Here is a 115343-nt window from a genome sequence, read left to right on the forward strand (position 1 = left end):
ACCTGCAACTCTGGTGCGGCGACTTCTTCCAACTGGCTCCCGACGACCTCAAAAACATCCGCCTGGTCTACGACCGCGCCGCCCTCATTGCCCTGCCCCCGAATATGCGCAAAGGTTATGTGGAGCATCTGACTGCCGTCATCCCTGACGGCACCAGAATCCTCCTGATCACCCTGGACTACGACACCGAAATAAAGGGTCCTCCCTTTAACGTCAGCAACGAAGAAGTCCAGGAACTGTATCAGGACGACTACGAAATCGAACACGTTCTCACCAACAACCTGGCCAAAGACCACCCGTTCGCCAAACGGCGTGGGCTTGAAGGTGCATCCGAAAGCGTTTTCCGCCTGACCAAACTCTGAACAGGTCTATCGGAGAGGTTTGATCGGAGTGTACCGGGTGGCTTTCTGAAAACGAATTTGATGTCTGAGCGAAGCGAGTTGCCAATTCGTTTTCAGAAAGCCACCCGGTGCGCTCCAGCCCCCCACAATCGAGCCCCAAGGCCCAACCAAAGCTACAAAAACACCACACCCACCTAACATAATTTAATGAACCTTAACCACTCCCCCACTGTCCAACTCGCGAACCGTGAACTAAGCTCAAAATAAGCAAGCCGACCACGACCCGATCGTCTACCGGCTTGTAAGTATCCATTCCTTCCACCCATAACTAGACAGACCGCCCAGATTGGCGGAGCCAACTGCAACGGGGAAATTGCGTGAACTGAAAGCTGAAGAACAGCGAGCGAGGGGCAATCTATGAGCATACTGCAGCACTTCAAAGACCGGTATGAGAGTACCCAGGAAGAAGAATACAGCCTGGAGGAATACCTGGAGATCTGCAAAAAGGACCCAACGGCCTATTCCACGGCCGCTGAGAGAATGTTAATTGCCATCGGCGAACCAGAACTCGTCGATACCTCCCGTGATCAGAGGCTGTCACGCATCTTTTCCAACAAGGTCATCAAGCGATACCCGGAGTTTTCCGAGTTTTACGGCATGGAAGACGCCGTCGAAAACATCGTGTCCTTCTTCCGCCACGCGGCCCAGGGTCTGGAAGAGAAGAAACAGATTCTTTACCTCCTCGGCCCGGTCGGTGGCGGCAAATCCTCCCTGGCGGAAAAGCTCAAGTCACTGATGCAGAAGGTGCCTTTCTACGCCATCCAGGGTTCGCCGGTGAACGAGTCACCGCTTGGCCTGTTCGACCCGGCTGAGGATGCCCAGATCCTGGAAGAGGAATACGGCATTCCGGCCCGCTACCTGAAAACCATCATGTCGCCCTGGGCCGTCAAACGCCTGCACGAGTATGGCGGCGATATCAGTCAGTTCCGGGTGGTCAAGAAATACCCCTCGGTACTCGACCAGATTGGCGTGTCCAAAACCGAGCCCGGAGACGACAACAACCAGGATATTTCCGCCCTCGTGGGCAAGGTCAACATCCGCATGCTGGAAGATTTCTCCCAGGATGATCCGGATGCTTACAGCTTCAGCGGCGGCCTGTGTAAAGCCAACCAGGGTCTGATGGAGTTCGTGGAGATGTTCAAGGCGCCGATCAAGGTGCTGCATCCACTGCTGACCGCCACCCAGGAAGGCAACTACAACACCACCGAAGGCATGGGCTCGGTGCCCTTCGACGGCGTAATTCTGGCCCACTCCAACGAATCCGAGTGGCAGACTTTCCGCAACAACAAACACAACGAAGCCTTCCTTGACCGGGTCTACATCGTCAAGGTGCCTTACTGTGTGCGGGTAACCGAAGAAATTGAAATATACAAAAAGCTGCTGAGCAACAGTTCACTGGAAGGCGCGCCCTGTGCTCCGGACACCCTGGACATGCTTGCCCAGTTCTCCGTGCTCTCGCGAATTAAAGAACCTGAAAATTCCAGCATCTTCTCAAAGATGCGGGTTTACGATGGCCAGAATATCAAGGACACCGATCCGAAAGCCAAATCCATCCAGGAGTACCGGGATGCAGCGGGCGTGATGGAAGGCATGGACGGCCTCTCGACCCGGTTTGCCTTCAAGATCCTGTCCAAGGTATTCAACTTCGACACCACTGAAGTGGCTGCCAATCCGGTACACCTGCTCTATGTTCTGGAGAAACAGATTGAACAGGAGCAATTCCAGGCCGAAACCCACGAGAAATACCTCAGGTTTATCAAGGAATTCCTCGCACCGCACTATGTCCAGTTCATCGGCAAGGAAATCCAGACTGCGTACCTGGAAAGCTACAGCGAGTACGGCCAGAACCTGTTCGATCGGTATGTAACCTATGCCGATTTCTGGATTCAGGATCAGGAATACCGGGATCCGGAGACTGGCGAAATTCTCGACCGATCCTCGATCAACGACGAGCTGGAGAAGATCGAGAAGCCGGCTGGCATCAGCAACCCGAAGGATTTTCGCAACGAAGTGGTCAATTTCGTGCTGCGGGCGCGGGCCAACAACCAGGGCCGCAACCCGTCCTGGCTCAGCTATGAAAAGCTGCGCAGCGTGATCGAGAAGAAGATGTTCTCGAACACCGAAGACCTGCTGCCAGTGATCTCCTTCAACCCGAAAGCCAGTCAGGAAGATCAGAACAAGCACAAGCAGTTCGTCGAGCGTATGGTCGACCGAGGCTACACGGAGAAGCAGGTACGGCTATTGGCCGAATGGTATCTGCGGGTTCGAAAGTCTCATTAAGTCAGTGACCACTCACTGAACTGGAGTTACGCCATGGGAATGACCCACATAGTCGACCGGCGACTGAACGGTAAGAACAAGAGCGCGGTGAATCGGGAACGGTTCCTGCGCCGCTACCGCCATCACATTAAACGTGCGGTGGCGGATGCGGTGCAGAAGCGCTCAATAACAGATATTGAGCGGGGCGAGAAAGTCAGCATTCCGTCCCGGGATATTGAAGAACCCATCTTCCATCACGGCCAGGGTGGCCGGCGGGAGGTGGTTCACCCCGGTAACCAGGAGTTTGTGGCCGGCGATACCATCCCCAAGCCCGAAGGCGGGGGTGGCCAGGGCTCCGGACAGGGGCAGGCCAGCCCGGATGGTGAGGGGATGGACGAATTCGCCTTCCAGATTACCCAGGAAGAGTTCCTGGATTTCCTGTTCGACGACCTGGAACTGCCCAACCTTGCCCGCAAGAAACTGAAAGACACCGAAGCGTTCAAATACGTCCGCTCGGGTTTCAGCACCCAGGGGGTGCCGGCCAAGCTGGATGTAGTGCGCTCCCTGCGCGGTGCCCATGCCAGGCGCCTGGGCCTTGGCGGTGCCCGCAAGAAGAAAATCCGGGACCTGGAAAAACAGCTGGAAGCCCTGAAATCCGCGCCAGATGATCTGGACCCTGCGTTCAGCCATGAGGACCAGATTCAGGTTCTGGAGGAAGAAATTGCCCGGCTGAAAGCGAATGTGAAACGAATCCCGTTCATTGATGAAATAGACCTGCGCTACCGCCAGCACCTGAAGCAGCCGCAACCGGCCACCAGCGCGGTCATGTTCTGCCTGATGGATGTGTCCGGTTCGATGACCCAGATGCACAAGGACATCGCCAAGCGCTTTTTCATCCTGCTGTATCTGTTCCTGAAGAAGAACTACAAGAAAATCGAAGTGGTTTTCATCCGCCACCACACCAGCGCCAAGGAAGTGGACGAGGAGGAGTTCTTCTATTCCCGGGAAACCGGCGGCACCATCGTCTCCAGCGCACTCAAACTGATGCACAAGATTGTTGAATCCCGCTATTCCCCGTCCGAGTGGAATATCTACGCGGCACAGGCATCAGACGGCGATAACTGGAATGACGATTCTCCGGTCTGCGGAAAGATTCTTGCCGACAGTATTTTGCCGCTGGTCCAGTACTTCGCCTATGTGGAAATCACGCCACAGGATCACCAGATGCTCTGGTATGAATACGAAAAGATTCACGAGCGCTTCCCCCAGAGCTTTGCGTTACAGCAGATCGCCGACCCCGGCGAGATCTACCCGGTGTTCCGCCAGTTGTTTGAGAGGAAAGCCGCATGACCAACCTGATGGATCGCCCGAATCTGCCGGGAAGTGACCAGCCCAGAGCCCGGGAGCCGATTTCCACAGGCTCTGAATGGACTTTCGAGCTGGTCCAGAAATACGACGACGAGATCGCCAAATGCGCCGCCGAGTTTGGCCTGGACACCTACCCCAATCAGGTTGAGGTGATCAGCGCCGAGCAGATGATGGACGCCTACAGCTCCGTGGGCATGCCCGTTGGCTACCATCACTGGTCCTTCGGCAAACAGTTCCTCAGTACCTCAAAGGGATACCAGCGCGGCCAGATGGGGCTGGCCTATGAGATCGTCATCAACTCCAATCCCTGCATCGCTTACCTGATGGAGGAAAATACCCTGCCCATGCAGGCGCTGGTGATTGCCCACGCCTCCTATGGCCACAATTCCTTCTTCAAGGGCAATTACCTGTTCCGCACCTGGACCGACGCCAGCGCTATTATTGATTACCTGGTGTTTGCCCGGAATTACGTGGCTGAATGCGAAGAGCGTTACGGCGTTGACGCTGTGGAGGAGATTCTCGATTCCTGTCACGCCCTGATGAACTATGGCGTAGACCGCTACAAGCGGCCCGCCCCCATCTCAGCCTCGGAAGAAGTGCGGCGGCAGAAAGAGCGGGAGGAATACCAGCAACGGCGCATCAACGACCTGTGGCGAACCATCCCGAAAATGGACGAGGATGATGACCCGGTTAAGCGGCGCAAACGCTTCCCCGAGGAACCGCAGGAAAATATTCTCTACTTCATCGAGAAAAACGCCCCGCTGCTGGAAACCTGGCAGCGCGAGATCATCCGCATCGTGCGCAAACTGGCCCAGTATTTCTACCCCCAGCGCCAGACCCAGGTGATGAATGAGGGCTGGGCCACCTTCTGGCATTACACTCTGCTGCACCGCATGTACGACAAGGGCCTGGTGAACGACGGTTTCATGCTCGAATTCCTCCAGAGTCATTCGGCCGTGGTTTATCAGCCGCCGTTTAACAGCCCATGGTACTCGGGCATCAACCCCTATACCCTGGGTTTTTCGATGTTCACGGACCTTCGCCGGATCTGTGAGAAACCGACAGATGAAGACCGGCACTGGTTCCCGGACATCGCCGGCAGTGATTGGCTGGAAACCCTGCATTTCGCGATGAAGAACTTCAAGGACGAGAGTTTTATCCAGCAGTTTCTCTCTCCCAAGGTGATGCGGGACCTGAAGCTGTTCGCGATCCAGAACGACGACCAGGAAGATGTGTACCGGGTAACGGCCATTCACGACGAGCCCGGCTACCGGGAACTACGGGAAAAACTGGCCCGCCAGTACAACCTCAGTTACCGTGAGCCGAACATTCAGGTGTGGAACGTGGATGTGCGCGGTGACCGCTCACTGACCCTCCGGCACGTTCCGGTAGACCGTGTGCCCCTGGGCAACGAGACCGCTGAAGTGCTGCGCCATGTGCACCGGTTATGGGGCTTTGATGTGCACCTGGAAAGCGTGGACGACGGCGCCACAATTCAGGAATACCATTGCCCGCCCCGGGAATTCGAGGAGGACTAATCTGGAACCCACTGGCACTCTCGGGCCAGTATTGGCCGGCCCGGTCCTGCGCCATACTGCACCAGACTCAATGGTTCTCTGGCTGGCCACCAGCGAGAGAGCATCATTCTCTATCCAGGTATTTGACGGCGAACACATCCTGCTCGACCGCCCGCTAGCTGACCATGAGATTACCCGGCTCAGGATCGGTGCCCGGGCCTGGGTGAATCTTCTGACGATCGAACCGGAATCTGCCCTTCCCACGGATACCCGGCTTGAGTATGACCTCGGCCTGGCCGGCAATACCGGTCAGGCCCCACAGTGGATCCGGGACTGGGCATCTCACCTTTGCCCCGACGGCCGTCAGCGACCCGGGTTTACCCTGAAATCGAAACTGGATCGCATTCTCCACGGTTCCTGCCGTAGGCCCCACCACCCTGCTTCCGACGGCCTGGTTCGGGTGGACGAAGAATTGCACAAGGCAGAGCAACTGGAGGATATTCCCTCCCTGCTGCTCATGACCGGCGATCAGATCTATGCCGACGATGTGGCTGGCCCGATGCTGCACGCCATCCACTGTGTGATCCATCAGCTTGGCCTGTACCAGGAATCCCTCGAAGGGGCATCGCTCAGCCACAGCCGTGAACTGACATCGATGTCCAATGCCTACTACCATCGGGATGCCCTGCTGCCGGAAACCGAATCCAACGAAGAGCTGACTGAACGCTTCTTCGGAGGCGTCCGGAAGCCTGTATTTACCACTGCCAACGCCGGTAACCACCTGATCTCGTTCAGCGAGGTAATGGCCATGTACCTGCTGGTGTGGTCACCGGAACCCTGGACCCTGGTGACAGCGGCCGAACCGGTCAACAATTCGGAGGAGCTGACCCGTTACCAGAAAGAGCAGCAAGCCATCGATGCCTTTCGGGAGAGCCTTCCCAGGGCCGCCCGGGCACTGGCCAATGTGCCCGTATACATGATTTTCGATGACCATGATGTGACTGATGACTGGAACCTCTCGGCCCTGTGGGAAACCACCGCCTACGAGCATCCGTTTTCCCGGCGGATCATCGGCAATGCGCTGCTGGGGTATATGCTGTGCCAGGGCTGGGGCAACCAGCCTGAAAACTTCGGCGGCGTCATTGAACAGTGCCAACAGTTGCTGAATGCAGAAAAGGACCAGAATGAACTGGACAAGGAAATCCAGGACGAGCTGATCGACCGGCTATTCCACTTTCATTGTTGGCACTACAGCCTGCCGACCTCACCCCGTCTGGTGGTGCTGGATACCCGGACCCACCGCTGGCGAAGCGAGATACGCCGGAGGCATCCGTCCGGGCTGATGGACTGGGAGTCACTGACCGATTTTCAGCAGGAAGTCATGGGGGAGCAGTCAGTGGTTGTGGTCTCACCCGCCCCCATGTTCGGCGTGAAGCTGATCGAGATGATCCAGAGGGTGTTCACCTTCTTTGGCAAGCCATTGCTGGTGGACGCTGAAAACTGGATGGCACACCGGGGCGCCGCCAACGTATTACTCAATATCTTCGGGCACCCCCGAACACCGCGGCACTTTGTGATTCTCTCCGGCGATGTCCACTACTCTTTTGCCTATGACGTCCGCCTGCGTCACAAAAAAAACGGACCCCATATCTGGCAGATCACCAGCAGCGGCATAAAAAACGAGTTTCCCAACTCCCTGCTGGAATGGATGGACCGTCTCAATCGCTGGCTTTTTGCGCCCTGGTCTCCCCTGAACTGGTTCACCAAAAGGCGGCGGATGTGGATTTCACCCAGGCTGCCCGAGGGCCGGGAGGCCGGAGAGCGACTCTGGAATCACTCGGGAATCGGAGACGTAAGACTGGACGACGAGGGCGCACCCACCGCCATCCGGCAACTGAACGCCGGCGGCGGGGGTACCATCTTTCAGCAACGCAAAGACGACTGATCAGACATTGACGGACGGCAGTCCGGAAAGGGCCATTGCCAGTTCCTGTTCGTCGTATTCGTGGTCACTCAGGTCACCGGCAAAATAGGACGTGTAAGCCGCCATATCGAAGTGACCGTGGCCACAGAGGTTGAACAGAATCACCTCTTCCTTGCCTTCCCGCTTGCAGCGCAGGGCTTCGTCGATGGCGCCCTTGACCGCGTGGTTGGCTTCTGGCGCGGGCACGATGCCCTCGTTGCGGGCAAACAGCACGCCAGCCTCGAAGCATTCGCGCTGGGTGTAAGACACAGCATCAAACAGCCCCAGTTCCTTGGCGTGGGACACCATGGGCGCCATGCCGTGGTAACGCAGACCGCCGGCATGGAAACCCGGCGGTGTGAAGCCGGAGCCCAGGGTGTGCATCTTGGTGAGCGGAGTCATGTGTGCAGTATCACCATAATCGTAGGCGTACTTGCCGCGGGTCAGGGTCGGACAGGCGGAAGGCTCCACAGCAACGATCCTGGATTTTTGCCCACCACGGAGCGCATGGCCCATAAACGGGAAGGCAATGCCGGCAAAGTTGGAACCACCGCCGGTGCAGCCCACGATGACATCCGGCCAGCAATCCGCCATTTCCATCTGCTGCATGGATTCCAGACCAATGATGCTCTGGTGCAATAACACATGGTTAAGCACCGAGCCCAAGGCGTACTTGGTGTTCGGATCCTGTACCGCCAGTTCCACCGCCTCTGAAATGGCAATCCCCAGACTGCCGGTGTGGTCCGGGTTATCCGCCAGTACCTTGCGCCCGAATTCGGTCAGTTCCGAGGGCGAGGCTACGCATTTCGCGCCATAGGTTTCCATCACCGCCCGGCGATAGGGTTTCTGGTTGTAGGAAACCCGCACCTGGAACACAGTAACGTCAATATCAAACAGCGAACCCGCGAAGGACAGCGAAGTACCCCACTGGCCGGCGCCGGTTTCCGTGGTGAGGGTACGAATGCCCGCTTCACGGTTGTAGAACGCCTGGGGAATGGCGGTATTGGGCTTGTGGCTGCCCGCCGGGCTCACACCTTCGTACTTATAGAAGATTTTCGCCGGTGTACCAAGGGCCTTCTCGAGACGATGAGCCCGGTATAACGGGGCCGGGCGCCAGAGCTTATAGACATCGCGAACCGGCTCGGGAATCTCGATTTCCCGCTCGGTGGTCACTTCCTGTTCGATCAGTGCCATCGGGAACAGCGGTTCAAGGTCGGAAGGGCCTACAGGCTGTTGAGTCCCCGGGTGCAGCACCGCCGGCAGCGGCTCTGGCAGATCCGCCTGCAGGTTGTACCAGTACTTCGGCATCTGGCTCTCTTCGAGAAGAAACTTGGTTTGCATGGTTCTGGGTTCCCTGATTCTGGTGTTGTTATTCAGTGCGCAGAATACCGGCTCCGCGCCGGCTTAAAAAGTTCTTTGCTGGAGATCATGGTGGCCTAGGCCGGCAGCCAGGACGCAAGCAGATCCACCAGCCACGGTACCAGCAGGGCCGTAGCAAAGGCGGAAAGCGCCATCGCCAGCCCGGAAAACGCCCCCATCTGGGAGCTTACCTGGAAGGCCCGGGCAGTCCCGATACCGTGGGCCGCGACGCCCATGGCGATGCCTTTGGCGGTATCATCCCGCACCCGGATCCATTCGAACAGTTTGGTACCGAGCACAGCGCCGGTAATCCCGGTGATCACCACCAGCACTGCGGTCAGTGATGGCAGCCCGCCAATTTTTTCCGAAATACCCATGGCGACAGGCGCCGTGGCAGATTTGGGAGCGAGGGACATCTGGATTTCCATAGAGCCGCCAAGCAGCCGTGCCAGACCAATGGAGCTGCCGGCAGCAATCACCACACCGCAGAACAGTGAGATCGTTACCGGCAACCAGAGTTGGCGCAACCTGGAAAATTGTTGATACAGGGGAACGGCCAGGGCAACCGTGGCTGGCCCCAGCAGGAAGTGAACAAACTGGCCGCCTTCAAAGTAGTCACTGTAGGAGGTACCGGTGGCCAAAAGAAGGATGATAAGCATCGCAACCGAGGTGACCACCGGGTTGGCCAGGGGATTGGAGTTGGTTTTCAGGTATAACCGGTAGGCCAGCCCGTAGGCCACCAGGGTAATGGTGAGCCCCAGCAGCGGAGAGGCAGACAGGTAGACCCAAATATCTTTCAGTCCCGGCTCATTCATCATGCTTACCGTTCTCAGCGAGGGGTTTCGTGAACCAGCGGGTAGTCACCTGCATGATCAGCGCCGTTGCGACCATGGTGATCACGGTACTTAACAGCAGTGCCAGGGTGATCGGCACCCACTCGTCGGCAATGCGGCCAAAATGAGCCATCATGCCTACGCCTGCGGGCACGAACAGCAACGAGAGATGGCTCAGCAATGCGCTAGACGCCTGGTCAACCGATTCCGGGGTTCGGCCACGAATCATCAGGGTTATAAACAGCATGACCATGCCGAGAACCGGTCCGGGAATCGGCAGGCCCAGCAGACGAACCGTAATTTCACCCACCAGCTGGTACACCAGCAGCAGGGTAATGCCATTCAGAAACTGCATCGGTTGGTATTCCGGTCAGTGAATCTGGACTTTGGTATCGGGAATAATACTCCGGCCATACATGGCCAGAATAAACCCTATCGGGAACATCAGCACCCCATAAACCGCAGCCGGTATGGACATGGCGCTGGATTCCAGCAGAGTCAGCGTCACCATCAGGGCAATGGTACCGTTTTTCACACCAAGCTCCACAGCCACCGCCAGGGATTCCCGCTGGGTCAGTCCGGCTACCCGACCTGCCAGTAAGCCCAGCAGGATACCTGCCACATTCAACAGGATGGTTGCCGGGCCAGCCTGTTTCAGGAGCTCCCAGATCTGATCCCGCACCCCGTAGACCAGGGCGACAATCAGAAGGGCGAGCACAACCCCACCGAAAATACTGACAATGCTTTCCGCCTTGCGGGCAACCTCCGGTTTACGGGTACGTACCGTCATTCCGATGGCTACCGGAAACAGCACAATACCAATCAGCATGCCCACCGTTTTCCAGACAGGCAGTACGATATTTTCCTCTGTGCCCATGTAATGTTGCAGGGCAAGATTGGTGAACAGAGGCAGTGTGAGAATGGTGATCAGGCTGGCACTGACCGTCAGCACTATGGAGAGCGCGATATTGCCCCGGGCAAGCAGCACGAAAAGATTGGATGTAGTACCACCCGGGCAGGCGGCAATGATCACCAGACCGACAGCAATGGCAGGCGGAACCGCCAGCAGGGTGGCAAGCATAAAGGCGATCAGGGGCATTATCAGAATCTGGGCAACGGTTCCGACAATCATCCCTTTCGGATACACAGCCACCTGGCGGAAATCGCGAACCGTCAGGGTCATGCCGATACCAATCATGATGATGAACAAAGCAATCGGCAGACCTGCCGAGATAAGCGGGCTGGATTCCACAGTGCCTCCGGATGTTTTTGTTTTTACTGCAACCAACCGATGAAAAGTAGCACAGACTGCTCACTTGCGGGAGCGTTCAACCGCAACCGCTTGTAACAGTGAAACAGCGCAAAACCGGGGGAACTTTCTGACCACGAGGATCGTGTCCTGAAGCGGTTATCAGTATACTTGCAACAGACAAATAAAATATCTGGACACTCGTGGAGACACTCAAGGAATGAAACGCCTGGGAACCCTGGACGCCTCTTGGCTGGCCGTAGAATCTGAAGACACCCCCATGCACGTGGGAAACCTGCAGATCTTTTCGCTACCTGAGGGCGCCCCTGAAACCTTTCTTCGGGATATGATCACCCGCATGAAAGAAACCGGCGATGTGGCGCCGCCGTGGTGCTACAAGCTTGCCTGGTCCGGTTTTCTGGGCCGGGTGCTGGCGCCGGCCTGGAAAGTCGATAAGGACATCGATCTGGATTACCACGTCCGCCACTCTGCGCTGCCCCGACCTGGCGGCGAACGTGAACTGGGCATCCTGGTTTCGCGACTGCACTCCAACCCCCTCGATTTTGCCCGCCCACTCTGGGAGTGCCATGTTATCGAAGGGCTGGAGAACAACCGCTTTGCTCTTTACACCAAGATGCATCACTCCATGATTGATGGCATCAGTGGTGTTCGCCTGATGCAACGGGTGCTGACCACAGACCCGGATAAAAAAGACATGGCTCCCCCCTGGTCGGTTCGGCCAGAACGCCGCCGGGGCAGCAAAACCGATTCCGAAGCCAGCGTACCGGGCGCTTTTTCGCAGGCCATGGATGCCCTCAAGCTGCAGGCCGATATGGCACCACGGCTGTGGCAGGCGGGAAACCGGCTGGTCCACTCGGTCCGCCATCCGGAGGATGGTCTCACCGCGCCTTTCACCGGGCCGGTATCGAAGATCAATCACCGGGTAACCGGCCAGCGCCGGTTCGCCACCCAGCATTACCAGCTGGACCGAATTAAAGAGGTCTCACGAGTATCCGGCGGCTCCCTGAACGATATCGTGCTGTACCTGTGCGGGACCGCCCTCCGGCGCTTCCTGCTCGAGCAGGATGAGCTACCCGACACCCCCCTAACCGCGGGCATACCGGTCAATATCCGGCCATCCGATGACCAGGGCACAGGCACCCAGATCAGCTTTATTATCGCCTCCCTCGCGACCGACGAACCGGACCCGCTGACACGCCTGCAAAATATCAAGACATCAAGCCGGCGGGCGAAAGAACATCTGCAGAAGCTGCCCAAGAGCGCACTGACCCAGTACACCATGCTGCTGATGTCGCCCTACATTCTTCAATTGATGTCCGGGCTGGGCGGGCGAATGCGCCCGGTGTTCAACGTCACCATCTCCAACGTACCCGGCCCCCAGAGAACGCTCTACTATGAGGGCGCCAGGCTGGAGGCCATGTACCCGGTGTCACTGATTACCCACGGCGGCGCTCTGAACATTACCTGCCTGAGTTATGCGGGTTCCCTGAATTTCGGCTTTACCGGTTGCCGGGATACCCTGCCAAGCATGCAGAAACTGGCGGTGTATACCGGAGAGGCACTGGATGAGCTGGAAAGCCTGATTTTGCCGCCGCTGGCGAAACCAGAAGCCGTCGAAAAAACAGAAGCGGCCACTAAACCGCGGAAACCCCGAAAGAAGGCCGCGCCGAAAACGTGAAGGTGTATGGTCCGGGCCCCGATTCAGCCCGGGCTTTTCCAGTTGGCAGCGCCCACAAAGATCAGCTGAAGGAAGCGGGTGGTCCGCTTCCTGATCTGCTCAATCTGGTAATCATCATCCGGTGAAACACCCAGCAGATCGGTCAGGCTGAAAGCGACACTTCGCACCACCAGATCAGAGGTCATATCCAGATCCTGGTCGTTAAGATGATCCACCAGTCTCAGTCTGCGCAAGTCGTTGGCCAGCTCACTGGCGAAATACCGCATTTCGCTGCGAATGCCCTCCTGCACTGCCCGGCTCTCTCCGGCGAGCCCCTGGGCCATGAACATAAAAAAGCTCCGGTTGGCCCGAGCGTGGCTGATGAAGATCGCCACGGATTCTTCAATCAGCTTGTCCGCCTGCAGCACATTGGCCCGGGCCTCACGCATCATCCGGCGCAATACCAGTCCCAGCTCATCCACCAGCTGCAAGCCCAGGTCATCCATATTGCGGAAATGGCGATAGAACGAGGTTGGCACCACCCCAGCCTGTCGCGTTACTTCCCGGATGCCAAGACTGGCGAAATGCCGTCCCTTCCCCACCAGTGTTAACGCCGCATTCATCAGTTTCTCGCGGGTTTCACCGGGTTTTCTTCGCTGTTTTTCCGCCATCGTCTGCCTGTACTGCCTGCCGTTAGTCAATGGTTGACAAGTGTACACAACCGGAAAAATAAAAGTACAGAATGCTTGTCATTTTACGCCAATGCACAAGTACCCATTGTCTCTCTTAATATCACTGTGTACATTCGTACACATAAGTGTACAACTGTGCACAAAGGTCAGGATATTCACGGGAGACAACCACCATGCTAGCGAAACAGACCCAGAGCCGAACGCTGCATTGGCTCGGCAGGCAGCTCTTCAACCGGGATGACCCGGCTGCATTTTTCGATCCTCTGCTTGAGCGCATCAATCCGATGTGGGTACAAGAGTACACACCGGCACGGGTGGAACAGATCATTCAGGAAACCCCGGACACCAAAACCCTGGTACTGAAGCCGTCCCGTAGATGGGCCGGATTCAGGGCCGGTCAGCATGTAAACATCTGTGTTGATGTGGGTGGCATCCGGCGTAACCGCACTTTCAGTCTTTCGAGCTCCCCGATTCTCTGGCAGGAACAGGGACGGGTGACGCTCACCATCAAACGTCTACCGGGCGGTCGGGTGACTAACTGGATACATGATGCACTCCAGACCGGCACCGTGATCGGAATGGGCGAGGCCTTCGGTGATTTTCTTGTTCCCGAGCCGGCCCAACCAGTCCTGTTCATTGCCGGAGGCAGCGGGATCACGCCGGTTTTGAGCCAGCTTGAAACCATGGCTGCCATCGACTACCGGGCACCCGTGACGCTACTTTACTTCGTTCGAACCGGAGACGACGTCATCGCCAGGGAAAAACTTCAGGCCCTGTCAGCGCGCTACAGCGCGCTGACACTGAACATCATCGCAACCCATGAAACAGAGGAACACCGTTACCTGTGCGACGAGGATCTTGATGCCATACCCGGAATCAAGGCGCGGCAGGCCTTCCTTTGCGGTCCGACAGGGCTGATGGACCTGGCCCGGAATCTTCTGCATCAGCGGGGCATTGCCGACACAGACATCCACAGCACTTTCTTTTCGGTGCCACAGGCCGACCTGGGCAACGAGGCACTGGGCGGGCAAGTCCGGTTTTCCGGAAGCAAGCTGGACATAGGCTCCGAGGGCGATGCCACCTTGCTGGACATTGCCGAAGCCGCCGGCCTGTCACCGCGCCATGGCTGCCGTATGGGCATTTGCCACCAGTGCAGCTGCCGAAAAACCGCCGGCACCGTGGTCAATCGCCTGACCGGTCAAACATCCGGCCCCGGTGAGGAAAACATTCAGATTTGCATTTCGGTGCCCAAGGGCCCGGTTTCCATCGACATCTAAGATCCGACACCAAATTACATCGCGGAGTCTGAAATCTCCGCAAGGAGCACCACCATGAAACAGATGACCGAAGCACAGCTCTCGGAACTCGAACAGGATCTCAACGCCATTCGGAATGAGGTTATCGCCGATCTCGGCGAGCGGGATGCCCAATACATCCGCCGTATGGTACGCCTGCACCGAATGCTCGAAGCCGGTGGCCGGGTGATGATGCCGTTTGGCTTCATTCCACCGGTCTTCGTTGCGGCGACGGCAACCCTGGGCATTGCCAAGATTCTGGAGAACATGGAGATCGGCCACAACGTGATGCATGGCCAGTACGACTGGATGAACGACCCGAGCCTGCATTCCCAGACCTACGAATGGGACACCGTCTGCACCGGTGATTCCTGGCGCCGCACCCACAATTACGAGCACCACACCTACACCAACATCATCGGCAAAGATCGGGACTACGGGTACGCGGTTCTGCGGCTGAGCGATGATGAACCCTGGAGGCCGCGTCATTCCCTGCAGTTCATCAACTACATTCTGCTCAGCGTGTTCTTCCAGTGGGGTGTGGGACTGCACGAACTGGAAACCGAGAAGCTTCAGCGCAGGGAGATCAGCTTACGCGAAAAGCTGCCGTTCCTGAAAGAGTTCGCCCGCAAGGGGGGCCGGCAGGCGTTCAAGGACTATGTGTTTTTCCCGTTGGTCACCTTCCCGGTGGCGCCCATCGTTCTGGCCGGCAACGTGGGCGCAAACCTGATACGCAATCTCTGGTCGTCAACGGTGATTTTCTGCGGCCACTTTACCCAGGACGCCGAAACCTTCAGCGAGGAAGAATGCGAAGGTGAGAGCAAGGGCCACTGGTACCTGCGCCAGCTAACCGGCTCCTCGAACTTTACCGGGGGCCGCTGGCTGCATATTCTGAGCGGACACCTGAGCTACCAGGTAGAACACCATGTATTCCCCGACCTGCCCGCACACCGCTACCCGGAAATCTCCGGAAAAGTACAGGCGGTCTGTCAGAAGCATGGCATTCACTACAACACCGGTAGCTTCGCCCGGCAGTACGGCACCGTATTGAAGCGGGTCCTCCGGCACTCCCTGCCCGAGCATCTTGGAGGAAGCTCCGCCACTACGGCATAACGGGCTCACAGGTTCCGGAATGCAGGTTGCCGGGCGCATGGACCGTCACCCGGTTCCGGCCAGCCTGCTTGGAGGCATAGAGGGCCCCGTCTGCCGCCGAAATCAGCTCGCACGGCTCCACGGAAGCACCACCGGGAGCCGTCGCCACGCCGAGACTGACGGTTACCGGAACCGGCTGCCCTTCCCATTCAAATCGCAGATCACGCTCAACCGTCGCACGAACCTTTTCCGCCAGCGTCCTGGCTCCGATGGCATCGGTATAGGGCAGGATAATGGCAAACTCTTCTCCGCCATAACGCGCGACAATGTCGGTTTCCCGGCGGACAACCACTGCCAGGGTATCAGCAAGGCGCTGCAGGCACGCATCCCCGGCCTGGGGCCCCAGATTGTCGTTAAACGATTTGAAGTGATCCACGTCGATCATAATCAGGGCCATCGGACCCTGACGCCGGCAGCGGGCCGCTTCTTCCGCCAGGCGGGCATCGAAATAGCGACGGTTGAATACCCCGGTTAACCCGTCCGTTGAACTCAGGGCTTCCAGCTGCCGGTTGACGGCCTCCAGCTCTGATGTTCGCGCGGCAACCCGGGACTCCAGCTTTTCGTTCATTTCCTGCTGGATCTGCTGGTTCTTGAGCGACATGTGCCTCAAGCGGTCAGCCAGGGCAATGGACAGCAGAATGACTTCGAAAGCGGAGCCAATCTGGATACCGAACTCGGTGACAAAGTTGGCGGGCACGATGGCAAACGTCTTGAGCGTGTAAAGAAGCATCCCGGACAACAACGCGGTCCAGGCCACCATGAAATATCGGGCCGGCCGGAACCTGCGGTACAGGCAAATTCCACCTGCAAGGATGACAAACCCCACCGATACCGCTGCCATAAAGGTGTTCACCCGAATAACCGGGCCGTACGCGGGCCAGAACAAGGCCGCCGCGCCAGCTATCACAAAGGAGGCCATCAGCGAGAGAAACACCTTCTCAAGCCTGGGAGCATTATCCTTGAGTGCCAGGAAGGAGCGCGAAAACCCGAGAACACAGAACATGCCAGCGGCGATCAGGAACGCCACTGCTCGATTGTTCCACCAGGGCAACTCCGGCCAGAGGTGCTCAAATGCCAGACCATTCAGGGTGAACTGGAGCAATCCATAGGACAGGATATAGGACACGTACCACAGGTAATTGGTGTCCCGGAACGATACGAAGATCAGAAAATTGAAGATCGCCATGCAAACCAGGAGCCCATAATAGAGCCCCAGCAGAAACCGCTCCTGGTGGTCCGCCGAACTGAAGTCATCCGAGTGCCACAGCAGGGTTCGCATCTGCACAGCCCCGGAGGTCCTGACCCGGAAAAACAGATCGACGCTCTGACCGGTAGGCAGCTTCAGGAGGAAATTGATATTGTGGTGATCCTTGGGACGCTGCCGAAAGGGAATCGCGTCTCCCGCTATCTGGCGACCGATGCTCCCGTCCGCCCGGACGAAGAAAACTTCCATTTCATCAATGATCGGATACAGGCCTTCAATCACCCAGCGATCATTCGGGCTGGAGTTGTTCACTACGCGGGTGTGAAACCAGAAGGTCGAATCGGTAAAGCCGAAGTTATACGCTTCCTCCGGAATGCCGTCGGATGCGATCTGCGGCCAGCGCTGGACGATCTGGGAAATATTCAGGCTGGACGAGGAATCTTCGTAGTAGGTTAAATGCCGGGATATGTCGAGGCGCCCGCTGTCCTCAATCAGTACAACGGGAAAACTGTCCGGTATTCCAGTTGCAGACGCACCTGCCGAACACAGCGCCAGCAACACCAGCAAGGCAATATGAATCAAACCGGCCCCGACTACTCTTATTTTTGTTTATATTGTTATTCAATAATGGATATCATCCTATCGAACCTGCGGGGTAGTCAGCAGTTATTAATGGATTTTATTCGTAAATTTCTGTATAGGGCCGTCAGGCGATCTGAAGAAGTCTCAGCAACTGAGGCCTGTGCTGGTCCTGGATAATATCGGCCAGGGTGTACTTGTCGAGCACTTCCAGAAAGGCATTCAAGGCCTCCCCGAACATCGACTTCAGACCGCACACCGGGGTTATCTTGCAGGCGTTTTTCGATGAAAAGCATTCCACAATGCTAAGATCCTGCTCGGTTTCCCGCACCAGAATACCGACGTTGATATCGGAGGGCGCCATGTGCAGACGCATACCTCCTTTCTTGCCACGGATAGTTTCGATGTAACCTTTCTTGTTCAACTGATGGACCACCTTCATAAGATGGTTTTTTGAAATATCATAACTGTCGGCAATTTCCTGAATGGTTGCCAACCGGTCACCCTGCGCTGCGAGATAAATCAGGACGCGAAGTGAATAATCCGTGTAGCGGGTGATGTGCATTCAATACTCCAGTCGTTAATACAATCGGTCAGTAAGATGGCCGCGTCACCAGGTAACATGCGGTACCGCAAAGAAACACGCCTGCTATAGCCACAACCACGCCGGATGCCCCCAGAACAATCAGTAGCCCCCAACTGAAGGCCATCATGCTGCAGGCCAGCACCTTGGCCCGCGCCGGAACCGCTCTCCGCGTGCGCCACTGATCTAAGGCAGGGCCAAACCTGGGATGGTCTTCAAGCCACTGGGCAAAAGCCGGCGACCCCCTGCTGGCAAAGAAGGCAGCCAGCAGAACAAATGGCGTTGTTGGCAACAGTGGCAAAACCACCCCCGCCACCGCCAGCATCACTGATGTATACGCAAGAATACGAAATCCGGTTTTCCCAAAACGATCGCCCATCACCGGGTTCTCACCAAGGTTTATATCTGCATCTATTCTACCGGGATTCAGTGAACAGGTCTGCCCAAACGACTGAGAAATACCAACCTGGCAACGTAAGCGACCTTGATACCCACCGCAAACAGCAAGGTTCCAACGTGCGCCAGAATCTGAACGGCCATCGAAAAGTACTGCGCCAACGGATAGGCCACCAATATTGTCAACACCAGCCCCAACACTGACCAGGCAATCGCGCTGTTCGCCCTGAATAACAGATTTTCCATTTGAAACCTCCTGAATACATCTTTAATATGTATTTTATAGACTTCTTTTCTGGAGATTTCAACCCTGCCTCCCTGAATTGACATAGGCTGACCAATAATTCAGGTCACAGGAAAACACGGGCAAGCTAAAAAACATTTAATCATTTTATATCTTAAGGAGAAGCGCAATGTCCCCGCAGACCTGGCTTGAAAAAGCCTCAGAGGAAGAGCTGATCGAGCACATTCTCAATCGCTATCACGACACCCACCGGGACCAGCTACCCGAATTGATTCGGTTGGCCCAGAGAGTCGAGCGAGTGCACGGCAGTCATCCTGAGTGTCCTTCTGGCCTCAGTGCTCACCTTGAGACGATGCAGGCAGCGCTCGAAAACCATATGGCCAAAGAAGAGCAAATTCTGTTTCCAATGATTGTGCGCGGAATATCCGGCATGGCACGGGGCCCTATCTCGGTGATGCGCGCTGAGCATGAGGATCACAGTACCGCCCTTGCCCGGCTTGACACCCTCACCAACCACCTGGATCTGCCGGAGGATGCCTGTAACACCTGGCGGAAGCTCTATGAACAGGTTGCCACTTTCCGGGAAGACCTGAATGCACATATCGCCCTGGAAAACAGCGTGCTGTTTGCCCGGGTAGACGGCCTGACTGTTTAGTGCCTCGTCTGGGCAATTCATTTACCTCCCGAGGGGTATCGGAATAGTTGATCCAATCTGCAATACTTGGACTATACTCAGATCAAAAAACAAGCGGTAACAGGATCAACCCGATGTCCCAGAGCAAGCTGACAGACCGTTTTGGCCGTACCGTCAACTATGTACGGCTGTCGGTCACTGATCGTTGCGACTTCCGCTGCGTGTACTGCATGGCCGAGGATATGACATTCCTGCCCCGTCAGCAGGTTCTGACTCTGGAAGAGATTGCCCGGGTTGCCCGCAACTTCGTCGATTTGGGCACCGAAAAAATCCGTCTGACCGGTGGCGAGCCGCTGGTACGCAAGGACATCCTGGAATTGGTCAAGGAAATCGGCACCTACGGGCTGCGTGACTTTGCCATGACCACCAACGGCAGCCAGCTGACTACTATGGCCGAGCCCCTGCGCAAGGCCGGAATGCACCGCCTGAACATCAGCCTCGATTCCCTGGATGCCGAAAAATTCCGCAACATCACCCGCACTGGCAATCTCGGGCAGGTGCTGGATGGCATTGATGCCGCCCGCGAGGCCGGCTTCCGTGGTATCAAACTCAATACGGTAGTCATGAAGGGCCGCAACGATGAGGAGATCCCGGATCTGATTGAATTCGCCAGAAAGAAGCAGGTGGATATCAGTTTCATTGAGGAAATGCCCCTGGGCGAGATTTCCGAACACGACCGGGGCCTGGCGCTGTGTACCAGCGAGGAAGTCAGAGACATCATTCGCCAGCACCATGAACTGGTGCCCGCGACTGAGGATTCTGGTGGTCCGGCACGCTACTATCGCATGCCGGACAGTGCCACGAAGGTGGGCTTCATCTCACCCCACTCGCACAATTTCTGCTCGACCTGCAACCGGGTACGGGTCACCGTCGAGGGCCGGCTACTGCTCTGCCTGGGAAATGAACATTCAGTGGATCTTCGACGCGTTCTTCGCGGCAACCCGGTGACGGATGACAAGCTGCGTCAGACCATTATCAATGCCATGGATCTGAAGCCCGAGCGCCATCACTTCTCCGCCAATGGGGATGTGCAGATCCTGCGGTTCATGAATATGACTGGCGGCTGATGATACTCACTCGTTGATCCGACCGTGTTCCTGACACTGCCCCAACTTGTATTATTCGGCGTCATTTCGCAGTTCCTGTTTCTGATTCTGCTATGTATTGCGCCTTTGAAAACCCGACGCCTACCGCGGCTGCTCCTGGCACTCATGCTTGCAGGCTTGGTCGGCACCCTGCTCGAGGTTTTCCTACATACAACTGGCCTTGCCTTCAGTTATCCGGACACAGCCTTTACGGGAACCATCCTCGGAATGCTCCAGCCCGGGGCCATTTTTGTGTACGCCCAGTCGGTTATGTATCGCGATTTCCGATTGAGGCTGCGGCATCTGGCCCACCTTCTCCCTGTTCTCGGTGCCATTGTGGTGTTCACTCTGGGTTACTACAGCCTTCCCGCGAAAGCCCAGGCCAAAATGCTGTCAGACAGTCACTACCCCGGCGTCATGGACTCTGTTGTCCTCGCAATTGTCCTTCACGGCATCGTACTCGGGTATTTGGTAGCGACACTCAAGAAAATCTCGCGCTTTGGCGTCGAACTGAGGAATATTTTCTCGGATCTCGGCAACAAGGAGCTGAGCTGGCTCCGGAATTTGCTTCTGGCCTACGGGGCGGCCTGGTCACTCAGTCTTGTCTACTGCCTGCTCGCCCATGTGATGCGGGTACTTGGCATCCATCAGTCGCTAACCATTGCCACGACGATGGTCAGCGTTGTCGTCCTGCTACCAATGTCGGTGCTGGCATTCAGGCAACCCACTCTATTTGCGGGTATTGCCCCGACTTTGCTGGATACCAAAGCATCCTCTGGCGCCAACGCCAAAGACCGATCCCCGGAGCCACTAACCAGCCGAATACAGCAAGTGATGGAGCAACACCAACCCTATCTACACTCGAACCTCACTGTGGACCGACTGGCTCGTCTGTCGGAAGTGGCGCCCCGGGAGCTGTCCCAATTCCTGAACCAACAGATGGGCAAGAACTTTTACGAGTTCGTGAACAGTTATCGGATCGAGCATGCCCGACGGCGACTTGCAGATCCAGCAGAGACAACGACCATCACCGATATCATGTACGAATCCGGATTCAATTCTAAGTCGGTCTTTAACACACTTTTCCGTAAAACAACCGGCAAGACACCTTCACAGTATCGCCGCTCTTTCGCTAACAACGGCTAGTCGCCGTTCGGCGACGCATTCGAACGTTCGGATTCCTGTATCCGAACGCCAAGGCTCCTCCTTTCGGACAAAGTGGATTTGCAACCGGCGGCTTCGGGACTTTTCCCGGGGCGCCAAAGAAATCCTGACAATACCGAGAGGTTCACCATGAAATCATTCCGCAAAACCCAACGAATTGCCACGCTTGCCCTGATCAGCGGAACACTGCTCTGGAGTTCCGCCAGCTTTGCTCATTGCGACTCAATGGACGGCCCTGTTATCGGAGACGCCCGGACAGCTTTGAACGAACAATCCCTGAAACCGGTTCTTAAATGGATCGGCCCCGCCGATGAAAAAGATCTGGCAGCCGCCTTCAACGATACCCTGGAAGTCCGAAAGGGAAACCCACGGGCCCGAGAACTGGCTGACAAGTATTTCTTCGAGACACTGGTGCGGCTGCACCGGGCCACTGAAGGTGCGCCCTACACAGGGTTAAAGCCGGCTGGCAGCGCGTCCGACGCAGCCAAGGCCGCTGACAAGGCCCTGGCTGAAGGCAATGTGGACGTCCTGGCACGGAAACTGGGAGAGAAGGTCACCGGGTTCGTCACAAAGCAGTTCCAAGAAACCATGCAAGGCGTCAACGCCGAGTCAGTTTCGGATGGACGCCAATTTGTCGACAACTACGTTCGTTATGTCCACTCGATTGAGGAGATCCACAACATCGTCGCGGGCGCTCACGACGAACACTGAATCCCGTCCCGGGGTTGGACGCCATTTCCGAAATCAGTGATCTGTGGAGTGCGCAGCCTGTGAACCCTCCGGCTCATTCATCTCGTGCACTCCACTCATCCCGCTCATTCCACCCATTGGGTCACCTGTATTCAGGTGATCCAGGGTGATTTCACTGTACTTCAGAACCTTCCCGCCATATTCCTTCATGAACTCCTGGGCCGCACTTTCGGTGGCGAACGACGCCAGGGTCGGGCCCATGGCACCGGTTCGTTCGGAACCGACTACGTAGAACGCATCCCTGGCGTCGATCATGGCGGTATCATCCGGGCTTTGCCATTCAGTCTGCGCCATGTCATGGACGTAGAGGGTGTGTTCGCGGTCGACGTTTTCCGGCTGGAGCATCCAGGCGAACATGTCCCTGGTGGAGCAGAACTTGCGGACTTGGTGGTCTTTTTCCGTGATGGCCTGGCCTTTGGGGCCGGGGAAGGCTTCGATGATCATGCCGCAGACGTGGCATTCGTCGCCGTTTTCGAAATGGACCGGGTCGGGTCTGGCAGTGGTCTGTTCTTCGTTGCCTGAGCAGGCTGTCAGGGTGAAGGCTGCCAGGGCGGCGAGAAGCCAGTTCAGTTTGATTCTGTTCATCAGGGACAACTCCGTTCAGATACGACGATTTCGGAAAAGTAACAGGGCGCACGCCAGCGGGATGACAAACCAAAGCACCAGGCCGAGCCAGAGGCCGAAGGCACCGATGGGCAGGTCGGCGCCGAGGCTGAGGACGCCGCTGAGCTGTGCTGCGCCGTCGAATGCCACGATGTTGAGCAGGCGGTAGATGTCGGTGGGGTTGAGCATCAGCAGCCAGGGCAGGAGCTCGGCGCTGAACTTGCCCTCGCTCGCTACGAGGGTGCCGAGCAGCATGAGGTCGAAAATCAGTACGAAGAAGAACCAGATCGCCAGGGCCAGACCGGCGGCGATGGGTTTTTCACTGACCCGGACGCTGATCACGTAAGCAAGGGCGATGAAGCCCCAGCCCAGCAGGACGGTGGAGGCGATAAAACGGAACATGGCGACGGCCAGACTGGCAATGGCCACATCCTCCACCAGCAGGGCAATAGCCACACCCGCTACACCAAAGCCGATCAGGGTAGCCAGGGCCAGGGTCAGCCCGTGGCCCAGGAACTTGCCGAGCAGCAGTTGGCTGCGGCTGAGCGGATAGGTCATCAGTAACAGCAGGGTACCGCCCTCCTCTTCCCCGACAATGGCGTCGTATGCCAGCAACAGTGCGATCAGGGGAATCAGGAAGATTCCCAGACTGGCAAGACTGGCAATCGTGGCAGGTGTGGAGGCATAGCCCACCTGCCCGGAAGCGGCGGCACCGAACCAGGCGATGCCCAGGGCCAGGGTGGCAAAGACTAGGGAAATGGCCATCAGCCAACGGTTTCGCAGGCTGTCGCTGAGTTCCTTACGGGCAATGGTCCAGATGCTGTTCATTGGTTGCCTCCACGATGGGCCAGACCACCGGAGCCGATAAAGTGCACGTAAATATCTTCCAGGCTGGGCTGATGAATGCTGATATCCGCCACTTCTCCCGATGCCATCACCGCTTTCAGCAAGGCCATTTTCTCCCTGGGTTGCACGTCCACCCGCAGACGTCCGTTATCGGTCTTGATCATCAGGCCACTGCTGGTGGACGCTTTATCAATGACCCTTTCCAGCGCAGAAATACTGTTGGCAGGGTCCAGTGAAAGGGTCACCGGCATATTGGCCTGTCGCCTCAGCGCTGTGAGGTCCCCGACCGCTTGCAAGGAACCTTCCGTGAGAATGGCTGCGCGGTCGATGTAAGGCTCGACGCCGGGCAGAACATGGGAGCACAACACAATGCCGGTGCCCTCATCCCGCAGCTCTCGAAGAAGCCGGTACAGATCTGCCGTGGCCACCGGATCCAGACCCACAGTAGGCTCATCCAGCATCAGCAGCTTCGGCTTGCCCAACAACGCCTGGGCCAGACCGAGACGCTGGCGCATGCCTTTGGAGTAGGTCTTGGTCCGGGCGTCCATGGCATCGTCCAGGCCCACCTGTTTGAGCAGCTCGGGCACCTGCCGCAGCGAGGCACCCTTAAGCCGCGCAAAATGGCTCAGAATTTCCCGGCCGGTCAGCTGCGGGTAGAACATCACATTCTCCGGCAGATAACCGATATGCTGGGTAACCTGAGGATCACCGGCGTGGCCGCCGAGTACCGACACCGTGCCCTGGGTCGGTTGCATCAGCCCCAAAATCAGCTTGATGGACGTGGTCTTGCCGGCACCGTTATGGCCGAACAGCCCAAGAATCTCACCCGGTTCCAGACGCAGATCAATACCTTGCAGCACCGGGCTCTTGTCGTACCGGTAACTCACATTCTCAAGACGAAAACAGCTCATCGGTTCTCCGGTTTCAGATCGGCAGGAAGTCGCATCAGCGGATAAGAGTCGGCCACCCCGGCGTCCTTGACCACAGGGAAGGCATCCTGCACCCAGCGCAGGGTATCCACCGCCGGGCTGAACATCAGGATCTTCGCCTCCGGATATTTCCAAAGCAGCCGGTCAACGTTGTCATTGGGCTCGTAGGGCACATCGCCGACGCCGTCCTGGTTGCGGTCCCAGCCCAGGTAATCGCTCCAGTAATTCCCCCGACCGTCTTCCGACCACTCCTGGGTGCGGGTGGCCACATACTTCACCTGGCGCTGGTTATTCACAAAGGCATTCCCGAATACCTCGTTATCCTCGGAACCGGCAGTCAGATGGATCCCGATGTTGCTGTCCGCAAACAGATTGCCCTCAAAGACGTTATACAGCGAGTTATAGATAAACACCGCCTTGCCTTCGGCCCCATCAATCACCACCCCACCGGTCCGGCCCTGGGAAACCCCGGTCACCACATTGCCCCGCAGCTCCGACTGAGTAATGAAGTTCATCAGAATCCCGTAATTCTCATCATTCACCGACCGGTTATTGATCACCTTCAGGCGCTTGCTCTGCATCAGCGCATAACCCGTCCGCGTGCCCCGGGTGACATTGTTCTCCAGCAGGTTATTCATCGAATACATGTAGTGGATGCCATAACGCAGATCCGACATCTCATTACCCCGGATCGTATTGTTATTCGCCGTCTCGATATAAATCGCATCCCGGGTCTGACTGATGTCATTGCCCTCAATCAGCGCCCCGGTGGTATTGAACAGATGAACCCCGTTGCCCCGATCATTCGGACGCATGCTGGCATCGCCGCGAATCGTATTATTGCGAACCGTCACATCCGGCGTCGCATCCAGCCAGACTCCAAACGCCGGCCCCTGCAGATGGTTATCGGCAACCACCGCCCCCCGGGCCTCCCGAGCCACAAAAATCCCCGCATCCAGCTCATTCAGATTGCTGCCCCAGTTGCGCACGGAGCAACCGGACAGCGTCACCTCCTCGGCGACAATATCCACCGCATTCCCCTGCCCGCCAGGATCAATCACCGTGTCAGGGTGGCAAGACACAGTCACCCCGGGCACCCGGATAGCCAGAGACGAAATTTGCTCAGGTGGAAGCTCAAAGGCTGCGCCCGGTTCCAGGGCATCAAGCTGTGCTTGCAGGTCCGCGTTCGCGGTTAGCGATAACAGAGCGACTGTCAGGGCCACCCCATAACGCAAAAGTGAATACATCAATTTCTCTCTAGAAAACGAAAAGTTGCAGAGGACTGCACTCAAGCTTGGCAAGCCAAGAGTGAAGCCCTTTCCAAAACTGTGCGGAGCCATGGATGGCGGAGCCCAAGCGCCCCAGGGATGGGCCGTCAGGAGCGTGTTTTGGAAAGGGCTTCACTCTTGGTTTGCTTCTCCGAAGTCGGTGAACGGAATGCCGGGACCCACTGCTCATGGGGCCCGGCGAAAGAGAGACCTATCAGGCCTTCTCAACAATCATGCGACCCCGCATCTCCATATGCAGCGCATGACAGAACCAGTTGCAGTAGTACCAGTGAACCCCCGGCTTATCCGCCACAAAAGTCACCGAAGACGTCTGCTGCGGGCTGATCTCCATGCTGACACCATGGTTTACCATACAGAAACCGTGCGTCACGTCCTCAATCGTGTCCTGGTTCGACACATACACTGTCACCTCATCACCCTGCTTCACCTTGAACTCCGTCATCCCGTACATCGGCGCTACAGACGTCATATAGACTCGCACCTTGTTGCCGTCGCGGATAACCTTGTTGTCGGCTTCGAGGGTAATGCCGTCCTTCTTCGCCTGCTCAACGGCCGACGCAAAGTAAGGATCGTCGCGATCATAGATCTTCTTGGTCTTGATCTGATCACGACGCACCAGAATGCAGTCATGGGGCTCCGCAAAAGTCGGGCCATCGTGCACCAGCTTCATTTCCTCACCGGAAATATCGATCAACTGGTCATTTTCCGGATGCAACGGGCCTACCGGCAGGAAACGGTCCTTGGAGAACTTCGACAGCACCACCAGCCACTTGCCATCCGCGTCCCGGGACTCAGTCAGGGATGCGTGGTTGTGGCCCGGCTGATAGTGCACATCCAGCTTCTGACGGATGTAGTTCACATCTTCGCCGTTGTAGTGCTTGATGGCATCGGCAACATTCCACTTCACCACCTGACTGTCGATGAACAGCGTGGTGTAGGCATTTCCACGGCCGTCGTAGGTGGTGTGCAGAGGCCCAAGACCCAGTTCCGGCTCGGCAACAACCACATCACGAGCATCTTTCAGGTTACCGGCAAACAGATCATCCAGCTTGTCGATGGCGATTACGGTACAGGTGGGAGACAACTTGCCGTTGGCAATAAAGTACTTGCCATCAGGCGAGGTGTTCAGACCGTGCGGGTTTTTCGGAACCGGGATGTAACGCGTCAGCTCGGAACCATCGCGACCGTCAACCACGGGCACCTTGGAATCGCCCAGGGTCTCGAAGTTTCCGTTCTTGACCGCCTGCTCGATGCGCTCGATATTGAACACCACTGCCCAGTCGCGATCGTTGCGCATGGTGCCGGCCAGGTCCAGGGCCTTCTCGGAGTTGTAGCAGGTTGAGCAGGCATATTTGCCGGTGTAGTCGGCATCGGTGTTATCCAGGTTACCGTCCACAATGACCTGGAAGGCCACTTCCATGGTCTCCGCGTCCACCGCATTGAACATGGTGAAACTGCTCTCGAGGCTGGTATCGCTGCCATCGTTCGGGTGCGGGATCACGTATTCCGCGTTGCAGAAGACATACTTGGTTTTCGGTACCTTCTGCAGACGCAGACCATGGATGGCCTGCACGTTGGGAATCGTGGTGATCTTGTCACACTTCATGATGTCCAGGCGGATCCGGGCTACCCGGGTATTGGCCTTGTCGTTGATGAACAGATACTTGCCATCGTAACGGCCATCCGTCATGGAGATATGCGGGTGGTGAGAGTCACCGTTCAGGAAAGTATTGTCATGACCCAGCACGTCCTTGCTTTCATTGGTAATACCCCAGCCGGTGGCGGAGTCAACATTGAAAACGGGGATGCGCATGAGTTCGCGCATGGAGGGAACGCCAAGGACCCGCACTTCGCCGGAATGGCCACCACTCCAGAAACCGTAGTACTCATCCAGCTCGCCCGGGTGCACAGTAAAGTTATTGCGCGCCTCTTCGGCGGCGGCCGCAAACGATTCCCGGGACATCACCGCGGCACCAAGACCGGTTGCCCCGGCAACGCCGGCCATGGCCGCTGCGCCCATGAACCGGCGGCGGCTCAGGTCAGTTGCAGGTACGGCTGGCGTATCCTTGGTCAGATCATCTCGTTTTTTCATAACATCCAACTCCGTTATTGGTAATGGCGGTTTTGCTTCTCAGACTTTCTATTTTTTTGGAACTACTCAGGTCACCTGGACCACCGGAATTTCCTCCGGGTGGCCAGGCGCGTTATGGCCACGGCGCTTGCCGCGACGCTTGACGATCAACGGCGGGCACTTGTGGTCATCGAAATAGGTCATCTGGCAATCCAGGCAGTAGTGGCACTCCATGTAGTTGATGTGCCCGTCTGGATGAATGGCCTGAACTTCACACTCGTGATCACACAGCCGGCAGGGGTTGCCACACTCCTTGCGGCGTTTGAGCCAGTCAAACACCCGCAGCTTGGTGGGCAATGCCAGCGCAGCGCCAAGAGGGCACAGATACCGGCAGAACACCTTGCGGGTGAACAGATTGACCACCAGCAACACGACGGCGTAGGTAACGAAGGGCCAGCTGCGGTCAAACTTGAGGGTGATCGCCGTTTTGAAGGGTTCCACCTCGGCCAGGCGCTCGGCGGTCGCCATGGAGTCCAGCGACACCCCGAACAGAACCAGCAAGATGATGTATTTGATGGCCCACAGCCGCTCGTGTACGACAAACGGAACGGTATACTGGGGCACCTTGAGCTTGCGGGCAATTTCGTTCAGCAATTCCTGCAGGGCGCCGAACGGACACAGCCAGCCACAGTAAACCGCCCGTCCCCACAGCAGGATGATGCCGGCCACCACGGCCCAGAGCATGAATATCACAGGGTCGATCAGGAACGTTTCCCAGCTGAAGCCGCTGATCAGGCTGTTTACGAACGTCAACACGTTCACGATGGAGAGCTGGCCGAGGGCGTACCAGCCGATGAAGAACAGGGTGTAGGTAAGGAAGGCGTGGCGGATCCAGCGCATCATCTTCGGCTTCTTGACCAGCCAGTCCTGGAAAAACAGGATGAACAGCAGCACGCCGATACCGATGCCGAGTACCACAATCTGGAACTCCCGCTGGTACCACATCTGCACCCACATGGGCTGATCCGCCAGCATATCCTCCTCCGACAGCACCGGTTCGGGGCGGGTGTAGTACTGATCTGGCAACTGGTAAGTCAGGGGAAACACCTGAAACTCGCTGTCCAGCGGGCCGGTCTGGCGTTTGACTGTGAGCTCAAGGGTCCATTCGGAGCCGGGATCAAATTTATACTGCTGCCGGATAATGAAGATCGCCATTTCTTTGAAGGCCGGCATGCCCTCGGCATAGACATCACTCAGACGGTAGTAATCGAGATCCCGGAAGTTGAAGGTGTCACCGAACTGGCGGATCTGGATGCGGTCGAAAATGCCGCCACGGACGTAACCGGAACCCTTGAACGAGTATTCACCATGGGCCATTACGGCGATGGCGTGCTCGCCTTCGTTGAGCTCGGACATCAGCCACTGGAACTGGCTTTCACCCAGCAGGTTACGACCGATGGTTGGCACATCCAGGTAGGCGGTATACAGGTCAATCAGGGGCTTGCCGCGCTGTTTCCGCGGTGTTGTGTCGATCCCTTCCGCATCCGTGCCCTTGAAGGCGTCGTCCGCCTGGCCACGGGTCAGCTTCAGCCTGCGCACGGAACCCTCTCCGAGCAGTGTCTGCCAGCTTTTATCCTGAAAGCTGTCGGTCTGAATTTTCGCGGCCGGTGGGCGGGCATCGCTCAGGCTCTCGACCAGTCCCAGCTCGGCGCCAACACGGTGGGCCGATTTCATGATCACCTCGTTTACCACCATGACGGTTACCGTAGCTCCGGACAAGCCGTCCACGGCCACCTTGTGCTCCGAGGTCGTACCGCCGACCGTCACCCTCTGGTCCGCCGCCAGCCCCACGTACTGGTCGGTAAAATCATGGAGTTTGCTCTCGGGAATACCGACGAGAAGAATCGGTTCATGGTGCTCAATAACACGGGTATTGACGATTTTCCCGTCGGTATCCAGAACCACCACAATGTTCAGCGGTTTGCCGGAATAGGCCGGTGTCTGGATGAAGTCCAGACTCTGATAGGCATAGCCTTTCAGCTCCTCTCCGGCATAGAGTTCCTGAATGGCGCGGTTGCCTTCCCTCGGAACCACAGCAGTGACTGAAGAAAATGCCTTCTCGATAACCTGTCGGGCCGCTACCGGTTCGTACTCACTCACCGGCGCTGCACTCAGGGAAGCAGCCATGATCGACATGAACGCAAGAAAAACAAAGCGGGAAAAGGCGGTCACTGAAGACTCCAAAACAAAAACATCGTATTACTTAAGCCTAGGCAAATTTGAGGAAAATCAAATACCTCTAATTGGATACGCTAAGCTGTGAAATTCAGGGACACGCTGTCAGCCCAGGCTGACAGCGTGTCCCTGTGAATCGAGAGGGAGGTAGTTACTGACATGGCCAAGGCGGATGGACTCCACCATCATGGTCATGGGTTGCTGCGCTTCGTCAGTAGACGGCGCCATGCCGCCACGGCCGGACATGGCGGCAATAAACACCACATCCCAGGCCTGGCCAGTAGTCCTGGACTCTTCGACAAGGGCCTCGAAATCCGGCGCCTCATCGGGCGTCTTGTCAACGCAGATCACAGGCGTCAGGGCGCCGCCTTCGCCACGCTCAAAGGCCTCTTTTTCTTCAGGAGAGGCGTCGTCGGGCAGTTCGGCCCGGCAGAACACGAATAACAGGCGCTGAGCTTCCTGCTGGCTGCGGGAAGTCTGAATCAGGTCGTTGTAACTGCTGATCATTTTGAAAATCCTTGCTGGTATTTAGCCGCTGCGATTTATGCCTGGCGAGCAATTAGCTGGCCGGACGAGGTAAGCCTGCGAACTTCTTCACACACTTCTTCCACGGCCTCATCGCCGTAGCTCTGTCCATAATGTTTCCTGAAGCCGAATTCATAGAGCCGGACGTGCTCCTCGGGTTCGACTCCGATGTTCTCAAGGCAGGCGCGGGCGCAGTGGAGCGGGCAACCGTCGATGACCGTGATCGGACGACCGGACCGGGCTGTTTTCACCAGTGAGGGCACCTTGCCGCCCACCCCGGAAATACAGGACATCTCGAATTCACCGGCGTGGTCCAGCCGGACCGCCACGTTGTTGGCCAGCTGCGCCACATCAGAGCAACCAGAGCATGAGTAAATTAGCGGTCGTTGTTTTCTTGCAGTCACTTGTCCTCCTTTCCAAAAAGCCTGGAGGCTTGAATGTTGTCAGTTACTGGCTGATCTCAATAAGACGCTGGGGGTCTGAAATGAACAGCCGGCTGCGGTTGACCCGCACCAATCCGTTGGCTTTCAGATCGGCCAGAATCCGGGAAAAAGTTTCCGGCTGCATGGCCAGTCTGGACGCCACCAGGCACTTGGGCAGTGGTAGCTCTACTTCCCCGCCCTCTTCTGCGCCATTCGGCAGCAGGTCTATCAGGTACCGGATCAGCCGGTCACGGGCATTCTGAACAGTCATGATTTCCAGGTCGTGAAATCGTGAGACAGCCCGCTTGGCGTAATGCCGCAGGGCGGCCTGGGCGTACTTTGGATTGCTCTCAATCATGTCCTGATAGGCCTTGACCGGGATCATCAGCACTTCGCTGGATTTCAGGGCTTCGGCGTAGCAGGCGTACCGGGGCGGATCGGCGTAGATCATGACTTCGGCGAAGCAGTCGCCAGGGGCGATGCTGTCGAGGGTACGGTCGATGCCGGAGGAGTCGAGGCGGTACAGGCGCAGGCGGCCGGAGGTCACGAAGAAGAAGTGGTGAGCCGGCATGTCCTGGCGATACAGCAGCTGGTGATGCCCGGGGCGGAGCCTGCGGGATTGCTGGATCAGGTGCTGCAGGTCTTTGCCATTGAGTTCGGAGAACAATGGATGGCTGCGTAGGGCCTTCAGGCCGTCTTCGTCGTCAAACGGTTTGTTCACGGCGACGAGAATGGGTTTGCTGTAGCGGGTTTCGGCAGTTTGTGTGAGTGCCATTGGTGTATCCCCTCTGCATATTCATGCATCCAAAATCATGTTTTAAATAGTAGAGTGATACGAGGTGAAAATCGCTCCCCCCATGGGGGTAGTCTGGGGGTTATTCGGGAGTAATTGACCTAACTCAATTATTTACATTGCTAACTAGTTTTGAGTTTGGAATTGTTAAGTCAGAACTGTGAGTTCGGAGCACAGGCTGGCACGGAGCTCCTTCCCAAAACACGCTCCTTGCGGCACATCCCTGTGACGCTTGGGCTCCGCCCCTCAGCACTTATTGCTCCTGCGTCGCGCTGAGGGTCCTGGGCAGGCCGTCCATGGCCTGCCCGTGAAGCGCTTTCGCGCTCCACCCATGGCTCCGCACAGTTTTGGGAAGGAGCTCCGTGCCAGCCTCCACACAATTGAGTTAACCCCCACTACCACATTGTCACTGCATCAGAGGCGAATCCGGCAATTCGAGATCTACTCCTTCCACACCAGTTTCCGCTGCCAGAACCTGCAAATACTGACGGAATGCCCGTCTGGTTACGCTCTCGCTCAGGTACTGCCGGATCTGGGGCTTGACGTGTTCATAGGGCAGCTGTTCGCCGTCGATGCGCTGGTCGATTCGGACTATGTGCCAGCCGTAGCGGGTTTCGATCAGTTCCGGGTTGAGGCCTTCCTGGAGGGACAGGACCGGGCGCTCGAACTCTTCCACGGTCTGGCCTTTGCTGATCTGGCCGAGGCTGCCGCCCTGGTGGCGGGATTCGCAGGCGGAGTATTGTTTGGCCAGGTCTACGAATCGGGCGCGGCCGTCGAGCAGGGATGACAACAATTGGTGGCCGGCTTCTTCCTGGCGCATGCGTTCCTGGACGTCGTCCGGGGCGGCGGCGAGGAGAATGTGGCTTACGGCCATCAGGGTCGGGCTGCGGAATCGTGCCGGGTTGGCGGCGTAGAAGCGTTCGCAATCCTGCTCGGTGGGGTCCGGGACGTTGAGTTCCAGTTCCAGTACCCGGGCGATGCGGTCTTCTTCGTCAGCGATGTCGTCCAGGTTCAGGCGGCTGGCCTGTTGCAGGAGGAGTTCGCGGATGACGAGGCTTCTGGCGGCTTCGTGCCAGGCTTCGGCCACTTCTTCGGCCGGGTGGTGTTGCATTTCCCGGGCGATGTCGTCTTCGCCGATGAGGGTTTCACCCACGTAGACCGGCGGGAACTGGTTTCTGGGTTTTTCGGCTTCGCCGACGGGAATGAGTTGCATAGTGATAACCTCAGTGAATATGGGGTCAGATGAAAGCTTTCATCTGACCCCGTTTTCAGTTACATCAAGCGCGCTTGCGTACCACCTGGTACTTCCGCCCGAAATACTCCACCGGCACGCTGAGCATGTGCACCAGGCGGGTGAACGGGAACAGCACGAAGATGGTCAGGCCCAGGAAGATGTGGGTCTTGTAGATCCAGTGAACGTCGGCAATATAGTCGGCCACACCGCCCTGGAGGGTAAAGATACCCTGGGCCCAGGAAGTGAACTTGAGCATGGTGCCGCCGTCCAGGTGTCCCAGGGTGGGCAGGATCGTGAGCAGGCCGAGGGCCAACTGGACCACCAGAATCACAATGATCATGTTGTCAGCGAAGCTGCTACTGGCCTGGACCCTCGGATCGGTCAGCCGTCGCCAAGCCAGCATGCCACCACCAACGATAGCCATAACGCCCGCGATTCCGCCGACAACAATGGCCATGACCTGTTTCTGACCCGGGGTCATCAACCATTCATAGGCCCAGTGTGGCGTTAGCAGACCTACCAGGTGGCCGAAGAAAACTACCAGTACGCCGACATGGAACAGCACACTTGCCACTACCATGTTTTTCTTTCGGAGCATCTGGCTGGACTGGGCCCTCCAGGTGAACTGACCCTGGTCGTAGCGCGCCCAGGTACCGATAAATAGCACGGCGAGGGCAATGTAGGGGTAAACCCCGAAAAGCAGTGTATTGAGATAGGACATTATTTTCCTCCTGCGCCCTCAGGCGCGCCCGGCCTGACGGGGCGTGGCGTCCGTCATCAGTTGATCACTCAGGTGAATGGTCTGGGTCTGTTCCAGTTCGCGGCGGCGTTGGCCAACAACACCACCGGTACTGCAGGAACTTCCCTGATCGTCGACAAACTTCACCATTTCCTCTTCCCAGACTTTATCGAGAGCTTCCGGGGTATCGTCACGTTCTTCCGACGCCACGATCTGGGCCAGCTCCTGGCGGTTGGCCGTGCGGCCAGACAGCACCAGCAGGGAATCCATCACCACGTGATAGAAACTTTCCCGCTGGTACAGGCGCTCACCCAGCAAGCCCAGGATATGGTGAATGTCCTCCAGCCAATTCCGGATTTCGTCCCACGGGCGGGTGGAGAGGTATTCCAGGAATAGCGGCAGGTAGTCCGGCAGTTCCTTGGCATCGATCTCCAGACCGTTGGCGCGGTACTGCTCCATCAGGTCCACCATGGCCTGGCCACGGTCCCGGGACTCGCCGTGCACGTGTTCGAACAGCAGCAGGGACGTTGCCCTGCCCTTGTCGAAGGTGCCCACGTAGGCCTCCTGCATGTCCAGCAGGTCGCCGTCGCATAGCATTTCCACGCAACGGAGTAGTTGCTCCTTGTTCTGCCGGGGCAGCCGGCTGTCCTCAAGGACAGCGGCTACCAGAGCGTCTTTGGAGGCCTGGAGTTCTTCCGTGGGGTACTCAAGTACACGTGCCATTACTTTTAAAAGTTGCATCTCGGCCTCCTTATTTCTGCAGCTGTTTCGGGTCAACCTGCTTCACGGTCGACAGCTTCTGAACCATGCTGGTGGTCTGCTTCCGGCCACCGAACATGTTGAACTCGCTGTCACCATTGCAGCCGTCCCCGAAGCTGAAGCCGCAGCCGCCGCGCTCGCCGTGGGCGGTGGCGTCAGGAAAGGCTTCCTTCGCCAGCTCGCGGTGGCTGGTGGGGATCACAAAGCGATCCTCGTAGTCGGCGATGGCCAGGTACCGGTACATTTCGTCAGCCTGGGCCTTGGTCAGCCCGGCTTCCTGCAGTGCCCGCAAATCTTCCTTGCCTTCCACGGTTTCGGCACGCTTATACAGGCGCATGGCCATGATCCGCTTCAGAGCCCGGACAATCGGCTTCTCATCACCAGCCGTCAGCAGGTTGGCCAGGTACTTGACCGGAATCCGCAGGCTTTCGATCTTCGGCAGTACGCCGTCGAACTCGACCTTGCCGGCTTCAGCCGCAGACTGGATCGGGCTCAGGGGCGGCACGTACCAGACCATAGGCAAGGTGCGGTATTCCGGGTGCAACGGCAGGGCCAGTTTCCAGTCCACCGCCATCTTGTAGACCGGGCTGCGCTGGGCGGCCTCGATCACGTTCATGGGGACGCCGTCTTTCTTCGCCTGCTCGATTACTTTCGGGTCGAACGGGTCCAGGAAGATTTCCAACTGCTTTTCGTACAGCTCGTGTTCGCCCGGGGCGCTCGCCACTTCCTCAATGCGGTCTGCGTCGTACAGCAGCACGCCCAGATAGCGGATCCGGCCTACGCAGGTTTCGGAGCATACGGTCGGCATACCGGCTTCAATGCGCGGGTAGCAGAAGATGCACTTCTCGGACTTGCCGGTTTTCCAGTTGAAGTAGATTTTCTTGTACGGGCAGCCGGAAACACACATCCGCCAGCCACGGCACTTGTCCTGGTCGATAAGAACGATCCCGTCCTCTTCCCGCTTGTAGATGGCACCGCTCGGGCAGCTGGCAACACACGCCGGGTTCAGGCAGTGCTCGCACAGGCGCGGCAGGTACATCATGAAGGTGTTTTCGAACTGGCCGTAGATGTCCGCCTGGACCTGGTCAAAGTTCTTGTCCTTACGGCGCTTGGCGAACTCGGTACCCAGGATTTCTTCCCAGTTGGGACCCCATTCGATTTTCTGCATACGCTGGCCGGAGATCAGCGAGCGCGGTCGGGCGACCGGCTGGTGCTTGCTGTCACCTGCGGTGTGCAAATGCTGGTAATCGAAATCGAACGGCTCGTAATAGTCGTCAATTTCCGGCAGGTCCGGGTTGGCGAAGATGTTCGCCAACACCCGGAAACGGCCACCGATTTTCGGGCGGATCTTGCCGGAGCTGTCGCGCATCCAGCCGCCCTTCCACTTGTCCTGGTTCTCCCACTCTTTCGGGTAGCCAATACCCGGCTTGGTCTCGACGTTGTTGAACCAGGCGTATTCCATGCCTTCGCGGCTGGTCCATACGTTTTTGCAGGTGACGGAACAGGTGTGGCATCCGATGCACTTGTCCAGGTTCAGTACCATGCCGACTTGGGAACGGATTTTCATTTTACAGCCTCCTGAACAGTGTCATTGCCTTCGCCATCGAGCCAGTCGACGTTGTGCATCTTGCGGACCACCACGAATTCATCGCGGTTGGAACCTACGGTGCCGTAGTAGTTGAAACCGTAGGAATACTGGGCGTAGCCACCGATCATGTGGGTCGGTTTCGGGCAAACCCGGGTGACCGAGTTATGAATACCACCACGGGTACCGGTAATCTCGGAGCCAGGAATGTTCACGACCCGCTCCTGTGCGTGATACATCATCACCATGCCCGGCATGACCCGCTGGCTCACCACCGCCCGTGCTGCAATGGCACCGTTGGCGTTGAACACCTCAATCCAGTCGTTGTCTTCCACGCCGATTTCTTTGGCGTCGTCTTCACTCAACCAGACAATCGGGCCACCGCGGGACAGGGTCAGCATCAGCAGATTGTCGCTATAAGTGCTGTGAATACCCCATTTCTGGTGCGGCGTCAGGAAGTTCAGCGCCTTCTCGGGATTTCCGTTCGGCTTTTTGCCAAGCATGGGCGCCATCGCCTTGGTATTGATGGGCGGACGGTAGACCAGCAGGCTCTCACCGAAGGCGCGCATCCACTCATGATCCTGGTAAAACTGCTGACGACCGGTCAGGGTGCGCCAGGGGATCAGCTCGTGAACGTTGGTGTAGCCGGCGTTGTAGGACACGTGCTCGTCTTCCAGACCAGACCAGGTCGGGCTGGAGATGATCTTGCGCGGCTGCGCCACGATGTCCCGGAAGCGGATTTTCTCCTCTTCCTTGTTTTTCGCCAGGTGGGTGTGATCCAGACCAGTCATTTCCGACAGGGCCGCCCAGGCTTTTACCGCCACCTGGCCGTTGGTTTCCGGCGCCAGGGTCAGGATCACTTCAGCTGCGTCGATGGCCGACTCAATCTTCGGACGGCCTGCGTTGGCACCGTCGATATGCTTGTAGTTCAGCTCACCGAGGAACTTCACTTCCTTCTCGGTGTTCCAGTTAATGCCCTTGCCACCATTACCCAGCTTGTCCAGCAGCGGCCCAAGAGAGGTAAAGCGGGCGTAGGTATTCGGGTAATCCCGCTCAACGGTGATGAAGTTGGGCGCGGTCTTGCCAGGGATCAACTCGCATTCGCCCCGTTTCCAGTCTTTCACATCAAAGGGCTGACCCAGCTCGGCCGGCGCGTCGTGCAGCAGTGGCAGGGTAACCACGTCTTTCTCGACACCCAGATGGCCTTCCGTCGCCTTGGAGAACGCTTTGGCAATGCCTTTGTAGATCTCCCAGTCACTGCGCGCCTCCCAGGCAGGATCGGTAGCTGCGGTCAGTGGGTGGATGAACGGGTGCATGTCCGACGTGTTCAGGTCGTTCTTCTCGTACCAGGTGGCGGTCGGCAGAACGATGTCTGAGTACAGACAGGTAGTGGACATGCGGAAGTCCAGGGTAACCAGCAAGTCGAGCTTGCCTTCCGGCGCCTCGTCATGCCATTTCACCTCTTTCGGCTTGGCGCCGCCTTCGTGGCCGAGATCTTTACCCTGCAGACCGCTCTTGGTGCCGAGCAGGTACTTCAGCATGTACTCGTGACCTTTACCGGAAGAACCCAGCAGGTTGGAGCGCCAGATGAACATGTTGCGCGGATGGTTCTGGGGCGCTTCCGGATCCTCGCTGGCAAAGGCCAGGGAGCCATCCTTCATGGACTGGGCCACGTAATCCGACACTTCCATGCCGGCTTTTTCAGCTTCCGCGGCAATGCCCAGGGGGTTGCGGTTCAGCTGCGGTGCCGACGGCAACCAGCCCATACGTTCGGCGCGCACGTTGTAATCAATCAGGCTGCCACCGAACCTGGACTTGTCCGCCAGCGGCGATAATATCTCGTCGACACCCAGCTTCTCGTAACGCCACTGGCCGGAGTGGGCGTAGAAGAAGGAGGTGGAATTCATATGGCGCGGTGGGCGCTGCCAGTCCAGACCAAAGGCCAGCGGCTGCCAGCCGGTCTGCGGACGCAGCTTTTCCTGGCCGACATAGTGCGCCCAGCCTCCGCCGCTCTGGCCAACACAGCCACACATGATCAGCATGTTGATCAGGCCACGGTAGTTCATGTCCATGTGGTACCAGTGGTTCATACCGGCACCGACGATGACCATGGAGCGGCCCTTGGTTTTGTCCGCGTTGTCCGCGAACTCGCGGGCAATGCGAATCACTTTGTGGGCGGGGACACCGGTGATCTTTTCCTGCCAGGCCGGGGTGTAAGGCTTCACTTCGTCATAGGAAGTGGCTCCGTCATCATCGCCCAGACCGCGGCTGATGCCATAGTTGGCCACCATCAGGTCGAACACAGTGACCACACGGCCTTCGGAGCCATCCGCCAGTTGCACTTTGCGACTGCCGAGCTTGTGAGTCAGGGTGTCGGAGATCTCTACGCTCTTGAAATGGTCATGCTCGATACCACCAAAGTACGGGAACGCAACGTCCACCACGTCATCGTGCTTCTCCACCATGGAGAGCTGCAGCTCCACATCGGCGCTGTCAGCGGTCTGCTTCAGGTTCCACTTGCCTTTCTGACCCCAACGGTAACCAATAGAGCCGTTAGGCGCAGTCAGCTGATTGGTTTTCTCGTCGATGGCAATGGTCTTCCACTCGGGATTGTTCTCTTCCCCGAGGCCATCCACCAGGTCACTGGCACGCAGGAAGCGGCCCGGCACGTAGCGGCCGTCCTCATGCTGATCCAGCATGACCAGGTAGGGCATGTCGGTATAGCGGCGCACGTAGTCGGTAAAATACTCGCTGGGCTTTTCGACGTGGAATTCCTTCAGAATCACGTGGCCCATGGCCATTCCAAGCGCCGCATCTGTACCCTGCTTCGGGTTCATCCACTCATCAGACAGCTTGGACACTTCCGCGTAGTCTGGAGTAATGGCAACGGTCTTGGTGCCCTTGTAACGCACTTCGGTAAAGAAGTGTGCGTCCGGGGTACGGGTCTGGGGAACGTTGGAGCCCCAGGCGATGATGTAGCCGGAGTTGTACCAGTCTGCGGATTCCGGCACGTCAGTCTGCTCACCCCAGGTTTGGGGGGACGCCGGCGGCAGGTCGCAGTACCAGTCGTAGAAACTCATGCACACGCCGCCGATCATGGACAGGTAGCGGCTGCCGGCAGCGTAGGACACCATGGACATGGCAGGAATCGGCGAGAAACCGAGGATGCGGTCCGGGCCGTATTTTTTGGCGGTGTAAACATTGGACGCGCCAATCAGCTCATTCACCTCATCCCAGCTGGAACGAACAAAACCGCCCATACCCCGGCGGGGCTTGTACTCAGCGGTTTTCTTCGGGTCTTCCACAATGGAAGCCCAGGCCTCAACCGGATCTTTGTGCTCCAGCTTTGCAGCGCGCCAGAGCTGCATCAGGTGCTTGCGCATCAGCGGGTACTTCAAGCGGTTCGCGCTGTACATGTACCAGGAGTAGCTGGCGCCACGGGGGCAGCCGCGGGGCTCGTGATTGGGCAGATCCGGACGAGTACGGGGGTAGTCGGTCTGCTGGGTTTCCCAGGTGACCAGGCCGTTCTTGACGTAGATTTTCCAGCTGCAGGAGCCGGTGCAGTTGACGCCGTGAGTGGAGCGCACGATCTTGTCGTGCTGCCAGCGCTGGCGGTAGCTGTCTTCCCACTCGCGGCTGACTTCGTGGGTTTCGCCGTGGCCGTTTGCGAACGGCTCGCGCGTCTTCCTGAAGTAATTCAGTTTGTCGATCAAATGACTCATGGTCTCTCTCTCCATCTGCCCGTCTGCCGGATCGCTGTTCTGATGCAGCTCCGATTTGAGACCATTGTGTGTGAGAAAAACCGCAAAATCTGCGTGGTTACTACCACATAACCCGCGCCTACCACCCTGGTGGTAGGTGGTTTATATCCCCGGGTGGAGAAAGCTTTCGCGCTCGTGCCGGCGACTCTCCCGGGCAAACAGGAAGAGGCAACCGGTGAGCAGCAGGAAGAGAATCATGAAAACAGCACTGCGGATGCCCAGCCAATGGTTAACGCTACTGAAGATTACGGGCAAGACAAAGGCCACGGAACAGGCGCCCACTAACAGCAAACCGGCAACAAATGCGGCCACTGGGCGATTCTCAATAATAACCAGTCGCTGGAGGCTGCCCATGGCACAACCCATAGCCAGCCCGAGAATTACCACAAAGAGACCTTCAACCCGCATCGGTAAGGCAAACTCCACACGGACCGTGGCATCAACGCCCTGAATAAACAAGGTCATAGGCGGGTAGGACAACACGAACAATGCGACCAGGCACACTATCAACGCCCGGCTGACAACTCTGGCACTCCCGAATCGGTCTGAGAGACTGCCTCCGACAATCTGGGCCAGAGCACCGGGAATAACAAACCACTGCGCCAGCCGTGCACCGGAATCCACCGGTAGCTCAAACTGTGCCGAGAGGTAATCGGGCAGCCACAACGCCAACGCAAAAAAACTACCCGCCACAACGCCAAAGTAAGCACATAACTGCCAGGCACGCCTCCGCTTCATCTGACGCAGCAGGACTCTGACAGAGGTTTCCGCCGCCGGATCCGCTTCGGCATCTTCCGGGTCGGTAAGCATTAACAGCAACGCAATAATCAGCACCAGCACGATCAGATAGGCCAGCGGAACCCCGTGCCAAGAAAACGCCTCGTGGAACAGCGGCACCAGGTAATAGTTGAACCCGGCACCGGTTACGCCCGCACCAAACACTCCCAGTACGAGCCCCAGCCGTGGCGACTCGCAATGGCTGGTCACGAACTGCAACCCGGCACTGTAGAAACCGCCGGCCAGGCCAAGCCCACCAGCCGCGACCAGGTAACCGGGGAAGGTATCGGTGGTCAGAAGTATCACCATGCAGGCGGCAAGCCCTGCCAGACAGATCAGCATGATCCGCCGGGCGCCGAACTTCTGCGCCGCCAGCCCGGCAGGAATGGCAAGCGCGGCACTGACTGCCATGGGCATCGCTAGCAAAAATCCGAATTGCAGATTGCCAAGATTCAGCTCCGAGCGCAGGTGCACACCGGCAACCGCAAACAGGGTCCAGCACCCCGCCGCAATGACAAAGCCTGCCATCGCCAATGGCAGCACTACTGCCAGTGACGCCAGCCGGTCATCTGCACGATCCGCCTCTGACTTCATTACAGCCGCCCTGTTTAAAACCTGCCTTTAAGTTTCATGTTTTGATCACTTAAGGGTCAAAGATTATGATGGGATACCAACCATTGGGGTAATTGACTATCCTCAAGGAGGTATCAGGGAATACGCAGCCCGTGCATAGTAAGGCCCGGTCACTCAGACGCATCGATGTACACGAGATCTGATGAAATCCAGAAGCCCGCTTGTTAACCGTATCGCCATTGTCGTTGGTGCCGTGGTGCTGACAGCTCTTGTCAGCATGGCAACCACGCTCGCGGTGTCCAAGAGCATTGAGGGCAATGCCACCGCCATCAACCTTGCTGGCGCTCTGCGCATGGGGGCTTTTCAGTTGCTCGCAACGAGTGCAGGCCCGGGAACACCAGAATCCGGGCCGAATTCAATCCGGCAGTTGCTGGATCGGTATGAGGCACAGTTAACCGAAACAGGCATTACTACAGCCATTCCAGAGACCCGCGACCATCCTCTGGCCTCCCAGTACCAGGTCGTACTGGCTTCCTGGAAAACGATTCTCCGGCCAGCGCTGCAGGATCATGTTCCAGGTACCCCTGTATCCGAGGTTATGCTGATTACAACCCAGAACTACGTTAATAATGTGGACCGGCTTGTGAATATGCTGGAACAGAGGACTGAGGCCCGCATTGATCTGTTGCATCTGATCCAGATTATCAGCCTGACGTTCTCCATACTCATCATCGTGGCCCTGTTCTTGGACCTGAAGAACCGTGTCCTGCGACCATTACGAAAACTCGTCGATATTGCGGTAGCCGTTGGTGAACAGGACTTCACCCAGAAGGCCAACCTCAAAGGCACAGACGAGCTGGCAAGGCTGGGTGTGGCATTTGACCAAATGACCAGCGAGCTGGCCCTCACCTACTACGAACTGGAAGAAAAGGCCCGCATCAAGACTGAGGAGCTGGAAACGAGCCATACGGCCCTTCAGTTGCTCCACTCAGCAAGCCGTGATCTGTTTGCCAACCACGATTTGTGCAATGGGGCTATCCCCATGCTGCAGGAACTGGAACAGTTGCTGGGAATAGGGCCCATCCGCCTTTATCTCCATGACAAGGAGTCCGCGGAGCCGGTGCAGGCCATCACCACGGCCACCCAGGAGCGGCCTTTTTATTGCCGTGACCATCACTGCAATGCCTGCCTGGTAACTCCGGAAGTCTACGACGAGCTTCCGGTCGAAGATAACGACGGGCGCCGGCTGTTGCTTCCCATCCGTACCCCCGGGCAGTTGCTTGGCACTCTGGAAGTCTGGTATCCCGCCGAACAGGGGCTGTCGAAAACCGCGCGCCGGCTACTGGAAACCCTCAGCGACCAGCTGGCCACGGCCATTTTCCTTGAACGACAGATCACCGAGGAACAGCAGCAGACCCTGGCTGAGGAGCGCACCGTGATCGCCCGGGAGCTCCACGATTCCCTGGCCCAGTCACTCTCGTACCTGAAAATGCAGGTTGCCCGGCTGCGGCGCCTCAACATCGAAGGCGAGCAACAACAGATTCACGATGCGATCCTTGATGAGCTCAGCACAGGCCTGAACAGTGCCTACCGCCAACTGCGCGAACTGCTGGCGACGTTCCGGCTGAAACTGGACACTCCGGATCTTGCCACTGCCCTGCGAAAGACAATCGAGGAGTTTTCCGAGCGGTTAGGCAAGCCGGTGGAATTACACTACAACCTGCCACCCCAGACCTTGTCGCCTAACGAAGAGATCCATACCCTGCAGATTGTTCGGGAGAGCCTTGCCAATGCCGTCAAACACGCAGATGCCACCGACATCACGGTGGACGTGCTGTTCGAATCCCCCCAGGTGCGGGTAAGTATCCGGGACAATGGCAAGGGCCTACCCGGCGGCGGGCAGCCAGTTAATCATTATGGCCTGATCATCATGCAGGACCGCGCCCGAACCCTGGGGGGGCAGGTAAACGTGCAGAACCGGGATGAAGGTGGCGTTGAAGTCACGCTGCTTTTTATACCCAAAAGCCGTAACCTGATTCCCACAGAAGCTTCAAATGCCTGATTACAAGAGAGAACACGATGTCTGAATCACCCGCTAGCATTTTGCTGATCGACGACCACCCCCTTCTTCGCCAGGGCATCAAACAGCTCATCGAAATGGAAGACGATATGATGGTTGCCGGCGAAGCAAGCAACGCCGCCGACGGAATTCGCCTGGCCACTGAGCTGGAGCCGGACCTGATTCTGATGGATCTGAACATGCCGGAAATGGATGGCATCGAAGCCCTGAAAAAACTGCGCGAACAGAACATCAGCTCCCGCATCATAATGTTCACGGTCTCCGATCAGGAAGACGACGTAGTGGCAGCACTGCGGGCCGGAGCGGACGGCTACCTGCTGAAGGACATGGAGCCGGAAGACATGATCACCCAGCTTCATCAGGCGGCCGTAGGCAAAATGGTCATCAGCGACCGCCTGACAACACTGCTGGCCCAGGCATTGCGCTCCAACAAACCCCAGCAGACCTCACGTCCGGATTTTGACAGCCTTACGCCCCGGGAAAAGGATATTCTCCGCCTGATTGCCGAAGGCCTGTCCAACAAGATGATCGGACGCAAACTCGATATCAGCGACGGAACCGTAAAGGTCCACGTGAAGCATCTGCTAAAAAAGCTGAACTTGCGCTCGCGGGTAGAAGTGGCGGTGTGGGCGGTAGAAGAAGGGCTGCATAAGGGCTGAGTTATATCAAATCGTTCCGGCCACCTTTGCTTTACTCTGGGCGGGTTTTCTGACCGCCCGGAGTAAACCATGGCCTTTTCGCTACCTCCCATTGCCACCTTCAACAGCCTTCTTTTTGAGCAAACACTGTCGGTTCTAAGGGAGTACTTGCCCTCCCCCGCGCCAGTGCTTGGTGTCATTGATCGCAGAATCCCCATGCCCTTCAAACAGTTGGCTCTGGAGGCGCCGCTCAATCACCTTTTTGCTCAAGCGATCAATGACGGAGAATTTGAAGACTTCGAATGCCGCCGTATCCGGCTGGAAGTCAGCGGCGGACAACCGGGCATCACCATTGGATTCTGGGCGGGCCGGCTGCGTGTGATCGATGGTCCAGGAGAGGCGACGATCCGGGGCTCGTTAGCGGCATTTAAAACCCTGGCGGAGCGTCAGCAGGACCCCGACCAGCTGTTTTTCCAGCGGCGCCTGATAATCGAAGGAGACACCGAGCTCGGGCTGGCATTGAAGAACTTGCTGGACAGCCTGGAATGGCAATTTACTTTTCGCCAGATGATTTCCAACTGAAACCAGCATTGATAACAGTCAATAGTAATGAATGTTAAAAACGCCCCCTGACCGATGAAATTACCCCCTTCCCGGGGAAGAGCCTGAAAGGCCGGGAAATTTACCCGAAAGCCTCAGAAATTTAGTTCAAAAGTACCATTTATTTACAACTCTTCAAAAACCTAGAGTGAAGAAGAGCTGGGATAACCCTCGCTCTTAACATTCATAACAAATATTGGAGAAGGGTATGAAGTGGACTGATCCAGATTTTAAAGACCTGAGACTCGGCTTTGAAGTAACAGCCTACGTTTACGTTCGTTAACTACCCAATCCTGTTCCCGCCAGTGCTCCTGCTGCGGGAACAGTTTCCGAATGTGCACCACCTCATCAGTGAGACACACCATGGCTGATTCAAACAATCACAACAGCATGTACCGATTCAGCATCGCTCCGGTCTTCATGTTCCGATGGGAAGAATCCCAGCAAGCCCATGTACTGATGTATCCTGAAGGTATCGTCAAGCTGAACACCACCGCCGGCGAAATTCTGACCCGCTGCAACGGGACGAACACGGTCGACGACATCGTTCACCAGCTGTCCGAACTGTTCTCCGAACAACCTGAATTCATCGAACCCCGCGTTCACCAGTTTCTGGAGGTGTGCCATGGCAAAGGCTGGATCCAACCTCAATCTTGATGGCCAGGGCAACCCGGTATGGCTGCTTCTGGAACTGACCTACAAGTGTCCTCTCAAGTGTGCCTTCTGCAGCAACCCGACTGATCTCGATACCCATGAAGATGAGTTGACTACCGCCGAATGGAAAAAGGTGATGCATGACGCCCGCAACATGGGTGCCATGCAGATCGGATTTTCTGGTGGCGAACCCACCTTGCGCAAGGACCTGGAAGAGCTGGTAGCAGACGCCAACGATCTGGGTTATTACACCAACCTGATTACCTCCGGCATTGGCCTTACCCGCAAGCGGCTGGAGAACCTGAAAAAGGCAGGCCTTCGTCATATCCAGCTTGGCTTCCAGTCAAGCGACCCGCAAACGGCCCACTGGCTTGCCGGCGTCGACTGCTACGAGAAGAAAATCAACATGGCCCGCGAGATCAAGGCCCTTGGTTTTCCAATGGTTCTCAACGTTCCCATCTCCAGCGTCAACATTCATCAGGTACCTGAAGTTATCCACTTGGCCGCTGACATTGGCGTTGAATACCTGGAACTGGCCAATGTGCAGTACTACAACTGGGCGTTGGTGAACCGCGATCAATTGATGCCTACCCGGGAAGCGCTGAAAGCAGCAGAGGCACAGGTTGCCGAAGCCCGCAAGCAGCTCGGCGACAGGATGACCATCTTTTTTGTCATTCCCGACTACTACGAGGGCCGCCCTAAGGCCTGCATGAATGGCTGGGGCAGCATTCACCTGACCATCGCACCGGATGGCGTGGTACTTCCGTGCTCGCAGGCGCGCTCACTGCCCGGGCTCAACTTTCCCGGTGTTCGCGATCACAACCTCAGATGGATCTGGCACGAGTCCGAGAGTTTCAACCTGTACCGGGGAGACAGCTGGATGAAGGAGCCCTGCCGCAGTTGCTCCGAGAAAGAACAGGATTTCGGCGGCTGCCGTTGCCAGGCCATGCTGCTGACGGGCGATGCCGCCAACGCAGATCCTGCCTGCAGCAAATCGCTCCACCACCATATTGTACAGGAAGCCGTGACCAGGGCCCTTGCCACGAAGCAGGACCACAACAAGCTTATTGCCCGTGATGTGGGCTGGGTACCAACGGAGGTGTGATATGAAGTTACCTCACGATTCACTGGCCGGAACACTGGCCACAGGAATTGCCCTGACCGTTGTGCTTTTTCTGGTCACGGATGCCTGGATTCAGGCGGGTCTGACATGAGCTGGACATTGATGGATATCGCCCTGCGCTGGCTCCACATCGTGTTTGCGCTGACCTGGGTAGGTCATAACTATGCTAATGTGGTCAAGACTCCAAGGTTCATCCCCTTGCGCATTGATCCTGATGAGGGAAGCGATCGCTCTTCCGACCTGACCCGGCGCATGCACCAGGAACACGGCACCTTCCGCTACGCGTCCCTGGTGGTTCTCGCCACAGGTGCCCTCATGCTCTGGAATCGCGGCATTCTTACGGATGTTCTGATGCTTCAGGGCCACCATACGGTTATTGGTGTCGGTGCCTGGATCGGCATCATCATGGTGCTGAATCTCTGGTTCGTGCTCTGGCCCCATCAGAAGAAAGTGCTGGGTTTTGTACCGGCACCGGCCGCAGAACGTATCCGCTGTTCACGAGTCACATTCTTGGCGTCCCGGACCAACACCATCCTCTCTTTCCCGCTGATTTTCTTTATGGCTGCCGCAAGCCACGGGCTGGCGCTGTTCTGATGGTCTGCGGGGAAGGCGTCTATAACTTTGCCGCCGGGCCGGCCACCCTGCCCCCAGAGGTTCTGGAGCGGGCCCGGGCAAGTCTGTCCGACTGGCAGGGGCTCGGTTATTCGCTACTGGAGGCACCATTCACCGGTGATGAATTCAAGGCCTTGATGGACATCACCCGGCTTCAGGTGAAAACAGCCCTGGCGGTGCCGGACCGCTACCAGGTGATTTTTCTGCAAGGTGGCGCATCGGCACAATTCTCGCTGGTTCCGCTCAACCTGTTACCGCCCAAGGCCACTGCAGGCTATGTGGAAACCGGCCACTGGTCGGCCAGGGCACTGGAGGAAGGGCGCCGATACGGCAACAGCCACCTGGCCGCCAGTACCCGGAAAAGTGGTTTTGATCGTGTGCCTGCGGTTTCAGAATGGGCGTTGAGCGACGACATCCACTATTGCCACATAACCCCCAACGAGACCGCCAATGGCGTCCAGTTCCCGGAAGACCCGGATTGTGGCGAGATTCCTCTGATTGCCGACATGACCTCCGAGTTTCTGTCGCGCGCTGTCGATATCGAACGTTACGGCATGATCTACGCAGGAACCCAGAAGAATCTGGGCCCCACCGGCCTGGTCATAGCCATCATCCGCGAAGACTTGCTGGGCCAGGCACGGCCGGAAACCCCGACGGTATTCAACTATCAAACACAGATTGAACACCAGAATCATATTAACACACCGCTAATGTTCGGCATTTACCTGGTTCACCTGATGCTCGACTGGCTTGAAGAGCAAGGCGGTGTCAGCGCCATCCATCCACACAATATTGTTCAGAGCGAGGCGCTCTACCGAATCATAGATGAAGACGACTTCTTTTATTGCCCGGTGATGCCAGAGTACCGTTCCATCATGAACGTGTGCTTTGGCACCCGGGATGAAAGCCATCAGCAACGGTTTCTTGCCGAGGCTGAGGCAATGGGGCTGATGAACCTTGCCGGGCACAGCCACGCGGGCGGACTTCGCGCCAGCCTCTACAATGCCCAGCCGGATGCCGCAGTCGCAGCTCTGGCCTCGTTCATGACCAGTTTTCGCAAACGTTATGGCTAACCTACTCGCCAGACTGGCCCGTACCCGCGAACAGGCCTTTATGAGTGCCTGCAATCAGGCCAGCACCCCTTTACCTGCATGGAAACACCTGGCAGAGCGTGTTTCTCCCGTCAACTGCATGGGCCTTGCCTTCCCCAACCGTCTGGGCATTGCCGCTGGTTTTGACCGGGCCGGAAAACTGGGACGGCGTGCTGGCAACCTCGGGTTTGGAGCGATTGAACTGGGCAGCTGGGGCCGGGAAAACTGGCCGGAGAGGCTCCCTTCCAAAAACCCCAAAACATTACTCGGCACCCGGCTGGGGGTTCGACTGGCGGCAACAAAGCCGGAATCACCGGAGCAGGAAACCGCACAACTCATTCACCTGATCGAGAAGGCCTGGATTACGGCCGACTATTTGACCATAGCTCCTGACTGGTTTCAGCAGCCTGCTCCCTTCCAGCAGCTTCACACCAACCTGCGCCGATTGCGGGAAGCCCAGCAGGCACTGGAAAGTCAAACCCGGAAATTCTGCCCCATCGTTTACAAGCTTCGGGTAAAACCGGGAAATGAAGATGCCTGCAACCTCGTGCCATACCTCGGTTGCCAGGGAGTCGATGGCATCCTGATCAGCTTCGACTTCGGCAAACCAGTCATCTCTGCCCATTACCGCCAGTGGCAGGATCCTGTACTTCAGGCCAACACCTGCCGCACCATTGAGGCCTGCCAGCGTCATCTTAAAGGGAGCTCAGCTCTGCTGACCAGTGGTGGGGTGTGTTCGCGCCAGAACTATCTGGACCGGCTCCATGCCGGTGCCGATCTGGTACAACTGCACAATGCGCTTGTGTTCGAAGGACCTGACATTGGCTGGAAACTCAGTCAATAACCTGAACCAAAGGCTCAACTGAAACACGCTCCTGCAAATGGCCGAACGGATGGAGTTCCAGCCCGTGTTCCCTGGCCTTTTTCTCAAAACCGACCCGGCCCTTTTCGGCAACACAGACCAGTAGGCCACCACTGGTCTGGGGATCAAAAAGCAGCGTCTTGTCCAGGTCTGTCAGGCCCTCAAAGGCGTCGCTCAACGAGGCGGCATTTCGATGGGTACCACCGGGAATGCAGTCCGAATCAATATAGCGTGCGATATTGGGTATCTTCGGCACTGAGTTCCGATTTATTGTGGCACTAACACCGCTGCCACGGCAGATTTCCAACAAATGGCCGGCAAGACCGAAACCGGTTACGTCCGTCATGGCATGCACCTCGTCCACAGAAGCGAAGATCTCACCCACTTTATTAAGGGTACACATGGTTTCCACGGCGGCGGCCAGATCAGCGTCATCAATCCGATGTTTTTTCAGCGCACTGGTCAGAATTCCCACACCAACTGGCTTGGTAAGGTACAGAAGGTCGCCCGGTCGCGCGGTATCATTACGAACGATTCGATTCAACGGCACCTGACCGGTAACGGCTAACCCGAAGATCGGTTCAGGCGAATTGATGCTGTGCCCTCCGGCCAGCGCTATTCCGGCGTCGGCGCATACTGCCCGACCTCCCTCGATAACCCGCGAGGCAATCTCCGGCGCCAGCCGGTTTACGGGCCAGCCCAGTATCGCAATTGCCATCAATGGCTTCCCGCCCATGGCATAGACATCACTGATGGCATTTGCAGCTGCAATCCGACCGAAGTCATAGGCATCGTCCACAACGGGCATAAAAAAATCTGTAGTGCCAATAATGCCCAGACCGTTACCAACATCAATGACAGCAGCATCATCCCGGCTGGCATTGCCAACCAGAAGTCGCGGGTCGTGATAATCGGGGGTTGTGGTGTGGAGAATGCGCTCCAGCACGTCCGGCGCAATTTTACAGCCGCAGCCAGCTCCGTGACTGAATTCGGTAAGTCGCGTTGACAAAACACTGTCCCTTATTGATTGCCGTCTATTGAGGCGGTGTTGAGTTCACTGCCCATTGGGGAAAAGGCTTCCAGCGGGCAAGCCAGTTTGCCAATTTTTCCGGGGCTATCGGAGGCGATACCCCATAGCCTTGAGCGAACTCACACCCCAGACTCAGCAATACTTCCCCCTGTTCTATGGTTTCCACGCCCTCGGCCATCAATTCTCTACCGAAAACCTGGGATAATCCGATGATACCTCTCAAAATCGAATAATTTTCCTCAGTGTCATCCACACCACTTACGAATTCTCGGTCGATCTTGAGGGTCTGGACGGGCAACTGTTTTAGATAAGAAAGCGATGAATACCCGGTACCAAAATCATCCAGTGAAAAAGTGACACCCAGTTGTCTGCACTCGTCAATAATACTCACAACCTTATCAAGCTCACCCAGCGTGGCCGACTCCAGTATTTCCAGGTCAAGGCGAGCTGGATCCAGATCGGGGAACCTTGCCAAATTATCCCGAAGCCCCTCAGCGAACCCCGATGCCTGCAACTGGATTGCAGCCACATTGAGACTTATGTCCATGTGAATTCCCTGGCTGTCCCACGCACGCATCTGCGTTAATGCTTCAAATAAAACCCACTCTCCTACCTCCACCATTAGAGGGTGGTGTTCAATCGCGGGCAAAAACCCGTCAGGGGATAAAAAACCCAGATCTGGGTGCTGCCAGCGAATAAGTGCCTCAACCCCTTTCACTTCCCCAGTCCTCAGACTTACTTTTGGCTGATATAAAAGCCTGAACTGACCGTATTCCAGCCCCTTCCTGATGTCCAATAGCAGCCGCTGGCGGGACCTGTCTGCTTTTTTTTCACCTGCATTCGGGAACAGCCAGTTTCCTTTAAGCTCCTGCTTGGCGCGGAAAAGTATATGGTCTGCCTGGCGTAGAAGCATGTCGGCATCTTCGTCGACGTGCTCCAGCTCATTATCAGGGAACAATACAATCCCTGCGGTAAAAGACACCAACGCCGAGCCGGCTCCCAGATCGAAGGGCTGGCGGCCAGTCAGCTGCAAAGCAGCCAGCCTGATTTCCACCTGACTGGCATCTGGAAGAAGCAGTGCGAACTCATCTCCACCGATTCGGGCGAGAGCGGCATCGGGAGGCAGTGCATCCAGCCAGCGCCGGGCAAGTAACCCCAACATACGGTCAGCCGTTTCTACCCCAAAACGCGCGTTAATCTCGTGAAAATTGTCCAGGTCTATGGAAATCAGCGCTGCGGAATCATTTTCCAGATTGTCACCGTCAAGCAGCTCCCGAATGAACCGTGTGATACCATTCCGGTTCCACAAACCGGTGAGCGGATCTGCGTAAGCCAGGAATTCTACCTGTTTCTGATGGTCACTTGCCTGGTCCTCCAGTGCCCTGGTCAACCGCTCGCTCTGCAGGCGCTGCAATTCGTCTTCAGCTTTGTGTCTGGCCATTTTTTCCCGCATCAGCTGAATTGTGCTGACTGACAGTTTCCCGTAAATCTCAAGCAATGCGGTTACCAGAACGGAGACGGAACCACTAAGTTCAGAATCGACCTGCTCTCTGGCCTCCTCCATATTCTTGCCTGCCTTCATGGCTTTTATTGTAAGAGCCATGCGCCGGTCTGATTCAAGGATGTGAAAAGCAAGCCAACGAGTCAGAAAATCGAAAAGCTCTGCCAGAACATCTTCTTCTGGTGCTTTGCTTTGGCGAAACATCTGGATCCGGGCAAAAAACATCTGGTGTGAGTCGTGATGGTTACGAGCCATCTCCGACTTGCCAAGGCTTTCCGCCCAGGCACCCTCCTCATATTTGAAATGATAGGAGGCATAGGCAAGAAGCTCATCAAGCAGGTGCAAACCATCCCGTTCCGAGTTACTGGATGCAAAATGCCAAGCCAGACGGTTCAGAATATTCACGAGTACCCGATGCTGCTCATCAATGTCTTCCAGGCCCGTCTCGAAATTACGATTCCAGGGAAAGATCTCGAAGGCATCAATCTCGCTCTGCCAGGACATTGTCACCGTTAAACTCGCTCCCAATTACAAAAGGTAAGGCAATAATTGAAAGCCTAGCTTAAATTTACGGCTCTGATTTTGCTGTATATCAGAAGCACAACTCTTATCTGGTCGCCCTCACCAATCATAACAGCTCAGATCAGCCCCAACTCCAGCCGCGCTTCCTCATCAAGGCTGTCGTAGCTCCAGGGAGGATCAAACACGATATCCACCTTGCTGGCTTCGACGTAAGGAACCTGCAATAACTTGTCTCTCACATCCCCGGCAATAATGTCACCCATGCCGCAGCCCGGCGACGTCAGGGTCATTTCCACACGCACGCAATGGCTTTCCTGGTCAATATGCAGTTCGTAGATGAGTCCCAGGCTGACGACATTTACCGGAATCTCAGGATCGTAGACCAGCCGCATCGCGTCCCAGCATTGCTGATCACTGATCCGTCCATCCTCCGGGGGCTCGAACAGGATGGCGTCCGATTGAAAGCCCAACTGGCGGGTAACTTCTGGCGACAGACGATACAGATTGCCCTGGTAGTTAACGGTAAAGCTGCCACCGAGCGCCTGGGTTATCGAGACGGACGCCCCCTCCGGAAGAGTGACCGACTCTCCGGACGGTACCCGCAAGGCGCTACAGTCTTCCGACAGAACAAACGTTTTGGGTGGCTTTGCCGGTTTTTTCGAATTCGGCGCCTTGATCGTCAGGGTCTGCAGGTTGCCTTCTCCATGAAGGCCGATCTGCATATCCTGCAGATAGGGTACGCTCGCCGCTTCGAAAAACAGGGGCAGATCGTCAAAGTCTCTTCTGACATCATCCGGCGACTCTTCACCCGGTGGACAAAAGGCCAGGCAGGTCTCGGCATGCTGCGTACCGCCCTTCTCCACATAAACACGCGCCGCCATTCCCGGTACTTTCTGCTTCGCCAGTAAAGAAACCAGATAGTCACGGGCTTCTGATGTCACTTCAGCATTGATGTTCACGATCTGTCCGCCTATTCCTGTACAGAGAAAATAAAATTCATCCAATCGATTTCTTGCTTAAGCTGACGGTCGGGCAATGTCCTTTGGGTTCCGACTTTGCGAATCTTCTCTGCGTTTTTCACGTTCCCGCTTCAGCTGGTTGGATTTGCATTCGTTACTTACGAGATCCAGCCACCTCAGGTGCTGATCCCAGATCGGGTCTTTGGTTTGCTCGGGCTTGTTGCTTTTCATCGTTACCTCTCCCTGCACTGAGAAAATGAGAACAATTCTTGACACCTATTAAAATGCATTATATATATATCTTAAAGCAGAAGAGGAGGATCAGCAATGAACTATCAACAAACACCGATTGAAGAGTTAGACACAGATGTGCTGCTGGAGCTCATATTACTGGGCTACGATGCCGGGCATCTGGCAAAACTGCCCGAGCTTCACCGGCTTGCCCGCAAGATCGAGGCGGTGCACAGGGCAAACCCTGACGTTCCAAAAGGCATCACGTTGGCCATCAAAAAGCTGGAGCACAGGCTCACCGACCACATTGAGCGGGAGAATGCCTACGTGCTGAAGCGGATGGAGCATGACCAGCCACCGAACCCGGACACGCCTATCGCTCAAATGAACGAAGAGCATTCCCTCATCAAAAAGCAACTGAACAAGCTACGCCAGATGACCCGGAACTACCGGGCTCCGGAGTCTGCCTGCCGCTCCTGGCAGCGGTTTTACCGGGAGCTGAAAGCGCTGGACTTCCGGTTGTCTGAGCAGATCTACCTGGAACGGGATGTGCTATTTCCGAGATTTCAGTTCTGAACAAGGGCTAAGGCACCGTAGGAGATTCACCGCAGGAGACTGAAGGAATTGTCTGCTAAGGTTGATGTCATATCCTTTATTAGCGCAAAAGGTGAACTCATGGCCAACTTCACGGTTCGACTCTACCGCTACAACCCGGAACAGGATGAAATACCTTACAACCAGGATGTCGAGGTTGGCGACGAGTTCCGGAACCGCATGGTGCTGGATGTACTGGAACACCTGAAAACCCGGGATACCACACTGGTGTTCCGGCGCTCCTGCCGGGAGGGCGTTTGTGGTTCAGACGGGCTCAGTATAAATGGCCGCAACGGCCTGGGCTGCATTACCCGGGTTGCCGATGCCCTGGGCAAGAAAGACGTGCTGGAGATTCGCCCACTGCCGGGCATGCCTGTGATCCGGGATCTGGTGGTGGACCAGTCACTGTTCTTCAAACAGTATGAACGTGTTCAGCCCTGGCTGATCAACGACACGCCAAATCCGGCGATCGAAAGGTTGCAGAGCCCGGAAGACCGGGCAAAGTTGGACGGGTTATACGAGTGCATTCTCTGTGCCTGCTGCACCTCCGCTTGCCCATCCTGGTGGTGGAACCCGGAAAAGTACATCGGGCCGTCGGGATTGCTGCAGGCGTACCGGTTTTTGGTGGATTCCCGGGATACCGCCACTCGTGAGCGCCTGGAGAAACTCGAAGACCCGTTCAGCGTGTTTCGGTGCCGAGGCATTGGCAACTGCACGGCGTACTGCCCGAAGGGCCTCAACCCCATGAAGGCCATCGGTCACATCAAAACCATGTTGCTGCGAGAACAGATCTGATTGGCCATGGCCAGGATTGCCCACGAAAAAGAGGCTCTGCTGGCGGTCGACAATACTTTCGCCTCGCCAATTAACCAGGGTCCGCTGGCGCTGGGCGCAGATCTGGTTGTTCACAGTGCCACCAAGTACCTGGGAGGCCATAGCGATCTGACCGCTGGTGAGCAGATGACCGGATTCGGGGGGATGATGACCATCGAGATCGCCGGTGGTGGACAGACAGCCGCCGCCGTTGCCGACAACTTGCGGATTTCCCTGCTGGCAACCAGCCTCGGCGGCGTGGAAAGCCTGGTCAGTCAACCGTCTGCTACCAGCCACCATGCCATTGGCCGGGACGAGCGGGAAAAACGAGGGATCAGCGACGGCATGCTCAGGTTATCCATAGGCCTTGAGGACCCGGAAGATTTGATTGCAGATTTGAAGCAAGCGATAGATAAGGCAATAGCCAGTGGCTATTCCCTGCCTTGATTCACGTCTCTGGACCAGGCACCCATTGATTTATCCTTAAGAAGATGGCTTAGCCCTCTAAAACTCCGATGACAACGCTCTTCTACCCGAGGGTCGGCAATGGCCGGCAACTCCAACTCTTTTTGTCCACAGAACCGTAACCGGAATCTGCGTTTTGGGGCGGCTCCTGTCACGACGTGACGGCCCGAGTAGCCGTCGGATCACCTTGGTGCATCATCGCCGACCAGCGCTAACACGATCTAATTTCAGTTCACATTGACAAAAGTCATTCTCAGATATTGCCCCTATTAATGTATTTAGAATACATTATTTCAGGTACAACTTACTGCTGACTATCCGCGGACTACAGAAAGGAAAATTGAATATGATTCAACCAAAACTCTTCCATCTGTCGACAGTGACATTGCTAGTGGGTGTCATCTCGGGATTTTCCAGCCCGGCATTGGCTGAAAAAACTGCAAAACAATTTGTTGAGACAAACTGTGCTGGCTGCCACGCACTTAGCGAACCCGAAAGTTCTACGACAACCCGAATTCGTGAACGCAAGGCCCCCGACCTCTATTACGCGGGCAACAAATTTCAAGAAGACTGGCTCATTCAGTGGCTGCAATCACCGACCAGAATTCGTCCGGGAGGAACCTTCTTCGGGCAAAACGTGGTGGCAGCTGAAGACCGCGACATCGTCCCCAAAGACAAGTTGCCCGAGCACCCCGCCTTCAATGCATCAGAGGCTGAGGTCGCGGCATCCTATCTGATGTCGCTGACCCCCTACGATGAGCTGATATCGAGTACCGCTTATGTGCCCAAGCCCATCTCCGGAGCCATGGGGCGCATGAACTTTACCAAGTTCAAGGGCTGTGTGGCCTGCCACGAATTGGAGAAGGGGTATGGAGGGATATCAGGCCCTGAAGTTCATACAGCTGGATCCCGGCTGAAACCCGAATTTCTCTATAGCTTTATCAAGAACCCTCAAGCCTGGGCACCTAAAACTTTCATGTCGAACCTGCACCTAGACGATAGTGAGGTTCAAAAATTGTCAGACTTTATCACCACACTGTCGAAGGAGTGAGCATATGCATTTTCTGACTCGCATTATATTAATCACTTTGATCTCCGCCCCTGCCCTCGCCGAATCCGAGGCAACGGGAAAGCAGCTTTACAACACATACTGCACACAGTGCCACGGCATATACGGCGACGGATGGGGTGTTAACACAAGAGATATCGAAGTACTACCCAGAGACCACACAGATTCTGGAGAGATGTCTGCGCGCTCTGACCAGGAGCTGTTCAAGGCCATAAAGCACGGCGGGCAAGCTGTAAACAAATCCATTCTGATGCCCAACTGGGACGCCAACATGTCAGACGCCGAAATCGACCGAGTAGTGCGCTATTTGCGAGAACTGTGCAACTGCGAAGCTCCTTGATTACCCCATAGCCCGGAATACGCATACAAGGTTACCGAATAACGTTTATTAATAACGACCTAAACGATGTACAGGTTTTACATTGAAGGAGTATACGATGATGTTAACTACGGCAAAACCGCTCTTCGCGGCAGGCACTCCACTAGCCGCCCGGATCGCCCTTGCTCTCGCTGCCATTGCCTTAACAGGGGTATCCGCTCCAGCGTGGTCCGAAACACACCAGTTTCAGATGACGATTGAGGAGGGGGAAAAAGAAATAGCGCCAGGATTCAGTGCAAAGGTTTGGGCCTATAACGGTCAGGTCCCTGGGCCTCTTATCCGGGTCGAGGAGGGAGACACAGTGGAGGTAGAACTCACCAATATGACGACTCTGGCCCATACCATCCACTGGCATGGTACCTACCAGACCGGTACGTGGCGGAATGACGGTGTCCCTGATGTGACTCAACAGGCCGTTCAACCCGGGGACTCGTTCACTTACAAGTTCGTTGCCGATAAGCCCGGAAGCCTCTGGTATCACTGCCACGTGAATGTCCCGGAACACGTTGGATTACGCGGGATGTGGGGGCCCATGATTGTTGACCCCAAAGAACCAGTGGCAATCGAAAACGAAGTCACCAAAGAAGCCATCCTGATGTTTTCCGGCTGGAACGAAGACGTCGCTCAAACATTCGGCAAAGGCGGGCACCCGACCGAGAAACTCTCTTATTTTTCAATTAACGGCCAATCGTTTCCGAATACCCAACCATTAAGAGTCAAGGAAGGCGATGTTCTCCGCCTGCGCCTGTATGCAACCGGTATTGAGACAGCTTTCCATCTGCATGGACACGACATGCTGGTCACGCACAAAGACGGCCTGCCATTGGACTCCCCGTTCTGGGCGGATGTGGTGGATATCAATCAGGGCGAACGGTACGACGTAATTGTCAGGATGGACAACCCCGGGCGCTGGATTGCCCATGACCACATAGAGCACCACGTCAGTAACAACGGAAAAGTGCCTGGTGGTGCGGTCATGATCGTCGAGTACGACAGCATCGAAGATGATGATTGGTATGTCTGGAAAGATAAATCCTACGATCCCAACTTTTACTACACCCAAAGCTTGGCCGAAGGCAGCGGTCTCTTCAACCACAAAGGCTTCGAGGTCCGGAAAATAGAAAACGATAAATCCTCAGATCGTGGCAGGAGCCGCGGCAGAAGTCAGTCCAACTAACACGTAAAAACCAAAGGAGAGAAAAATGTCTATTTTCAAATCAATTAAACAGGTTACCGCGGCTATCGCAGCGGCTGCGATACTGGCATCTCCCGCGATGGCTGAAGTGGTAAAGGTCGAGATCCCGGTCATTGAGAAAGAAATCGCGGTGGATAACAAAGGAACGATGCAAACCATGTGGACTTTCGGGGGAACCGTTCCCGGTCCCGTTGTGCGCGTAAAGGAGGGAGACATCGTCGACTTCACTCTTATCAATGAGGAAGGAAACAAACAAAGTCACTCTATGGACTTCCACGCCGCAGCTGTTGACGTCCTGGACGAATTTGCAGCTGTGAAACCTGGGGAGAAAAAGCATTTCAAGTTTAAAGCTACCAGCCCAGGCGTGTTCATCTACCATTGCGGTGCTGACCCCATGGTTGAGCATATAGGGCGAGGTATGTATGGCGTCATTATTGTCGACCCTAAAGAGGGGTATGGGGAAAACTATCCAAAACCGGACCGCGAGTACGTCATCGTCCACAGCGATCTGTTTGAGCCTGGCACCACAGCAGAACAGATGCTGGAAGGAGACGGTTGGACCAGTACTTTAGTGAACGGCAAGGCGTTCCACTATGACCCCCTGCATGACCCAAATGCTAGCTTAATGCTGCAATCCGAGCCCGGGGAAAGGGTACGGTTCTACTTCGTGAACGCCCACGTCAATAAATCAGTTGCCCTCCATCCGATTGCGGGGATTTGGGAACGCGTTTATAACAGTGGCCACCCATTCAACCTCGAAAAAGGGATACAAACATATCTCGTACCGGCAGCGTCCGGAGCTACTCTTGATCTGGTTAGCCCTTCTGATCGTGACACCAACAACGCCATCGTAGATCACCAGATGAAGGGAGCTCTGAACGGCGGCATAAGCGTCTTGATGAATGCTGAAGGGGCGGACCCTTCACTTGGCAAGAAAGGAAACATTCTGATTCGATGACCCCTCGCCTCCCTCACTGGCTATATTGAAAGCCAGTGAGGAGGTTTTCGCCGGCCCCGATCCGGGCCGGCTTTTTTGCTCTCACAGGCTTATTGATGTATACAAAAAGCATCGTATGATTTTATGCAACTGCCAACCAGGTGAAACGATGCAACTAAAAACGTATACGGATTTTGGTTTGAGGGTCTTGGTCTATGTCGGAACCCGACGAGGTAAGTCTATCCCCCGACGGGAAATAGCGACAGCCTACGGCATCTCTCCGGAACACTTACGCAAAGTCATTCATCGTATGAGCACGCTGGGGTACGTAAAAACGACCCAGGGTAAGTCCGGCGGAGTTATGCTCAGCCGTTCGCCTGGATTGGTTCGGTTAGGGCAATTCGTACTCGAAATGGAGGAAAACATGGAAATCATCGACTGCAACAAACAAGAATGCCCGCTCCAGGGGGGGTGCACCATCAAAAGTGCAGTCAGTGCTGCACGCGACGCTTTTGTTGCCACGCTCAATGAATACACTCTCGCTATGTTGCTGGATGATTCCAAAATGGTGGAGCGCCTGCGCATGGTGGGACCTTGAGGGTCGATCATGAATATAGCAGCAGCGCCCAACCGTTTTGAATATCCGACCCTGAAGCGCCTTTTGCAGGACGATCCGGTATTCGCTTGCTTAAGGACCAAGGACTTCTCCATTCTCTTGAAAGATGTCCGAAGGCATTCGTTTTCTCAGGGAGAAACGATTTTCACTGAGGGGATGGAGGCGGACCGTTTTTTCCTGATTGTTGCAGGCGAAATAGAGGTATTCCGCGCTACACCCGGGGGTGACGAAAAATTGTTTGGTTACTATCGAGACGGACAACTCGTCGAACTCTATTCAATGTTCATGAGAACTCCGGTGTTTTCCCTGAATGGCCGCGGTACCCAAGATGGAATTGCCTATAGCTTCGATGAAAAAGCACTTTCGGAGATCGCTCAGAAAAACCCTGACTTAACTCGAGGACTCCTGCAGCACATGAGTCAAAAGGCCCACGCCTACATGAACCAGGTCGATTTTTTCACTGGCAGTAATGCCGAACAGCGACTGGCTGCATTCCTTCTGTATCTTAGCGACTTACAAGACGGCACAGAACTGACCCTTCCCTGCCACCAAAAACAAATAGGTTCCCGCTTAGGGATACGGGGCGAGACAGTCTCGCGCGCTTTCGGGCGGTTTAAAATAAAAGGCATCATAGAACAGAAGGGTAGTCAGCTGCAGATTCTCGACCGCCCTGCCCTGGAGCAGATACTGGGAGTGGAATATAGAAACCTGGAGATGTGGACCTGATGTCTCACATGCCCCCCACCAATTAAATTGGAGGACGCCACAGCGCAGGCGATTCTCAACCCAGACAAAGCCTGACCGGGTGAAGCGGATCTGTCATCGCAGGTTTGACGTTATGCTTGCGACACCAACCGACGCAGCCGCGTCATGACATCAAGATTGTTAATTTCCATGGCCTCCAGTGCTTGCAGTGCATCCTCGGGCCGATTTTCATGATGTGCTCTCACGGCTTCGATCGCATAAACATGAACCAGACGGTGAGGCTCTTCAATGGCCCGAAAATCCAGCCGGCCGGCGTATTGTTCATTGCCGTCTCCCTGGTAGTACCACCGGCCGAGCCGGCACTCGGTTTCTGATGGCAAGGTGTCTGCTTTGCGATCAGATAACCCGGCCAGAATCTGATATACGGTCAGCTTGATTTCCAGCTCCTCGAGATTGGCGAGCTCAATCTCCGCCAGCAACGCGGCATTCCCCAATGCAGTTGACGAAGTACCTGCCAGATCAATCAGCGACATGAGCCGATCCCTTGCAGTTTCCGCCTCCGCTGCAAGCTCTTCCATTTCCTCACTGCTTGCCTTGCTGGCACCTGATACGGTGGAGGTCTGGGTGCGAATACGGCTGATGGCATCATCGATTTGCCGGGTTGCTTCCCCCGCCCGAAAGGCCAGATTTCGGACTTCCGTTGCCACCACGCTGAATCCCCGGCCATGCTCGCCGGCCCGGGCCGCTTCGATACTGGCGTTCAGAGCCAGCAGTGAGGTCTGATCGGAAACACCATCAATAACGTCCACCAGCGAAATTATGCCGCCGGTCTCTTGCTCCAGCGCCTCGATCTGGCCTGCTGAACTCACCACTCTTTGTCGGGCGCCACCCAGTTTCTGAACCAGCATAGCCATGCCATCGCGCACGCGGCCAGATTCGTCCCGCGTCTTCAATGCTTCGCTGCGACGGGAGCCCAGCAAATCCGATAATTCACTGAAAGACCCTTTGAGCTCGGTCAGTGATGAGCCAAATTGGCCAAGCCCGGCCATTAATCGCCGACTGAGCTGAAGTTCCGCCCGGCTCTGCGCCAGAGCACAATGCTCCTCTTCCAGTCCCGCCTCCAGGCTTCTCTTCTGTTCACTGACCTCAGCAAACGCCTCCTTCAATGCCGACAGCTCCGATTCCAGCGCCTCTGCACGCTTTGTGGACGGCCAAAAACTCATAGTGTTACTCCGGCTCATTTATTAGATTTATATTTTATACATGTTTAAAAATGAGACTGTACGGATTTGTAACAACACACTTACTGCGTGGAGTAATGCGGTGATCTGAAACGGTCAGAACCGATCGTTCAGAACAAAGTCCCGAAGGGCAACGGCATTATTGTGCTCGGTATCTTTCGCAGCAAACACCAGCGTTATGCGGTCACAATCTTCAAGCAGCTTTTTAAGTGCTTCAAGATCGTCTCTGGCGTCGTCTGATGTCAGCTCGTTAAGATACCGCTCCCGGAACTCTGACCATTTCTCCCGATCGTGACCGAACCACTTCCGCAATTCGGTGGAGGGTGCCAGCCCTTTCAGCCAGCAGGCTATATCCGCATCTTCCTTGGAAACCCCGCGGGGCCAGATGCGGTCAACAAGCACTCTGGGGCCATCTGAGCGTGCCGGCTCTTCATAGGCGCGTTTCAGGCGGATATCCATGACTTCTCACCTCTGTAAACATTGCCTGATCTTTATGAACCTGGCGGACAATTGACCGTTACCGTGACCTAGCTGAGCGGTTTCTCTTCCTTGAACCCGAGCTTCCTGAGAATCACCATGGCCGGGCACCATTTGGTGAATGCAGATTGGATCAGGTTCACTGCAATGAACCCGGTAAACAGAAGCCAGTATGGGCTCACATAATGGGCGAGCAGAATGGATACCAGCGTAAACACGCCTGCCATCAGGCGAAGACCTTCGTTGACTGTCATGGCACACCTCCTTGAGAACGTATGGAAATACCTTTTACCCAATAACATGGTTACGCAATGACATGCATCACTTTTCCCGATTAAAGGGATCGAAATGCCCAGCCAGGATAAACTCCTTAAGTGCTACAGCGTTGTTGTGTTCGGTGTCTTTCTCCGCAAATACCAGCGTGATGCGGTCATGTTCTTCCCTGGCAACACCCCGCGGCCAGATACGATCCACAAGTTCGCGCGGGCCGTCTGAGCGGACAGGGGCTTCGTAGGCGCGGTTGAGTCTGATGTCCATAACCTCGCTCCTTCGTCTGCTTCGTCATATCGTCAAGAACAGGGCCACAGAAATCACCTCACCCGACACCCGTTGGGCTTTACCTGACCAGCCCGCCCAGCCAAGGCTCCAGTACTCGCAAACGAAGTGCCAGAACCAGTGCCACTGCCACTGCCATCATTACCACCGCCAGAATGCCGGAATACTGAACAAAGACAGCACGGAACGAAAAGTAACCAAACGGACCCACCCAGAGGCTGTCAGCTGCGAGCCAAGCCCCGCTGATAAACGCAATTAACCCCCAGAAAAATAATGAGATACGCGACATAGCAATTTCCCCTGCATTGCCATTAACTGATAGCAAGCTACACGCATTCCTGAGCCGGACGATTGCGCTAAATCAAGCTTCGGCAAATTTACATGACCTTTACTTCATGGCAGGGAAACCGCCTCAACATCAGTCAGATTAAGTGAAAACCAGGTTGCTCTTTGCAGGGCTAAAGGCTAGATTCATACGAAATCCTGCAAATATCACCCGAGCCAACTGATTTGTACGTTTTCCCCTCTCTGACTGTTTTCCGGAACGCCTCTCATGGCAAATCCGGCCACGCCAAAGCGTTACTTTCCTGACGCTGGGTCTGCGCGTAGGAACGACTCAGCACCAGCCCCCGAACTATCTCGGCTAATTTTTTTTTGGAGGTCACTATGTCTGATTTGCCCGCTATCACTGTTGCCGAAGAAGATTACAATCGCCTTGCCACGCTGCTCGAGAAAACCACCGATCCCACCGGCGTAGCCGATGGACTTGAAGAAGAACTCAGCCGTGCCGACTTGCGGCCTTTGTCCGAGATACCGGAAAACGTTGTGGTGATGAATTCCATGGTTCTTTTCGAGGATCAGGACAACGGAAAGCAACATCGGCTCGAGCTGGTCTACCCTCACCAGGCGGACGGCAGTCCCGACAAGATCTCCATCCTGGCGCCCGCCGGGGCTGCAATGATCGGTCTGAGTGTCGGTGACAGTATTGAATGGCCGGTGAAAGGCCGTAACCCGCTGCACCTGAAAGTGGTGCAAGTCACCCGACCCGACTGAAAAGTCGGGTCATTCGAGTATCAGCGGGGTGACCACACCGCCACCAACCATCAGCATCGCGAACAGGCAGAGAGCCAGAACAAAGGGCTTCACACCAAGGCTCCGCAGGGCTTCAAGCCGGGTCTGGTAGCCGAGTGCTGCCATGGCCATGGTCATGGCCAGCTGGCCGCCCATTATCAGCCCCTCCTGGATCACCTGCGGTATGGCAAGGACACTGTTCAACCCGACGATCGCCAGAAAGCCGAAAGCGAACCACGGAATGACCAGCTGGTTGTTCCCGGGTTGGCCCTCTGCGCTGCTCTTGCGGCTCTTGGCCCAAAGCTGCCCTACCACCAGAAGAAAGGGCACCAGCAACATGACACGGACCAGTTTGACAATCACGGCATTGGTCAGTGCGCCGGTGCCGACTGCGCCGCCCGCAGCAACCACCTGAGCCACCTCATGAACTGTTGAACCGATGTAAACGCCGTACAGCCCCTCGTCCCAGCCCAGCAAGGGATAAAGTGCCGGATAGGTAAACATGGCAATCGTCCCGAACAACACCACAGTCGCCACGGCCATGGAAGCGGCGGCCGGTTTTGAACGTATTGCACTCTCGGTGGCCAGTACCGCCGCCGCTCCGCAAATGGCACTGCCGGCACTTGTCAGTATGGCTGTGTCCCGGTCGAGCTTCAGCCATCGGGTTCCAAGCCAGTAGCCAACCACAGTGACAGAGAGGACAACGAGGGCATCGAGAATCACGACCCTGGCCCCGAGGGCAGTCAACTGCTGGATGGTAAGAGAGAAACCGAACAGGACAATGCCAGTCCGGAGCAGCCACCGCGATGCAAAGCCGAGGCCTTTGGCAACGTCGGTAATGCGCTTGCCCGCTATCGTATTACCCAGTACCAACCCGAGCAGAAGCGCGAATACCAGTGGCCCCAGCCCGGTCGCCTGGACCGGTGGAAGAGCGGCCAGCCCATAACCGGCCGCCGTCAACGCACTGCATAGAATCAACCCCTTGAACATCATCACCACCTAACCATTTGATCTATCCTTATTCTATTTCCATTCCACTTATTCAATAAATTGTTTTTCTGTCTAACTTTATCCGGATATATCGATATAAAACTGTCGAATATACTCCCGGACATAGCCCTATAGGGCCTTCTCTCCCAGGCAAAGCGGGTAACTGAACACCCACCCGAAGATTCCTTGCAAAAACCACCAGGGCCTTCCAAAATAAAGTAATTACTCACTTTCTTATGAGCCGCCATGTCCGCCAACAAGCCCCCTGCCAAGCGCACTTATCAGAGTACCGAACAGCGCCAGTCCGCCACCGTTGAGGCGGTGGTACAGTTGTGTGCGGAACAAGACCCTTCTACCCTCACCACTGCCCGCATTGCCGATGAAGTAGGGCTTTCCCAGGGTGCCCTGTTCAAGCACTTCCCTAACAAAAACAGCTTGTGGGAGTCAGTGGCTGCCTGGGTATCGGAGCAGCTCACCCAGCGGGTTTTCAGTGTTGCCGACCAGCATGAACAGGCCGACAAGGCCCTGGAAGCCATGTTTCTGGCCCATATCGGCTTCATTGCCCGGCACCCGGGTATTCCGCGGCTGATGCTGGGAGAACTGCAGAAGCCGGGTAACAGCGCGGCCAAACGGATCGTTCGGCAGACTCTGGCCAACTACCGCCAGAAAGTCATTTCTCTGCTGAACCTTGGTATCCAGCAACACCGAATTACCTCCACCATCGACACCGAGGCTGCCGCAGTGCTCTATCTGGGGGCCATTCAGGGGTTAGTGGTTCAGGGCATGATAGGCGGTGATATTCACAGTCTTGAACAGGCCGCACCTCGAATTTTTAGACTTTACAGCGCCAGCTTTCAGGAGGTCCCCGATGCACCGCAAACATAAACTCATCCTTGCCCTTACGCTGATCGCCGGCATCGCCTTCGTGGTGGTGATGGTTAAACTGAAACAACCACCGGAGCGTGCAGCTGAACAGGTCGCAGCGACACCGGCCCGAATCCTTGAAGCCACTCCCCTCACTGTGCGCATCGAGGCCCGTGGCTTTGGCCAGGTGTTGCCGGCCAGAAGCTGGAAGGCGGTGGCCAATGTGGGTGGCCGCATTACCTGGAAGCATCCGGACCTGGAAAGCGGCAACCTGATTTCCGAAGGCACCCGTTTGCTGCAAATCGACCCGACCCGCTACGAACTGGCTGAGGCTTCCGCCAGGGCCGATATTGCCGGCCTGGAAGCAGAGCGGCAGCAACTGGATCAGGAAGAACAGAACACCCGGGCACTTCTGGAACTGGAAAACCGCCGGCTGGCGCTTGCCCAGCGGGAGCTGCAACGTGCAAAAACTCTCGCTAACAGCGGTTCGCTGTCCCAGACCCGGCTGGATGAACAACAGCGGGCTACCCTGCAGCAACAGCAAGCCGTGCAGTCCCTGCAGAACCAGCTCAACCTGATCCCCGTGCGCCAGGAAACCCTGAAAGCACGCCTGGCCCGCAGTGAGTCAGCTCTGGCCAATGCCCGGGAAGACCTTGAAGACACCCATTTCGAAGCTCCCTGGGACCTGCGGGTACACCAGTCCGACATCGAAACCGGGCAACAGGTGAGCCCCAACCAGACCCTGTTTGTCGCGGATGACATCACCGCAGCAGAAGCCACGGTACAGCTGGAAATGTCCGAGCTTCGCAACGTGCTGTCACAGCTCCCGGGCGCGCCTGATCCGGCAAGCAGTGGCCAAGCACACCCAGGCTTTACCGACTTCCACGAGCAACTTCCCCTGGATTCACTCACGGTACGAGTGCATCCGACCGGCGCGCCCGACAGCCACTGGGCCGGCAAGCTGACCCGGGTGACTGGCAGCCTGGACCCGGCTACACGCACCATCCAGGCGGTGATTACCGTGGACGAGCCCTACCGCAGCGCCAACCCGCCCGCCCGGCCACCGCTGGTGCGGAACATGTTTGTGCAGGCCACCATTGCAGCGCCAACTCCCGAGCCAGTGCTGGTGGTGCCGGCCAGCGCGATTCACCAGGGCGAGGTGTATCTGGCCGATGGCGAAAACCGCCTGCAGCGCCAGCCGGTCACCCTGGCATCGCAACAGGGTGAGCTGGCGGTGGTCAGCGACGGCCTGAAACCCGGCGACCGGTTGATTCTGGATGACCTGGTTCCCGCCATCAACGGCACCTTACTGAACCCTATGCCCGATGAGCAGACCGCGAAATGGCTGCAGAAAATGGCTGCGGGAGAGCAGCCATGATCCGCTGGTTTGCCGGCCACCCTACCGCTGGCAACCTGCTGCTGATTCTGATTCTCGCGGCGGGCCTGTACGCCGCCCCCAATTTGACCCGGGAGACCTTTCCGGACTACCTGCCTCCGGAAGTCAGCATTACCCTGGAATACCGGGGTGCCACTGCAGCGGATGTTGAAGAGGCCATCTGCCAGCGTCTGGGCGAGGCACTGCAGCGGGTGGACTACATGAAGGAAATCTCCTGCACGGCCCGGGACAATCAGGCCCAGACCATTGCCAGCATGGCACCCCAGGGCGATATGGGCCGGTTTCTGGATGATATCCGCACCGAGATCGAATCCCTGACCGACCTGCCCGAAGAAGCGGAAGAGCCGGTTATCCGCGAGCTGTACCGGACCAGCCTGGTGGCCGCGATCGCGGTGTACGGGCCCATGAGCTTTTCCCACCTGGAGGCTTACACCAACCAGCTGGAGGACCGTTTGTTTGCCATGGAGGGAGTAGCGGATGTGATCCCCGTTGGCCTCTCCCAGCGCCAGTGGCAAATTGAAGTCTCCCGGGATTTGCTGCGCCAGTATGGCCTGGGCGTGCGCGACATTGCCCGCGCCATCAGCAGCCAGAATCTGGACATGCCCCTGGGCAATATTGAAACCGACAGCCAGGATATCCAGTTGCGGTTTGTGGATGAGCGACGCTCACTGCAAGCCCTGGCCGAGCTTCCAATCATTGGTGGCGAAGCCGGTGCCGTGCTCACCCTGGGCGATCTCGCCACCATTACCGAAGCCCACGAGCGGGAAGAGGAACGGGTGGACTTCAATGGCCAGCGGGCCATCATTCTGGAAATCCACAAGAACCGCCACGATGATGCCCTGCAGGTTATGGATTCACTGCAGGCCTTTGTCGACGAGGAAAAGGCCCGTCGTGGCGGTACTGTGGAACTGGAAATCACCCAGAACATGACGTCGATCGTCCGGGATCGCCTACAGATGCTGGTGGGCAACGGCATCACAGGTTTGCTGCTGGTGGGGCTGGTGATGGCGCTGTTCTTCCGCCCCCGCCTCGCCTTCTGGGCCCTGTTCGGCCTGCCGGCCGCCTTTGCCGGTGCCTTTGTGGTGATGGCCCTCACCGGCCTGTCCCTGAACATGATTACCCTGGTGGCTTTGCTCATGGCCATCGGTATTGTCATGGACGACTCCGTGGTGGTCACCGATAACATTGCCCAGCGGGCCGCCGAAGGTAGCAGCCCGCTGGAGGCAGCGGTCAAAGGCACACAGGAAATTCTGCCTGGGGTGTTGTCCTCCTTCCTGACCACGGTCTCGGTGTTCATCCCGCTGGCGTTTCTGGCCGGAGAGCTAGGCTCGGTGCTGGAGGTCTTGCCGGTGGTTCTGATTGCCGCCCTGGCAGCCTCGTTGATAGAAGCCTTCTGGATACTGCCCCACCACCTCAAAAGTGGCCTGGGAAACAAGGGCGAGAGAGCCCCGTCCCGTTTTCGCACCGTCTTCGACAACGGCTTTGAAAAAGCCCGGGAGAAAGTGGGGCAGCTGGCCGACATTGCCATCCGTTTTCGTTACGGCGTACTGGCGGGCATGCTGCTGATACTCCTTGGCTCGGTGGGGCTGATGGCCGGCGGCCATGTGCGCATGGAAGCCATGCCGGAAATAGACGGTGACGTACTGGAAGCCCGGGTGCTCATGCCCCAGGGCACGCCGCTGCACCAGACCCAGGCCATTACTGACCGCATTACTGCGGCCATGCTCCGGCTCAACGAGGAGTACGCGCCGGAACAGCCCGACCAGCAAGCCCTGGTGCAAAACATCCAGACCCGCTTCAATCAACACGCCGGAGCCGGCGAGAAAGGCGCCCATGTGGCCACCGTGATGGCCGATTTGCTGACTGCGGAACTTCGTACCGTGGATCTAGCCACCCTCACCGACCTCTGGTACCAGGAAATCGGCGAAATTCCGGGGCTGATTGCCCTGAACATTCAGGAGCCCGGATTCGGCCCGGCCGGCATTCCCATCGAAGTCCGCCTGCAGGGCAGTGACCTGGATGAGCTGAAGTCCGCCGCGCAGTATCTGAGCGAGGAAGTCGCCAGTTATAACGGCACCTTCAACGTGCTGGATGATCTTCGCCCCGGCAAGCCCCAGCGCATCCTCAGCCTGAGCGACCGCGCCCTGTCCCTCGGCCTGAACGCCGCTGAGGTGGCCAGCCAGATTCGAACCGGCCTGCTCGGGGATATCGTGGATACGGTACAGGTCGGTGACCAGCACATCGAGATTCTGGTGCGCCAGACCAGCGCCGAACGCAACACCCGCCAATTCCTGGAAGATACCGTGATCACCACCGGCAAGGGCCAGATGGTGCCGCTGCGGGAAGTGGCCACCATCACCGAGGAACGGCAATGGTCACAGGTGACCCGAATCAACGGCCTGCGCACCGTTACCGTGTCAGCGGATGTGAACGGCCGGATAACCAACGCCGATGCCATCGTGGCCGATCTGCAGAACCAGGTGTTCCCGAAGCTTCAGGAACAATGGCCAGAGATCAGCCTGCAGGTAGAAGGCCAGACCGCCCGCTCCCGAGAAACCGGCCAGTCTATCGCCCGGGGGTTGCTGATCGGCCTGCTGGGGATTTTCCTGATTCTGTCGTTCCAGTTCCGCAGTTACCTGGAGCCGATCATTGTCATGCTGTCGATCCCGGTGGCCTTTATGGGCGCGGTCTGGGGACACATGATCATGGGCTACAACCTGTCGATGCCTTCGCTGATCGGCGCAGCCTCACTGGCGGGTATTGTGGTGAATAACGCCATTCTCCTGGTGCAATTCATCAAGAGCTATCGGGGACAGGGTATGAGTGCCCGGGCAGCAGCCGGTGCCGCCAGCCGCGCCCGTTTCCGGGCCATCCTGATCACCACCAGCACCACAGTGGCCGGCCTGCTGCCACTGCTGGCCGAAACCAGCACCCAGGCCATGGCAGTCATTCCGCTTGTAATTTCGGTGGTATTCGGTTTGCTGGTATCCACCGTTCTGATACTGCTGGCGTTGCCGTCGCTCTACGTTATTCTGGAGGATCTAGGCTGGGCCACTCCCACCAACTCCGAACAGCCCGGGAAGGATGGGGGGGACAGTCAGCAATTAACAAATCTCAACGGGCATATTATTTAATAGTGATAGCCTGAAAGGTGCTCGCCATTCATTGATAGAGGGCTATCATCATGACAAAAACAAACTGCTCGCTAATGAGCATATTGATCCTGAGTCTCACCGTGTCGTTCACTGCCACGGCTGCCGAGCCGGTTACTCCCAAGCTGACCGACAAACTGGATCGCCTGTTGCGCGAAGAGATGAGATCCATTCAGTCAGCCATGGGACAGATTCATTCGGCCATCGTCATGGGGCATCATGACGACGTTGCGGATAATGCCCAGAGGATTCACGACAGCTTCATCCTGCAGCAGTCGCTGACCGAACAGGATCGCAAAGACCTGATGTCCGCAGTTCCCAAAGGCTTTATCAAACTGGACAAGGAATTTCACCAGCTTGCCGCATCGCTGGCAGAGGCAGGTAAAGGGAAAGACACCAAAGAGCAACACAAGCTATTCAGCAAAATGACAGGCAATTGCATTCAGTGCCACAGTGAGTATGTGTCTGACCGCTTCCCTGGCGTTCAATCCTTAAAAGAATGATCCGCCTTAGCCGACCAGGTCCATACCAGGCTTGCCATACCAGTACCCGTTGCACGGCGGCACCTCCACCAGCTGGAGCGGATCAGTCGTCGGGGTTCCGCCCCGACGAACCTGGTCGAAACGCTTCACAACTTCCTCCAGGCCCTGATACTCAGGGCTCAGACGAACGGTCGAAACGCCCATCCGCTCCATGTCGGGCAGTTCACGCATGAGGTCATAGCGTGAACCGGACAAAGTGGAGACACCGTTGATACGGAACAGCTCCTGGGATTCCCGGGAGCGCAACTCCATGCCAGCGGGGTGCTCGATGCAGCGGAACTCGCAGTTGTCTTTGGGGAGGTTGTAATGGCGAGCGGTGAAACAGCGGGATGACCAGGCCAGAGGCAGGAAACCCCAGGCGAACACTTCCGCCGGGACATCCAGATCTTCTTCGTTAAGGCCTTGGATCATCTGAGCCAGGGTTTCCTTGCCCAGTTCCACCGGCAGATTCCAGCCCTTCAGTCCCTGTTTTGCCAACACTTTGATCGTGGCTACGTTGTAGACGTTCATGGAAGGGCCGGTGATAAAGGGAAGGTTATTACGAATGGCCACCTGCAGGGCACTTTGATCATTCGCTTCCACGACAAACTCGTCCTGGTCGCAGATCCGGCGCAACCGGCGCAGATCCGCTTCGGATTCGATCAGCGTCTGGGTGGAAAGCACCACATCCTTCCCGCAGGCTTTCAGATCACGGGCCAGATCAAACCAGTCATCCGGTTTCAACTCACGGCGGCGGCTGCACACGGCTTCGCCCAGATAGATGGTATCCACCGGCCACTCTGCGGCGTTGGCATAGAAATCGAAAACGGTTTGCTTGGACCAGAACCACAGGATCGGCCCCAGGGATAACTTCATCATAAAGTGTAAAACCTTATTTCCACTTGCGATGGTAGGCGCCCAGCGTTGTGAGGCCACCCTCGGAAAGTCCGGCCAGGGTGCTGCGCCACTGGGGTTCGACGGTGAATGCCTCGGGCCGGGATTCGAGGTTATCGAGCGCGTGGCGCCAGGTGCGGGCGACATCGGCAATATAGGCGGGGCTGCGCTGGCGCCCCTCGATTTTAACGGCGCTGATCCCCAGTTTCTGAAGTTCCGGGAGCAGATCCAGGGTGTTCAGGCTGACCGGCTCCTCAATGGCGTGATAGACGCTGCCCTCCACCTCGAAACGGCCTTTGCACAAGGTGGGATAGCCGGCGGATTCACCCTGGCCATATCGGTCAATCAGTACATTATTCAGGCGGGATTCCAGTCCCTGAGGTGTCTCCTGCCAGCGCACAGCCTTGGCGGGTGAGCAGGCGCCACGGGTATTGGGGGACTCATCGGTCAGGTAGGAGGAGAGATAACACCGGCCCTCGGCCATGATGCACAGGCTACCGAAGGCAAACACTTCCAGCTCAACCGGGCTGTGTTTCGCCACGCCCCTCACCTGGTCCAGCGAGAGGACACGAGGCAGCACGGCGCGGCGGATATCGAAGTTATCCTTGTAGAATGAAAGCGCTTCGTGGCTGGTGGCAGAGCCCTGAACCGACAGATGCCGGGGTATGTCCGGGTACTTGTTGGCAGCGTAATCCAGCAGGCCCATATCGGCCAGGATGATGGCATCCACACCCAGGCTTGCGGCGCGATCTACCGCGCCCTTCCATTGCTCCCAGCCATCGGGTTGTGGGTAGGTATTGATGGCACAAAATACCCGAGCGCCCCGCAGATGGGCGTACTCAATACCTTCTGCGGCACGTTTGTCATTGAAATTCAGGCCGGCAAACTGGCGCGCATTAGTGCTGTCCCGGAAACCGAAATACACGGCGTTGGCACCATTATCCACCGCGGTTTTCAGGGCCGGCAGGCTACCGGCCGGGCAAACAAGTTCCATGGCATTCTCCACTGCAAGAATGCCAGCACCATACAGCCATTCCCCGCAGGGGCGCCTTGACCTTTGTCAGCGTGGGTTTCGAAGTCTCAGAGACTGCGGCCCCGAATTACCCGTAGCAGGATTACCACAATCGCGATCACTAACAGAATATGGATAAATCCGCCCATGGAATAGGAGGTCACCAATCCCAACACCCAAAGCACAAGCAAAATAACAGCAATTGTTTCCAGCATGGCTATATACCCCTGTTGAACCCATTGTCGAGCCACGACGGTCTGAATTCGTGGCTGGAGTGAACTGATTACTTGCCAAAGAATTCTTTGACCTGCTTTTCAGCCTCATCACGGGTAACGGCGTACCGTTCCTGTACCAGGCCCACGAGCTTTTCCTGACGCCCTTCTGCCTCCAGAAGCTCATCTTCGGTCAGTTTTCCCCAGTATTGCTTTGCTTTGCCAACCTGCTGTTTCCACTTACCTTTCATTTCATCCGCACTGAACATACTCATGATCACACCCTCCTCTGGTTATGACTTCAGATTAAACCTTACGCGTCGCTCCATCCATGTCTGTTCGCTGGCGCACAAAGACCGGCAATACCTCTCTGATAGTACTCTGCGCACCAATACGTACACGCTATTTTTATTCCTACATATCAAATACGTAACAATTACTTACGGCAACTTACAGGGCTGAAACTACCTCTTCGACTACCTCCTCACGACGATAGAAAGCGCCCTGCACACCCCGGGATAATTGGCGCATTCTCTAATCCAATAAGGCAAGGCTATGAACCTCATCAACAACCTTTCCATGCGGGGAAAGCTGATCACTCTGGTACTACCGGCCCTGCTCGTCATTCTCTTTTTTGCTCTCGAAAGCATTACACTGAATTTCGGCGAACTGAGCGATATGCGCCAACTGCGCTCCATGGTGGAGTTGGCGGAAACCGGTGATCCCCTGACCGAAACCCTGCAGAGGGAGCGTGGCCGTTCCGCAGTCTTCCTGGCCAGCGAACCCGCAAGTGATGCTGCCCGCCAGGCAGATAGGGAGCTGGCGGAACAGCGGCGCCAAACCGATTCGCGCATTTCGGACTATCGCCTCGGAATTGACGCTCTGCTATCAGACTCCTCCTTTGATCGCAGCGTTGAAACCAGCCTTCAGGCGCTGAGCCAAGGCCTGGCCAACCTGAACTCCCTGCGCAGTTCAATCGACAACCGAAGCATTGCCGCAGATGATTCCGCATCGCGCTATACCGCAATGATCATGGAGCTGATTGACCGGATTGCCCTGATTATCCGCCGGTCTAGCGACCCCGAGCTGACCCGTGACGTCAATGCTTACTACACCCTGGCGGAACTGGCTGAGCGAGCAGGTCGGGAACGCGCGGTGGGTGCGTCCCTGATCCGCAGCGGGAACTTTGATCTGCCGACCCTGCGCCGGATCGCCGGACTCGGCGGGCAGCAGGACGCCTACTTCAACGAAGCGCTGGCGATGCTGAACTCCGACGAGGCCCTCCGCGCAACGCTTGAGCGGCAGCCGGGCACTGTTGCAAGTCAGTCCCTGGACGAGAAGCGCGAAACCCTGTTCAGCAGCCCCTCCGGCATGTATGCCCTGGACGCGGCAGACTGGTTCACAACCACCACCCAACGCATTGGCAAGCTCAACGGGATTCGTCAGGAAATGCTGGCTGATGTAATGGCTCTGGCCACCGCCGGGGTCGCCGATGCCCGCAATGACCTGATCACTGCATCCGCCATTGGGGCAGGCGCAGTTCTGGCGGTTCTGATGCTTATGCTGGTCATCATCCGCGCCATTAACCTGCAGGTCGGTCGACTGCTCGAAGGCGTGCAGTTCGCCATGGAAAACAAGGATCTGACCCGTGATATTGAAATCTCCAGCCGGGATGAAATGGGCACCATTGGCAAAGCGGTCAATGAGCTGTTCGGACGCTTCGGTAATGCCTTGCTGCAGATCGACAAATCCAGCGTCCAGCTGGCCACGGCCACTGAAGAAACCAGTTCCACGGCCGGCCAGAATTCAAGCCAGGTGAGAAACCAGCAGCAACAAATTGAACAAGTGGCTGCCGCTACCGAAGAAATGTCGGCCACCTCAGAGGAAATCTCCCGGAATACCCAGCAGGTGGCCGATGCCGCCAAAAGCGCCATGGAGAAAAGCCGCACCGGTGAACAGGTACTGCACCAGAGCGTTAGCAGCATCCGTACACTGGCGGACTCTGTTCAAAAGGTGAACGAAGTTATTGAAGAGCTGGAGAAGCGCAGCTCAACCATCAGTGACGTGATGGACGTAATTCGCAAGGTAGCCGACCAGACCAACCTGCTGGCGCTGAATGCGGCTATCGAAGCCGCCCGTGCGGGCGAACATGGTCGCGGATTCGCAGTGGTTGCAGATGAAGTGCGAACCCTGGCCCAGCAAACCCATGCATCCACCACCCAGATCGAAGACATCATCAACGGCTTCCGGAACATTACCGACAGTGCCAGCCGCTCCATTCTTGAAAGCCACAAGCTCGCCAATACCACCAGCGTGCAGGCGTCGGAGCTGGAGCAGACCTTTGCGGATATCCTGACCGATGTGAACAGCATCTCCGATATGGCCAGCCAGATCGCCACCGCCTCCGAGGAGCAGGTTGCAGTAACCCGGGAACTGGCGGGAAGCATGGAATCGGTCAGTGAGGCCGCCATCCTGACGCTGACCGGGTCCCAGGAAATCACCCAGGTGACCAGTGAGCAGGCCCGGCTGGCGAGAGTGCTTCAGGATCTTGCCAATGAGTTCAAGGTGCCGGCTTATAGTTGAGTGAAAGAGGGGTCAGAAGAAAGCATTCTTCTGACCCCGACTTCGGCTCCTGCCAATCAGATAATACGGGAGAACCGCTTGCTTGCGCCTTCCTTGCGGTAGAAATCAAAGATCTGGCAGATAGCCCGGATCAGCAGTCGACCGGCCGGCTGAACCTGCAATGCAGTTCCATCATCGGCAATCAGTTCATCCTGCACCATGGGCTTCAGGCGGCTGAGTTCATCCGCGAAGTAGCGGTCCAGATCTTCCTGCCAAACCTCCGCGAAAAGCTTGCGATCCAGCCGGAACTGGCAGATCAGCTGGCCGATCACCCAGCGGCGGATTCGGTCGTCCCGTGTCAGGTTCACGCCTTTGGTAATCGCCAGCTGGCCGGCATCAATGGCCGCTTCCCAGGACGGCAGGTCGTGGTTGTTCTGGAAATAGGCATCGTCGGTCTGGCCGATGGCAGAGACACCGAGGGATACCAGATCACACTCGGAGTGGGTGGTGTAGCCCTGGAAATTCCGGTGCAGGCGCCCCTCACGCTGAGCGACGGCCAGGCTGTCGTCGGGCTTGGCGAAGTGGTCCATGCCGATGTACTCGTAGCCCGCCTCCAGCAAACGATTGATGGTGTTGTGCAGAATAGTCAGCTTCTGCTGGGGCGTGGGCAGAGTGTCCGCCAGAATCCGGGTCTGCGGATAGAAGCGATCCGGCAGGTGCGCGTAGCTGAACACGGAGAGCCGATCCGGCGACATCTCGATCACCGCTTCCAGGGTTTCGGCAAAGCTTTCCGGGGTCTGGTGCGGCAGGCCGTAGATCAGGTCCAGGTTGATGGATCGGAAGCCAAGTCGGCGCGCCTCATTTAGCACCGCCTCGGTCATCTCTCTCGGCTGGATGCGGTTCACCGCCTTTTGCACCTGCGGATTCACATCCTGTACACCCAGACTGATGCGGTTAAAGCCAAGGTCCCAAAGGGTTGGCAGGGTGTCCTGATCCACTTCCCGGGGATCAATCTCCACACTGTAATCCCGCTCATCGCCAGTCTGCAGGTTGAACAGTTCCCCATACCCGGCCATCAGATGTTCCATCACATCCTTCGGCAGGAACGTGGGCGTACCACCGCCCCAGTGCAGCTGGGTAACAGGGCGATCCGCACCAAACAGTTTTGACTGGATGGCGGCTTCCCTCAGCACCCGCTCGACATAGGGCATGGCCTTGTCACGTTTTTTGGTGATGACCTTGTTGCAGGCGCAGTAATAGCACAGGTGCGCGCAGAACGGCAGGTGGGTGTAGAGTGACAGTGGGCGTCCGCTGGCTTTGCTGCGCGCGGCGGCCTTGACCATGTCTTCGATCGGGTAGTTCTGATTGAACTCGACGGCCGTGGGATAGGAGGTGTACCTCGGGCCGCTGAGGTCGTAGCGGCGGATCAGGGCTTCGTCCCAGATAAATTCCGGCAATGTGGACTCGGCAGTTTGCAGTGCGGGGGTGGAAGTCATAGTAATCGCTCTGGGGTCAAAAACGGGGGTCATCCGGGATTTGCCGGCATTCTAAGGCAATCCGTTGGCTCGCTTTTTGATGCGGGTCAGCTGACCGATGGTTTCAGTTTACCAGTCTGGTTTATGAACCGCCCTTGGGCTGTTGGCGTATTCCTTCTACCCCTTTTGGGGCGTTTTTTGGTTTTCGGCCCCCCGGTGGGCGGAGGGGGTGCCCTGCCAGAATACGCTGTGAATACGTCCCTGTACGCTCGGCTCCGCCATCCATGGCTCCGCACGATTCTGGCAGGGCACCCCCTCCGCCCACCTCATCTTGCTGCCAAGCCGCAACTCATAAAGGAAGTAGAGTCTCTGCTATGCCAAACCTGATTTTAATTCTCGGAGATCAACTAACTCCGAACATCAGCGCACTTGAAAATGCCGACCGGAACACGGATCTGGTCGTTATGGCGGAAGTACATGACGAAGCCAGTTACACCAACCACCACAAGAAGAAGATCGTGCTGGTGTTCAGCGCCATGCGCCACTTTGCCAGGCAGCTGCAGGACGAGGGCTGGCAGGTGCACTATCAGCGATACCATCCGGATAACACTCATCAGAGCCTGGAAGGGGTGGTTGCCGAACAGGTTCAGCAGGTGAACGCAGAGAAGGTCATTACCACTGAGTGCGGTGAATGGCGGCTGCATGAGCAGATCTGTCAGTGGCATGAACGCTTGGGCGTGCCGGTGGAGCTCCGGCCGGATACCCGTTTTATTGCGACCAAACAGGAGTTCGCTGACTGGGCCGAGGGCCGGAAGCAGCTGCGGATGGAGTTCTTTTACCGGGAGATGCGGCGCAAGACCGGGTTGTTGATGACGGCCGAAGGCGGACCGGAAGGCGGGCAGTGGAATTTTGATGCGGATAACCGAAAGAAATGGACGGGCAAGCCGCCGGCGCCAGCGCCCTTTCGGGTGGAGCCGGACGCGATTACCCGGGAGGTGATTGAGCTGGTTGACGGGCACTTTGCGGATCACTTCGGCACCACCGAAGATTTCCACTTTGCCGTCACTGCGGAAGCGGCACAGGCGGCGCTTGAGCATTTCATTGAATTTGCCCTGCCCTGCTTCGGGGATTATCAGGACGCGATATCCGACACCGAAGACTGGCTGTTTCATTCAATTGTCTCGCCCTACATCAACTGTGGCCTGCTGGACCCACTGGCGGTCTGCGAAGCGGCCGCCCCCGCATGGTATTCAGGACGGGCGCCGATCAATGCGGTGGAGGGGTTCATCCGGCAGATCCTGGGTTGGCGGGAGTTTGTGCGGGGTATCTACTGGCTGAACATGCCGGGCTATGCTCAGGAGAACCGGCTCGGCAATACCCGCGCCCTGCCCTGGTTCTACTGGACCGGGGATACCAAAATGCGGTGCATGCACAAGGCGATTGATGCGACGCGCCGCAACGCTTACGCCCACCACATCCAGCGGCTGATGGTCACCGGTAACTTCGCGCTGCTGGCCGGCATCAAACCGGAGGAGATCTGCGACTGGTATCTGGCGGTCTACGCTGATGCCTATGACTGGGTGGAGCTACCCAATGTGCTGGGCATGGTGATGCATGCTGATGGCGGTTATCTGGGCTCAAAGCCCTATGCCGCCAGCGGCAAGTACATCCAGCGCCAGTCGGACCATTGCGCCAACTGCCACTACAGTGTGAACAAGGCCACGGAGGAGGATGCCTGCCCGTTCAATGCCTTGTACTGGCATTTCATCGACCGGCACCGGGACGATTTCGCCGGCAATCCCCGCATGGGCATGATGTATCGCAACTGGGACAAGCAGAAGCCGGAGAGGCGGGAAGCGCTGCTCCTACGCGCCGAACACCTGCTGGCGAACCTGGAGCAGCTGTAATCCCGTTTATGCGGCGATGCGCTTTTCTGTCTCCGGATCGAAAAACACCACTTTTTTCATATCGAACATCAGCTCGGCGGTCTCACCCCAGGTTACCGGGTGCTCCGGATCGATCCGGCAATGCACATTGGTGTCGTTCAGCTGGATCAGTGCGATCACGTCCGGGCCGGTGGGCTCGGTTACTTCGATGGTGAACTGGCCTTTGGTCACCAGGTCCTGATCATCCTTCTGGTCCTGGGGCTGGGTGATGTGCTCCGGGCGGATACCCAGAATCACTTCCCGGCCCACCCGGTCGGCCAGGTAGTCCGGTACCGGCAACTTGATGGTACCACCATCATTGCCCCGCACTTCCGCCTGCAGGCCATGCTCGCCCTGTTCCACGGTCACCGGCACAAAGCTCATGGCCGGCGAGCCCATGAACCCAGCCACAAAAAGATTGGCCGGTGTGTTGTACACCTCCTTCGGTGTACCCAGCTGTTGCAGCTCGCCGTCCTTGAGCACGGCAATCCGGTCCGCCAGGGTCATGGCTTCGATCTGGTCGTGGGTCACGTACACGATGGTGGTCTTCAGACGCTGGTGCAGCTTCTTGATCTCGGTGCGCATCTCCACCCGCAGCTTGGCGTCGAGATTTGAGAGTGGCTCATCGAACAGGTAGATGCGCGGGCGGCGGGCCAGGGCCCGGCCCATGGCTACCCGCTGCTGCTGGCCACCGGACAGACGGGAGGGTTTCTTGTCCAGCAGGTGGGAAATCTGCAACAGGTCGGCAACCCGCGCTACTTCCTGGGCGATCTCCTCTTTCGGTTTGCCCCGGATCTTGAGGCCAAAGGCTATGTTCTCCCGCACACTCATCGTGGGGTACAGAGCATAGGACTGGAACACCATGGCGATGTCCCGGTCTTTCGGTTCCATAGTGGAAATGTCCTTGCCATCCAGCACAATAGAACCGTCGGTAATGGTTTCCAGGCCGGCAATGGTGTTCATCAGGGTGGACTTGCCGCAGCCGGAGGGGCCGACAAGAATGATGAATTCACCGGACGCGATATCGATGTCGATCCCCTTGAGGGTCTCCTCGGCCACGCCAGAATAGGTTTTGCGGATGCTCCGCAGTTCCAGTTGAGACATTGTTGTTATCCTCTCAGGTCAACCTTTGACAGATCCGGCGGTCAGTCCCCGGATGAAATATTTGCCCGCGACGATGTAGACCACCAGTGTGGGCAGCGCCGCAATCATGGCCGCGGCCATATCCACGTTGTATTCCTTCACGCCGGTACTGGTATTGACCAGGTTGTTCAGCGCCACGGTGATCGGCTGGCTGTCGCCACTGGCAAACACTACCCCGAACAGGAAGTCGTTCCAGATCTGGGTGAACTGCCAGATCAGCGATACCATGAAGATGGGTGTCGACATGGGCAGCAGGATTCGGAAAAAAATGGTGAAAAAGCCGGCGCCGTCCAGCCGGGCGGCCTTGATCAGGGCGTCCGGAATGGCCACGTAATAGTTGCGGAAGAACAGCGTGGTGAATGCAACACCGTAGATCACGTGCACCAGCACCAGACCGGTGGTGGTGTTGGCCAGACCGAGCTGGCCGAGCGTCGCCGCCATGGGCAGCAGAACCACCTGGAAGGGCACGAAGCAGCCGAACAACAGCATGCCGAAGAACAGATTGGAACCCTTGAACTTCCACTTGGACAGCACGTAGCCATTGAACGCGCCCAGCAGGGTGGAAATCAACACGGCCGGCACGGTCATCTTGAACGAATTCCAGAAGTAACCGCGAATACCACCACAGTCCACGCCGGTGCAGGCCTCAGACCATGCCTTGGTCCAGCCGATAATGGTCCAGTCCGTGGGCAGGGCCATCAGGTTGCCGGTGCGGATATCCATGGGCGTCTTGAAGCTGGTCACCAGCATGATAAACAGCGGAATCAGGTACACCAGCGCGGCCAGAAGCAGTACGCCGTAGATGGCCACACGGCTGGGACGAATGCCGGTACGAACCACATCAGTCATGGCGTTTCTCCCTCAGTTCCGAGTACAGATAAGGCACCAGCAACGCCAGGATAGCTCCCAACATCAGCATGGCGCTGGCCGAACCCAGGCCCATCTGGCCGCGGGTAAAGGTATGGGTGTACATGAAGACCGCCGGCAGGTCGGTGGAGTAACCCGGGCCGCCAGCTGTCATGGCCATGACCAGATCAAAGCTCTTGATCGCGATATGGGCCAGCACCATCAGCGCACTGAAGAACACCGGCCGCAGGGACGGCAGGATGATCTTCCCGTAGATCAGCGGCAGGCTGGCGCCATCCACCCGGGCAGCGCGGATGATGGACGAATCCACACCCCGCAGGCCGGCCAGGAACAGGGCCATCACGAATCCGGAGGCCTGCCAGACAGCGGCCATCACGATGGTGTAGATGGCCATGTCGGAGCTCACCAGCCAGTCGAAACTGAACGAGGCCCAGCCCCAGTCGTGCATCAGTTTTTCCAGCCCCAGACTGGGGTTGAGAACCCACTTCCACACGGTGCCGGTGACAATCATGGACAGAGCCATGGGGTAGAGGTAGATGGTACGAATGGCGCCTTCCTGGCGGATTTTCTGATCCAGGAAAATGGCCAGCAGCACGCTAATCACCAGACAGCTCAGGATAAACAGGCCGCCGAATATGCCCAGGTTGACCGAGGCGGTGAGCCAGCGGTCGTTGGCCATCAGCTTGGCGTACTGGTCGAAGCCGATGAACTCGTACACCGGCAGGAAGCTGGAACTGGTGAAGGACAAAACACCGGTCCAGATCATGAAGGCGTATATACCGACACCGACCAACACGAAGGTCGGGGCCACAACCAGCTTCGGCAGCCAGCGCTGCAACCCGTCCAGCAGACGCGAGCGCGACCGGGCCACCCGGTCTGGTTGACGTTGAATGTGTTCCATGCGAATTCTCCCGAAAGGATCAGGGCCACCCGAACGGATGGCCCCTACCGGCTCAGAGCGCTGCCTGGATGGCAGCTGCCAGCTGGTCAGTGGCCCGGACCGGATCCTTGTCGTCGGTGTTCACGAAGTTGGTGACAACGTCAAAGATCTGGCCCTGGACATAACTGGTGGTGGCCAGGCCGTGGGCAAAGCTAGGCACCAGCCCACCATCTTTGGCACTGCTCTTGAACGCATCCATCGAGGCCTGGGCACAGGCATCAAAGCCGGACATGTCCATATCGGTACGGACCGGAATCGAGCCCTTGGCCTTGTTGAACACGGTCTGGAACTCGGGCTCCAGGATAGTGCGGGCCAGGTCCTTCTGGGCTTCGGTATTATCCTCGTCGCTCAGGCTGAACATGGCGAAAGAGTCGACGTTGAAGGTGAACTGCCCGGTCGTACCCGGTGCCGGAGCACAGATGTAATCCTCACCCGGGGTCAGGCCGGCAGCGGTGAACTCGCCCTTGGCCCAGTCACCCATGATCTGCATGGCGGCCTCACCACTAATCACCATGGAGGTAGCGGTATTCCAGTCCCGTCCGGCGGCATTGTCGTCCACATAGCTCATCACCTTGGCAAACTCGGCAAAGACCTCCTCCATCTGCGCGCTGTTGATGACGTCCATGTCGTGCTCAACAAAGGCCCTGGCAAAGTCTTCCGGGCCCATGACCGCCAGGGCCACGGCTTCGAAAACGGTCGCGTCCTGCCAGGGCTGGCCGCCATGGGCCAGGGGAATAATTCCGGCAGCCTCCAGTTTCTCGGCAGCCTGATAGAACTCGTCGAGGCTCTTCGGCACCGCGACACCCACCTTCTCCAGTACTTCCGGATTGGCCCACAGCCAGTTTACCCGGTGCACGTTGACCGGCACGGCCACGTAGCTGCCCTCGTATTTCATGACATCGGCAATCACCGGCGGGACCAGCTGGTTCCAGTTATTGGCCTCGGCCACATCGTCCAGGCTGGTCAGAAAACCCAGCTTGGCCCACTCGCGGATATCCAGGCCCTTGATCTGGGCCGCCGCAGGCGGGTTGCCGGAAACTGCACGGGTCTTGAGCACGGTCATGGCCGCTTCACCGCCGCCACCGGCCACGGCAAAGTCCTTCCAGGTATGGCCCTGCTCCTCCATCATCTCTTTGAGAGCAGCGGCCGCGCGGGCCTCACCACCGGCGGTCCACCAGTGCAGGACTTCCACTTCACCGGCCTGGACACCAGTGACCGGAAACAGGGCTGCAGAGAGGGCAACGGCAGACAGAGTTTTATTAAAGGTCTTCATAATGACTCTCCTTCTTGTTTTTAAGGCTCAGAACCAGACTTCCATCTGGGTACCGAAGGTCCACTGACCACTCTCGAAATCGCTGTCGGCTCCAAGTGGATCGCCAGCGGCGTAGTTTTCCAGCTCGTCATCCCAGGTGGAGTAGCTGGCGAACAGCCGGATCTCGGGCCGGTTCCAGAAGCCGCCGACCTGAGGTTTGAAAGTAGGGGCAACGGTGAATCGGCTGTAGTCGCCATCCACGGCGTTTCGACCCTCGTAACCCATTGTCTTGAGGTCCATGGTCTGCCAGGAGGCTTCGTACTGCATCTCGAAGTTGGCGCTTAACTCCTGAGCGAGACGGGCGTTGAAGGTCAGCCACTGGTAGTCGTCGCCCTTGATGTAGCGGTCCTCACTGGTTTCCGCCAGGATCGCGGGCGCAAAGCGCCAGCTGTCGCTCAGGTAGGTAGTGCCATACACGGCGACACGGGTACTGACCGCGTCTTCATGCAGATCGCCGTCGGCACCGATGTTCTTGGTTTCGGCACCCAGACCCTGGCCATGAATGACTGCCAGCTTGAAATTACCATCAGAGACGCCGAAAAAACTGTCGCCATGGTACGCGATCATGGTGTGGGCACCGGATTCAGCCGCCGAAGTAGTCGTGCCATTAACCAGCCGCTGGTTGTTGTCCTGGGCCTTCATGCCACTGAGTGTCCACTGGACGTTGCCGAAGTAGTTGTCGGCGGTCAGGATCAGGTTGTCGGTACTGTAACTGCCTTCCGGCACAAAATCGGTGTCAGCCGGAAAATCGATAAAGCTACGGCCATACAGGGAAAAGTTGGACTTCACGTTATCTGTGAACCTGACGTCATAGATCCCGGCGCCAAGGCCCCCGAGGAATAAGATATCGCTGTCCAGCCAATGAATGTCGAAGTTAAGATCCCGGTCAAAGCGCTTGCCAGCCCAGATCGACGAGTCCTCGAAAATGCCGGAAAAACTGGCCAGATTGCTGAATTCCACATAGGCCTGGCGCACGTTCAGAGCGCCATCACCGGCGGTCCAGTCGTTCGAAGAGGTGGTGGAATCGGCGATCATCAACCGGTAGTGGGATTTGGTGCCGTTCTCGGCTACCTGTTTGTAGTTCAGAATGGCTTCAAGGTAGGTGTCCGGCTCGTTGCCAAGGCGGCCAACCGCGCCACCTACTGATCCGGCAGGCGTGAGGTAGGGGCCACCCGGTGCACTTTGCAGGTCACCGCCGAGCAACAGGCCGGAGCGGGCGTAGGTATTAAAGGAAAAACCTTCCAGGCCGTTGGCCTTCGGCTCGACCTCGGCCAGTCTGGCTTCAAGAATTCCCAGACGTTCCTCAACAGTCTGTGCGCCCTGTTGCTGGTCTTGAGCCTGCGCCTGCCCGGCGGCCAGACCCAGCGAAACCAGGCTTACGGCAACGGACAACAGACGTCCTTTGGAGATTGTTTTTACAGACGTGGTGCCATACGTAGTGTTGAACATTTTGACTCCTTGTTTTTGTTGTATTGGCAACAACGGAGTCTATGGCAGGAAACCGAAACACTACGTATCAAACTGCAAGACCCATGTAACACCCTTGTTACATTGAAATCTCAATGGCGAGGCAAGGTGAGGATTACGTGCAGCCCACCCTCAGGACGGTTGCTGATCTCCAGCTCTCCACCATGGCTTTGGGCAATGTTGCGTGCGATCCCCAGGCCCAGCCCGTAGCCCTGGCGCTGATTGTCATCCAGCCGGTAGTATGGTTCGAATATGCGTGAAAGCAGGTCTTCGGAAACCCCTGGCCCCTCGTCCTCGACATGGATCACCAACCGGGCCGGCCCATCCTCAAGGCGCACCAGGGCTTTGTCACCATATTTGACGGCGTTGTCCATCAGGTTTCCAAAACACCGCTTCAGGGCCAGGGGCTTGCCCCGGAACGGTCGGCAGAATCCCTGTACCGTGACACGGCCGGGCGGATCCCCCTGGTAGGCTTCAGCCATTCCTTTAAGCATGCGCGCCACATCAACGGGCTCGGCATTTTCGTGAATATCGGTGTCTTTCATGGACTGCAGGGCATTTTTCGCCAGCAACTCAAGTTCCTGCAGGTCTGCCTCCAGACGCTCACGCATGACATCGTCGTCAATCAGGTCGATCCGTAACCGCAACCGGGTAATCGGTGTTTTGAGATCATGTGAAATGGCCCGAAACAGCTGGTTCCGGTCACTGATATAGCTTTGCAACCGTCGCCGCATGGTGTTGAAGCTGCGGGTAACGGCCAGGATTTCCGCGCTGCCCTGCTCCGCGAGCGGGGGCTGGCTGTCGTCCAGGGGCAAATCACGGGCGGCCTTGGCCAACTTGCGCAAGGGTCGCGTCTGTTGCCGGATCAGCCAGGCAAGCACGGGGAAAAGAATAGCGATCATCACCACCAGAAACAGGATCTGTTGCCCCGGTATCCCCTCGTCTTCCAGCGACACATAAGGCGCTGGCAATGCTGCCGCCAAGTACAGCCACTCGTTCTCGCCTACTTCAATCTGAGTGACCAGCACTGGCGGATTCAGGGGTTCCAGCGTCAGCGCATAGTGAGCCCAGGATTGCGGGAGGGCATCCAGCGGTAACTCGGTGTTGAGAATGCGCAGGTCATCGGGGTGCACAAACTCGACGTGCAGGTTGATCTGATTGCCAAGGCGCTTGCGCAGCACCGACTCGACCTCCTCCGTCATCCGTCGTTTGCGCTCGGTATCCGGCAGCGGTGTCATACTGATACGGCTGTCATTGAGCGAGACAAAAAAACGGGTGCCGCCCATGTCGCGGAGCTGGTCGAGCACAATGTGCCGGTATTCCAGCGGCAGGGAGTTGAAGAACTGCGCGGTCGCCGCAGCGGACTGGGCCAGATTGCGAGTGGTGGCAACCAGACCCTCGACCTGTTGTGCGCGGAAGGTGGCTATCCAGGCAGCGCTGGAAATCACCTGGGCTCCGGCCATCGCCAGCAGTGTCAGCAACAGTACCCGCCCCAGAAGCGAGGAAGGAAACCAGCGCCAGGACGTCTTCCGGGATTGTCCGGAACTATTCGCAGGCATAGGCCACCGTTGCTGCAAGAAGGTAGCCAGCCCCACGTACTGTCTTGATCAGTTTCGGATTGCGCCCCTGATCTCCGAGGCGTTGCCGGAGACGGCTGACCGCGACATCCACAACCCGGTCCAGTGGCATGGATTCACGGCCGCGGGTGACATCGGAAATAGTGTCGCGGTCCAGCACCTGGTTGGGGTGGCTCAGGAACAGCTGAAGAAGGGCAAAATCCGCCCCGGAAAGGGCTGTCGCCTGCCCGTTTTCGCTGATGAGCTCGTGGGCGAGGGTGTCCAGGCGCCAGCGCTCAAAGAGCACGAACCGCGGGTTGTCAGACCGGGTAAAGCTCGCCCGACGCAGTAGTGCCTTGACCCTGGCCTGCAGTTCCCGGGCACTGAAGGGCTTGGCAAGGTAGTCATCGGCACCCAGCTCCAGCCCCACTACCCGGTCGGTTTCATCAGAGCTTGCGGTCAGCATGATGATGGGCACCCGGGAATGTTCCCGAATCTCCCGGCAAAGAGTAAAACCGTCGTCGCCCGGCAGCATGACATCAAGTACTATCAGATCGACACGGGCTGAACCCAGCTCTGATCGCATCTGGTCACCGTCCCCTGCCGTCAGCACCGCGTACCCCACTCGGCTCAGGTGCTCTTTCAATAATTCCCGGATAGCCAGGTCGTCATCCACAACCAGAATCGATGGTTTTCTTTCACTCATGCGTTGGTCTTTGTTGTTGTTCATCATGAACAGAATATGTCTTATGGTTTTAAGGCAAAAGCCCCGAGTGAGTGCTAGCCTGCAGTCAGGATTGTTAACAAAATGGAAGTGGCACTCAGCATGAACCTCCGACTGGCCCTGGGTCTGAGTCTGGCGACAATACTGGCGTCTTCCGTCTGCCAGGCCCAAGCTCCGACCCTGAACCTGTATACCTTTGACAGTCCACCCTACCAGGTTGCGGGACCGGGAACGGATGAAACCGGAAAGGTATCCGGCGAAACCACTGAAACCGTGATTTGCGCCGCAACTCGTGCTGGCTGGCAAACCCGCATCCGGATCGCCCCCCAGAATCGCGCCCTGCACTCGCTGAAACGCAGCATCGTGAGTGGCTATTTCGCCATTGATGCTTCCACTGAGCTGGATACTATTGCCAGGCGAAGCGACCCGGTCGCTCTGGAAAAATGGTACTTCTTCACCACTGAAGAAGGGAAGTTCAACGGGAATGCCCGGATCGGGGTGGTGGACGGCAGCAATGAGGAAGCCTGGCTGGAAACCAACGGTTACACCATCTTCATGAGTGTCGCCTCGCCCTCCCAGCTGCTGGCCCTGCTTCGCCGCGGACGAATTGGTGCGGCACTGATGGATGAGAGGGTGATGATTGATTTGCAAGAGGAAAACCAGGCGGAAGGCCCGGATATCAAGGCGCACTTCGTCCGTTATGCTCCTCTGCATCTTTATCTGACCGAAGCCTTTGTGGCCCGCTATCCGCAATTTCTTCCCGAGTTCAACCGCATTCTTCCGACCTGCATGGAAGGGCAACTGGCGCTCTCGGGGCCCGAAGAGTTCAGGATCCGGGCTCTGGCCGATCGTCTGATCAGGGAACTGCATGGCACTCTCAATATCGGCCAGACTGTTGAAGCCGCCCCCCGGCACCAGAATTTCACGGATGTCATGACCCAGGACAGCGTATGGCAGGTACTCGCCCCTGACACACCCACGGCACTTGCCAGCTATATCCTGCAACTTCCGGGTTCGCGTGCATTGCACGGGTGGAGGGTAGCTCAAGATGGCCTGGTCAGCGAGGCGATGATCATTAATGATATGGGAACGCTCGCAGCGATGAGTGGACTCACTACCGATTATTGGCAAGGGGACGAACCGAAATACCAGGAAGTGGTAAGAAATACACGCAGAGGGCTCATGGGGCTGGATGCGCTCTATATTTCGCCGATTCGTTTCGATGCCTCGACTTCACAGTTTCAGGTTACCGTCAGCGCTCCGGTCGAGCCCATTGAGGAGGGTGTACCAAAAGCCATCATTGCACTGGGCCTGAATGCCGAGGAGGCATTGCGCAGCCAGGACATTCCCTGAGATCAGGGAGGCCCCACCTCGCACGCCAGCACCAGGGCCCAGAACTCTGAAAAATCGTTGACCACCACATCCGGCTTGTCCGGGTGCTTGTGCGTACCGGGGAAGATCTTGTTGAGCCAGGGCAAATCCCACTGCGCGCCGTTAAAGAACACCGAGGTCATACCCGCGCGCTTGGCGGCAATCACATCGGTAGTGCTGTCCCCCACATACCAGACGCTCGGGTCCGGCGGGTAGTCCAGCTTCTGCACCGCCAGCAACAGCTGATCCGGATGGGGTTTGCGCAACGGTGTGTCGTCTCCGCACACATCGACATCAAATAGATGGGTCCAGCCGGTGTCTTCCACCAAAGCCAGCTCTTTTTCGAAGAACTCACGGTCCCGATTGGTGATCACCCCCACCTGAACCCCCAACCGTCGCAGCCCCTCCAGCACCTCGCGCACCTTGGGTTCAAACGCCTTGACCGTGCCGTAGTGCTTTCGATAGTGATGGTTGAAAGCCTTATGGGCAATTTGCTTGGCTTCCTGATCCTCCCCGAACAGCACTTCAAAAATGTCGGTCCGGGATATTTTCCGGTCAGCCTTCACCTTGGGATGCAACCTGGCAAACTCGCGCACATAGGCCACCAGTTTGACGTCTTCCGGGGTCTTGCTGTCCTCGGGTGCCACCATCCGGTCCATCAGCCTGAGCTTGTGGAAATCCGGTAGCATATCGTCCACCGCGTGGTACATGGCGTCCAGGGTATCCACAAGGGTGGCGTGCCAGTCGAACAGGACCACCGCCGGCCGAATCAGTTTGACCACCGCCGGGTGCCAGTCTGGCTCAATGCGGGGTTCCGGGCGGTGCGGTGGCGGGAATGGTTTTGGTCGGACCTCCGCCGGGGCCCGATAAAACGCCTCCGGCTCGCCCCTTTCCAGCAGGGCCAGCAAATCCATCAGGTCTTCAAAACTGTCCAGAATCGCTGCGGGCGCATCCCGGTATGAGAACCAGCTGTCGATTCGGCCCGATTCCCAGCAGGCACCGTTGTAGAAAACGCCGGAAACACCGGCTTTGTTGGCGGTGAGCATGTCGACATAACTGTCACCGACATACCAGGCCCGCTCATCGGCCGGCAGCCCGAGTTTCTCCAGAGCCTTGAGGATGACCTCCGGATCAGGCTTGTATTCGGTCACATCATCGGCGCAGACCGTGGCATCAAACAAATGCTGCCAGCGACCTTCATCCACCATACGCAATTCCTTGTCGAGAAATTCACGGTTCCTGTTGGTGGACACCGCCAGCCGGATACCCATGGCTCTCAGGGCCGAGAGGTACTCATAGGCACCGGGCTGGAAGGGTTTCACCTGCCCGAAATAGCGACGATAGGCCTCGTTGTAGGCCTTGTGGGCAATCAGTTTTGCGTCTTTGTCGTCGCCAAATATGGCGTTGAAGATGTCGGTCCGGGAAACCCGGCGTTCCGCCAGGATGCGTGGATGCAGGCGTCGGAAAATCCGGATGTAGCGCACCAGCCGGGCGTCCTCCGCCGTACGGCATTGAGCTTCCGGCAGCAACCGGTCCACCAGCCCCAGTTCCTCCAACTGCGGCAGCATGTCTTCCATGGCGCTGAACATGGCATCGTGGGTGTCTACCAGCGTGCCGTGCCAGTCAAAGATCAATACCGACGGAGCCTGCAGATGGTCACTGAACCGGGCCATGGTCAATCCTTTGGAGTTTCAGGAACGTACAAGTAATCACTTTCAGTAGAATAATCATTTTGTCCCAATGCACAAAAACCCGAGCCAGAAGGTATCAGTCCGGGCTGGAATACCACGGCACTCCAGCTCGCTCACTACGCTCAAGCTCCGCAATAACCTGGGCTCCCAGTAACAGGATGATGGAGCCTACCTCCAGGCTGATCAGCAGGACAATAATGGTTGTCAGTGACCCGTAGATCACGTTGACGAATGAGATATTGAGAAAGTAGTACATCATGACCAGCCGTGTCGCCTCCCACAGAATGGCTGCGACCAGCCCTCCGACCAGTGCCCTGCGTGACGATATCCGCGAAATGGGCAACACCTTGTAGATGGCGCTGAACATGATAAAGACACTGATAAAGCTCAGCAGGTAAAGGATGATGCCAGGCTCTTCGTAAAGCGTATTGATGAAAGCAAACAGCAAAGTCAGAGTGAGCAGGCCTGCACCCAGGACCAGCATGAACGCATAGGGCAACACGGCTGAAAGCCAGAAGCTGCGCCTGGGATTGTCCGAGCGATGAAAGATAATGGCGATCGAGTCTTCCAGCATCCGGAAAGCAAACGAACTGAAGAAGAGCAGCACCGGAATACCCGCAATTCCGATGATATCCCTCGATTCCATGAACGCGCGCACGGCCTCCAGCCACACATCAGCGTGGGCGGGCGCAAAGTGCTGAGCCTGGATCGCCATAACCTCCAGCAGTTGCTCCTCTTCCACCACCCGAGTCAGCAGAACCCCGAGCAGCGCCAGCAGCGGCACCGCTGACAACAGAACGTTGTAACCGACCCCGCCTGCAAGCAGAATCCCCCGATTGCGCAAAAAGTTACCCAACACCCTGCGCGAGAACAGCCAGAGCCGCCGCATGAATACAGCTGGGGAACCGTCATTTTCCGTCATGTCAGTCAAGAGCCCGGGTTAGCTGTCGTCTTCACCTTTTTCCGGTTCCGACTTTTCCATCGACGGCAGTACAAGTACCTGACATGGAGAATTCACCGAAACATATTCCACCGTCGCCTTTCGCAACGGCCAGTGACCACCGCTGCCACGGGAAACCAATAGCAAAAGGTCTGCACAGAGCTGGCCCGCCAGCCCCACCAGTTTTTCGCCAGCGCTCCCAGCCACCACGTGCAGGCTGGCGCTGCGGTTCAGAGGCAGATACTTTCGCACGAGCAGATCCAGCACTTCCCGGACCTCAGCCTCCTTTTGCTCCGGGGCCTCTTCGGTGACGTGCGGGAAGAACCCACCCCCGCCCGGACTGTAAACACTGGCAAGGTGCAGCTCACCATCCTCGGCCAGCAGATCCATGGCGGCCTCCAGGGCACGCTTGCCCTCCCCGTCGTCTTCCGGATCAATTGCGATCAACAGTTTCCGATACATACTCGTTCTCCTGTTTGGTTTCGGAGGTTGCCTCCACTTCCGGAAAGGCTCGCCCGCGTACCAGTTCGTTCATGCTGTAGCCACGGTAATCTGCCCGGAGTGCCCGAAACAACGCCACCGCCATGAAAATCAGCAAAATGCAGAAGGGCAGCCCCAGTGAGGTAATCACGTTCTGCAGGGCATCCAGCCCACCAGCCAGCAACAACGTGGCGGCGATAACACCCTGGGCTGCAGCCCAGAAAATCCGCTGGCGCACCAGGGACGGCTGATCATCCCGCCGGGTCAGCATATCGATCACAAGTGATGCCGAATCCGATGACGTGGTAAAGAAAATGACGATGATAACCACACTCAGGGCCGATGCCACGTTCGCAAGCGGGAAAGCTTCCAGAAAGGCGAAAATGGCCACGGAGGGGTCCTGCTGTACCTGTTCGGCCAAAGCTACCTGACCGTTCATTTCCACCTGGATGGCGGATAACCCGAAGATTCCGAACCACACCAGAGTGAACGCTGTGGGGGCAAACAAAACACCGGCGACAAATTCGCGGATGGTCCGCCCGCGGGAAATCCTGGCGATAAAGATTCCGACATAGGGCGCCCAGGAGATGGTCCAGGCCCAGTAGAACAGGGTCCACTGCCGCTGCCAGTCGGTTTCCGTAAAAGTCTGAGTCCAGAAGGCCAGCCACGGCAATGCGTCAAGATAGTCCCCCACACTCTGAACCATCCCTTCGGCAATAAACACGGTTGGCCCAACCGTGAGCACGAACACTAGCAAGGACATGGCCAGCACAATGTTAAGCTGCGACAGTCGGCGAACTCCCTTATCCAGACCGAGAGCCACCGAGGTAGCTGCAATACTGGTAATGACCGCAATCAGAATCACCTGAACCAGACCGGTGGAAGGTGTGCCAAAGAGATAATTCAGACCACTGTTCAACTGCAGGGTCCCCAGCCCCAGGGAGGTCGCCACGCCAAACAGGGTGCCGAGCACTGCTATTACATCCACCGCCCAGCCCCAGGGCCCGAACGCCCGCTCCCCGAGGATCGGATAGAACAGGCTGCTGATGCGCATGGGCAGGTTGTGCCGGTATGCAAAGTAGCCGATCGCCAGCCCCGGCATGGCAAAGATGGTCCAGGTATGCAGGCCGAAGTGATAGAGCGCGACCGTCATGGCGTCGCTGGCGGCCCGTTCCGAGCCCGGTTGCACGCCTTCAAAAGGTGGGTTGGCAAAGTGGGAAACCGGTTCCGCCACGCCCCAGAACATCAGGATGGTGCCGATGCCGGCGGCAAACAGCATGGTGAACCAGGTCAGGTTGGAATAATCAGGGCGGCTGTCGTCGGCGCCCAGGCGAATGTTGCCATAGCGGCTCACCGCCAGGCCAAGCAGGAAGATCAGCAAGGAACTGACGGCGAGAATATAAAACCAGCCCAGATTGCGGGCTACCCAACCTGTCAGCAGCCCGAAACTTTCTGCAACGGCCTCGTCAAACGGGACCGCCAGGGCGACGAACAGCGTGGCCACCCCGGCCGAAGTGAAAAATACCCCCGGTATGGTCTGCAGTCCCAATCGGCGTTGCAGCCGCTCCAGCACATGAGCCTCCGTTTCTTCCGAAAAAGTCTACGAAAGGCTTTACGCTACCATACCTGCCAACCGGTTGCGGGACAGAAATCAATTCCGGTTCAGTTGCCTCTGCTGCTCCAGCATCTGTTCCATCATGAGCTGCATCTGGTTCATGCGGATCTCCATCATCTCCAGGCGCTGCTCATTATCGATAGCACCACCACCAGACCTGTTTCCCTGGGCATTGCCAGACTGCTTCTTGCCCTGGCCCGGATTGTTCATCATGCCCTGGTTATTCATCATGCCCTGGCCCTGGCCCATCATGCCCTGACCTTGGCCCATCATTCCCGGGCCCATCATGCCACCCCGCATCATGCCCATATGGTTTTGCATGTACTCCATATGCTTTTCCCGGATGCGCTGGCGCTCGGCGTCTGATGTGGCATTGCGCATCTCCTGCCTCATGGCCTGCATTTGAGCCATATTTTCATTCATTTGCTGAATCTGTTCCTGATTCATCATGCCCCCACGGGGCATTTGATCGGAATTGCCCTGGGCAAACACCAAAACGGGCGCTGCCACGAGAACGGAACACGCGATCAAACGGGTAAATCTGTTCATGAGATCCTCCTTAATATCTGCAGAAATCTGCATCCCACTCAGTAAAGACCATGAAACTGAATCGAGGCTGAAAATGGAGCTCCGATTGAGGTTAAATCAACCGTTGTTGATCTGAATCATCTGAATAAATCAGATTGCCTGCACAACTTCAGACAGCATATCCCTGACTTTTCCGGCAACCTGCTTGAGTTCGTCATTATCAATGGCGGACATGGAAACAACGGGGTCGACGGCGCTGACCTCTACACCCTCCGAAACCTCCCGGAGAATGACGTTACAAGGCAGCATGGCCCCGACACGAGGCTCCACACCAATGGCTTCCCAGGCCATACCCGGATTGCAGGCTCCGAGAATCCGGTAGGCCGGCATATCCTTATCCAGCTTTTTCTTCATCGTGGCCTTGACGTCAATTTCCGTCAGTACCCCAAAGCCGTGGTCGGTAAGCGCCTGGCGCGCTCTCTTGTCGACGTCCTCGAAATCGGCATCTTCGATGATTCGATTGATTGTGTATGTCATGGCTATCTCCAAAATTCGAAAGTTCAATGGTTATTGATCGAGCTTGACCACCCTCAAACGCAGCGCATTCACTATCACGCTGACCGAGGAAAGCGACATGGCGGCCGCTGCAAATATGGGGGACAGCAGTATGCCGAAAAACGGATACAGAACCCCTGCCGCAATCGGAACGCCGGCGGAATTGTAGATAAAGGCAAAAAACAGGTTCTGCCGGATATTGCGCATGGTCGCCAGGGACAATCGCCGCGCTTCCACAATCCCCATCAGATCCCCTCGCAATAAGGTTATACCGGCACTTTCAATGGCCACATCGGTGCCGGTGCCCATGGCCACACCGACATCCGCCGTTGCCAGGGCCGGCGCATCGTTAACGCCATCGCCGGCCATGACCACAACGCGGCCTTCATCTTTCAGGCGCTGGACAATCTTGCCCTTGTCTTCCGGCAGGACTTCCGCTTCCACTTCATCAATATGCAGTTTGCGGGCAACCGCTTCGGCGGATGTGCGGTTATCGCCGGTCAGCATAACCACGCGGATGCCTTCTTTCTGAAGGGCTGAAATGGCAGCTTCGGTGGTTTCCTTCACCGGGTCGGAGATGGCAAGCAGACCGGCCACTTTGCCGTCGACGGCCGCGAAAATCACAGTGGCCCCATCCCTTCGGAGCTGGTCGGCCTCTGTTTCAAAATCAGCCGTATCTACCCCTTCGGAGTCCATCAACAGGCGGTTGCCAATCAGTACCTGCTGCCCCTCAATCTTCCCGGTCACCCCCTTGCCGTTCGGGGAATCGAAGCCCTCAGCATCCGGCAGCGTCAGGTCCATGCTCTTGGCTTTGTCGAGAATGGCATGGGCCAGCGGGTGCTCACTGCCCTTCTCCAGGCCGCCGGCAAATCGCATCAGCTCTTCCTCGCTGACTCCCTCGGCCGGAACCAGCTTTGTTACCTGAGGCTTGCCTTCGGTCAATGTGCCGGTCTTGTCCACCACCACAGTGTCCACCTTTTCCATACGCTCCAGGGCTTCCGCATCACGGATAAGCACGCCACTTTGGGCACCCCGGCCAACACCGACCATGATGGACATGGGGGTTGCCAGACCCAGTGCACAGGGGCAGGCAATGATCAGGACGCTCACCGCTGCAATTAGGCCAAACGCCATGGGCGGTGTTGGCCCGAGGAAGGACCAGGCAATAAAGGCAATAATGGCGATCAGGATCACGGCCGGCACAAAGTAACCCGCCACCTTGTCGGCCAGGCCCTGGATCGGCGCGCGGCTGCGCTGGGCGCTGGCCACCATCTGCACAATCTGGGACAGCATGGTATCCCGGCCCACCTTGTCAGCCCGCATGATAAAGCTGCCCTGCTCGTTAATGCTGCCACCGATCACCTGGTCGCCGGATTTCTTGCTGACCGCCAGAGGCTCGCCGGTCACCATGGATTCATCGACATTGGAACTGCCCTCAAGCACCTCGCCGTCCAGCGGCACCTTGTCCCCCGGCCGAACCCGCAGGCGGTCGCCAACCTTTACCTGATCCAGCGACACATCGGCCTCGCCACCGTCATCATCCAGTTTTCTGGCGGTAGCGGGAGCCAGATCCAGCAAGGCTTTGATGGCGCCTGAGGTTTTCTCCCGGGCTCGCAGTTCCAGCACCTGCCCAAGCAATACCAGTACCACGATGACCGCTGCTGCTTCGAAATACACGGCAACCGAGCCGTCGTCCTGCCGGAAGGCATCGGGGAAAATCTGTGGCGCCAGTGTCGCTACCAGGCTATAGATCAACGCCACCCCGGTACCAATGGATATCAGCGTGAACATGTTCAGATTACGACTAACCACGGATTTCCAACCCCGGACAAAGAAGGGCCAGCCACACCAGAGCACGACCGGCGTTGCCAACACCATCTGAATCCAGTTGGACATCTGCGGCGCCACGATGTGATCAAGCCCGGTCAGGTGCCCACCCATTTCAAGCACCAGTACCGGCAGGGTCAGAACCAGTCCGATCCAGAATCGGCGGGTCATATCCGTGAGCTCTGCGGAGGGCCCGTCATCCAGGCTTACCTGCTCCGGTTCCAGAGCCATGCCGCAGATGGGGCAGTCTCCCGGCCCCTGCTGGCGAATCTCCGGATGCATGGGGCAGGTATACATGGTGCCCGGTGCAACCGGCTCTTCCCGCTTTTGCTCCTCACCGAGGTACTGGTCCGGGTTTTCGTCAAACCGTGACTGGCAGCGTGACGAGCAGAAGTACCAGGTTTTACCACCGTGCTGACTTCGATGCTCTGCCGTGTGCGGATCCACCGACATGCCGCAGACCGGATCCTTGACGGAGTGCTCTCCGGACTCCTCGTGGTCATGATGATGGGCGTGCTGGTGTTCAGCCATTTCGGTCTCCAGTCTTATCTGCCGGCCAATCCGCAAAGGCGATGAAATAGAGCAGAACCAGGTTAACGATGGGAATCAGTATCAGGACGCCCATCCAACCCGGATACCCCGTGCGCTTGCAAATACGCCAGGCCGGGATGACGACGACGATGGCAATCACCAGCATCCACAGCCAGTGCCCTGCCCACATGGTATTACCAAACATATTACCTTCCATCATGGCACTGCCCTCCACGTCGAATGCTGGTTATTAATGATGATGCGCATGAGATTCCTCATGACCCGATTGGCGGGAATTCTCGGACTTTTTCAGGAAAATCTGCTCAGCTACTGCGATCACGATCATCGTGACGACAGCCACGCCGATGACAAACGGGTCGGTATTCAGCTTGACCCAGACAAAGCCACCCAGCGCGAGCAGATCGAGAACAATGGCTATGGCTGGCACCCAGGCGTTGGCCTTTATGTCCTTGCGCAGATAGCGAAGTACCCCCCAATGAATGGCGACATCCATGATCAGGTAAAACACGATGCCCAGCGCGGCGATCCGGGAGAGGTCGAAGAAGGCGGTAAGGACCAATCCCAAGACTACAGTGTAGACCAGCGTGTGCTTCTGGATGCTGCCCGGCATGCCGAAATGACTGTGGGGAACCAGTTTCATTTCCGTCAGCATCGCCAGCATTCGCGAGACAGCAAAGATGCTCGCGAGAATGCCTCCGGCTGTGGCCATCATGGCAATGGCTACCGTAAACCAGACAGCGTATTCCCCCAGTGCCGGGCGCGCGGCAGCGGCAAGGGAGTAATCCTGCGTCTTGATGATTTCAGCCAGCGACAGATTGCTGGCGACGGCAAATCCGACCAGGGTGTAGATCACCACGCAGGCCGCAATAGATATCACGATGGCACGCCCAACATTCCGTTTGGGGTCTATTACCTCGGAGCCGCTGTTGGTAATGGTGGTAAAGCCCTTGAAGGCCAGAATTCCGAGTGCGGTTGCACCCAGGAAATTACCAATCGTTCCGGCCTCTCCCGGGCTCGAGAAGTCAACTGACAGGCTATCGGCAACCCAGACACCCACCAGCCCGAAAATCAGTATGCCCCCGATCTTCAGGATCCCGATAAAGGAAGCCACACCCTGAATCATCCGGTTGCCCAACAGGTTGATCAGAAAGGCAGCCAGAATGAGAGACACCCCGAGAATGGGCACCATAAGGCCGCTATCGTCACCACCGAAAAGCTGCATGGTGTAGGAGCCGAAGGTGCGGGCCAGAAAACTCTGGGCAATCACCATGGAAAAGTACATCAGCAAGGCATTGAACGCGGTTGGTAGCCGGTTTCCGTAGGCCTTGTGCAGGTACATGCCGATGCCGCCGGCCGAGGGGTATGCATTGGATATTTTAATGTAGGAGTAGGCGCTGAAGCTGACAATCACGGCAGCGGCCAGGAACGCCAGCGGGAAAAGAACGCCCGTCATCTGCGCCATCTGCCCGGTCAGTGCAAAGATACCAGCGCCAATCATGACGCCGGTTCCCAGCATAACGGTTCCGGGCAGGCTAAGACTGCCTTCTTGATAGCGCGTGGTTCTGTCCTGCTCCGTGGTCATTCAACCTCCTGTTATTTCTTACATCTATTTGCGCTTCATAGGTGGGATCTTCGAACAGCAAAACGGCTCATGTTTGGCATTGGCCCGGACGTTGTCGTCGGTAAACCGGTACCACGCCAGTTTTCGTCCAGTCCACCACCCGGTCTTCAAACGGCCTCCGTAGGCATTGACCAACTCCAGTAGCTCGTCAATGGACCAATGGGTCCCATCGTAGACGACATGCAGCTGGTCGCCGGGTTTGCGCTCGGCAAAATCCACACAGGGGTGATGGTTGAGTTCGTGGATGAAATCGTCCCACTGACTCTCTCCAAGGCCTTCGACGGTCAGTTTCCGGCGTAACAGAAACTGCTCCTGATTAGTCGCTTTGTGGGCTTTGCTCATGGGATTGCACCTCTCCGACTGGTGACTTCCTCTCTATCACAACATCCCAACCTGAATTGCGACTGAAAATGGAGCGCCTATTCAAATGGATTTGACGTACATCAAATCATAGGCGAAAAACGGGCCCAAGAAATTCCTGGGCCCGCTGGAACCGAAATCAGAATGCGATGCGAGCGCCGATCACAGCGAACCAGTCTTCGGTCCCACCTCCATCGGCTTCGGCAAAATCGGCGGTATCGCCGTATTTGCGCTCATGCACCACCCCGACATAGGGGGAGAACGCACGATCAACCAGGTCATAGCTCAGCCTGAGGCCGGTTTCGGTAGAAACCAGCCCCTTGCCAATGCCAATTGCCCGGTCTGCACTGAACGCCACGGTAGCATCCATTGTGGCCGAGAGGATCCAGTAGTTGGTCAGCAGCAACTCGTATTCGGCATCGAGCTCGGCGGAAGTTTCGCCCTCGTTGCTCACATACAGATTGGCATCCACCTCGAACCACTGCGGCGCCAGCCCGGCAACGCCCAGAACGGCGTAGGTACGGTCTGGCCCCTCGGGCGTGTCGAATCGCACACCCGCCTTGGCATCAAAGAAGTCGGAAATTGGAACCTGCCCGAGAAACTGGTTTTCCAATCCCTCGTAGGCCTGCTCCTCAATCGCGTACTCCCCTTTGGACAACCACCGGACTTTCAGATCGTCGGTGCCGTAGAAAAAGTCGGCACTCCAGACACCCAGCTCTTCATCGTCATCGCTGTACCGGTATTCGAGTTCCTCGAACTGCATACCCCAGGAAGTCAGAGGCTGCTTCCGGTCGGTGGTGTCCGCAATCATTTCCTGAGCTGCTACCGCGGTTGGTATCAGTGCCGCGCCCAAAAGACTCACGACCACAAGAGATCGGATACGACTCATGCATCACCTCCTTCTTCGATCGCAACATCTGCCTTTGCCTGGGTAGAATCAGGCCCGCCCTCAACGATCACCTTGCGGAACATACCGGCTGCCGCGTGGTAAGACAGGTGACAATGGAACGCCCACTGACCCGGCGCATCGACTTCGGTTTCCATATACACCGTGGTGCCTGGCTGAACGCTGACAGTATGCTTCACGGGGTTCCACTCACCAGCGCCGACATCCAGGATCGACCACATGCCATGAAGATGCATGGGATGGGTCATCATGGTGGTATTGACGAACTTGAAGCGGACGCGCTCGCCGTATTTCAGGCGGATAGGGTCGGCATCTTCGTATTTCACGCCGTTGATGCTCCAGCTGTAACGCTCCATGTTGCCGGTCAGGCGCAGCTCGATCTCCCGGGTCGGCTCCCGGTCTTCATAAAGTGGGTTCTGGGCTTTCAAGTCTGCATAGGACAGGAACTTGCCGCCATTAGCCGCGGTAGGCACAAGACCACTACCCTTGGCGTAGAACGGATCGCTTGGAACTTCTTGCGAAGTCGCCATCGACCCCTGGTCCATGCCTGCCATACCCGAATGATCCATTCCCTGCATAGTCGAATGGTCCATACCAGACATCTCCGGCGAGCCACTCATATCCATGCTGCCATGATCCATGCCGGGCATGCTGCCCATATCGGCCATGGTCAGGCGCGCTGGTTCACGCATTTCGGGAACCGTGGACTCCATTCCTTCCTCCGGCGCCAGCGTTGCCCTGGCATAGCCTGAACGGCCCATGGACTCGGCGAAGATCGTATATGCCTGGGCGTCTTTCGGGCGGACGATTACGTCGTAGGTCTCGGCCACGCCGATTCGGAATTCATCCACTGTAACCGGCTGAACGTTGTTTCCGTCCGACTGAACAACGGTCATATCCAGACCAGGAATCCGCACGTCGAAATAGGTCACGGCGGAGGAATTGATGAACCGGAGCCGGATGCGCTCTCCGGGCTCAAACAGACCAGTCCAGTTCTGTTCCGGGCCCATGCCGTTGATCATGCCGGTAAAGCCCTGCAAGTCCTCGACATCCGCTTTCATCATGCGCATGTCGCCCCACGCCATTCGGTCCTGGATGGTGCTCATCAGTCCGTTTGCGGAGGCGTCCGAGAAGAATTCACCCACCGTTTGCTGCTGACGATTGTAGTAATCCGGCATCATTTTCAGGTTCCGCATGATGCGGTCACCGGAGTGGGAGTGCTTGTCGGTCAGTTGAATCACGTATTCGCGATCATACCGGAAGGGTTCCCTCCCCTCTGGCTCAATGACGATCGAACCAAAGGCGCCGTCCGGCTCCTGGAAACCGGAATGGCTATGAAACCAATAGGTTCCAGACTGGACAATCGGAAACTCGTAGGTGAAGGTCTCACCCGGTTTGATACCGGGGAAGCTGATACCGGGAACGCCATCCTGGTCATAGGGAAGGATCAGTCCGTGCCAATGGATGGATGTCATTTCATCCAGGTTGTTGGTCACATTAATCGTTGCGATTTCTCCTTCCTTGAACCGCAGCACCGGTCCCGGTGAGGCGCCGTTGTAGCCAATACCCTCTTTCACAAAATCACCGGTATCGATCATCACGCGGTCAACGGTGATATTGTATTCACCGGCAGACGCCATTGCAGGCAGAAGGAGCCCGAGGGCCCCTGCCATAAGGAATTTTCTCATTACCTGGTTACTCCTGAAGTACTGCTCGGGGAGCCCCGGAAGGTGGCGCTCCCTTTTATCTCATCTCGGGGGGAGGGGTCAGTGTGCACTGGCCTGGGTGTCAGCCACGGAATCGAAGTTCACGTCGCCATACATACCGGACTGATAGTGGCCCGGGATGTTGCACGCAAATTCCATGTTGGTGGCGGTGCTAAATGTCCAGACGATTTCCTTCTTCTGGCCCGGCTCAAGCAGTACGCTGTTGGGATCGTCGTGCTTCATCGAATGGCCATTGCCCATGTCCATGCTCATCATGTCCTCATTGAGTTTGCCACCCTGAATCACCCCGTGGTTCACCATCATCTTCATTTCATCCTGGTGGGCCGCGTGCATATCGGGGGTACCGATGTTGAATTCGTGCACCAGGTTACCCTTGTTCTCGATCACAAAACGCACGGTCTCGCCCCGAGTAACTTCAATGGCCTCCGGCTCATAGTAGTTATCGCGCATATCCACTTGGATGGTGCGGGAAGCGTCGCCCGCCTTGCCCGGCTCACCAATGGTGGTACTGCCGTGGCCACTGCCATGGCTGCCTGCAGCAAAAGTAGTTGCTGTGATGGACATGGCCGCAGCCGCAACAATAAACTTTGATACATTCATCTGATCTTCTCCTATGAAATAATGTGCGTTCGAACGCCAGTCGGATCGCTCAAAAAATTGAGCAATGCCAATAAACGATTGCTACCATCGCCCACCAACCTGAATTCATTCTGAAAATGACAAACTATTTAGGATTCAGGCTGAGTTCAGGTTGGCCAGCGACACTGCCTCGCTGCGTAAAGCCCGAAAAGGACAGATTCATGCGTTTATTACTCGTCGAAGATGACCGCTTGCTGGCTGATGGGCTGAGCAGTCAGCTGGAGAAAGCGGGCTTCAGCGTGGATGCAACCTATACCGCAAAAGAAGCGTTGATCCTGGCTGAGCAGGAAGATTACCGCGCTGTGGTCCTGGATCTGGGCCTGCCTGATGGCAACGGCCTGGATGTGCTGAGAAAGTGGCGCATGAACCGTATCGGCTTTCCGGTACTGATTCTGACCGCAAGGGGTGACTGGCAGGATAAGGTGAATGGTCTGAAAGCCGGGGCAGACGACTACCTCGCCAAGCCCTTCCAGACAGAAGAACTGATCGCCCGCCTCAACGCCATCGTGCGCCGCAGCGAAGGCAGGGTTCATTCAGTGGTGAAAGCGGGCCGCTTCGAGCTGGACGAGAATCGGCAGAGCCTGAAACTGGACGACGGTACCGAACACACCTTGACCGGCACCGAGTTCCGTCTGTTGCGCTGCCTGATGAGCCGCCCGGGCCATGTCTTCTCGAAAGAGCAGCTGATGGAACAACTCTATAACCTGAACGACAACCCGAGTGAAAACGTCATCGAGGCCTACATTCGAAGGCTGAGGAAGCTGGTAGGCAGCGATACCATCTCAACACGGCGCGGCCAGGGGTATCTGTTCAATGACGCTGTTTAGAAAGCCGGCGTCAATCAAAGGGGCATTGCTTGTTCTGTTATTACCCGCCGGCATTGCCCTGATGGCCGTAGCGTGGCTGGTTCACGGCTTTTTGCTGGATCGGATGGCCCGGGATTTTCTGGAAGGCCGGCTCAAGGATGAAGTAGCGTTTCTCGAACACCAGATTCGCGATTCCGGCGGCGAGCTGGACACCCTCCAGACCGGTGATTACTTCCAGGAGGTCTTTCATCACGCCTTCGCCATCCACTCACCCTCCCGGACAATCATCTCACCGGACGCCTGGGCGCCACTATTGATGCCTCTGATTGACGCCGGGCAGGATGGAACCCTGCCTGTGCATGACGCAGAGGCCACTAACGCACCCTCGGATATTCTTGCCTACCGGAAGTCATTCGGTGTGGGCGATACGCCCATCGTGGTTATTGTCTCCGAGGATCTGGGCGCCTTGAAACGCAGCCAGGCGGAATTGCACGCCTGGACGGCCATCGTCTCCATTTTGCTGATCCTGCTTCTGGTTGCGGTGATCTGGTTCGGTATCATTTTATCCCTGCGGCCGGTAGTAACCCTCAAAGCCGCCTTGAGGCGGCTGCAGGATGGTGAGATCTCTCGCATCGATGTCCAGGCCCCCGAGGAATTCCAGCCTCTCGTTCTGCAACTCAACCAGTTGCTGGACTCTCTGGACCAGCGGCTGGAGCGCTCACGGGACGCCCTGGCAAACCTGTCCCACAGCGTTAAAACTCCCATCGCTGCAGTCCGACAGATACTGGCGGACAGTGATCGCCCGCTCAGTAACGAGCTCAGACATCAGATGGCGGCACGGCTTGATGACATCGACAAACAGCTTGAAGGTGAAATGCGGCGCAGCCGGTTTTCCGGTCCACAGGTGGGGAAAAGCGCCTACCCGGTGAAACAGGCGCGGGATCTTCTCTGGATGCTGGGCCGGTTGTACACGGAAAAATCGTTTGAACTGTCGACCTCACTCCCCGAAGAGAGCCGCTGGCCGATTGAAGAGCATGATCTGAACGAAATACTGGGAAACCTTCTCGATAATGCAGGCAAATGGTCCAAAAGATGCGTGGAACTCTCGCTGGAGCAAAGCCGCGGGCTAACGCGAATCGTTGTCACAGACGATGGGCCCGGTGTTGAACAGAAAGAAATGACCAACCTGGGTCAACGGGGATTAAGACTCGACGAGCAAACGCCAGGGCACGGGCTGGGGCTTGCTATAGCCCGGGAAATCGTCGCCCGATATGGGGGAGAAATGTGCTTTATGGCCGGTTCAAATGGCGGTTTGCAAGTCGTGGTTGAGTTCTAGGGCGCCGACCTTTCTTGCGATGGCTGCCGGGCGATGTATTCTTACGTAGTGCAGGTTCTCACTGACTACCCGGACAACGTGCGCGTAAGCCAATAATTTGAAGATAACAATTAACCTGGCACCCCTATGTCACTACTTGATTATCTGATGCCTTACGATTTCTCGCCACTGACCGTACTCAGCTTTATGCTCGTGCTGGGTTTTTATGGCGTGGGTCTTTTACGGATGCCGGAAGAAGACCGGCCCGGTTCGGCAAGGATCGTTGTTTTTGTTCTGGGCGTTCTGATCTGTTACGGGGTCATGCAAACCCGCTTTGACTACTACTCCCAGTATATGTTCTTTGTCCATCGCGGCCAGCATCTTATTCTCCATCATCTGGGTCCCATCCTGATTGCCCTGTCCAACCCATTGCCGGTAATGCGCTTCTGGTACGGGAAAATGGGCCCTGGAGTGAAGAGCGGGCTTCGCCCCCTGGGATGGGTGTATCGATTTCTTCAACACCCCCTGATCGCCTCCTTCCTGTTTGTGGGGCTGATCTATTTCTGGTTATGGCCGCCCATTCATTTTGACGCCATGCTCAGCCGAAACCTGTACTGGGTCATGAACTGGAGCATGTTGATAGACGGAATGCTCTTCTGGTGGTTGATTTTCGATCCTCGCCCACCTGCCATCACCTCTTCTCTGGGATATGGCAAACGCATACTGCTCCTGGCCCTGGTGGCGATACCTCAGATGATACTCGGGGCCATGATCGTATTTTCCAGAGGTATGGTGTACGACGTTTACGAGGTCTGTGGCCGGGCCTGGCCCATGGCGCCGGAAACCGACCAGCTTCTTGGCGGCCTGCTGACCTGGATACCACCCGCGATGATGAGCATCCTCGGTATTCTGATTATCCTGAGACGCGCCATGCGTGAAGACGGGAGTTTCACCAGCCGTTCCAGCCAAATGGGGGAGACAACGACATGACTACCAGCCCTTTGCGAAGAAACACCCTCAAACTGTCGCTTCTCACCCTGATTCTGATGGGTTTCGTTCTCAGCGGCTGTTCAGGCGAAGGTGAAAGCTGGAACGGCAAAGACATCAGTGGTCTGATGCCCGGTCTGGAGTTTGAATTAACAGACGGCCAGGGCCGCCCGGTAACCGCTGATCAGTTTGACGGAAAAATAAAACTACTTTATTTCGGTTTTACCTCATGCCCGGATGTCTGCCCTACTACGCTGCAAAAACTCGGTCAGGCGACCGAAAGCCTGCCAACTGAGGCACAGGACGATGTCCTGACACTCTTCATCAGCGTTGATCCAGAACGGGATTCACCGGAGCGCCTGGCCGCTTATGTCGATTTTTTTGGTAACGGCATCGTCGGCTTAACTGGAAAGGAGTCTCAACTGCGTCAGCTTGCCAAACGTTACCGGACGACCTTCGGTTATGAGGAGCCTGACGAAAACGGCAATTATGCGGTTTCTCACAGCAGTGCGGTTTACGTTTTTGACCGCGAAGGCAAGGCGCGACTTCTGATCAGGCCAGATCTTGGCGTGGAAGAGATTCGCCAGGACCTGATCGCCCTCGCCAAAGCTGACACGTAATCACCGGCCGGAATCATCGCTGGGCCTGACGACACGAGTGACTGAGAGGATACACATTGAAGATCGGCGAACTCGCAAGCGCAACGGCTGTTCCCTCGGAAACCATCCGTTACTACGAAAAAATCGGCTTGCTGCCGGAACCGGACCGGGACAGCAGTGGCTACCGCGCCTACCGCCCTGGCCATCTGGAACGGCTGCTGTTCATCAAACGCTGCCGCAACCTCGATATGGCCCAGGACGAAATCCGCGAGCTGATCCGGCTGGCCGAGCAGCCGGAGGCGGATTGCAGTGGAGTGGACGCCCTGCTGGCAAGCCACTTGCACCACGTTCGCGAGCGCCTGAAGGAACTGGCGAGCCTTGAAGAAACCCTGGTGCAGCTTCAGAAAGCCTGTTCGGATAGCCGCACGGTCAGGGAGTGCGGCATTCTTGGCGGGCTCACTTCCGAACTCGACACTCCGGAATCCGAGGATCGGCACAACCATGTGCCAGGTACCCACAGGCCCGGCCAGACCTGATCGGGGGCCGGAATGCCAAGGAAACGCTTGACCCTGTAGCTACTACAGGGTTTTTAATAAGGGCATCTGAACAAAGGAGGTCTTTATGGCGTGCAGCTGTTCTGCTCCCGAACCCAAATCCCCCGCGCCCGGCTTCCGTCGCGCGTTGTGGTTTGCCTTGTGGGTCAACCTGGCCATGTTCGTCATCGAAGGGCTGGCCAGCCTTTCGTCCGGCTCGGTTTCCCTGATGGCGGACGCCATCGATTTCTTTGGTGACAGCGCCAACTACATTCTGTCCCTGACGGTTCTTTCCATGGGCATGCTCTGGCGTGGCCGCGCCGCCATGGTCAAGGGCATCACCATGACCGCTTTCGGCCTGGTGGTCTGGGGCCGGGCGGTCTGGGTGATGCAGGCCGGCATTACACCGGAACCGCTGACCATGGGCGCGATTGGCCTGCTGGCCCTGGCCGCCAATGTGAGTGTTGCGGCGCTGCTGTTCAGGTTCCGTGAAGGCGATTCCGACATGCGCTCGGTGTGGCTGTGTAGCCGCAACGATGCCATCAGCAACATAGCCGTTATGGTGGCAGCGCTGGGCGTTTTCGGCACTGGCAGTGCGTGGCCGGATCTAATCGTTGCCGCCATTATGGGAACCCTGGCCATTACCGCCGGCATCAGCGTTGTTCGCCATGCCCGCAGCGATATTGCCGAGGCCAAAGCCCTCCCAATGGAACCGGCGCCGGCAGTGTCGTCCTCACACAGCCATTAAAACGCCAGTGAAATCATCACCGGGATGAACGCCAGGGCAAACAGTGTGGTCAGCAGTACCGTACCCGCTGCCTGCCTTGGCGAGGTATCCAGCAGGGTGGCAATGACCACCGTATTGGCGGCAATCGGCGTGATCGAAATCAGGAACATGGCCTTATGCACGGCCGGCTCGTAAATACCCAGAAGCGTTGAATCGACCCACCAGAACACGATGGCCACCAGCGGCCAGACCACAAACTTCCCGAAAAACGCCAGCGCCGTGAAGCGGACATTGCCGGCCAGCCCCCGGAAACTGGTAATACTCATACCGATGATCATCATGCCCAGAATGCTGTACGCCCCGCGCAGATTGTCGAACAGCGGCACGAATATATCGGGAATGCCCACGCCGGACAGATTCAGGGCCACGGCGGCCAGAAAGGCGTACACCGAAGGGAGCTTCAGCACCCGCCAGAGGGCGTCTTTGATGCTGTAGCGGCCCCTTGCGGCCAGATAAAAACCCACCGAATTCTCGAACAGCGTCGTGCCCAGCATGCACACGATATAGAGCCCTAGGCCCTCTTCCCCGAACAGCAACAGCGCCACCGGCACCCCGAAGTACCCGGTGTTCCCGGAGCCCACACATAGGGGAATGATGTTGGCACTGCCATCGGTAAGAACCTTTTTCGCCAGCTTCAACTGGACGATCCCCAGTACGGATGAGATTCCGAAAACCAGGAACGGCAGCAGGATGACCTCCGGAGAGAGCGGCGCCACCATAACGCCGGAAAACACCACCGATGGCGTCACGATGTACAGCATGATGCCGGCTATATGCCGGCCACTGGCTTCAAGATAGCGACCGGCAATCCAGCCGAGGGCAACCGTTACATAGAGCGGAATCAGCTTGAAGAAAAGGGCAAACGCGGCAGCCATCGGCACTCCATGTGAACAAAACGGTTCTGAACAGACAGGCCGCGAAGTCTATCACCTACCTCTCCGGAGGTAACTCCCCGGCGCAATGGAGAAATGGCCCGGCATGCTTGACAATGGTCAACAGTATTTTGAATGCATCTTTATATCCTAGTAGGGCAGTCAAGTATTCCACAAAGACCGAGGAGAGAGACCCATGGCCGAGCGCTTTACCAAAAGCATGGCCAGGAACATATATCTGGGGGGAAGTGCATTCTTCGTCCTGCTGTTTCTGGCGTTGACTTTTGATACCCAGGTGCGGGCAATGCCCGAGCGGGACAACCGCGACCAACTTACCGACCAGGTGGTTCGTGGCAAACATGTCTGGGAGAACAACAACTGTGTCGGTTGCCACTCCCTGATGGGTGAAGGTGCGTACTTCGCGCCGGAGCTCGCCAATGTATTCGACCGTCGCGGCGCCGGTGACAGCGAAATCTTCAAGGCATACATGAATGCCTGGATGAACGCCATGCCCACCAACGTGCCCGGCCGCCGCCAAATGCCGCAGTTCAATCTGACCGACCAGGAAATCGAGGATCTCGCCACCTTCCTGGAATGGACATCGAAGATTGACGACAACGGCTGGCCACCCAACATTGAAGGCTGAGGGAACCAATATGAAATACGAATCACAAAGGGTGGCAATGCCCTACTTTATCTTTGCCCTGGTTCTGTTTGCCGGCCAGATTCTGTTCGGCCTGATCCTGGGGCTTCAGTACGTGGTGGGTGACTTTCTGTTCCCGGAAATCCCCTTTAACGTGGCGCGGATGGTTCATACCAACCTGCTGATTGTCTGGCTGTTGTTCGGTTTCATGGGCGCAACCTACTACATGGTACCGGAAGAAGCACAAACCGAGCTGCACAGCCCGCTGCTGGCGTGGATCCTGTTCTGGGTGTTCGCCGTTGCCGGCACCCTGACTATCCTTGGCTACCTGTTTGTGGACTATGCCACTCTGGCGGACGTCACCATGAACAAGCTGCTACCTACCATGGGGCGGGAGTTCCTTGAACAGCCCACCATTACCAAGATAGGCATAGCCCTGGTGGTCGTCGGTTTTCTCTACAACATCATGATGACCGCCCTGAAGGGCCGAAAAACCGTCGTCAATATTGTTCTGATCACCGGCCTGATCGGCCTGGCCGTGCTGTGGATGTTTTCTTTCTACAACCCGGGCAACCTGACCCTGGACAAATACTTCTGGTGGTTCGTGGTGCACCTGTGGGTTGAAGGTGTCTGGGAACTGATCATGGGCGCCATCCTGGCCTACGTGCTGATCAAGGTTACCGGTGTCGATCGGGAGGTCATCGAGAAATGGCTGTATGTAATCATCGCCATGGCGCTGATTACCGGCATTATCGGTACCGGCCACCACTTCTTCTGGATCGGGCCGCCCGAGTACTGGTTGTGGTTGGGCTCCGTGTTCTCTGCCCTGGAACCGCTGCCGTTCTTCATGATGGTGCTGTTCGCCTTCAACATGATCAACCGCCGCCGGCGCAACCACCCCAACAAGGCCGCCATGCTGTGGGCCATGGGGACGGCAGTGATGGCATTCCTGGGCGCTGGCGTGTGGGGGTTCCTGCATACCCTGGCACCGGTGAACTACTACACCCACGGCAGCCAGATCACCGCCGCTCACGGCCACATGGCGTTCTACGGCGCCTACGTGATGATCGTGCTGACCATCATCTCCTATGCGATGCCGATCATGCGCGGTCGCCCCTATGGCAACAGCAATACGGCCCAGGTGGTGGAGATGTGGGGCTTCTGGCTGATGACCATCTCCATGGTGTTCATCACCCTGTTCCTCACCGGCGCCGGCATTCTGCAAATCTGGCTTCAGCGGATTCCGGAAAGCGGTGACGCGCTGTCGTTCATGGCAACCCAGGACAACATCGCCCTGTTCTACTGGATGCGACTGATCGCTGGCTGCTTCTTCATGGCTGGTCTGGTGGTGTACTTCGGCAGCTTCTTTATCAAGGGCCAGGCGTCCCCGGCTGAGGAAGTCCGCGGTCCTGCCACCCAGGAAGCGTAACAATCGCAGGCCGGAGCGAATTGTTCCGGCCTGCCCAACCCCCTAATGGACATTTGCCGTGCATGAGCAGACTCTCCCGAACAAGGACACCCTCCAGAGGAAACGGTTGCTGACACGCACCGCCTTCTTCGGGCTGTTTCTGCTTGCGCCGGTGCTTAATATCTTTCGATACGACCTCACACAAACCCACTTTGTCATTTTTGGGTTTCCCCTGTCATTCAATCTCGAACTGGCCTGGGTCAGCCAGAGTTCACCGACCGAAGTGGCCGGGCAGATTCTCGTCTGGTTCTTACTTCCCATCGCCGTGCTGGTTCCCCTGGTGCTGTGGATCGCCTGGAAATGGGGACGGATCTATTGCGGCTGGTTATGCCCGCATTTTTCAGTGGTAGAAACCATCAATCATCTGATGACCCGGGTAACCGGCCGACCCACACTTTACGAAGCGCTCCGGAAAGGCCGGCGGGGCAAGGCCCTGCACTGGGCCGGGCTGGCGCTGGTGTGCGCGTTGATCGGATTTTCCTGGGCTCTTGCGATGCTGTCTTATCTGCTGCCGCCGGTCCCGCTGTATACCGATCTGGTCACCGGCAATCTGGCGCTGCATCCGGCTATTTTTCTGGCCGTCGCCACTTCCCTGTTCACCCTGGATTTCCTGTTTGCCCGGCACCTGTTCTGTAAATACGGCTGCGCTTTCGGGGTGGTCCAGAGCATTGCCTGGATGACGAACGGCAAAGGCAAGGTTGTCACCTTTGATACCAAACGGGCGGCAGCCTGCCGAGACTGCACCAAGGCCTGTGACGAAGCCTGCCCCATGCGGTTGCCGACCCGAAGCCACAAACGGGCAAAATTCACCTGTACCCAGTGCCTGCAGTGTGTCAGCGCCTGTCGCGAGGTGCAGAAGAACAATCCGGAAGGCTCCCTGTTGAGTTGGGAACCGGGTGAACCTGGTAAACAGACCGTGCTGATTCCGGTTCGCCAGGTTGATCCGTCACCACACAAGCAACGCGCCGGAACCTGAGGAGCTGAAATGGAAGAGTGGGTAGGCTTCAAATGGCACGAGTACATCACCCGGCAGGCGGTTGGTGAATTCCCGGAGCATGCGGTACACCTGAAAGACGAGGCACGAACCCTGGGCGTGCTGTTCCGCGCCCTGGGCGGCGACCCGGCCCTCAGCCTGGTTACCGCAGAACCACGACACTTCCGCACCCGACGCCGGTTTTTGCAGAAACTGGCGGGCACCCACAAGAAGTTCGAACTGGCCTGGCGGGATGAACAGAGCCTCCGGCTGCCCGAGCGCCTGGCACTGTTCCCCTCCAAACCGGTAAACCGGGACCTGTACCTCTGGCTGGCAGCCCTGGCCTCCCTTGGCGAACTGACGGACTCCGACTGGCTGACTGGCAACCAGGCCATGGTCCAGACCCTGCTGATCAAATGGCCGGGGCTGGAGCCGGTTTACCAACGCCTGGTTCGTCATACCCTGCAATGGCGCCCGGATCCGACCACTCTGCCGCCGGCCGAAGGTCGCCGTGAAAGGGCCATTCGCCAGGCACTGATTGATCCTGGCAGCGTGGAAACCCTGCCCCGTGCGGAGTCCGACCCATGGCCGGTTGTGATCTGGCTTTACCCCACAACCACGCCCGGCAAGGCGAACGGCCGGACCACCGGAGACGATGAGGTAACCTCAACACCGGGCGGACTGGCGAAAAAGCGCAAACGCCGGCGGGCCGAGCGGGTGGACGCCTTCGACAAGGATCAGGGCCTGATGCTGTTCCGCCTGGAAAGCCTGTTTTCCTGGAGTGAATTTATCCCTGTCGACCGGGCCGGTGATGACACCGAGGAAGAGGATGCCGACGCCGTGGCCGATGACATGGACATGATTTCGGTTTCCGAAGACCGCCGGGAAGCCTCCTCCGCCATCAAGTTCGATCTCGACCTGCCATCGGAAGAAAATGACGACCTGCACCTGGGCCCCGGCATCCACCTGCCGGAATGGGACTGGCGCAGTCAGAGTTACCGGGAACGTTTCTGCTGCCTGCAACCCATGTTGAGCAAGGACTCCGTGCCCACCCGGCTGCCGAACCACCTGTCCCGACCGGCCATGAGGCTACGTCGACAATTCAGCGCCCTGAAACCACTCCGGCAATGGGAGCGTCGGCAGACCGAAGGTGAAGAGCTGGATCTGGATGCCTGCATGGAACGGGAAGTCCAGCACCGCCGGGGCATCGGCGTCATCGACCAGAAGCTGTTTCGCCGCTGCAAACAGAACCAGCGGGACCTGGCGTGCCTGATTCTGGCGGACATCTCCATGTCCACGGATACCTTTATCAACAACACCCAGCGGGTGATCGAAATCGCCCGGGACGGCTTACAGCTGCTCAGCGAGGCCCTGCAGGCAAGCCGTGATCCCTTTGCCATTTTTGCCTTCTCCTCACGCCGCCGGGACCATGTCCGTTTCCACCACATCAAATCCTTCGACGAGCCCTACAACGACATCAGTCGCGGCCGCATCCAGGCTCTGGAGCCGGGCTATTACACCCGCATGGGCGCCGCCATCCGACAGGCCACCCGCTTGCTGAAGGGCCGCCACGAACACCAGAAAATTCTGCTCCTGCTCACCGACGGCAAACCCAATGACCTGGACCTGTACGAAGGCCGTTACGGTGTGGAAGACACCCGAATGGCCGTTCAGGAAGCCAATAAAGCGGGCCTGACCCCCTTCTGTGTCACCATCGACGACGACGCCAGCGAATACCTGCCCTATATCTTCGGCAGCAACCAGTTCGTGGTGATCAAGGACCCGGCGCAGCTGCCGCTGCAGCTGCCAAAGCTCTACATGAACCTGACTCGCTGATGCCCATGCAAGTATCCGCCCCGACACCCTCCATAACACCCCGCCACCTGCCCGGCGACCTCGCTGTCTGGTTCTTCATCTTCGCGGAACTGGCAGTATTCGGCATCCTGTTTATCGGCTTCGGCGTCGCCCGCAGCCTCGACCCAGACACCTTCGCCGCCGGCCGGCAGGTACTGCACCCCTGGACCGGCCTGATCAACACCATCGGCCTGATCACCGCCAGCTACCTGGTAGCCACCGCCGTCCAACGCCTGCGACACCGCCAGCCGGGCGTCGCCCTGCTGCTTTGGGGCGCCATCGGAGCATCGTCTGCTTACACCTTTGGCAAACTCTGGGAATACGCAGACCTCTATGGCAACGGCTACAACCTGGGTACCGACACCTTCTTCATGTTCTATTTCTTCCTCACCTTCTTCCACTTCATGCACGTGGTACTGGGCCAGATCATCCTGGTGGTTCTGGCCGTGAAGGTTAAACGGGGCGACTACAACGGAGACGACATGAACGGCATGGAGTCCGGTGCCTCCTACTGGCATATGGTGGATCTGGTGTGGCTGGTGATGTTCCCGATGCTGTACGTTCTGGCGTAAAGAGGAGTTCCCATGTTCGCGGTTTACATCGCCTTGATGGTTTGCACCATGACGCCGGTGATTGCCTTGCAGGCGGGCGCTGATGCTTCCGTGCTGGTATGGCTGGTTTTTGCACTGGTGATCGTGAAAGCGGTTCTGCTGGTCGATCATTTCATGGAAATGCGAAAGGCCCCCCCGGGCTGGCGCTTTGCCGCCCAGGCATGGGCACCGGTTGTGGTGGCGGCAATTGCAGGATTTCATACTATAAGCTGAACCTGGACTTGAACGTGGGGTCAGATGAAAGCTTTCATCTGACCCCGTCTCCATTCGTGGAATCTACTGACCAGGCCAGCAGGAGTGGTCGGGGCAGGCTTTCCGAAACCGTGCGGAGCCATGGATGGCGGAGCCGAGCGTACAGGGAGGTATTCACAGCGTGTTTCGGAAAGCCTGCCCCGACCACGACTCCACTCAAGCTCAGAAATTCAAAGAAAACGTCGCGGAAAATACGGCGGCTTGTCACTGACCGCCTGAGCCAGCGAAATAATTCCCCACAGTACAAACGACGTGTGCAAAACGATCGCCCAGACAATCGCACCAGTCCAGAAATTGCCCGTATTGCCGAACAACAGCCAGAACGCCCCCACTCCCGAGAAAATCACTACCGCACCGATCATCGACATAAAAACCGCCGCCCGTGTATGGGCCCGCCGCAAAGACGGTGCCTGATCAGAGCCCATGAACAGCCAGACCAGCACCGCAAACCCGATAACCGGCAGGGCCAGCAGGTTCAATAAGTACCAGATCACCGGAACAACCGAGCCACTACTGGCCTTCGACTGACTTCCCGAATACGGCATACACCACCTCCATGAGTGCGCTGACAGTTTCTTCATCGTCCGATAACGGCTCTATCATCCCCGCCCGACAGGCTTCGGTAACCGCCACGCCGGCCCGGACCAGATGAGCGGTGTGAATCAGCAGCCGCGTCGATGCCGCCTCTTCCAGATCGTGATCCTTCAGGTTACGAATAGACCGGGCCAGACTCACCAGCTGTCCGGCTAGCTCCCGGTCACAACCGGACTCCTCGATCACGATGGTCTGTTCCGCCGCTGCGTCCGGGTAATCGAAACTCATTGATACAAAGCGCTGCCGGGTACTGGGCTTCATGCCCTTCAGCAGACTCTGGTAACCCGGATTGTAGGAAACCACCAGCATGAAGCCCGGCGCCGCGCTCAGCACCTCTCCGGTGCGCTCAATGGGCAGCTCCCGGCGGTCATCGGCCAGCGGATGCAAGACCACCGTGGTATCCTTGCGCGCCTCCACTACTTCATCAAGGTAGCAGATACCCCCTTCGCGCACCGCGCGGGTTAAAGGCCCGTCCTGCCAGTAGGTGCCTTCCGGCCCGATCAGGTGGCGGCCCACCAGGTCGGCGGCAGTCAGGTCATCGTGACAGGCAACAGTGTAGACCGGCCGCCCCAGTTTCTCGGCCATGTACCGGACAAAGCGGGTCTTGCCACAGCCCGTTGGCCCCTTGATAAGCACAGGTAGCCCGTTATCCGCCGCAGCCCGAAACAGTTCTATCTCGTTGCCTGCCGGTTGGTAAAACGTCATTGGTTTGAATCCTCTGAATACTGACTGTCGGGCAGGGCAAAGCCGTTTACCCATTCGGGAAAAATCACAAATATCTGTGGATCATCTAACCGCTGCTTCCGGGCCAACGCCTGTTCACAGGCCTTTGCCCCGTTGTTCCAACCAGCCCGGCGGTACCAGCCTGCAGCCTTCACCGGTTCGCCCTGCCAGCTCACCACCAGGTTGTTGCCGGCCAGAAACGGCGTCACAAAACCCAGCTCGGAAACCGCTGCGTGGGTGTTGTTGTGAAGCAGCAACCCCAGAGCGGAGCTGAAGTCCCCGGCTTCGTAAAGCTGCCCAGGTTCGGGCGTGACGCCCTGTTGTTGAAGCGCGGCCAGTGGCAGGCTGGCGCCCAGTGGATCCGCACCGGCAACCGTTGCCAGGTCACGACCCTGAAGTTCCCGGATATGCCTCACGCCGGCCGTTTTACGGGTTACCCAGACCGGAACCGGCAGCTGGCCATCCCGGTTAACCGCGACCAGAATCGGCGAGGAATTCCCTGGCATGCCTGGCGCAAACGCCAGCGCAAGGCCAGACGCCCTGGTGTTAAACCGGATATCGGCCTCGCAGCCCTGAGTCTGCAGGTATTCCGTGAGCCGATAGCGGGCTACGTCGGTAACACTGGTCGCGGATTCAATGCCGATCAGAATCCGCGCATCCTCGGCACTGGCAGCCGTGGCAAGCAGCAAGCCCGCCAGCACCGCCCCTGGCAACGCCCGCCGTGATTCAAAGACCGAGTACATGGGCCCGGCTGGTGAAGAAGATGCCACTGGGCTTTTCGGCACTGAGCGTTGCGACCGGCTCCAGCGTGCGGGTGTTGTAAACGGTCACCCGGTTGCTGTCCCGGGCCGACACCCACACCTCTTCACCCCGGG

General features: G+C 57.1%; 114 protein-coding genes (2 of these 114 only partly in view). 50 read left to right on the forward strand and 64 right to left on the reverse strand.

What is annotated here, in order from left to right:
* The 5 genes from tmpT to CLH62_RS06705 all read left to right on the forward strand — a co-directional run.
* On the forward strand, positions 1-362 hold the 3' portion of the coding sequence (tmpT, locus tag CLH62_RS06685) for a thiopurine S-methyltransferase (protein WP_099617320.1). 292 nt of this gene lie to the left of the window's left edge; the window shows 362 of its 654 coding nt (coding positions 293-654); the start codon falls outside the window, past its left edge; it ends in the stop codon at positions 360-362.
* 396 nt (positions 363-758) lie between these two features.
* Positions 759-2681: a PrkA family serine protein kinase gene (locus tag CLH62_RS06690; protein ID WP_099617321.1), complete on the forward strand. Its 1923-nt coding sequence runs from the start codon at positions 759-761 to the stop codon at positions 2679-2681.
* Between the two features lie 33 nt (positions 2682-2714).
* On the forward strand, positions 2715-4010 hold the full coding sequence (locus CLH62_RS06695) for a YeaH/YhbH family protein (RefSeq protein WP_099617322.1): 1296 nt from the start codon (positions 2715-2717) through the stop codon (positions 4008-4010).
* Positions 4007-5566: a SpoVR family protein gene (locus CLH62_RS06700; RefSeq protein ID WP_099617323.1), complete on the forward strand. Its 1560-nt coding sequence runs from the start codon at positions 4007-4009 to the stop codon at positions 5564-5566. The genes CLH62_RS06695 and CLH62_RS06700 overlap by 4 nt, the downstream gene beginning before the upstream one ends.
* Positions 5567-5636: 70 nt before the next feature.
* Entirely contained in the window at positions 5637-7490 is a 1854-nt protein-coding gene (locus CLH62_RS06705; protein WP_228152783.1) for an alkaline phosphatase D family protein, read from the forward strand.
* Here the strand turns inward: CLH62_RS06705 and CLH62_RS06710 are convergent, their stop codons facing one another.
* The 4 genes from CLH62_RS06710 to CLH62_RS06725 form a co-directional block, all read right to left on the reverse strand.
* A complete protein-coding gene (locus CLH62_RS06710) occupies positions 7491-8849 on the reverse strand; it encodes a TrpB-like pyridoxal phosphate-dependent enzyme (protein WP_099617324.1) in 1359 nt (452 codons plus the stop codon).
* Positions 8850-8944: 95 nt separating this feature from the next.
* Positions 8945-9682, reverse strand: a complete 738-nt coding sequence (locus CLH62_RS06715) for an LrgB family protein (protein WP_099617325.1) — start codon at positions 9680-9682, stop codon at positions 8945-8947.
* On the reverse strand, positions 9675-10055 hold the full coding sequence (locus tag CLH62_RS06720; RefSeq protein ID WP_099617326.1) for a CidA/LrgA family protein: 381 nt from the start codon (positions 10053-10055) through the stop codon (positions 9675-9677). The genes CLH62_RS06715 and CLH62_RS06720 overlap by 8 nt, the downstream gene beginning before the upstream one ends.
* 15 nt (positions 10056-10070) lie before the next feature.
* Entirely contained in the window at positions 10071-10952 is an 882-nt protein-coding gene (locus CLH62_RS06725) for a bile acid:sodium symporter family protein (RefSeq protein ID WP_099617327.1), read from the reverse strand.
* 217 nt (positions 10953-11169) lie between these two features.
* Here CLH62_RS06725 and CLH62_RS06730 point away from each other — a divergent pair, with 217 nt between their 5' ends.
* Positions 11170-12648, forward strand: a complete 1479-nt coding sequence (locus CLH62_RS06730) for a WS/DGAT/MGAT family O-acyltransferase (RefSeq protein WP_099617328.1) — start codon at positions 11170-11172, stop codon at positions 12646-12648.
* Between the two features lie 23 nt (positions 12649-12671).
* On the opposite strand, the gene CLH62_RS06735 is transcribed toward CLH62_RS06730, so the two are convergent.
* Positions 12672-13298 (reverse strand): TetR family transcriptional regulator, encoded by a 627-nt coding sequence (locus CLH62_RS06735; protein ID WP_099617329.1) that lies wholly within the window; start codon positions 13296-13298, stop codon positions 12672-12674.
* Positions 13299-13492: 194 nt separating this feature from the next.
* Here CLH62_RS06735 and CLH62_RS06740 point away from each other — a divergent pair, with 194 nt between their 5' ends.
* Positions 13493-14596 (forward strand): ferredoxin reductase, encoded by a 1104-nt coding sequence (locus CLH62_RS06740; protein WP_099617330.1) that lies wholly within the window; start codon positions 13493-13495, stop codon positions 14594-14596.
* Between the two features lie 54 nt (positions 14597-14650).
* Entirely contained in the window at positions 14651-15727 is a 1077-nt protein-coding gene (locus CLH62_RS06745; protein WP_099617331.1) for a fatty acid desaturase family protein, read from the forward strand.
* On the opposite strand, the gene CLH62_RS06750 is transcribed toward CLH62_RS06745, so the two are convergent.
* The 4 genes from CLH62_RS06750 to CLH62_RS06765 form a co-directional block, all read right to left on the reverse strand.
* Complete coding sequence (locus CLH62_RS06750; protein ID WP_099617332.1) at positions 15717-17552, reverse strand: sensor domain-containing diguanylate cyclase; 1836 nt, start codon at positions 17550-17552, stop codon at positions 15717-15719. The genes CLH62_RS06745 and CLH62_RS06750 overlap by 11 nt on opposite strands.
* 124 nt (positions 17553-17676) lie before the next feature.
* The gene (locus CLH62_RS06755; protein ID WP_099617333.1) at positions 17677-18114 is read right to left on the reverse strand and encodes an RrF2 family transcriptional regulator; all 438 of its coding nucleotides are present in this window, start codon (positions 18112-18114) and stop codon (positions 17677-17679) included.
* Between the two features lie 28 nt (positions 18115-18142).
* Positions 18143-18511: a YbaN family protein gene (locus tag CLH62_RS06760; RefSeq protein WP_099617334.1), complete on the reverse strand. Its 369-nt coding sequence runs from the start codon at positions 18509-18511 to the stop codon at positions 18143-18145.
* Between the two features lie 47 nt (positions 18512-18558).
* Positions 18559-18774: a hypothetical protein gene (locus CLH62_RS06765; protein WP_099617335.1), complete on the reverse strand. Its 216-nt coding sequence runs from the start codon at positions 18772-18774 to the stop codon at positions 18559-18561.
* A gap of 167 nt (positions 18775-18941) precedes the next feature.
* Here CLH62_RS06765 and CLH62_RS06770 point away from each other — a divergent pair, with 167 nt between their 5' ends.
* The 4 genes from CLH62_RS06770 to CLH62_RS06785 all read left to right on the forward strand — a co-directional run bounded on the left by CLH62_RS06770 (position 18942) and on the right by CLH62_RS06785 (position 22426).
* Positions 18942-19427, forward strand: a complete 486-nt coding sequence (locus CLH62_RS06770; protein ID WP_099617336.1) for a hemerythrin domain-containing protein — start codon at positions 18942-18944, stop codon at positions 19425-19427.
* A gap of 113 nt (positions 19428-19540) precedes the next feature.
* Entirely contained in the window at positions 19541-20533 is a 993-nt protein-coding gene (gene moaA / locus CLH62_RS06775; RefSeq protein WP_099617337.1) for a GTP 3',8-cyclase MoaA, read from the forward strand.
* A gap of 144 nt (positions 20534-20677) precedes the next feature.
* On the forward strand, positions 20678-21697 hold the full coding sequence (locus CLH62_RS06780; RefSeq protein ID WP_143752358.1) for a helix-turn-helix domain-containing protein: 1020 nt from the start codon (positions 20678-20680) through the stop codon (positions 21695-21697).
* Positions 21698-21844: 147 nt separating this feature from the next.
* Positions 21845-22426 carry a DUF6448 family protein gene (locus CLH62_RS06785; RefSeq protein WP_099617339.1) on the forward strand — a complete coding sequence of 194 codons (582 nt, stop codon included), beginning with the start codon at positions 21845-21847 and terminating at the stop codon, positions 22424-22426.
* A 33-nt stretch (positions 22427-22459) separates the two neighbouring features.
* On the opposite strand, the gene CLH62_RS06790 is transcribed toward CLH62_RS06785, so the two are convergent.
* The 15 genes from CLH62_RS06790 to CLH62_RS06860 form a co-directional block, all read right to left on the reverse strand.
* Entirely contained in the window at positions 22460-23050 is a 591-nt protein-coding gene (locus tag CLH62_RS06790) for a nitrous oxide reductase accessory protein NosL (RefSeq protein WP_099617340.1), read from the reverse strand.
* A gap of 15 nt (positions 23051-23065) precedes the next feature.
* Positions 23066-23896: an ABC transporter permease gene (locus tag CLH62_RS06795; protein WP_099617341.1), complete on the reverse strand. Its 831-nt coding sequence runs from the start codon at positions 23894-23896 to the stop codon at positions 23066-23068.
* Positions 23893-24825, reverse strand: a complete 933-nt coding sequence (locus CLH62_RS06800) for an ABC transporter ATP-binding protein (RefSeq protein WP_099617342.1) — start codon at positions 24823-24825, stop codon at positions 23893-23895. Before CLH62_RS06800 ends, CLH62_RS06795 begins: the two co-directional genes overlap by 4 nt.
* Positions 24822-26090: a nitrous oxide reductase family maturation protein NosD gene (locus tag CLH62_RS06805; RefSeq protein ID WP_099617343.1), complete on the reverse strand. Its 1269-nt coding sequence runs from the start codon at positions 26088-26090 to the stop codon at positions 24822-24824. The genes CLH62_RS06800 and CLH62_RS06805 overlap by 4 nt, the downstream gene beginning before the upstream one ends.
* Positions 26091-26325: 235 nt before the next feature.
* Complete coding sequence (gene nosZ / locus CLH62_RS06810; protein WP_099617344.1) at positions 26326-28224, reverse strand: TAT-dependent nitrous-oxide reductase; 1899 nt, start codon at positions 28222-28224, stop codon at positions 26326-26328.
* A 66-nt stretch (positions 28225-28290) separates the two neighbouring features.
* Positions 28291-30399: a transcriptional regulator NosR gene (nosR, locus tag CLH62_RS06815; RefSeq protein WP_099617645.1), complete on the reverse strand. Its 2109-nt coding sequence runs from the start codon at positions 30397-30399 to the stop codon at positions 28291-28293.
* Between the two features lie 144 nt (positions 30400-30543).
* A complete protein-coding gene (locus CLH62_RS06820) occupies positions 30544-30945 on the reverse strand; it encodes a ribonucleotide reductase subunit alpha (protein ID WP_099617345.1) in 402 nt (133 codons plus the stop codon).
* A gap of 35 nt (positions 30946-30980) precedes the next feature.
* Positions 30981-31367 (reverse strand): putative zinc-binding protein, encoded by a 387-nt coding sequence (locus tag CLH62_RS06825; protein WP_099617346.1) that lies wholly within the window; start codon positions 31365-31367, stop codon positions 30981-30983.
* A gap of 43 nt (positions 31368-31410) precedes the next feature.
* The gene (locus tag CLH62_RS06830; RefSeq protein ID WP_099617347.1) at positions 31411-32160 is read right to left on the reverse strand and encodes a Crp/Fnr family transcriptional regulator; all 750 of its coding nucleotides are present in this window, start codon (positions 32158-32160) and stop codon (positions 31411-31413) included.
* A gap of 424 nt (positions 32161-32584) precedes the next feature.
* Positions 32585-33391, reverse strand: coding sequence for a peptidylprolyl isomerase (locus CLH62_RS06835; protein ID WP_099617348.1), 807 nt, complete (start codon positions 33389-33391; stop codon positions 32585-32587).
* A 64-nt stretch (positions 33392-33455) separates the two neighbouring features.
* On the reverse strand, positions 33456-34133 hold the full coding sequence (gene narI, locus CLH62_RS06840) for a respiratory nitrate reductase subunit gamma (protein ID WP_099617349.1): 678 nt from the start codon (positions 34131-34133) through the stop codon (positions 33456-33458).
* 18 nt (positions 34134-34151) lie between these two features.
* Positions 34152-34892, reverse strand: coding sequence for a nitrate reductase molybdenum cofactor assembly chaperone (gene narJ / locus CLH62_RS06845; protein ID WP_099617350.1), 741 nt, complete (start codon positions 34890-34892; stop codon positions 34152-34154).
* Positions 34893-34902: 10 nt separating this feature from the next.
* Positions 34903-36477, reverse strand: a complete 1575-nt coding sequence (gene narH, locus CLH62_RS06850; RefSeq protein ID WP_099617351.1) for a nitrate reductase subunit beta — start codon at positions 36475-36477, stop codon at positions 34903-34905.
* Positions 36474-40217 carry a nitrate reductase subunit alpha gene (locus CLH62_RS06855; RefSeq protein ID WP_099617352.1) on the reverse strand — a complete coding sequence of 1248 codons (3744 nt, stop codon included), beginning with the start codon at positions 40215-40217 and terminating at the stop codon, positions 36474-36476. The genes narH and CLH62_RS06855 overlap by 4 nt, the downstream gene beginning before the upstream one ends.
* Before the next feature lie 141 nt (positions 40218-40358).
* Positions 40359-41627 (reverse strand): MFS transporter, encoded by a 1269-nt coding sequence (locus CLH62_RS06860; protein ID WP_099617353.1) that lies wholly within the window; start codon positions 41625-41627, stop codon positions 40359-40361.
* Between the two features lie 181 nt (positions 41628-41808).
* Here CLH62_RS06860 and CLH62_RS06865 point away from each other — a divergent pair, with 181 nt between their 5' ends.
* The 9 genes from CLH62_RS06865 (at position 41809) to CLH62_RS06905 (ending at position 49248) form a co-directional block, all read left to right on the forward strand.
* Complete coding sequence (locus CLH62_RS06865) at positions 41809-43668, forward strand: histidine kinase (protein WP_099617354.1); 1860 nt, start codon at positions 41809-41811, stop codon at positions 43666-43668.
* A 17-nt stretch (positions 43669-43685) separates the two neighbouring features.
* Positions 43686-44345 (forward strand): two-component system response regulator NarL, encoded by a 660-nt coding sequence (narL, locus tag CLH62_RS06870; protein WP_099617355.1) that lies wholly within the window; start codon positions 43686-43688, stop codon positions 44343-44345.
* Between the two features lie 69 nt (positions 44346-44414).
* Complete coding sequence (ubiT, locus tag CLH62_RS06875; protein WP_099617356.1) at positions 44415-44906, forward strand: ubiquinone anaerobic biosynthesis accessory factor UbiT; 492 nt, start codon at positions 44415-44417, stop codon at positions 44904-44906.
* Positions 44907-45132: 226 nt separating this feature from the next.
* Positions 45133-45207, forward strand: coding sequence for a pyrroloquinoline quinone precursor peptide PqqA (gene pqqA, locus CLH62_RS21635; RefSeq protein ID WP_099617646.1), 75 nt, complete (start codon positions 45133-45135; stop codon positions 45205-45207).
* A gap of 80 nt (positions 45208-45287) precedes the next feature.
* Complete coding sequence (gene pqqD, locus CLH62_RS06885; protein ID WP_211285663.1) at positions 45288-45581, forward strand: pyrroloquinoline quinone biosynthesis peptide chaperone PqqD; 294 nt, start codon at positions 45288-45290, stop codon at positions 45579-45581.
* The gene (gene pqqE / locus CLH62_RS06890; protein WP_099617357.1) at positions 45550-46683 is read left to right on the forward strand and encodes a pyrroloquinoline quinone biosynthesis protein PqqE; all 1134 of its coding nucleotides are present in this window, start codon (positions 45550-45552) and stop codon (positions 46681-46683) included. Before pqqD ends, pqqE begins: the two co-directional genes overlap by 32 nt.
* A 105-nt stretch (positions 46684-46788) precedes the next feature.
* The gene (locus tag CLH62_RS06895; protein WP_099617358.1) at positions 46789-47295 is read left to right on the forward strand and encodes a urate hydroxylase PuuD; all 507 of its coding nucleotides are present in this window, start codon (positions 46789-46791) and stop codon (positions 47293-47295) included.
* Positions 47295-48386 carry a 3-phosphoserine/phosphohydroxythreonine transaminase gene (gene serC, locus CLH62_RS06900; protein ID WP_099617359.1) on the forward strand — a complete coding sequence of 364 codons (1092 nt, stop codon included), beginning with the start codon at positions 47295-47297 and terminating at the stop codon, positions 48384-48386. Before CLH62_RS06895 ends, serC begins: the two co-directional genes overlap by 1 nt.
* Positions 48379-49248, forward strand: a complete 870-nt coding sequence (locus CLH62_RS06905) for a phosphoserine aminotransferase (protein WP_099617360.1) — start codon at positions 48379-48381, stop codon at positions 49246-49248. Before serC ends, CLH62_RS06905 begins: the two co-directional genes overlap by 8 nt.
* On the opposite strand, the gene selD is transcribed toward CLH62_RS06905, so the two are convergent.
* From selD to CLH62_RS21085, 4 genes are all read right to left on the reverse strand, one after another.
* Positions 49238-50275 (reverse strand): selenide, water dikinase SelD, encoded by a 1038-nt coding sequence (selD, locus tag CLH62_RS06910; protein ID WP_099617361.1) that lies wholly within the window; start codon positions 50273-50275, stop codon positions 49238-49240. The two genes, CLH62_RS06905 and selD, sit on opposite strands and share 11 nt — an antisense overlap.
* A gap of 25 nt (positions 50276-50300) precedes the next feature.
* The gene (locus tag CLH62_RS06915; RefSeq protein WP_099617362.1) at positions 50301-52301 is read right to left on the reverse strand and encodes a putative bifunctional diguanylate cyclase/phosphodiesterase; all 2001 of its coding nucleotides are present in this window, start codon (positions 52299-52301) and stop codon (positions 50301-50303) included.
* Between the two features lie 134 nt (positions 52302-52435).
* Complete coding sequence (locus CLH62_RS06920) at positions 52436-53278, reverse strand: iron-sulfur cluster assembly protein (RefSeq protein ID WP_099617363.1); 843 nt, start codon at positions 53276-53278, stop codon at positions 52436-52438.
* Positions 53279-53335: 57 nt separating this feature from the next.
* A complete protein-coding gene (locus CLH62_RS21085) occupies positions 53336-53509 on the reverse strand; it encodes a hypothetical protein (RefSeq protein WP_170005761.1) in 174 nt (57 codons plus the stop codon).
* A gap of 96 nt (positions 53510-53605) precedes the next feature.
* Between CLH62_RS21085 and CLH62_RS06925 the strand changes: the two genes are divergently transcribed.
* The 9 genes from CLH62_RS06925 to CLH62_RS06965 all read left to right on the forward strand — a co-directional run bounded on the left by CLH62_RS06925 (position 53606) and on the right by CLH62_RS06965 (position 60303).
* Complete coding sequence (locus tag CLH62_RS06925) at positions 53606-54085, forward strand: hemerythrin domain-containing protein (RefSeq protein ID WP_099617364.1); 480 nt, start codon at positions 53606-53608, stop codon at positions 54083-54085.
* Positions 54086-54184: 99 nt separating this feature from the next.
* Complete coding sequence (locus CLH62_RS06930) at positions 54185-54898, forward strand: succinate dehydrogenase iron-sulfur subunit (RefSeq protein WP_099617365.1); 714 nt, start codon at positions 54185-54187, stop codon at positions 54896-54898.
* A 6-nt stretch (positions 54899-54904) separates the two neighbouring features.
* Positions 54905-55363: a PLP-dependent transferase gene (locus CLH62_RS06935; RefSeq protein WP_099617366.1), complete on the forward strand. Its 459-nt coding sequence runs from the start codon at positions 54905-54907 to the stop codon at positions 55361-55363.
* A 364-nt stretch (positions 55364-55727) separates the two neighbouring features.
* On the forward strand, positions 55728-56432 hold the full coding sequence (locus CLH62_RS06940) for a c-type cytochrome (RefSeq protein WP_099617367.1): 705 nt from the start codon (positions 55728-55730) through the stop codon (positions 56430-56432).
* Positions 56433-56436: 4 nt separating this feature from the next.
* Complete coding sequence (locus tag CLH62_RS06945) at positions 56437-56790, forward strand: c-type cytochrome (protein ID WP_099617368.1); 354 nt, start codon at positions 56437-56439, stop codon at positions 56788-56790.
* 82 nt (positions 56791-56872) lie between these two features.
* A complete protein-coding gene (locus CLH62_RS06950; RefSeq protein WP_228152784.1) occupies positions 56873-58006 on the forward strand; it encodes a multicopper oxidase domain-containing protein in 1134 nt (377 codons plus the stop codon).
* A 25-nt stretch (positions 58007-58031) separates the two neighbouring features.
* Entirely contained in the window at positions 58032-58982 is a 951-nt protein-coding gene (locus CLH62_RS06955) for a multicopper oxidase domain-containing protein (protein WP_099617369.1), read from the forward strand.
* 148 nt (positions 58983-59130) lie between these two features.
* Positions 59131-59559 carry an RrF2 family transcriptional regulator gene (locus CLH62_RS06960; RefSeq protein WP_170005762.1) on the forward strand — a complete coding sequence of 143 codons (429 nt, stop codon included), beginning with the start codon at positions 59131-59133 and terminating at the stop codon, positions 59557-59559.
* Positions 59560-59568: 9 nt separating this feature from the next.
* The gene (locus CLH62_RS06965; RefSeq protein ID WP_099617371.1) at positions 59569-60303 is read left to right on the forward strand and encodes a Crp/Fnr family transcriptional regulator; all 735 of its coding nucleotides are present in this window, start codon (positions 59569-59571) and stop codon (positions 60301-60303) included.
* A gap of 110 nt (positions 60304-60413) precedes the next feature.
* Here the strand turns inward: CLH62_RS06965 and CLH62_RS06970 are convergent, their stop codons facing one another.
* The 5 genes from CLH62_RS06970 to CLH62_RS06990 all read right to left on the reverse strand — a co-directional run bounded on the left by CLH62_RS06970 (position 60414) and on the right by CLH62_RS06990 (position 62844).
* Complete coding sequence (locus CLH62_RS06970) at positions 60414-61505, reverse strand: methyl-accepting chemotaxis protein (RefSeq protein ID WP_170005763.1); 1092 nt, start codon at positions 61503-61505, stop codon at positions 60414-60416.
* A gap of 114 nt (positions 61506-61619) precedes the next feature.
* Positions 61620-61982 (reverse strand): DUF488 domain-containing protein, encoded by a 363-nt coding sequence (locus CLH62_RS06975; RefSeq protein WP_099617373.1) that lies wholly within the window; start codon positions 61980-61982, stop codon positions 61620-61622.
* A gap of 68 nt (positions 61983-62050) precedes the next feature.
* A complete protein-coding gene (locus CLH62_RS06980; RefSeq protein WP_099617374.1) occupies positions 62051-62254 on the reverse strand; it encodes a YgaP family membrane protein in 204 nt (67 codons plus the stop codon).
* A 67-nt stretch (positions 62255-62321) separates the two neighbouring features.
* On the reverse strand, positions 62322-62537 hold the full coding sequence (locus CLH62_RS06985) for a DUF488 family protein, N3 subclade (RefSeq protein ID WP_099617375.1): 216 nt from the start codon (positions 62535-62537) through the stop codon (positions 62322-62324).
* Between the two features lie 79 nt (positions 62538-62616).
* A complete protein-coding gene (locus CLH62_RS06990; RefSeq protein WP_228152785.1) occupies positions 62617-62844 on the reverse strand; it encodes a hypothetical protein in 228 nt (75 codons plus the stop codon).
* Between the two features lie 377 nt (positions 62845-63221).
* Here CLH62_RS06990 and rnk point away from each other — a divergent pair, with 377 nt between their 5' ends.
* Entirely contained in the window at positions 63222-63608 is a 387-nt protein-coding gene (gene rnk, locus CLH62_RS06995; RefSeq protein ID WP_099617376.1) for a nucleoside diphosphate kinase regulator, read from the forward strand.
* Between the two features lie 9 nt (positions 63609-63617).
* On the opposite strand, the gene CLH62_RS07000 is transcribed toward rnk, so the two are convergent.
* Entirely contained in the window at positions 63618-64616 is a 999-nt protein-coding gene (locus CLH62_RS07000) for a YeiH family protein (RefSeq protein WP_099617649.1), read from the reverse strand.
* A gap of 246 nt (positions 64617-64862) precedes the next feature.
* Between CLH62_RS07000 and CLH62_RS07005 the strand changes: the two genes are divergently transcribed.
* Genes CLH62_RS07005 through CLH62_RS07020 form a run of 4 tightly spaced genes read left to right on the forward strand, consistent with a single transcriptional unit; the run spans position 64863 to position 70531 of the window.
* Complete coding sequence (locus tag CLH62_RS07005) at positions 64863-65501, forward strand: TetR/AcrR family transcriptional regulator (protein WP_099617377.1); 639 nt, start codon at positions 64863-64865, stop codon at positions 65499-65501.
* Positions 65485-66858, forward strand: coding sequence for an efflux RND transporter periplasmic adaptor subunit (locus CLH62_RS07010; RefSeq protein ID WP_099617378.1), 1374 nt, complete (start codon positions 65485-65487; stop codon positions 66856-66858). Before CLH62_RS07005 ends, CLH62_RS07010 begins: the two co-directional genes overlap by 17 nt.
* Positions 66855-70010: an efflux RND transporter permease subunit gene (locus tag CLH62_RS07015; RefSeq protein WP_099617379.1), complete on the forward strand. Its 3156-nt coding sequence runs from the start codon at positions 66855-66857 to the stop codon at positions 70008-70010. The genes CLH62_RS07010 and CLH62_RS07015 overlap by 4 nt, the downstream gene beginning before the upstream one ends.
* Positions 70011-70060: 50 nt before the next feature.
* Positions 70061-70531 carry a cytochrome c gene (locus CLH62_RS07020; RefSeq protein WP_099617380.1) on the forward strand — a complete coding sequence of 157 codons (471 nt, stop codon included), beginning with the start codon at positions 70061-70063 and terminating at the stop codon, positions 70529-70531.
* Positions 70532-70537: 6 nt separating this feature from the next.
* Here CLH62_RS07020 and CLH62_RS07025 read toward each other — a convergent pair whose 3' ends face one another.
* From CLH62_RS07025 to CLH62_RS07035, 4 genes are all read right to left on the reverse strand, one after another.
* Positions 70538-71428, reverse strand: coding sequence for a U32 family peptidase (locus tag CLH62_RS07025; RefSeq protein ID WP_099617381.1), 891 nt, complete (start codon positions 71426-71428; stop codon positions 70538-70540).
* A 13-nt stretch (positions 71429-71441) separates the two neighbouring features.
* Entirely contained in the window at positions 71442-72437 is a 996-nt protein-coding gene (gene ubiU, locus CLH62_RS07030; RefSeq protein ID WP_099617382.1) for a ubiquinone anaerobic biosynthesis protein UbiU, read from the reverse strand.
* A gap of 86 nt (positions 72438-72523) precedes the next feature.
* On the reverse strand, positions 72524-72670 hold the full coding sequence (locus CLH62_RS20945; RefSeq protein WP_143752360.1) for a lmo0937 family membrane protein: 147 nt from the start codon (positions 72668-72670) through the stop codon (positions 72524-72526).
* 68 nt (positions 72671-72738) lie between these two features.
* On the reverse strand, positions 72739-72942 hold the full coding sequence (locus CLH62_RS07035; RefSeq protein WP_099617383.1) for a CsbD family protein: 204 nt from the start codon (positions 72940-72942) through the stop codon (positions 72739-72741).
* Positions 72943-73222: 280 nt separating this feature from the next.
* Here CLH62_RS07035 and CLH62_RS07040 point away from each other — a divergent pair, with 280 nt between their 5' ends.
* On the forward strand, positions 73223-75250 hold the full coding sequence (locus CLH62_RS07040; RefSeq protein ID WP_099617384.1) for a methyl-accepting chemotaxis protein: 2028 nt from the start codon (positions 73223-73225) through the stop codon (positions 75248-75250).
* Positions 75251-75306: 56 nt separating this feature from the next.
* On the opposite strand, the gene hemN is transcribed toward CLH62_RS07040, so the two are convergent.
* Positions 75307-76725: an oxygen-independent coproporphyrinogen III oxidase gene (hemN, locus tag CLH62_RS07045; protein ID WP_099617385.1), complete on the reverse strand. Its 1419-nt coding sequence runs from the start codon at positions 76723-76725 to the stop codon at positions 75307-75309.
* A 353-nt stretch (positions 76726-77078) separates the two neighbouring features.
* Here hemN and CLH62_RS07050 point away from each other — a divergent pair, with 353 nt between their 5' ends.
* Entirely contained in the window at positions 77079-78611 is a 1533-nt protein-coding gene (locus tag CLH62_RS07050; protein ID WP_099617386.1) for a cryptochrome/photolyase family protein, read from the forward strand.
* A 6-nt stretch (positions 78612-78617) separates the two neighbouring features.
* Here the strand turns inward: CLH62_RS07050 and CLH62_RS07055 are convergent, their stop codons facing one another.
* The 7 genes from CLH62_RS07055 to CLH62_RS07085 all read right to left on the reverse strand — a co-directional run bounded on the left by CLH62_RS07055 (position 78618) and on the right by CLH62_RS07085 (position 86620).
* A complete protein-coding gene (locus CLH62_RS07055) occupies positions 78618-79733 on the reverse strand; it encodes an ABC transporter ATP-binding protein (RefSeq protein WP_099617387.1) in 1116 nt (371 codons plus the stop codon).
* A gap of 18 nt (positions 79734-79751) precedes the next feature.
* Positions 79752-80621 carry a carbohydrate ABC transporter permease gene (locus CLH62_RS07060; RefSeq protein WP_099617388.1) on the reverse strand — a complete coding sequence of 290 codons (870 nt, stop codon included), beginning with the start codon at positions 80619-80621 and terminating at the stop codon, positions 79752-79754.
* Positions 80614-81540 carry a carbohydrate ABC transporter permease gene (locus CLH62_RS07065; protein ID WP_099617389.1) on the reverse strand — a complete coding sequence of 309 codons (927 nt, stop codon included), beginning with the start codon at positions 81538-81540 and terminating at the stop codon, positions 80614-80616. The genes CLH62_RS07060 and CLH62_RS07065 overlap by 8 nt, the downstream gene beginning before the upstream one ends.
* 52 nt (positions 81541-81592) lie before the next feature.
* On the reverse strand, positions 81593-82852 hold the full coding sequence (locus CLH62_RS07070; protein ID WP_099617390.1) for an ABC transporter substrate-binding protein: 1260 nt from the start codon (positions 82850-82852) through the stop codon (positions 81593-81595).
* A 27-nt stretch (positions 82853-82879) separates the two neighbouring features.
* Complete coding sequence (locus CLH62_RS07075) at positions 82880-84340, reverse strand: carbohydrate porin (RefSeq protein ID WP_099617391.1); 1461 nt, start codon at positions 84338-84340, stop codon at positions 82880-82882.
* A gap of 110 nt (positions 84341-84450) precedes the next feature.
* The gene (locus CLH62_RS07080; protein ID WP_099617392.1) at positions 84451-85917 is read right to left on the reverse strand and encodes an ATP-binding protein; all 1467 of its coding nucleotides are present in this window, start codon (positions 85915-85917) and stop codon (positions 84451-84453) included.
* On the reverse strand, positions 85904-86620 hold the full coding sequence (locus CLH62_RS07085; RefSeq protein ID WP_099617650.1) for a response regulator: 717 nt from the start codon (positions 86618-86620) through the stop codon (positions 85904-85906). The genes CLH62_RS07080 and CLH62_RS07085 overlap by 14 nt, the downstream gene beginning before the upstream one ends.
* A gap of 102 nt (positions 86621-86722) precedes the next feature.
* Here CLH62_RS07085 and CLH62_RS07090 point away from each other — a divergent pair, with 102 nt between their 5' ends.
* Positions 86723-87991 carry a substrate-binding periplasmic protein gene (locus CLH62_RS07090; RefSeq protein ID WP_099617393.1) on the forward strand — a complete coding sequence of 423 codons (1269 nt, stop codon included), beginning with the start codon at positions 86723-86725 and terminating at the stop codon, positions 87989-87991.
* A gap of 2 nt (positions 87992-87993) precedes the next feature.
* On the opposite strand, the gene CLH62_RS07095 is transcribed toward CLH62_RS07090, so the two are convergent.
* The 13 genes from CLH62_RS07095 to CLH62_RS07155 form a co-directional block, all read right to left on the reverse strand.
* Positions 87994-89682, reverse strand: coding sequence for an HAD family hydrolase (locus CLH62_RS07095; RefSeq protein WP_099617394.1), 1689 nt, complete (start codon positions 89680-89682; stop codon positions 87994-87996).
* A gap of 94 nt (positions 89683-89776) precedes the next feature.
* Positions 89777-90622, reverse strand: a complete 846-nt coding sequence (locus CLH62_RS07100) for a YihY/virulence factor BrkB family protein (protein ID WP_099617395.1) — start codon at positions 90620-90622, stop codon at positions 89777-89779.
* 18 nt (positions 90623-90640) lie between these two features.
* Complete coding sequence (locus CLH62_RS07105) at positions 90641-91102, reverse strand: universal stress protein (RefSeq protein WP_099617396.1); 462 nt, start codon at positions 91100-91102, stop codon at positions 90641-90643.
* Complete coding sequence (locus tag CLH62_RS07110; protein ID WP_099617397.1) at positions 91074-92693, reverse strand: BCCT family transporter; 1620 nt, start codon at positions 92691-92693, stop codon at positions 91074-91076. Before CLH62_RS07110 ends, CLH62_RS07105 begins: the two co-directional genes overlap by 29 nt.
* A gap of 78 nt (positions 92694-92771) precedes the next feature.
* Positions 92772-93284 (reverse strand): hypothetical protein, encoded by a 513-nt coding sequence (locus CLH62_RS07115; protein WP_143752361.1) that lies wholly within the window; start codon positions 93282-93284, stop codon positions 92772-92774.
* 129 nt (positions 93285-93413) lie between these two features.
* On the reverse strand, positions 93414-93800 hold the full coding sequence (locus tag CLH62_RS07120) for a DUF302 domain-containing protein (protein WP_099617399.1): 387 nt from the start codon (positions 93798-93800) through the stop codon (positions 93414-93416).
* A 30-nt stretch (positions 93801-93830) separates the two neighbouring features.
* The gene (locus tag CLH62_RS07125) at positions 93831-96176 is read right to left on the reverse strand and encodes a heavy metal translocating P-type ATPase (protein WP_099617400.1); all 2346 of its coding nucleotides are present in this window, start codon (positions 96174-96176) and stop codon (positions 93831-93833) included.
* Positions 96169-96396: a hypothetical protein gene (locus CLH62_RS07130; RefSeq protein WP_099617401.1), complete on the reverse strand. Its 228-nt coding sequence runs from the start codon at positions 96394-96396 to the stop codon at positions 96169-96171. Before CLH62_RS07130 ends, CLH62_RS07125 begins: the two co-directional genes overlap by 8 nt.
* Before the next feature lie 30 nt (positions 96397-96426).
* Positions 96427-97779 (reverse strand): APC family permease, encoded by a 1353-nt coding sequence (locus tag CLH62_RS07135; RefSeq protein WP_099617402.1) that lies wholly within the window; start codon positions 97777-97779, stop codon positions 96427-96429.
* Between the two features lie 24 nt (positions 97780-97803).
* Positions 97804-98160, reverse strand: a complete 357-nt coding sequence (locus tag CLH62_RS07140; RefSeq protein ID WP_099617403.1) for a hypothetical protein — start codon at positions 98158-98160, stop codon at positions 97804-97806.
* A gap of 157 nt (positions 98161-98317) precedes the next feature.
* Positions 98318-99067 carry a copper resistance protein B gene (locus CLH62_RS07145; RefSeq protein ID WP_099617404.1) on the reverse strand — a complete coding sequence of 250 codons (750 nt, stop codon included), beginning with the start codon at positions 99065-99067 and terminating at the stop codon, positions 98318-98320.
* Positions 99064-100773: a copper resistance system multicopper oxidase gene (locus CLH62_RS07150; RefSeq protein ID WP_099617405.1), complete on the reverse strand. Its 1710-nt coding sequence runs from the start codon at positions 100771-100773 to the stop codon at positions 99064-99066. The genes CLH62_RS07145 and CLH62_RS07150 overlap by 4 nt, the downstream gene beginning before the upstream one ends.
* Before the next feature lie 78 nt (positions 100774-100851).
* Positions 100852-101412, reverse strand: coding sequence for a cupredoxin domain-containing protein (locus tag CLH62_RS07155; protein ID WP_099617406.1), 561 nt, complete (start codon positions 101410-101412; stop codon positions 100852-100854).
* 200 nt (positions 101413-101612) lie between these two features.
* Between CLH62_RS07155 and CLH62_RS07160 the strand changes: the two genes are divergently transcribed.
* The 6 genes from CLH62_RS07160 (at position 101613) to CLH62_RS07185 (ending at position 106439) form a co-directional block, all read left to right on the forward strand.
* Positions 101613-102278, forward strand: coding sequence for a response regulator transcription factor (locus CLH62_RS07160; protein ID WP_099617407.1), 666 nt, complete (start codon positions 101613-101615; stop codon positions 102276-102278).
* Positions 102265-103593, forward strand: a complete 1329-nt coding sequence (locus CLH62_RS07165; protein WP_099617408.1) for an ATP-binding protein — start codon at positions 102265-102267, stop codon at positions 103591-103593. Before CLH62_RS07160 ends, CLH62_RS07165 begins: the two co-directional genes overlap by 14 nt.
* A 126-nt stretch (positions 103594-103719) precedes the next feature.
* Positions 103720-104562, forward strand: a complete 843-nt coding sequence (locus CLH62_RS07170) for a cytochrome c oxidase assembly protein (protein WP_099617409.1) — start codon at positions 103720-103722, stop codon at positions 104560-104562.
* Entirely contained in the window at positions 104559-105179 is a 621-nt protein-coding gene (locus CLH62_RS07175; RefSeq protein ID WP_099617410.1) for an SCO family protein, read from the forward strand. Before CLH62_RS07170 ends, CLH62_RS07175 begins: the two co-directional genes overlap by 4 nt.
* A gap of 56 nt (positions 105180-105235) precedes the next feature.
* Positions 105236-105694 (forward strand): Cd(II)/Pb(II)-responsive transcriptional regulator, encoded by a 459-nt coding sequence (cadR, locus tag CLH62_RS07180; protein ID WP_099617411.1) that lies wholly within the window; start codon positions 105236-105238, stop codon positions 105692-105694.
* 85 nt (positions 105695-105779) lie between these two features.
* The gene (locus CLH62_RS07185) at positions 105780-106439 is read left to right on the forward strand and encodes a cation diffusion facilitator family transporter (RefSeq protein ID WP_099617412.1); all 660 of its coding nucleotides are present in this window, start codon (positions 105780-105782) and stop codon (positions 106437-106439) included.
* On the opposite strand, the gene CLH62_RS07190 is transcribed toward CLH62_RS07185, so the two are convergent.
* Entirely contained in the window at positions 106436-107353 is a 918-nt protein-coding gene (locus CLH62_RS07190; protein ID WP_099617413.1) for an AEC family transporter, read from the reverse strand. The genes CLH62_RS07185 and CLH62_RS07190 overlap by 4 nt on opposite strands.
* Before the next feature lie 193 nt (positions 107354-107546).
* Between CLH62_RS07190 and CLH62_RS07195 the strand changes: the two genes are divergently transcribed.
* The 6 genes from CLH62_RS07195 to CLH62_RS07220 are packed head-to-tail and all read left to right on the forward strand — an operon-like array spanning position 107547 to position 113112.
* Complete coding sequence (locus CLH62_RS07195; protein ID WP_099617414.1) at positions 107547-107996, forward strand: c-type cytochrome; 450 nt, start codon at positions 107547-107549, stop codon at positions 107994-107996.
* 10 nt (positions 107997-108006) lie between these two features.
* Positions 108007-109422: a cbb3-type cytochrome c oxidase subunit I gene (locus tag CLH62_RS07200; RefSeq protein WP_099617415.1), complete on the forward strand. Its 1416-nt coding sequence runs from the start codon at positions 108007-108009 to the stop codon at positions 109420-109422.
* Between the two features lie 58 nt (positions 109423-109480).
* Positions 109481-110437 carry a 4Fe-4S binding protein gene (locus tag CLH62_RS07205; RefSeq protein ID WP_099617416.1) on the forward strand — a complete coding sequence of 319 codons (957 nt, stop codon included), beginning with the start codon at positions 109481-109483 and terminating at the stop codon, positions 110435-110437.
* Positions 110438-110446: 9 nt separating this feature from the next.
* Positions 110447-112270 (forward strand): nitric oxide reductase activation protein NorD, encoded by a 1824-nt coding sequence (locus CLH62_RS07210; RefSeq protein WP_099617417.1) that lies wholly within the window; start codon positions 110447-110449, stop codon positions 112268-112270.
* Positions 112271-112275: 5 nt separating this feature from the next.
* A complete protein-coding gene (locus CLH62_RS07215; RefSeq protein ID WP_099617651.1) occupies positions 112276-112860 on the forward strand; it encodes a cytochrome c oxidase subunit 3 in 585 nt (194 codons plus the stop codon).
* Positions 112861-112872: 12 nt separating this feature from the next.
* Positions 112873-113112: a cytochrome C oxidase subunit IV family protein gene (locus tag CLH62_RS07220; protein ID WP_099617418.1), complete on the forward strand. Its 240-nt coding sequence runs from the start codon at positions 112873-112875 to the stop codon at positions 113110-113112.
* Between the two features lie 209 nt (positions 113113-113321).
* Here the strand turns inward: CLH62_RS07220 and CLH62_RS07225 are convergent, their stop codons facing one another.
* The 4 genes in view from CLH62_RS07225 to CLH62_RS07240 are tightly spaced (at most 31 nt apart) and all read right to left on the reverse strand, a layout consistent with a single transcriptional unit that may run on beyond the window.
* Positions 113322-113630, reverse strand: a complete 309-nt coding sequence (locus tag CLH62_RS07225) for a hypothetical protein (protein WP_228152786.1) — start codon at positions 113628-113630, stop codon at positions 113322-113324.
* A 31-nt stretch (positions 113631-113661) separates the two neighbouring features.
* Positions 113662-114450: a CbbQ/NirQ/NorQ/GpvN family protein gene (locus CLH62_RS07230; RefSeq protein WP_099617420.1), complete on the reverse strand. Its 789-nt coding sequence runs from the start codon at positions 114448-114450 to the stop codon at positions 113662-113664.
* Positions 114447-115211 carry a hypothetical protein gene (locus CLH62_RS07235; protein ID WP_099617421.1) on the reverse strand — a complete coding sequence of 255 codons (765 nt, stop codon included), beginning with the start codon at positions 115209-115211 and terminating at the stop codon, positions 114447-114449. The genes CLH62_RS07230 and CLH62_RS07235 overlap by 4 nt, the downstream gene beginning before the upstream one ends.
* A protein-coding gene (locus CLH62_RS07240) for a cytochrome D1 domain-containing protein (protein ID WP_099617652.1) crosses the window boundary here: on the reverse strand, positions 115195-115343 show its 3' end. It continues 991 nt past the right edge of the window; 149 of the gene's 1140 nt are visible here — the last part of the coding sequence; its start codon lies off the right edge, out of view; it ends in the stop codon at positions 115195-115197. The genes CLH62_RS07235 and CLH62_RS07240 overlap by 17 nt, the downstream gene beginning before the upstream one ends.

The sequence above is a fragment of the Marinobacter guineae genome, from assembly GCF_002744735.1.
In the GTDB taxonomy this organism is placed as follows: domain Bacteria; phylum Pseudomonadota; class Gammaproteobacteria; order Pseudomonadales; family Oleiphilaceae; genus Marinobacter; species Marinobacter guineae.

Excerpts from the sequence above, each read along its gene's own strand:
- CLH62_RS06690 (WP_099617321.1), top strand. The coding sequence starts at position 759 with ATGAGCATACTGCAGCACTTCAAAGACCGGTATGAGAGTACCCAGGAA.
- CLH62_RS06695 (WP_099617322.1), top strand. The coding sequence starts at position 2,715 with ATGGGAATGACCCACATAGTCGACCGGCGACTGAACGGTAAGAACAAG.
- CLH62_RS06700 (WP_099617323.1), top strand. The coding sequence starts at position 4,007 with ATGACCAACCTGATGGATCGCCCGAATCTGCCGGGAAGTGACCAGCCC.
- CLH62_RS06705 (WP_228152783.1), top strand. The coding sequence starts at position 5,637 with ATGGTTCTCTGGCTGGCCACCAGCGAGAGAGCATCATTCTCTATCCAG.
- CLH62_RS06710 (WP_099617324.1), bottom strand. The coding sequence starts at position 8,849 with ATGCAAACCAAGTTTCTTCTCGAAGAGAGCCAGATGCCGAAGTACTGG.
- CLH62_RS06715 (WP_099617325.1), bottom strand. The coding sequence starts at position 9,682 with ATGAATGAGCCGGGACTGAAAGATATTTGGGTCTACCTGTCTGCCTCT.
- CLH62_RS06720 (WP_099617326.1), bottom strand. The coding sequence starts at position 10,055 with ATGCAGTTTCTGAATGGCATTACCCTGCTGCTGGTGTACCAGCTGGTG.
- CLH62_RS06730 (WP_099617328.1), top strand. The coding sequence starts at position 11,170 with ATGAAACGCCTGGGAACCCTGGACGCCTCTTGGCTGGCCGTAGAATCT.
- CLH62_RS06735 (WP_099617329.1), bottom strand. The coding sequence starts at position 13,298 with ATGGCGGAAAAACAGCGAAGAAAACCCGGTGAAACCCGCGAGAAACTG.
- CLH62_RS06740 (WP_099617330.1), top strand. The coding sequence starts at position 13,493 with ATGCTAGCGAAACAGACCCAGAGCCGAACGCTGCATTGGCTCGGCAGG.
- CLH62_RS06745 (WP_099617331.1), top strand. The coding sequence starts at position 14,651 with ATGAAACAGATGACCGAAGCACAGCTCTCGGAACTCGAACAGGATCTC.
- CLH62_RS06755 (WP_099617333.1), bottom strand. The coding sequence starts at position 18,114 with ATGCACATCACCCGCTACACGGATTATTCACTTCGCGTCCTGATTTAT.
- CLH62_RS06760 (WP_099617334.1), bottom strand. The coding sequence starts at position 18,511 with ATGGGCGATCGTTTTGGGAAAACCGGATTTCGTATTCTTGCGTATACA.
- CLH62_RS06765 (WP_099617335.1), bottom strand. The coding sequence starts at position 18,774 with ATGGAAAATCTGTTATTCAGGGCGAACAGCGCGATTGCCTGGTCAGTG.
- CLH62_RS06770 (WP_099617336.1), top strand. The coding sequence starts at position 18,942 with ATGTCCCCGCAGACCTGGCTTGAAAAAGCCTCAGAGGAAGAGCTGATC.
- moaA (WP_099617337.1), top strand. The coding sequence starts at position 19,541 with ATGTCCCAGAGCAAGCTGACAGACCGTTTTGGCCGTACCGTCAACTAT.
- CLH62_RS06780 (WP_143752358.1), top strand. The coding sequence starts at position 20,678 with ATGCTTGCAGGCTTGGTCGGCACCCTGCTCGAGGTTTTCCTACATACA.
- CLH62_RS06785 (WP_099617339.1), top strand. The coding sequence starts at position 21,845 with ATGAAATCATTCCGCAAAACCCAACGAATTGCCACGCTTGCCCTGATC.
- CLH62_RS06790 (WP_099617340.1), bottom strand. The coding sequence starts at position 23,050 with ATGAACAGAATCAAACTGAACTGGCTTCTCGCCGCCCTGGCAGCCTTC.
- CLH62_RS06795 (WP_099617341.1), bottom strand. The coding sequence starts at position 23,896 with ATGAACAGCATCTGGACCATTGCCCGTAAGGAACTCAGCGACAGCCTG.
- CLH62_RS06800 (WP_099617342.1), bottom strand. The coding sequence starts at position 24,825 with ATGAGCTGTTTTCGTCTTGAGAATGTGAGTTACCGGTACGACAAGAGC.
- CLH62_RS06805 (WP_099617343.1), bottom strand. The coding sequence starts at position 26,090 with ATGTATTCACTTTTGCGTTATGGGGTGGCCCTGACAGTCGCTCTGTTA.
- nosZ (WP_099617344.1), bottom strand. The coding sequence starts at position 28,224 with ATGAAAAAACGAGATGATCTGACCAAGGATACGCCAGCCGTACCTGCA.
- nosR (WP_099617645.1), bottom strand. The coding sequence starts at position 30,399 with ATGTCGATCATGGCTGCTTCCCTGAGTGCAGCGCCGGTGAGTGAGTAC.
- CLH62_RS06820 (WP_099617345.1), bottom strand. The coding sequence starts at position 30,945 with ATGATCAGCAGTTACAACGACCTGATTCAGACTTCCCGCAGCCAGCAG.
- CLH62_RS06830 (WP_099617347.1), bottom strand. The coding sequence starts at position 32,160 with ATGGCACTCACACAAACTGCCGAAACCCGCTACAGCAAACCCATTCTC.
- CLH62_RS06835 (WP_099617348.1), bottom strand. The coding sequence starts at position 33,391 with ATGCAACTCATTCCCGTCGGCGAAGCCGAAAAACCCAGAAACCAGTTC.
- narI (WP_099617349.1), bottom strand. The coding sequence starts at position 34,133 with ATGTCCTATCTCAATACACTGCTTTTCGGGGTTTACCCCTACATTGCC.
- narJ (WP_099617350.1), bottom strand. The coding sequence starts at position 34,892 with ATGCAACTTTTAAAAGTAATGGCACGTGTACTTGAGTACCCCACGGAA.
- narH (WP_099617351.1), bottom strand. The coding sequence starts at position 36,477 with ATGAAAATCCGTTCCCAAGTCGGCATGGTACTGAACCTGGACAAGTGC.
- CLH62_RS06855 (WP_099617352.1), bottom strand. The coding sequence starts at position 40,217 with ATGAGTCATTTGATCGACAAACTGAATTACTTCAGGAAGACGCGCGAG.
- CLH62_RS06860 (WP_099617353.1), bottom strand. The coding sequence starts at position 41,627 with ATGAAGTCAGAGGCGGATCGTGCAGATGACCGGCTGGCGTCACTGGCA.
- CLH62_RS06865 (WP_099617354.1), top strand. The coding sequence starts at position 41,809 with ATGAAATCCAGAAGCCCGCTTGTTAACCGTATCGCCATTGTCGTTGGT.
- narL (WP_099617355.1), top strand. The coding sequence starts at position 43,686 with ATGTCTGAATCACCCGCTAGCATTTTGCTGATCGACGACCACCCCCTT.
- ubiT (WP_099617356.1), top strand. The coding sequence starts at position 44,415 with ATGGCCTTTTCGCTACCTCCCATTGCCACCTTCAACAGCCTTCTTTTT.
- pqqD (WP_211285663.1), top strand. The coding sequence starts at position 45,288 with ATGGCTGATTCAAACAATCACAACAGCATGTACCGATTCAGCATCGCT.
- pqqE (WP_099617357.1), top strand. The coding sequence starts at position 45,550 with ATGGCAAAGGCTGGATCCAACCTCAATCTTGATGGCCAGGGCAACCCG.
- CLH62_RS06895 (WP_099617358.1), top strand. The coding sequence starts at position 46,789 with ATGAGCTGGACATTGATGGATATCGCCCTGCGCTGGCTCCACATCGTG.
- serC (WP_099617359.1), top strand. The coding sequence starts at position 47,295 with ATGGTCTGCGGGGAAGGCGTCTATAACTTTGCCGCCGGGCCGGCCACC.
- CLH62_RS06905 (WP_099617360.1), top strand. The coding sequence starts at position 48,379 with ATGGCTAACCTACTCGCCAGACTGGCCCGTACCCGCGAACAGGCCTTT.
- CLH62_RS06915 (WP_099617362.1), bottom strand. The coding sequence starts at position 52,301 with ATGTCCTGGCAGAGCGAGATTGATGCCTTCGAGATCTTTCCCTGGAAT.
- CLH62_RS21085 (WP_170005761.1), bottom strand. The coding sequence starts at position 53,509 with ATGAAAAGCAACAAGCCCGAGCAAACCAAAGACCCGATCTGGGATCAG.
- CLH62_RS06925 (WP_099617364.1), top strand. The coding sequence starts at position 53,606 with ATGAACTATCAACAAACACCGATTGAAGAGTTAGACACAGATGTGCTG.
- CLH62_RS06930 (WP_099617365.1), top strand. The coding sequence starts at position 54,185 with ATGGCCAACTTCACGGTTCGACTCTACCGCTACAACCCGGAACAGGAT.
- CLH62_RS06935 (WP_099617366.1), top strand. The coding sequence starts at position 54,905 with ATGGCCAGGATTGCCCACGAAAAAGAGGCTCTGCTGGCGGTCGACAAT.
- CLH62_RS06940 (WP_099617367.1), top strand. The coding sequence starts at position 55,728 with ATGATTCAACCAAAACTCTTCCATCTGTCGACAGTGACATTGCTAGTG.
- CLH62_RS06945 (WP_099617368.1), top strand. The coding sequence starts at position 56,437 with ATGCATTTTCTGACTCGCATTATATTAATCACTTTGATCTCCGCCCCT.
- CLH62_RS06955 (WP_099617369.1), top strand. The coding sequence starts at position 58,032 with ATGTCTATTTTCAAATCAATTAAACAGGTTACCGCGGCTATCGCAGCG.
- CLH62_RS06960 (WP_170005762.1), top strand. The coding sequence starts at position 59,131 with ATGCAACTAAAAACGTATACGGATTTTGGTTTGAGGGTCTTGGTCTAT.
- CLH62_RS06965 (WP_099617371.1), top strand. The coding sequence starts at position 59,569 with ATGAATATAGCAGCAGCGCCCAACCGTTTTGAATATCCGACCCTGAAG.
- CLH62_RS06970 (WP_170005763.1), bottom strand. The coding sequence starts at position 61,505 with ATGAGTTTTTGGCCGTCCACAAAGCGTGCAGAGGCGCTGGAATCGGAG.
- CLH62_RS06975 (WP_099617373.1), bottom strand. The coding sequence starts at position 61,982 with ATGGATATCCGCCTGAAACGCGCCTATGAAGAGCCGGCACGCTCAGAT.
- CLH62_RS06980 (WP_099617374.1), bottom strand. The coding sequence starts at position 62,254 with ATGACAGTCAACGAAGGTCTTCGCCTGATGGCAGGCGTGTTTACGCTG.
- CLH62_RS06985 (WP_099617375.1), bottom strand. The coding sequence starts at position 62,537 with ATGGACATCAGACTCAACCGCGCCTACGAAGCCCCTGTCCGCTCAGAC.
- CLH62_RS06990 (WP_228152785.1), bottom strand. The coding sequence starts at position 62,844 with ATGTCGCGTATCTCATTATTTTTCTGGGGGTTAATTGCGTTTATCAGC.
- rnk (WP_099617376.1), top strand. The coding sequence starts at position 63,222 with ATGTCTGATTTGCCCGCTATCACTGTTGCCGAAGAAGATTACAATCGC.
- CLH62_RS07000 (WP_099617649.1), bottom strand. The coding sequence starts at position 64,616 with ATGTTCAAGGGGTTGATTCTATGCAGTGCGTTGACGGCGGCCGGTTAT.
- CLH62_RS07005 (WP_099617377.1), top strand. The coding sequence starts at position 64,863 with ATGTCCGCCAACAAGCCCCCTGCCAAGCGCACTTATCAGAGTACCGAA.
- CLH62_RS07010 (WP_099617378.1), top strand. The coding sequence starts at position 65,485 with ATGCACCGCAAACATAAACTCATCCTTGCCCTTACGCTGATCGCCGGC.
- CLH62_RS07015 (WP_099617379.1), top strand. The coding sequence starts at position 66,855 with ATGATCCGCTGGTTTGCCGGCCACCCTACCGCTGGCAACCTGCTGCTG.
- CLH62_RS07020 (WP_099617380.1), top strand. The coding sequence starts at position 70,061 with ATGACAAAAACAAACTGCTCGCTAATGAGCATATTGATCCTGAGTCTC.
- CLH62_RS07025 (WP_099617381.1), bottom strand. The coding sequence starts at position 71,428 with ATGATGAAGTTATCCCTGGGGCCGATCCTGTGGTTCTGGTCCAAGCAA.
- ubiU (WP_099617382.1), bottom strand. The coding sequence starts at position 72,437 with ATGGAACTTGTTTGCCCGGCCGGTAGCCTGCCGGCCCTGAAAACCGCG.
- CLH62_RS20945 (WP_143752360.1), bottom strand. The coding sequence starts at position 72,670 with ATGCTGGAAACAATTGCTGTTATTTTGCTTGTGCTTTGGGTGTTGGGA.
- CLH62_RS07035 (WP_099617383.1), bottom strand. The coding sequence starts at position 72,942 with ATGAGTATGTTCAGTGCGGATGAAATGAAAGGTAAGTGGAAACAGCAG.
- CLH62_RS07040 (WP_099617384.1), top strand. The coding sequence starts at position 73,223 with ATGAACCTCATCAACAACCTTTCCATGCGGGGAAAGCTGATCACTCTG.
- hemN (WP_099617385.1), bottom strand. The coding sequence starts at position 76,725 with ATGACTTCCACCCCCGCACTGCAAACTGCCGAGTCCACATTGCCGGAA.
- CLH62_RS07050 (WP_099617386.1), top strand. The coding sequence starts at position 77,079 with ATGCCAAACCTGATTTTAATTCTCGGAGATCAACTAACTCCGAACATC.
- CLH62_RS07055 (WP_099617387.1), bottom strand. The coding sequence starts at position 79,733 with ATGTCTCAACTGGAACTGCGGAGCATCCGCAAAACCTATTCTGGCGTG.
- CLH62_RS07060 (WP_099617388.1), bottom strand. The coding sequence starts at position 80,621 with ATGACTGATGTGGTTCGTACCGGCATTCGTCCCAGCCGTGTGGCCATC.
- CLH62_RS07065 (WP_099617389.1), bottom strand. The coding sequence starts at position 81,540 with ATGGAACACATTCAACGTCAACCAGACCGGGTGGCCCGGTCGCGCTCG.
- CLH62_RS07070 (WP_099617390.1), bottom strand. The coding sequence starts at position 82,852 with ATGAAGACCTTTAATAAAACTCTGTCTGCCGTTGCCCTCTCTGCAGCC.
- CLH62_RS07075 (WP_099617391.1), bottom strand. The coding sequence starts at position 84,340 with ATGTTCAACACTACGTATGGCACCACGTCTGTAAAAACAATCTCCAAA.
- CLH62_RS07080 (WP_099617392.1), bottom strand. The coding sequence starts at position 85,917 with ATGCCTGCGAATAGTTCCGGACAATCCCGGAAGACGTCCTGGCGCTGG.
- CLH62_RS07085 (WP_099617650.1), bottom strand. The coding sequence starts at position 86,620 with ATGAGTGAAAGAAAACCATCGATTCTGGTTGTGGATGACGACCTGGCT.
- CLH62_RS07090 (WP_099617393.1), top strand. The coding sequence starts at position 86,723 with ATGGAAGTGGCACTCAGCATGAACCTCCGACTGGCCCTGGGTCTGAGT.
- CLH62_RS07095 (WP_099617394.1), bottom strand. The coding sequence starts at position 89,682 with ATGGCCCGGTTCAGTGACCATCTGCAGGCTCCGTCGGTATTGATCTTT.
- CLH62_RS07100 (WP_099617395.1), bottom strand. The coding sequence starts at position 90,622 with ATGACGGAAAATGACGGTTCCCCAGCTGTATTCATGCGGCGGCTCTGG.
- CLH62_RS07105 (WP_099617396.1), bottom strand. The coding sequence starts at position 91,102 with ATGTATCGGAAACTGTTGATCGCAATTGATCCGGAAGACGACGGGGAG.
- CLH62_RS07115 (WP_143752361.1), bottom strand. The coding sequence starts at position 93,284 with ATGAACAGATTTACCCGTTTGATCGCGTGTTCCGTTCTCGTGGCAGCG.
- CLH62_RS07120 (WP_099617399.1), bottom strand. The coding sequence starts at position 93,800 with ATGACATACACAATCAATCGAATCATCGAAGATGCCGATTTCGAGGAC.
- CLH62_RS07125 (WP_099617400.1), bottom strand. The coding sequence starts at position 96,176 with ATGGCTGAACACCAGCACGCCCATCATCATGACCACGAGGAGTCCGGA.
- CLH62_RS07130 (WP_099617401.1), bottom strand. The coding sequence starts at position 96,396 with ATGATGGAAGGTAATATGTTTGGTAATACCATGTGGGCAGGGCACTGG.
- CLH62_RS07135 (WP_099617402.1), bottom strand. The coding sequence starts at position 97,779 with ATGACCACGGAGCAGGACAGAACCACGCGCTATCAAGAAGGCAGTCTT.
- CLH62_RS07140 (WP_099617403.1), bottom strand. The coding sequence starts at position 98,160 with ATGAGCAAAGCCCACAAAGCGACTAATCAGGAGCAGTTTCTGTTACGC.
- CLH62_RS07145 (WP_099617404.1), bottom strand. The coding sequence starts at position 99,067 with ATGAGTCGTATCCGATCTCTTGTGGTCGTGAGTCTTTTGGGCGCGGCA.
- CLH62_RS07150 (WP_099617405.1), bottom strand. The coding sequence starts at position 100,773 with ATGAGAAAATTCCTTATGGCAGGGGCCCTCGGGCTCCTTCTGCCTGCA.
- CLH62_RS07155 (WP_099617406.1), bottom strand. The coding sequence starts at position 101,412 with ATGAATGTATCAAAGTTTATTGTTGCGGCTGCGGCCATGTCCATCACA.
- CLH62_RS07160 (WP_099617407.1), top strand. The coding sequence starts at position 101,613 with ATGCGTTTATTACTCGTCGAAGATGACCGCTTGCTGGCTGATGGGCTG.
- CLH62_RS07165 (WP_099617408.1), top strand. The coding sequence starts at position 102,265 with ATGACGCTGTTTAGAAAGCCGGCGTCAATCAAAGGGGCATTGCTTGTT.
- CLH62_RS07170 (WP_099617409.1), top strand. The coding sequence starts at position 103,720 with ATGTCACTACTTGATTATCTGATGCCTTACGATTTCTCGCCACTGACC.
- CLH62_RS07175 (WP_099617410.1), top strand. The coding sequence starts at position 104,559 with ATGACTACCAGCCCTTTGCGAAGAAACACCCTCAAACTGTCGCTTCTC.
- CLH62_RS07185 (WP_099617412.1), top strand. The coding sequence starts at position 105,780 with ATGGCGTGCAGCTGTTCTGCTCCCGAACCCAAATCCCCCGCGCCCGGC.
- CLH62_RS07190 (WP_099617413.1), bottom strand. The coding sequence starts at position 107,353 with ATGGCTGCCGCGTTTGCCCTTTTCTTCAAGCTGATTCCGCTCTATGTA.
- CLH62_RS07195 (WP_099617414.1), top strand. The coding sequence starts at position 107,547 with ATGGCCGAGCGCTTTACCAAAAGCATGGCCAGGAACATATATCTGGGG.
- CLH62_RS07200 (WP_099617415.1), top strand. The coding sequence starts at position 108,007 with ATGAAATACGAATCACAAAGGGTGGCAATGCCCTACTTTATCTTTGCC.
- CLH62_RS07210 (WP_099617417.1), top strand. The coding sequence starts at position 110,447 with ATGGAAGAGTGGGTAGGCTTCAAATGGCACGAGTACATCACCCGGCAG.
- CLH62_RS07215 (WP_099617651.1), top strand. The coding sequence starts at position 112,276 with ATGCAAGTATCCGCCCCGACACCCTCCATAACACCCCGCCACCTGCCC.
- CLH62_RS07220 (WP_099617418.1), top strand. The coding sequence starts at position 112,873 with ATGTTCGCGGTTTACATCGCCTTGATGGTTTGCACCATGACGCCGGTG.
- CLH62_RS07230 (WP_099617420.1), bottom strand. The coding sequence starts at position 114,450 with ATGACGTTTTACCAACCGGCAGGCAACGAGATAGAACTGTTTCGGGCT.
- CLH62_RS07235 (WP_099617421.1), bottom strand. The coding sequence starts at position 115,211 with ATGTACTCGGTCTTTGAATCACGGCGGGCGTTGCCAGGGGCGGTGCTG.